102 protein-coding genes (1 of these 102 only partly in view) are annotated in these 115,343 nt (G+C 49.0%); 31 read left to right on the top strand and 71 right to left on the bottom strand.

Annotation, left to right across the window (positions count from 1 at the left end):
- The first annotated feature begins 240 nt into the window (after positions 1-240).
- Together B2Q61_RS07605 and B2Q61_RS07600 are read left to right on the top strand one after the other, a co-directional pair.
- Positions 241-1,989, top strand: a complete 1,749-nt coding sequence (locus tag B2Q61_RS07605; protein ID WP_290619066.1) for a sensor histidine kinase — start codon at positions 241-243, stop codon at positions 1,987-1,989.
- Between the two features lie 45 nt (positions 1,990-2,034).
- Positions 2,035-2,940 carry a recombination-associated protein RdgC gene (locus B2Q61_RS07600; RefSeq protein WP_290619067.1) on the top strand — a complete coding sequence of 302 codons (906 nt, stop codon included), beginning with the start codon at positions 2,035-2,037 and terminating at the stop codon, positions 2,938-2,940.
- 51 nt (positions 2,941-2,991) lie between these two features.
- Here the strand turns inward: B2Q61_RS07600 and B2Q61_RS07595 are convergent, their stop codons facing one another.
- The 6 genes from B2Q61_RS07595 to guaB all read right to left on the bottom strand — a co-directional run bounded on the left by B2Q61_RS07595 (position 2,992) and on the right by guaB (position 13,216).
- Entirely contained in the window at positions 2,992-3,828 is an 837-nt protein-coding gene (locus tag B2Q61_RS07595) for an HDOD domain-containing protein (protein WP_290619069.1), read from the bottom strand.
- A gap of 18 nt (positions 3,829-3,846) precedes the next feature.
- Positions 3,847-6,501 (bottom strand): hybrid sensor histidine kinase/response regulator, encoded by a 2,655-nt coding sequence (locus B2Q61_RS07590; protein WP_290619070.1) that lies wholly within the window; start codon positions 6,499-6,501, stop codon positions 3,847-3,849.
- A 144-nt stretch (positions 6,502-6,645) separates the two neighbouring features.
- Positions 6,646-9,078, bottom strand: coding sequence for an efflux RND transporter permease subunit (locus tag B2Q61_RS07585; RefSeq protein WP_290619073.1), 2,433 nt, complete (start codon positions 9,076-9,078; stop codon positions 6,646-6,648).
- Positions 9,062-9,982 (bottom strand): MlaA family lipoprotein, encoded by a 921-nt coding sequence (locus B2Q61_RS07580; RefSeq protein WP_290619075.1) that lies wholly within the window; start codon positions 9,980-9,982, stop codon positions 9,062-9,064. The genes B2Q61_RS07585 and B2Q61_RS07580 overlap by 17 nt, the downstream gene beginning before the upstream one ends.
- A gap of 130 nt (positions 9,983-10,112) precedes the next feature.
- The gene (gene guaA / locus B2Q61_RS07575; protein WP_290619077.1) at positions 10,113-11,690 is read right to left on the bottom strand and encodes a glutamine-hydrolyzing GMP synthase; all 1,578 of its coding nucleotides are present in this window, start codon (positions 11,688-11,690) and stop codon (positions 10,113-10,115) included.
- Positions 11,691-11,746: 56 nt separating this feature from the next.
- Positions 11,747-13,216, bottom strand: a complete 1,470-nt coding sequence (gene guaB, locus B2Q61_RS07570) for an IMP dehydrogenase (protein ID WP_290619079.1) — start codon at positions 13,214-13,216, stop codon at positions 11,747-11,749.
- A gap of 150 nt (positions 13,217-13,366) precedes the next feature.
- Between guaB and xseA the strand changes: the two genes are divergently transcribed.
- From xseA to B2Q61_RS07555, 3 genes are all read left to right on the top strand, one after another.
- A complete protein-coding gene (gene xseA / locus B2Q61_RS07565; RefSeq protein WP_290619082.1) occupies positions 13,367-14,701 on the top strand; it encodes an exodeoxyribonuclease VII large subunit in 1,335 nt (444 codons plus the stop codon).
- 87 nt (positions 14,702-14,788) lie between these two features.
- Positions 14,789-15,424 carry a hypothetical protein gene (locus tag B2Q61_RS07560; RefSeq protein ID WP_290619084.1) on the top strand — a complete coding sequence of 212 codons (636 nt, stop codon included), beginning with the start codon at positions 14,789-14,791 and terminating at the stop codon, positions 15,422-15,424.
- 24 nt (positions 15,425-15,448) lie between these two features.
- A complete protein-coding gene (locus B2Q61_RS07555; protein ID WP_290619086.1) occupies positions 15,449-16,036 on the top strand; it encodes a gamma-glutamylcyclotransferase in 588 nt (195 codons plus the stop codon).
- Here B2Q61_RS07555 and B2Q61_RS07550 read toward each other — a convergent pair.
- Positions 16,020-16,853 (bottom strand): DUF4824 family protein, encoded by an 834-nt coding sequence (locus tag B2Q61_RS07550; protein WP_290619088.1) that lies wholly within the window; start codon positions 16,851-16,853, stop codon positions 16,020-16,022. The two genes, B2Q61_RS07555 and B2Q61_RS07550, sit on opposite strands and share 17 nt — an antisense overlap.
- A complete protein-coding gene (locus B2Q61_RS07545; RefSeq protein WP_290619090.1) occupies positions 16,846-17,961 on the bottom strand; it encodes a DUF2157 domain-containing protein in 1,116 nt (371 codons plus the stop codon). Before B2Q61_RS07545 ends, B2Q61_RS07550 begins: the two co-directional genes overlap by 8 nt.
- A 231-nt stretch (positions 17,962-18,192) precedes the next feature.
- Here B2Q61_RS07545 and B2Q61_RS07540 point away from each other — a divergent pair, with 231 nt between their 5' ends.
- A complete protein-coding gene (locus tag B2Q61_RS07540; protein WP_290619092.1) occupies positions 18,193-18,894 on the top strand; it encodes a hypothetical protein in 702 nt (233 codons plus the stop codon).
- A gap of 25 nt (positions 18,895-18,919) precedes the next feature.
- Here B2Q61_RS07540 and B2Q61_RS07535 read toward each other — a convergent pair whose 3' ends face one another.
- The 21 genes from B2Q61_RS07535 to trmJ form a co-directional block, all read right to left on the bottom strand.
- A complete protein-coding gene (locus B2Q61_RS07535; RefSeq protein WP_290619095.1) occupies positions 18,920-19,444 on the bottom strand; it encodes a DUF2795 domain-containing protein in 525 nt (174 codons plus the stop codon).
- Entirely contained in the window at positions 19,444-20,442 is a 999-nt protein-coding gene (locus B2Q61_RS07530; protein ID WP_290619097.1) for a DUF2795 domain-containing protein, read from the bottom strand. The genes B2Q61_RS07535 and B2Q61_RS07530 overlap by 1 nt, the downstream gene beginning before the upstream one ends.
- A gap of 285 nt (positions 20,443-20,727) precedes the next feature.
- Positions 20,728-22,983, bottom strand: a complete 2,256-nt coding sequence (locus B2Q61_RS07525) for an arginine/lysine/ornithine decarboxylase (RefSeq protein WP_290619099.1) — start codon at positions 22,981-22,983, stop codon at positions 20,728-20,730.
- 16 nt (positions 22,984-22,999) lie between these two features.
- On the bottom strand, positions 23,000-24,484 hold the full coding sequence (der, locus tag B2Q61_RS07520; protein ID WP_290619101.1) for a ribosome biogenesis GTPase Der: 1,485 nt from the start codon (positions 24,482-24,484) through the stop codon (positions 23,000-23,002).
- A gap of 72 nt (positions 24,485-24,556) precedes the next feature.
- Positions 24,557-25,732, bottom strand: a complete 1,176-nt coding sequence (bamB, locus tag B2Q61_RS07515; protein ID WP_290619103.1) for an outer membrane protein assembly factor BamB — start codon at positions 25,730-25,732, stop codon at positions 24,557-24,559.
- 12 nt (positions 25,733-25,744) lie between these two features.
- Positions 25,745-26,374 (bottom strand): YfgM family protein, encoded by a 630-nt coding sequence (locus B2Q61_RS07510; RefSeq protein WP_290619105.1) that lies wholly within the window; start codon positions 26,372-26,374, stop codon positions 25,745-25,747.
- Between the two features lie 98 nt (positions 26,375-26,472).
- Entirely contained in the window at positions 26,473-27,747 is a 1,275-nt protein-coding gene (gene hisS, locus B2Q61_RS07505) for a histidine--tRNA ligase (RefSeq protein ID WP_290619107.1), read from the bottom strand.
- Positions 27,748-27,823: 76 nt separating this feature from the next.
- A complete protein-coding gene (gene ispG, locus B2Q61_RS07500) occupies positions 27,824-28,936 on the bottom strand; it encodes a flavodoxin-dependent (E)-4-hydroxy-3-methylbut-2-enyl-diphosphate synthase (protein WP_290619109.1) in 1,113 nt (370 codons plus the stop codon).
- Between the two features lie 2 nt (positions 28,937-28,938).
- A complete protein-coding gene (locus B2Q61_RS07495) occupies positions 28,939-29,829 on the bottom strand; it encodes a RodZ domain-containing protein (protein ID WP_290619112.1) in 891 nt (296 codons plus the stop codon).
- Positions 29,826-31,871 (bottom strand): type IV pilus biogenesis/stability protein PilW, encoded by a 2,046-nt coding sequence (gene pilW, locus B2Q61_RS07490; protein WP_290619115.1) that lies wholly within the window; start codon positions 31,869-31,871, stop codon positions 29,826-29,828. The genes B2Q61_RS07495 and pilW overlap by 4 nt, the downstream gene beginning before the upstream one ends.
- A gap of 21 nt (positions 31,872-31,892) precedes the next feature.
- Positions 31,893-33,020: a bifunctional tRNA (adenosine(37)-C2)-methyltransferase TrmG/ribosomal RNA large subunit methyltransferase RlmN gene (locus B2Q61_RS07485; RefSeq protein ID WP_290619117.1), complete on the bottom strand. Its 1,128-nt coding sequence runs from the start codon at positions 33,018-33,020 to the stop codon at positions 31,893-31,895.
- Between the two features lie 127 nt (positions 33,021-33,147).
- The gene (gene ndk, locus B2Q61_RS07480) at positions 33,148-33,579 is read right to left on the bottom strand and encodes a nucleoside-diphosphate kinase (RefSeq protein WP_290613379.1); all 432 of its coding nucleotides are present in this window, start codon (positions 33,577-33,579) and stop codon (positions 33,148-33,150) included.
- Positions 33,580-33,670: 91 nt separating this feature from the next.
- Complete coding sequence (gene fdx, locus B2Q61_RS07475) at positions 33,671-34,009, bottom strand: ISC system 2Fe-2S type ferredoxin (protein WP_290619119.1); 339 nt, start codon at positions 34,007-34,009, stop codon at positions 33,671-33,673.
- Between the two features lie 2 nt (positions 34,010-34,011).
- A complete protein-coding gene (gene hscA / locus B2Q61_RS07470; protein WP_290619121.1) occupies positions 34,012-35,868 on the bottom strand; it encodes a Fe-S protein assembly chaperone HscA in 1,857 nt (618 codons plus the stop codon).
- Between the two features lie 8 nt (positions 35,869-35,876).
- Entirely contained in the window at positions 35,877-36,401 is a 525-nt protein-coding gene (hscB, locus tag B2Q61_RS07465; RefSeq protein ID WP_290619123.1) for a co-chaperone HscB, read from the bottom strand.
- A 30-nt stretch (positions 36,402-36,431) separates the two neighbouring features.
- Positions 36,432-36,755, bottom strand: coding sequence for an iron-sulfur cluster assembly protein IscA (iscA, locus tag B2Q61_RS07460; protein WP_290619125.1), 324 nt, complete (start codon positions 36,753-36,755; stop codon positions 36,432-36,434).
- Positions 36,756-36,761: 6 nt separating this feature from the next.
- A complete protein-coding gene (iscU, locus tag B2Q61_RS07455; protein WP_290619127.1) occupies positions 36,762-37,145 on the bottom strand; it encodes a Fe-S cluster assembly scaffold IscU in 384 nt (127 codons plus the stop codon).
- 30 nt (positions 37,146-37,175) lie between these two features.
- The gene (locus B2Q61_RS07450; RefSeq protein WP_290619130.1) at positions 37,176-38,390 is read right to left on the bottom strand and encodes an IscS subfamily cysteine desulfurase; all 1,215 of its coding nucleotides are present in this window, start codon (positions 38,388-38,390) and stop codon (positions 37,176-37,178) included.
- Between the two features lie 19 nt (positions 38,391-38,409).
- Positions 38,410-38,892: a Fe-S cluster assembly transcriptional regulator IscR gene (iscR, locus tag B2Q61_RS07445; protein ID WP_290619134.1), complete on the bottom strand. Its 483-nt coding sequence runs from the start codon at positions 38,890-38,892 to the stop codon at positions 38,410-38,412.
- A 101-nt stretch (positions 38,893-38,993) separates the two neighbouring features.
- The gene (gene cysE, locus B2Q61_RS07440) at positions 38,994-39,803 is read right to left on the bottom strand and encodes a serine O-acetyltransferase (RefSeq protein ID WP_290619136.1); all 810 of its coding nucleotides are present in this window, start codon (positions 39,801-39,803) and stop codon (positions 38,994-38,996) included.
- Positions 39,804-39,807: 4 nt separating this feature from the next.
- On the bottom strand, positions 39,808-40,584 hold the full coding sequence (gene trmJ, locus B2Q61_RS07435) for a tRNA (cytosine(32)/uridine(32)-2'-O)-methyltransferase TrmJ (RefSeq protein WP_290619138.1): 777 nt from the start codon (positions 40,582-40,584) through the stop codon (positions 39,808-39,810).
- Positions 40,585-40,766: 182 nt separating this feature from the next.
- Here trmJ and B2Q61_RS07430 point away from each other — a divergent pair, with 182 nt between their 5' ends.
- The 4 genes from B2Q61_RS07430 to B2Q61_RS07415 all read left to right on the top strand — a co-directional run bounded on the left by B2Q61_RS07430 (position 40,767) and on the right by B2Q61_RS07415 (position 45,661).
- Complete coding sequence (locus B2Q61_RS07430) at positions 40,767-41,591, top strand: class I SAM-dependent methyltransferase (RefSeq protein ID WP_290619139.1); 825 nt, start codon at positions 40,767-40,769, stop codon at positions 41,589-41,591.
- 12 nt (positions 41,592-41,603) lie between these two features.
- Positions 41,604-42,893 (top strand): phosphoribosylamine--glycine ligase, encoded by a 1,290-nt coding sequence (gene purD / locus B2Q61_RS07425; protein ID WP_290619141.1) that lies wholly within the window; start codon positions 41,604-41,606, stop codon positions 42,891-42,893.
- Positions 42,894-42,899: 6 nt separating this feature from the next.
- Complete coding sequence (locus B2Q61_RS07420; protein ID WP_290619143.1) at positions 42,900-44,693, top strand: ExeM/NucH family extracellular endonuclease; 1,794 nt, start codon at positions 42,900-42,902, stop codon at positions 44,691-44,693.
- A gap of 71 nt (positions 44,694-44,764) precedes the next feature.
- Positions 44,765-45,661 carry a phosphoribulokinase gene (locus B2Q61_RS07415; RefSeq protein ID WP_290619145.1) on the top strand — a complete coding sequence of 299 codons (897 nt, stop codon included), beginning with the start codon at positions 44,765-44,767 and terminating at the stop codon, positions 45,659-45,661.
- 21 nt (positions 45,662-45,682) lie between these two features.
- Here the strand turns inward: B2Q61_RS07415 and speD are convergent, their stop codons facing one another.
- The 10 genes from speD to rpe all read right to left on the bottom strand — a co-directional run bounded on the left by speD (position 45,683) and on the right by rpe (position 55,151).
- Entirely contained in the window at positions 45,683-46,489 is an 807-nt protein-coding gene (speD, locus tag B2Q61_RS07410) for an adenosylmethionine decarboxylase (protein WP_290619147.1), read from the bottom strand.
- Between the two features lie 47 nt (positions 46,490-46,536).
- The gene (locus tag B2Q61_RS07405) at positions 46,537-46,965 is read right to left on the bottom strand and encodes an OsmC family protein (protein WP_290619149.1); all 429 of its coding nucleotides are present in this window, start codon (positions 46,963-46,965) and stop codon (positions 46,537-46,539) included.
- A gap of 84 nt (positions 46,966-47,049) precedes the next feature.
- Positions 47,050-47,400, bottom strand: a complete 351-nt coding sequence (locus B2Q61_RS07400) for a DUF3802 family protein (RefSeq protein ID WP_290619154.1) — start codon at positions 47,398-47,400, stop codon at positions 47,050-47,052.
- A 107-nt stretch (positions 47,401-47,507) separates the two neighbouring features.
- Positions 47,508-48,977, bottom strand: a complete 1,470-nt coding sequence (gene astD, locus B2Q61_RS07395; RefSeq protein WP_290619155.1) for a succinylglutamate-semialdehyde dehydrogenase — start codon at positions 48,975-48,977, stop codon at positions 47,508-47,510.
- 13 nt (positions 48,978-48,990) lie between these two features.
- Positions 48,991-50,010, bottom strand: coding sequence for an arginine N-succinyltransferase (astA, locus tag B2Q61_RS07390; protein WP_290619157.1), 1,020 nt, complete (start codon positions 50,008-50,010; stop codon positions 48,991-48,993).
- A gap of 115 nt (positions 50,011-50,125) precedes the next feature.
- Positions 50,126-51,343 (bottom strand): aspartate aminotransferase family protein, encoded by a 1,218-nt coding sequence (locus B2Q61_RS07385; protein ID WP_290619159.1) that lies wholly within the window; start codon positions 51,341-51,343, stop codon positions 50,126-50,128.
- 289 nt (positions 51,344-51,632) lie between these two features.
- A complete protein-coding gene (locus B2Q61_RS07380; RefSeq protein WP_290619161.1) occupies positions 51,633-52,748 on the bottom strand; it encodes an HDOD domain-containing protein in 1,116 nt (371 codons plus the stop codon).
- Positions 52,745-53,359 (bottom strand): anthranilate synthase component II, encoded by a 615-nt coding sequence (locus tag B2Q61_RS07375; RefSeq protein WP_290619163.1) that lies wholly within the window; start codon positions 53,357-53,359, stop codon positions 52,745-52,747. The genes B2Q61_RS07380 and B2Q61_RS07375 overlap by 4 nt, the downstream gene beginning before the upstream one ends.
- A gap of 33 nt (positions 53,360-53,392) precedes the next feature.
- Positions 53,393-54,397: a tryptophan--tRNA ligase gene (gene trpS, locus B2Q61_RS07370; protein ID WP_290619165.1), complete on the bottom strand. Its 1,005-nt coding sequence runs from the start codon at positions 54,395-54,397 to the stop codon at positions 53,393-53,395.
- Between the two features lie 76 nt (positions 54,398-54,473).
- Positions 54,474-55,151 carry a ribulose-phosphate 3-epimerase gene (rpe, locus tag B2Q61_RS07365; RefSeq protein ID WP_290619168.1) on the bottom strand — a complete coding sequence of 226 codons (678 nt, stop codon included), beginning with the start codon at positions 55,149-55,151 and terminating at the stop codon, positions 54,474-54,476.
- A gap of 221 nt (positions 55,152-55,372) precedes the next feature.
- Between rpe and B2Q61_RS07360 the strand changes: the two genes are divergently transcribed.
- The 3 genes from B2Q61_RS07360 (at position 55,373) to B2Q61_RS07350 (ending at position 56,672) form a co-directional block, all read left to right on the top strand.
- Positions 55,373-56,053, top strand: a complete 681-nt coding sequence (locus B2Q61_RS07360; protein ID WP_290619172.1) for a TorF family putative porin — start codon at positions 55,373-55,375, stop codon at positions 56,051-56,053.
- A gap of 170 nt (positions 56,054-56,223) precedes the next feature.
- Positions 56,224-56,478 (top strand): hypothetical protein, encoded by a 255-nt coding sequence (locus B2Q61_RS07355; RefSeq protein WP_290619174.1) that lies wholly within the window; start codon positions 56,224-56,226, stop codon positions 56,476-56,478.
- Complete coding sequence (locus B2Q61_RS07350; protein WP_290619176.1) at positions 56,478-56,672, top strand: DUF2970 domain-containing protein; 195 nt, start codon at positions 56,478-56,480, stop codon at positions 56,670-56,672. The genes B2Q61_RS07355 and B2Q61_RS07350 overlap by 1 nt, the downstream gene beginning before the upstream one ends.
- Here the strand turns inward: B2Q61_RS07350 and B2Q61_RS07345 are convergent.
- The 9 genes from B2Q61_RS07345 to B2Q61_RS07305 form a co-directional block, all read right to left on the bottom strand.
- The gene (locus tag B2Q61_RS07345) at positions 56,611-57,489 is read right to left on the bottom strand and encodes a Dam family site-specific DNA-(adenine-N6)-methyltransferase (RefSeq protein ID WP_290619178.1); all 879 of its coding nucleotides are present in this window, start codon (positions 57,487-57,489) and stop codon (positions 56,611-56,613) included. The genes B2Q61_RS07350 and B2Q61_RS07345 overlap by 62 nt on opposite strands.
- A gap of 1 nt (position 57,490) precedes the next feature.
- Positions 57,491-58,996 (bottom strand): SPOR domain-containing protein, encoded by a 1,506-nt coding sequence (locus B2Q61_RS07340; protein WP_290619180.1) that lies wholly within the window; start codon positions 58,994-58,996, stop codon positions 57,491-57,493.
- Positions 58,996-60,051, bottom strand: a complete 1,056-nt coding sequence (aroB, locus tag B2Q61_RS07335) for a 3-dehydroquinate synthase (protein WP_290619182.1) — start codon at positions 60,049-60,051, stop codon at positions 58,996-58,998. The genes B2Q61_RS07340 and aroB overlap by 1 nt, the downstream gene beginning before the upstream one ends.
- An 18-nt stretch (positions 60,052-60,069) precedes the next feature.
- Positions 60,070-60,588, bottom strand: coding sequence for a shikimate kinase AroK (gene aroK / locus B2Q61_RS07330; protein ID WP_290619184.1), 519 nt, complete (start codon positions 60,586-60,588; stop codon positions 60,070-60,072).
- A 167-nt stretch (positions 60,589-60,755) separates the two neighbouring features.
- Entirely contained in the window at positions 60,756-62,822 is a 2,067-nt protein-coding gene (locus B2Q61_RS07325; RefSeq protein WP_290619187.1) for a type IV pilus secretin PilQ, read from the bottom strand.
- An 18-nt stretch (positions 62,823-62,840) separates the two neighbouring features.
- Positions 62,841-63,377, bottom strand: a complete 537-nt coding sequence (locus tag B2Q61_RS07320; RefSeq protein ID WP_290619190.1) for a pilus assembly protein PilP — start codon at positions 63,375-63,377, stop codon at positions 62,841-62,843.
- Positions 63,374-63,973 carry a type 4a pilus biogenesis protein PilO gene (locus B2Q61_RS07315; protein WP_290619192.1) on the bottom strand — a complete coding sequence of 200 codons (600 nt, stop codon included), beginning with the start codon at positions 63,971-63,973 and terminating at the stop codon, positions 63,374-63,376. Before B2Q61_RS07315 ends, B2Q61_RS07320 begins: the two co-directional genes overlap by 4 nt.
- Positions 63,970-64,566 carry a PilN domain-containing protein gene (locus tag B2Q61_RS07310; RefSeq protein ID WP_290619193.1) on the bottom strand — a complete coding sequence of 199 codons (597 nt, stop codon included), beginning with the start codon at positions 64,564-64,566 and terminating at the stop codon, positions 63,970-63,972. Before B2Q61_RS07310 ends, B2Q61_RS07315 begins: the two co-directional genes overlap by 4 nt.
- Entirely contained in the window at positions 64,554-65,633 is a 1,080-nt protein-coding gene (locus B2Q61_RS07305; RefSeq protein ID WP_290619194.1) for a pilus assembly protein PilM, read from the bottom strand. Before B2Q61_RS07305 ends, B2Q61_RS07310 begins: the two co-directional genes overlap by 13 nt.
- Positions 65,634-65,786: 153 nt before the next feature.
- Here B2Q61_RS07305 and B2Q61_RS07300 point away from each other — a divergent pair, with 153 nt between their 5' ends.
- Positions 65,787-68,465, top strand: coding sequence for a penicillin-binding protein 1A (locus tag B2Q61_RS07300; RefSeq protein WP_290619196.1), 2,679 nt, complete (start codon positions 65,787-65,789; stop codon positions 68,463-68,465).
- 108 nt (positions 68,466-68,573) lie between these two features.
- Here the strand turns inward: B2Q61_RS07300 and argH are convergent, their stop codons facing one another.
- The 9 genes from argH to metB all read right to left on the bottom strand — a co-directional run bounded on the left by argH (position 68,574) and on the right by metB (position 81,697).
- Complete coding sequence (argH, locus tag B2Q61_RS07295) at positions 68,574-69,965, bottom strand: argininosuccinate lyase (protein ID WP_290619197.1); 1,392 nt, start codon at positions 69,963-69,965, stop codon at positions 68,574-68,576.
- 5 nt (positions 69,966-69,970) lie between these two features.
- Positions 69,971-71,176: an argininosuccinate synthase gene (locus tag B2Q61_RS07290; protein WP_290619200.1), complete on the bottom strand. Its 1,206-nt coding sequence runs from the start codon at positions 71,174-71,176 to the stop codon at positions 69,971-69,973.
- Between the two features lie 7 nt (positions 71,177-71,183).
- Positions 71,184-72,098, bottom strand: a complete 915-nt coding sequence (locus B2Q61_RS07285; protein WP_290619202.1) for an ornithine carbamoyltransferase — start codon at positions 72,096-72,098, stop codon at positions 71,184-71,186.
- Positions 72,099-72,168: 70 nt separating this feature from the next.
- A complete protein-coding gene (gene argB, locus B2Q61_RS07280; protein WP_290619206.1) occupies positions 72,169-72,939 on the bottom strand; it encodes an acetylglutamate kinase in 771 nt (256 codons plus the stop codon).
- On the bottom strand, positions 72,936-73,967 hold the full coding sequence (gene argC, locus B2Q61_RS07275) for an N-acetyl-gamma-glutamyl-phosphate reductase (RefSeq protein WP_290619208.1): 1,032 nt from the start codon (positions 73,965-73,967) through the stop codon (positions 72,936-72,938). Before argC ends, argB begins: the two co-directional genes overlap by 4 nt.
- A 120-nt stretch (positions 73,968-74,087) precedes the next feature.
- Positions 74,088-77,018 carry a ligand-binding sensor domain-containing diguanylate cyclase gene (locus B2Q61_RS07270; RefSeq protein ID WP_290619210.1) on the bottom strand — a complete coding sequence of 977 codons (2,931 nt, stop codon included), beginning with the start codon at positions 77,016-77,018 and terminating at the stop codon, positions 74,088-74,090.
- 89 nt (positions 77,019-77,107) lie between these two features.
- On the bottom strand, positions 77,108-78,001 hold the full coding sequence (gene metF / locus B2Q61_RS07265; protein ID WP_290619212.1) for a methylenetetrahydrofolate reductase: 894 nt from the start codon (positions 77,999-78,001) through the stop codon (positions 77,108-77,110).
- 24 nt (positions 78,002-78,025) lie between these two features.
- Complete coding sequence (metL, locus tag B2Q61_RS07260; protein WP_290619214.1) at positions 78,026-80,416, bottom strand: bifunctional aspartate kinase/homoserine dehydrogenase II; 2,391 nt, start codon at positions 80,414-80,416, stop codon at positions 78,026-78,028.
- Between the two features lie 6 nt (positions 80,417-80,422).
- Positions 80,423-81,697, bottom strand: coding sequence for a cystathionine gamma-synthase (metB, locus tag B2Q61_RS07255; protein WP_290619216.1), 1,275 nt, complete (start codon positions 81,695-81,697; stop codon positions 80,423-80,425).
- A 196-nt stretch (positions 81,698-81,893) separates the two neighbouring features.
- Between metB and metJ the strand changes: the two genes are divergently transcribed.
- On the top strand, positions 81,894-82,229 hold the full coding sequence (gene metJ, locus B2Q61_RS07250) for a met regulon transcriptional regulator MetJ (protein WP_019675723.1): 336 nt from the start codon (positions 81,894-81,896) through the stop codon (positions 82,227-82,229).
- Between the two features lie 54 nt (positions 82,230-82,283).
- Here the strand turns inward: metJ and B2Q61_RS07245 are convergent, their stop codons facing one another.
- Both B2Q61_RS07245 and B2Q61_RS07240 read right to left on the bottom strand, forming a co-directional pair.
- Entirely contained in the window at positions 82,284-82,937 is a 654-nt protein-coding gene (locus B2Q61_RS07245; protein ID WP_290619219.1) for a response regulator, read from the bottom strand.
- A gap of 9 nt (positions 82,938-82,946) precedes the next feature.
- The gene (locus tag B2Q61_RS07240) at positions 82,947-84,086 is read right to left on the bottom strand and encodes a sensor histidine kinase (RefSeq protein WP_290619223.1); all 1,140 of its coding nucleotides are present in this window, start codon (positions 84,084-84,086) and stop codon (positions 82,947-82,949) included.
- Positions 84,087-84,215: 129 nt separating this feature from the next.
- On the opposite strand from B2Q61_RS07240, the gene B2Q61_RS07235 reads away from it, so the two are divergent.
- The 3 genes from B2Q61_RS07235 (at position 84,216) to B2Q61_RS07225 (ending at position 86,433) form a co-directional block, all read left to right on the top strand.
- Complete coding sequence (locus tag B2Q61_RS07235) at positions 84,216-84,974, top strand: hypothetical protein (protein ID WP_290619227.1); 759 nt, start codon at positions 84,216-84,218, stop codon at positions 84,972-84,974.
- A gap of 53 nt (positions 84,975-85,027) precedes the next feature.
- The gene (locus B2Q61_RS07230; protein ID WP_290619232.1) at positions 85,028-85,837 is read left to right on the top strand and encodes an SDR family oxidoreductase; all 810 of its coding nucleotides are present in this window, start codon (positions 85,028-85,030) and stop codon (positions 85,835-85,837) included.
- A 245-nt stretch (positions 85,838-86,082) separates the two neighbouring features.
- Positions 86,083-86,433, top strand: coding sequence for a DUF805 domain-containing protein (locus tag B2Q61_RS07225; protein ID WP_290619234.1), 351 nt, complete (start codon positions 86,083-86,085; stop codon positions 86,431-86,433).
- 89 nt (positions 86,434-86,522) lie between these two features.
- Here the strand turns inward: B2Q61_RS07225 and B2Q61_RS07220 are convergent, their stop codons facing one another.
- Together B2Q61_RS07220 and B2Q61_RS07215 are read right to left on the bottom strand one after the other, a co-directional pair.
- Positions 86,523-87,764 (bottom strand): malic enzyme-like NAD(P)-binding protein, encoded by a 1,242-nt coding sequence (locus tag B2Q61_RS07220; RefSeq protein ID WP_290619236.1) that lies wholly within the window; start codon positions 87,762-87,764, stop codon positions 86,523-86,525.
- Between the two features lie 431 nt (positions 87,765-88,195).
- Positions 88,196-88,360 carry a hypothetical protein gene (locus B2Q61_RS07215; protein ID WP_290622787.1) on the bottom strand — a complete coding sequence of 55 codons (165 nt, stop codon included), beginning with the start codon at positions 88,358-88,360 and terminating at the stop codon, positions 88,196-88,198.
- Between the two features lie 127 nt (positions 88,361-88,487).
- Between B2Q61_RS07215 and B2Q61_RS07210 the strand changes: the two genes are divergently transcribed.
- Entirely contained in the window at positions 88,488-89,264 is a 777-nt protein-coding gene (locus tag B2Q61_RS07210; protein ID WP_290619237.1) for a tetratricopeptide repeat protein, read from the top strand.
- A gap of 81 nt (positions 89,265-89,345) precedes the next feature.
- On the opposite strand, the gene rpmE is transcribed toward B2Q61_RS07210, so the two are convergent.
- On the bottom strand, positions 89,346-89,558 hold the full coding sequence (gene rpmE / locus B2Q61_RS07205; protein WP_019675731.1) for a 50S ribosomal protein L31: 213 nt from the start codon (positions 89,556-89,558) through the stop codon (positions 89,346-89,348).
- 203 nt (positions 89,559-89,761) lie between these two features.
- Between rpmE and priA the strand changes: the two genes are divergently transcribed.
- The 5 genes from priA (at position 89,762) to B2Q61_RS07180 (ending at position 94,937) form a co-directional block, all read left to right on the top strand.
- Positions 89,762-91,936, top strand: a complete 2,175-nt coding sequence (priA, locus tag B2Q61_RS07200; protein ID WP_290621861.1) for a primosomal protein N' — start codon at positions 89,762-89,764, stop codon at positions 91,934-91,936.
- 100 nt (positions 91,937-92,036) lie between these two features.
- Positions 92,037-92,621, top strand: a complete 585-nt coding sequence (locus B2Q61_RS07195) for an SPOR domain-containing protein (protein ID WP_290619241.1) — start codon at positions 92,037-92,039, stop codon at positions 92,619-92,621.
- 61 nt (positions 92,622-92,682) lie between these two features.
- Positions 92,683-93,201, top strand: coding sequence for an ATP-dependent protease subunit HslV (gene hslV / locus B2Q61_RS07190; RefSeq protein ID WP_290619243.1), 519 nt, complete (start codon positions 92,683-92,685; stop codon positions 93,199-93,201).
- An 11-nt stretch (positions 93,202-93,212) separates the two neighbouring features.
- On the top strand, positions 93,213-94,550 hold the full coding sequence (gene hslU / locus B2Q61_RS07185; RefSeq protein WP_290619245.1) for an HslU--HslV peptidase ATPase subunit: 1,338 nt from the start codon (positions 93,213-93,215) through the stop codon (positions 94,548-94,550).
- Between the two features lie 18 nt (positions 94,551-94,568).
- Positions 94,569-94,937, top strand: coding sequence for a gamma-butyrobetaine hydroxylase-like domain-containing protein (locus B2Q61_RS07180; protein ID WP_290619246.1), 369 nt, complete (start codon positions 94,569-94,571; stop codon positions 94,935-94,937).
- Between the two features lie 11 nt (positions 94,938-94,948).
- Here B2Q61_RS07180 and B2Q61_RS07175 read toward each other — a convergent pair whose 3' ends face one another.
- Positions 94,949-96,811 carry a methyl-accepting chemotaxis protein gene (locus B2Q61_RS07175; RefSeq protein ID WP_290619247.1) on the bottom strand — a complete coding sequence of 621 codons (1,863 nt, stop codon included), beginning with the start codon at positions 96,809-96,811 and terminating at the stop codon, positions 94,949-94,951.
- A 74-nt stretch (positions 96,812-96,885) separates the two neighbouring features.
- Complete coding sequence (locus B2Q61_RS07170) at positions 96,886-98,886, bottom strand: putative bifunctional diguanylate cyclase/phosphodiesterase (protein WP_290619249.1); 2,001 nt, start codon at positions 98,884-98,886, stop codon at positions 96,886-96,888.
- 160 nt (positions 98,887-99,046) lie between these two features.
- Here B2Q61_RS07170 and rraA point away from each other — a divergent pair, with 160 nt between their 5' ends.
- Positions 99,047-99,532: a ribonuclease E activity regulator RraA gene (gene rraA / locus B2Q61_RS07165; RefSeq protein ID WP_290619251.1), complete on the top strand. Its 486-nt coding sequence runs from the start codon at positions 99,047-99,049 to the stop codon at positions 99,530-99,532.
- 18 nt (positions 99,533-99,550) lie between these two features.
- The gene (locus tag B2Q61_RS07160) at positions 99,551-100,609 is read left to right on the top strand and encodes an arginase family protein (RefSeq protein ID WP_290619254.1); all 1,059 of its coding nucleotides are present in this window, start codon (positions 99,551-99,553) and stop codon (positions 100,607-100,609) included.
- Here B2Q61_RS07160 and B2Q61_RS07155 read toward each other — a convergent pair.
- Both B2Q61_RS07155 and hutI read right to left on the bottom strand, forming a co-directional pair.
- On the bottom strand, positions 100,606-102,141 hold the full coding sequence (locus B2Q61_RS07155; RefSeq protein ID WP_290621860.1) for a putative bifunctional diguanylate cyclase/phosphodiesterase: 1,536 nt from the start codon (positions 102,139-102,141) through the stop codon (positions 100,606-100,608). The two genes, B2Q61_RS07160 and B2Q61_RS07155, sit on opposite strands and share 4 nt — an antisense overlap.
- 81 nt (positions 102,142-102,222) lie before the next feature.
- Positions 102,223-103,443, bottom strand: coding sequence for an imidazolonepropionase (hutI, locus tag B2Q61_RS07150; RefSeq protein ID WP_290619256.1), 1,221 nt, complete (start codon positions 103,441-103,443; stop codon positions 102,223-102,225).
- 132 nt (positions 103,444-103,575) lie between these two features.
- On the opposite strand from hutI, the gene hutC reads away from it, so the two are divergent.
- From hutC to B2Q61_RS07130, 4 genes are all read left to right on the top strand, one after another.
- On the top strand, positions 103,576-104,298 hold the full coding sequence (hutC, locus tag B2Q61_RS07145; protein WP_290619257.1) for a histidine utilization repressor: 723 nt from the start codon (positions 103,576-103,578) through the stop codon (positions 104,296-104,298).
- Positions 104,298-105,971, top strand: coding sequence for a urocanate hydratase (gene hutU / locus B2Q61_RS07140; protein WP_290619258.1), 1,674 nt, complete (start codon positions 104,298-104,300; stop codon positions 105,969-105,971). The genes hutC and hutU overlap by 1 nt, the downstream gene beginning before the upstream one ends.
- A gap of 4 nt (positions 105,972-105,975) precedes the next feature.
- Positions 105,976-107,511: a histidine ammonia-lyase gene (gene hutH, locus B2Q61_RS07135; RefSeq protein WP_290619260.1), complete on the top strand. Its 1,536-nt coding sequence runs from the start codon at positions 105,976-105,978 to the stop codon at positions 107,509-107,511.
- 184 nt (positions 107,512-107,695) lie between these two features.
- Positions 107,696-109,723 (top strand): methyl-accepting chemotaxis protein, encoded by a 2,028-nt coding sequence (locus B2Q61_RS07130; RefSeq protein WP_290619262.1) that lies wholly within the window; start codon positions 107,696-107,698, stop codon positions 109,721-109,723.
- Between the two features lie 168 nt (positions 109,724-109,891).
- On the opposite strand, the gene B2Q61_RS07125 is transcribed toward B2Q61_RS07130, so the two are convergent.
- The 5 genes from B2Q61_RS07125 to typA all read right to left on the bottom strand — a co-directional run bounded on the left by B2Q61_RS07125 (position 109,892) and on the right by typA (position 114,850).
- Positions 109,892-110,512, bottom strand: a complete 621-nt coding sequence (locus B2Q61_RS07125) for a restriction endonuclease (RefSeq protein WP_290619264.1) — start codon at positions 110,510-110,512, stop codon at positions 109,892-109,894.
- 104 nt (positions 110,513-110,616) lie between these two features.
- Complete coding sequence (locus tag B2Q61_RS07120; protein ID WP_290619266.1) at positions 110,617-111,546, bottom strand: bifunctional GNAT family N-acetyltransferase/hotdog fold thioesterase; 930 nt, start codon at positions 111,544-111,546, stop codon at positions 110,617-110,619.
- 30 nt (positions 111,547-111,576) lie between these two features.
- Positions 111,577-112,014, bottom strand: a complete 438-nt coding sequence (dtd, locus tag B2Q61_RS07115; RefSeq protein ID WP_290619268.1) for a D-aminoacyl-tRNA deacylase — start codon at positions 112,012-112,014, stop codon at positions 111,577-111,579.
- Entirely contained in the window at positions 112,011-112,877 is an 867-nt protein-coding gene (locus B2Q61_RS07110) for a virulence factor BrkB family protein (RefSeq protein WP_290619270.1), read from the bottom strand. Before B2Q61_RS07110 ends, dtd begins: the two co-directional genes overlap by 4 nt.
- Before the next feature lie 134 nt (positions 112,878-113,011).
- On the bottom strand, positions 113,012-114,850 hold the full coding sequence (typA, locus tag B2Q61_RS07105) for a translational GTPase TypA (protein ID WP_290611888.1): 1,839 nt from the start codon (positions 114,848-114,850) through the stop codon (positions 113,012-113,014).
- A gap of 347 nt (positions 114,851-115,197) precedes the next feature.
- Here typA and glnA point away from each other — a divergent pair, with 347 nt between their 5' ends.
- Positions 115,198-115,343, top strand: partial view of a glutamate--ammonia ligase gene (gene glnA, locus B2Q61_RS07100; RefSeq protein WP_290619272.1) — the 5' end (the start) only. Its footprint extends 1,264 nt past the window's final position; 146 of the gene's 1,410 nt are visible here — the first part of the coding sequence; its start codon is at positions 115,198-115,200; its stop codon lies beyond the right edge, outside the window.

Here is a 115,343-nt window from a genome sequence, read left to right as displayed (position 1 = left end):
TTTATGTTGGATTAATGCATCTGTTGGTTAAAAAATATATACAGATGGCCGCCATAATGCAATATCCAGCCAATAATTAGCATACCTTTAGCAAGCTTGGATAACAGGCCGGTTGACCGTCTGCGGCATGCTTAGCAGGGCCGCTGTACTTATTTAGCATCAGCTATTTTAAAAGACTACTTTATTGGGTAAGGTAGGTCAGACTTAGTATTAAATAATCCGGTGAAAAAAGGTTATTGCATGCAGCAAAAAAGCCTGTCCCGCAATCTGCTTACCAAGGTGTTGTCAGTCTATTTCGTTCTGACTTTAATTGTTACTGTCGCACAGATTGTGGCAGAGTACTACAACACAAAAAACCTGATTAACAGCGACTTAGAAACGTTGCAGCAGACTTTTTCAGGCAGCTTAACCCGGGCTATCTGGGAGCTGAATACGCCACAAGCGTTAATTATTGCCGATGGCCTGCTGTCTATTCCTGCCGTAGAAGGTATTGTGGTCCGGGACGACAATGGCGCCGTGATTACCCAGTTAGGTCGGTACATCGATGTTAAAGAACGGTTCAGCAGCCAGTTGGTCCGGGAAGGCGTGCGGCTGACCGAGCAACAATCTGGTATTTTCGGTTATACGTTTCCGCTTATTTTTGAGTTTTCAGGCCGGGCTACCCAGGTTGGCGACGTGACACTGTTTTCCAGTCGCGCCGTGGTGATTGATCGGATCAAAGTGGGTATTTATTTTCTGATTGGCAACGCCATGCTGAAAACCACCTTTCTTATTATTCTGTTTTTAATGGCATTTAGAAAACAACTTACCGAGCCGCTGGCAGATATTAGCAGGCAAATTGAAGACTTAGAGCTTGATCAACTCGATGGTGCCCGGGTCGATGTAGATAAAAGCCAGTCTTCTGAACTGACCTTAATGGCTGATGCCTACAACCGACTGATAAACCGGGTACAGGACTATAAAGCACAGTTAGGTAATACCCAGAAGCAATTGCTCAATTCCAATGAAAAACTAGACCAGCAAAACCTGCTACTGGAGCAGGAAGTTGCCCGCAAAACATCTGGCCTTAGCCAGGCAATGATGGACTTGCAGCAACAGAAACAGGAGCTGGAACTGAAGCAGCAAAGTCTGCGCGAAGAAATTGAACGCCGCCGTCATACCGAAGACGCCCTACGTAGCAAACAAACTGAGCTTGAACAGCTGGTTGAACATTTAAATCAAGCTCAGGACCGGTTAGTGCAGTCGGAAAAAATGGCCGCGCTGGGTGGTCTGGTGGCCGGTATTACCCATGAAGTGAATACCCCTGTTGGTATCGGCGTAACTGCCACCAGTTTTCTGGCCGAAAAGCTTAATAGCCTGCAACACGCCTTTAACGACAAATCGCTAACCTCGAAAACGCTGGAGGCTTTTATTAATGAAGCACTGCAAGGCACCGATTTATTGCAATCAAACTTAAGCCGGGCGTCTGAACTGATTGCCAGCTTTAAACAAATTGCGGTTGATCAGGCCAGTGAGGCAATTCGCACCATTAATCTGGCCGAATATATTAACGAAGTGATCTGTTCTTTGCAGCCTAACTTTAAAAAAACCCAGCATCAGATAGAAGTAAATTGCCCGGATAATATCATTCTGCGCTGTCCGGCTGGTGCAATATCACAAATTTTCACCAATTTACTGATGAATTCGCTCATTCACGGTTTTGAAAATATGAAAGAGGGTCTGATCCGGATCACCGTGCTGGATGAAGACCACAATGTCGATATCCGCTTCACGGATAACGGTAAAGGCTTGTCACCAGATCAGCTTGAGAAGCTGTTTCATCCTTTCTTCACGACCAAGCGAGAACAGGGCGGCAGTGGCTTGGGTACCCATATTACTTACAATCTGGTGCGCCAAACCCTGGGTGGCAGCATCACTGTCAGTAGTGAGCCTGGTCAGGGTTTGCACTACCATATTCGCTTCCCAAAAAACCTGAAACTCGACGGCTGATCCGCGTTATACTCGCCAGCTTGTTAGAAGAAGGACAGGTTTTTTATGTGGTTTAAAAATATCCGGGTTTACAAGTTAAGTGCCCCGTTAAGCACTGATCCGCAGCAATTGGAAGACGCATTGGCGGAATTTAAGTTTGCCCCCTGTACTGGCCAGGAAGCCGTCAAAACCGGTTTTAGCTTCCCGCTGCATGCCAGCATTAAGCAATACTGCCATCCGATGGCTCAGGGCTGGTTGTTTGCCGTAAAACGCCAGGAGAAAGTATTGCCGGCGGCGGTAATTAATGAAGAATTGCAACCAAAAATTGATGCCATGGCTGCAGAGCAGGGACGGTCGCTTAGCCGTAAAGAAAAACAAAGCCTGAAAGAAGAATTAATTCAAACCCTGCTGCCCCGGGCATTCAGCCGCTCTACCCTGACCCATGGTTATTACGACGCTGAGCATAACTGGCTGGTGATAAATACCGGCGGTGCCGGCAAAGCGGAAGACATTCTGGCGCTGTTACGCAAGGCGCTGGGCTCGTTACCGGCGTTACCCTGGCTGGATAATCATAAATTGAACTCGCACCTGCAGTTATGGCTGCAGGATCAGGCACTGCCAGAAGGGTTCGCATTGGGTAATGATGCTGAACTAAAAGCGCCTGATGAAGAAGGTGCCAAAGTTAAATTTAGCAACCACCTGCTAAGTGCTGACGAAGTACAGAGCCATCTGCAGGATAAACTGGTGACCAAAATTGCATTACAGCAAAATGAAGGTTTAAGCCTGCATGTCAGTGACGATAGCAGTATTAAAGGTATAAAATACCATGAACTGTTGACCGGCCAGAATGAAGAAATGGGCTGGGAAGATTTAAGCTTGCGACTTGATGCTGATCTGTTACTAATGAGCAGCAGTCTGAACCAGGCTTTGCAAGCTATTGCAGTTCGGTTACAGGCCACTGATGACCAGTAATGAGTCAGGCCGTTCCATCACGGGCTATGCGTTGGTGCAAAAGTATCGGGTTTATTGAAAAAGCGCCCGCACATCCTGGTAGCAACCGGCAATTTCCGGTTGCTGCATAAACTCAGGCACCGGCACCAGTTGATGAGCCACATAGTTCGCCAACAGCACCTGAGCCTGCTCAGGCAGGTAATAATTACGATTAATTGCCGCCAGCCGGATAAAATCGGTATAGCCAGGCACCGGCTCACTTTGCGGCGTTCGCCAGTGCTCTACCACTGGCATAAACTCTTCGCCAAAGCCCCAGTTTTTGATAATTTTTAAGCCTATTATCGCGGCAATTTTATCGATCAACACCTGCATAAAAGCCGGGTGACCAAATACTTCTGGATGGCGCTCAGCTTCAATCAGTACCGGCAGTGCCCCGATGTTATGCACGAGTGCCGCCAACGCCATCACGTCGATATTCAGCTTACAACTGCTATGAAGTGCTTTATAAAACTGCAAGCAGGCTACTGCCACACTGGCGGTTTGCACACTGTCACGCCACAAGCGGTCCAATTGCTGTTGTACCTGCTTGTGCTGAGACACAAACAACTGTTCCATTGCCATCGCAATCGAGATATTTTTTATCTGGCTCAGGCCAATCCGGGTCACCGCCTGATTTAAACTGTTTACCTGAATAGAGCGTCCCATAAATGCACTGTTAGCGACTTTGATCATCCTGGCTGATAATGCCGGGTCCTGGCTAATCACATTGGCCATTTGCTGCAAACTTATTTGCGGGTCATCGGCGCGCTCACGAACCTTCAACGCAATATCCGGCAACGTAGGAAGCACCAGTCGATCAGAGCGTATTTTTTCATCCAGAATAATTAGTAAAGCACGTTGTGCGCTCATGGTGTCTCCCGTCAGTGGTTAATGCTCGGCTTGGCTACTTAGCTGATTTTGCTCAATATGTTCAGTGAGCTCAACTAACAAATCTGCGATGTCAGTCGGCTTTCTGGTTACCGCTTGCTCTATCTCTCCAGCTAAACGGGTCACCTGTGGGTAGCCCATACTACCGGCACTGCCCTTTAGGCTATGGGCAGCAAAACGCAATGCAGCCCAGTCTTCGGTTTGAGCGTATTGGCGTAATTCAGCAAGTAACCCGGGTAACTGCTCGCCAAATTGCTGCTTTAATGCCTGCATTTGCGGATCCTGTGCTAACCGTTGCAACCACTCATCTTCTGTGTTTTTGCGAACGTTCGCAAATCGGTTCAGTATTGCTAAAAACTCACTTTGTACCACCGGTTTGCCCAACAACGCCTGACAACCCGCTTTTTTATAACGTTCAACGTCCTCACTCATCACATTGGCGGTTACCGCAATAATAGGCACTTCTATCCCAGCATGCCTGATCAGTCGGGTGGCTTCTTCGCCGCCCATTAGCGGCATTTGCATATCCATAAAAACTAAATCGAAATCATCCTGCAGCGCCCGCTCAACGGCTTTATGGCCGTTGTCGACCACGACCACGGTCACCTTACTTTTCTCCAACAGTAATTTAAGCAGTAGCTGATTATCCGGATTGTCCTCTGCTACCAGCACCCTGATTGTACTGTCAGTGGCTAACAAGCTGGTGGTCGGAGCCTGTTTCTGGGATGGCTGATATTCGTTAACTAACTCAATGTCCTGCTGCTGGCAATGTAAGATCACTTCAAAGCAACTGCCTATCCCTTTGACACTTTCAACTTGTATATCGCCATCCATTTGTTCCATTAATCTTTTCGAGATCACTAACCCCAGGCCGGTACCACCAAAGTGGCGGGTCACGGTGGCATCAGCCTGGACAAAGGGGCGGAAAATACGGGCCAGCTCGTCTTCATTCATACCAATACCAGTATCTTTTACTTTTATTGATAATTGTCTGGCCAGCTGGTCATAATTCACCTGAAACACCACCTTACCCTTCTGGGTAAATTTAACAGCGTTACTGCTAAGATTAAGCAGGACCTGGCGAAAGCGAAGGCTATCACTAAGCAGATATTTTGGTAGTGGAAAATGCCATTTCAGCTGACACGTCAGCCCTTTACTTTGCGCCTGTTCGCAGGCCAGTTGGTAAATGTCATCGATGGCAGCCAGACAATCAAATTTCTCGTGTTCCAATTCAAGTTTATCGGCTTCAATTTTGGATAAATCTAAAATATCGTTAATCAGGCCCAGAAGATGGTCGCCACTTTTTAGTACGCGCTTTAAGTAATCTAGCCGTTTATCGGGGTCGTTTTCCTGTAGCGCCTGCTCACTAAAACCAATAATAGCCGTTAACGGGGTACGGATTTCATGACTCATATTGGCCAGAAAGACACTTTTTAAGCGGTTAGCCTGTTCGGCAGTTTCCCTGGCTAAAATCAGCTCCTGGTTGGCTCCAGCTAAATCATCATTGGCGCGGGCCAGATCCTGCGTTCGACGCAGCACTTTGTCCTCCAGTTGCTGCTTATAAACACGCTCACGCTCACGGTATACCCTCAGTTGGCGCACCATCACGTTAAAAGCGGCAAACATATCACCGAGCTCATCTTGTTTTTTTACTTCGAGCAGTACCGATAAATCGCCCCGCCCGACCGCAGTTTTCGCTGCGGTAAGCTGTTTAACTGGGCTGAAAATATGTTTTATTAACAACCAGTAGACCAGCAACGGCAACAGCAGGCAAACCAAGACCATCAGCAACACCAACACCCGGGATAGCCAGCGTTGCTCGCTATAAAGTTGTGCTGGATCCAGCCCATATAGCAGCTGATAGTTACCCGGCAGTGGTGCCCCTAACAACTCGCGGTACTGACCCAGTAACAACACACTTTGCAGACTGTTAGCAGCAATACTTTGCTGAATTTGCCGAAAATTAGTTGGCGCAAAAGCACTGTTAATTAATACCTGATCAGCAGCATAGGCAATATTGGCGGTTTTGCTGATTATCAGGCTGACGCTGTTACTGGTGTAAGGAGAGTTAACAACATTATCCAGTAAATCCGGACTGACCATAATAACCAGATAGCCCCATAATCGGCGTGATTCTGTAACAGAACTAAGGTAAAGCTTTCGGGCAAAGTACAATTTTCGCTCACGGCTACCCGGTAACAACGCCAGAAAATAGCCCTGATCATCAATCATGGCCTGCAGCGGTGAAAAATACTCATTGCGAAAGCGATTGGGTACCGTAATGGTATCGGTGATCTCGGGCAGGTGCAGCGCATATTCGCCATTAAGCTGCACCAGCTTAATGGCTTCAATAGCCGGCTGCTCTGTCCTGAAGCGCTGCCAATAACGTTGCAGTGGGCTCAGCAATACGGGGTCATTAGTTTGCAGGTAGTTTTGTAAATTAGGGTTTAGCGCCAGCATTTGCAATTGCGTTTGCTTAGTATTGATAAAATCATTTAACTGCTGCTGCTGGCCAGCCAGCGCACTACGAACCTGATAAAAGGTTTGTTGCTGCATGTAGCGCTGACTGTATTGATAGGCCAGATAACCGAACAATAACACCGGTAGCACCAGCAACGGCAACATATAGGCAACCAGCGTTTCTCTTAACCTCATAACTGCACGAGCCTGATCTGCACTTTTAAAAATGTCTGTAGCCACAGCATAACCAGCTAACTGACTGGCTACAAGCATATTGACACAAAGGTCTGTGGTCTTAGTGTCTTTTAATCCCGAAACATCTCTTGCATGGCCTTGTTGTCACGCCTCAGCGCTGGGCTGGCGGCTATTGCCGGTACTCACAAACCGGTCGAGTAGTGCAGGCAAAATGGTTAAGTCGGTTATCAGTGCCATTAACATGGCCGCCGCCGTCAACACTCCAAAATATACGCTGGGTAGAAAATCCGAAAAGCCAAACACGGCAAAACCGGCAGCGATGATCACCGAAGTAAAGACAATGGCCATACCGGTATGCTTAAAAGTAGCGCCAATGGCATTGTTTCCGGGATGCTGCAGGTAGTTGTGCACAAAGTGAATAGTATCATCAACAGCAATGCCCATGGCTATGGCAGCAATGGTTATCGTCATCAGATCCAGCGGAATATTAAGCCAGCCAATCAGGCCGAGAATCCCCAGAGTAGTCAAAATATTGGGGAGCAGCGCAATTAATGCAATTTTCAGTGAACGGAAAATTGCCAGCAACACCAGGCCCAGGGCCAAATACACCAGCCCCAGTGTCGTTACCTGTGAGTCAAACAAGCGCGCCAGAATATCCTGATACAGCACGAACAAGTTGGTTAGCTGATAGTCTTGCTCTGCCAGGCCAACGGCCTGCAGGTCCTGATGCAACTGCTGCATAAGTTGCTCGCGGTTCAAACCTGCGGTGGTATCCTGAATGCGGCTGGCAATGCGCACCTGCTGCGGTGTCTCGGCCAAATACGCCCCCACCAGCTGGTTAGTCACCTTGGTACTGAGCATTTCGTAAATCGCATCCAGCTCATACTCCGTAAGCGGTTTGTCATCGTTAAGCTGTCTGGCCAGCGTGGTAAAGTTGATCAGGGACGTAACGCTGCCGGTGGCGTCAAACGCGTTTACTGCAGCATGCGCTACATGCAGCTGGTTTAACTGGTCGGCGCTAATCACCAGATCCGGTTTAGCCTGTTGCGGGTCAAGGGTTATCACAATATCCAGCGGCGTAGAACCACCGAATTGCTGATCAATAAAGGCCAGCTCCTGATGCACCTGCGTGTCTTTGGCAAAATAATTAATAAAGCTGTTTTCAACATTAAGCCGGCTAATGCCCGTTGCCAGCCCGGCAAACACGACAACGAGAATCAGTATGACCGGGTAAGGCCAGCGACTAACCCCTGCTGCGGCCTTTTGCAGTCCCTGTTGTAACCAGGCAAAGTCGGCTGTTTCAGGCCGTGCTTTTAACAAACTCAGTAATGCCGGAAATAACAACAAGCTGACACTCATCGTAATTAACATCGCTATCAGCATCATAAAACCAAAATCGACTACCGGCTGAATACCGCTGAAAATAAGTGAGCCAAAGCCGACCGAGGTAGTCAGAGTGGCATAGAAGCAAGGGGATAGTTTCTGCACCAGCATACCGGTTACCCGCTGTTGCTGATCCCGTTCCGGCTCATCGCGGGCAATTTCCCGATAGGCACCCAGCAGGTGGATCATCACGGCCAGGGTCAGTATTAACTGCAGCGCGATAAAGTTAGCTGAAATTACCGTGGTACGAATATCCAACATGCCAAACAAGCCACAGGTTAGCAGTACGCTAACGGCGCAGCTAAGCAGCGGAAAACAAACCCACCGCCAGCTTCTATAGATAACCAGTAACAAAACGGCAATAATCAGCGCTATCGCCAGACCGAAGCTGGTTAAATCACTTTTAATCATGCTAACCAGATGCTGGCCAACCACATAAGCGCCGCCAATAAAGGTTTGTGCCTGCTTGGCTACCTGCTGGTTAATTTGCTCTATCTGCTCGATTTCCTGCTGGCGCTGCTGGCTCAGCTGCTGGCGGATTGGATCGGCAGCTTGTTGAAGTTTGCTGATTTCTGCTTCTTCGTCAGCCGTCAGGGGGCGCTTAAGTGTCAGCGCCTGAATATCCAGAATTTTCCGGTCAAGCTGCTGCAACTTACTATTTGCTTTAAAAACAATCTGAATGCCAGCGGCGGTTTGCGCTTTGTTCAGTAGCAAATCAGTAAAAATAGGATGGTCCGTTAACAACTGCTGCATCTCTTGCGGCGCATACTGCTGCTGTTGCCAGGTCAGGCTTTCTACCTCGGCCCCTGAAGTAAAAGCACTGGCATCCTTCAGCAGCGGCACCGTCAGCATCGAGGTTACTGAACTCACCCGCTCAAGCTTGGCGTACTCAGCGCTTATAACGGTGATATCAGCAAAGGTTTGTGCAGAGAAAAGCTCACCATCGTGCGGCTTGTAAGCCACCAGAATAAATTCATCCGGCGCAAAACGCTGATTCGCCAGTTGGCTTTTAATATACAGTTCATTATTTTTTACCAGCAACGTTTCAGCGGAGGCATCAATTCTGAACTGGCTTAAAAAAACCGAAGCCACTGCCGCCAGCACCAGAAATACACCGATAATCAGCCAGCGATTTCCAACAATGGTATCCCCCAACCACTGGGTAATTCCCGTTTGCTTATTCTGGTTTGACATAAGCTTCATCCCGTTTCAGGCTTTGTAAATGCTGATTTCGAAAGTAAATATAGGGATCTTCGGCCTGTTGATACAAGGTTTGATATAGCGTGGCGCGGCCAGAGAAACTGTTTATTACGTTCAGGCCTTGCAGGTAATAAAGCTCTGGCGTCTCGGCCACATAGTTAATTGGATGAAATAACGCCTCCCCGACCACGGAGGTTGCTCCCCGTATATCACTCTGACCAAGAATGGGCAAAACCAGATAAGGACCATGACCAACCTGATAGTGGCTTAAAGTATCCGCAATACTTTGTTTTGCTTTAGGTAGCTCAAACCAGGCTGTGGCCGGATCAAACAAGCCAAGAATGCCTATTGTCGAATTTATAACAAAGCGGCCTAAATTACTGCCGGCGCCTTTAAAGTCGCCACTTAACGTATTGTTAACCAGGTTAAGCGGCTCACGGATATTGGCAAACGCATTACTGACTTTATCGCGAACCGGCGCCGGCAACACTTTCTCATAGCCTTTAGCTATTGGAATTAAAGCATAAGTGTAAGAGAGATGATTAAAACGAAATACGGCGCGGTTCCAACCTTCCAGCGGATCGTAATACAGCGGCGCAATATCGCCAGCTGCGCTGTTGTCCTCCACTGCCGGCTCCATATCAACAACGGTGGGCTCAAGCGCCAGCGTACCCTGTGAGGTTTCTACTGTAGTTGCCTGGCCGGCGCTTAACTGCTCAGCAGCTGTCAGCTCGTCAGTATTTGGCGCGGGCCTATCTGCCTGATGGCTGCCAGGCGCAGCATTAGCGATGGCCGTAGCATTGTCAGTGACAGTAGCATTGGCAGCCGGTTCAGGTTTTGCAGCGCAGCCGCTCAGGGCGAATGCCAGCAGCCAGATAAGGGTATAACGATGGTTCATCCTGTTACTCCGTATAAACTTAACTGCAGACGCCCGCTTGCGCCCCAAATCAAAACTGCAGCATAGCATGATAAACAAAAAAGGCGCCAAGGCGCCTTTTAAAAATTAATTAACATTAAAGTTAACTAAATCACTCCCACTCGATGGTGGCAGGGGGTTTGCCGCTGATATCGTAAACTACTCGGGAAATACCATTAATTTCATTAATGATCCGGTTCGACACCTTACCCAGCATTTCATAGGGTAAATGAGCCCAGTGTGCGGTCATAAAATCGATAGTTTCCACGGCACGCAGTGAAATAACCCAGTCGTATTTACGGGCATCACCCATTACGCCCACTGATTTCACCGGTAAAAACACCGCAAAAGCCTGGCTGACTTTATTGTATAAATCCGCTTTGTGCAGCTCTTCAATAAAGATGGCATCGGCCCGGCGCAGTAAATCACAGTATTCTTTCTTAATTTCACCCAGTACCCGTACCCCTAAACCCGGTCCCGGGAAAGGATGACGGAACAGCATATCGTATGGCAGGCCCAGCTCCAGGCCTACTTTGCGTACTTCATCTTTAAACAGCTCACGCAGCGGCTCTACTAACCCCAGTTTCATATGGGCTGGTAAACCACCGACATTATGGTGCGATTTAATGACATGGGCTTTACCGGTAGCCGAACCAGCAGATTCAATTACATCAGGATAAATCGTGCCCTGGGCCAGCCATTTGGCATTTTCCAGCTTTTGCGACTCTTCGTCGAACACTTCAACAAACACCCGGCCAATAATTTTGCGTTTGGCTTCCGGCTCGTTTTCACCGGCTAAGGCATCTAAAAAGCGCTGCTCAGCATCAATTTTAATAATGTTCAGGCCAAAGTGGTCGCCGAACATATCCATGACCTGCTTACCTTCGTTTAACCGCAGCAAGCCGTTATCAACAAACACACACGTCAGATTGGCACCGATGGCACGGTGCAGCAGCATGGCGGTAACCGAGCTGTCTACGCCGCCTGATAAGCCGAGAATAACCCGGTCGTCACCAATTTGTTGTTTTAAGCGGGCCACCGCATCTTCAATAATGGTAGCCGGCGTCCACAGTTTGTCGCAGCCACAAATGTTCACCACGAAATGCTCCAGCATCCGCAGGCCCTGACGGGTATGGGTTACTTCCGGGTGGAACTGCACGCCATAGAATTGCCGGGCTTCATCAACCATACCGGCATGCGGACAAGTGGTGGTCTGGGCGCAAGTCACAAAACCAGGAGGGATGCTCATCACTTTATCGCCGTGACTCATCCACACGTCGAGCAAGGCATTGCCGTTGCCACCAATATGATCTTCAATCTTGGCAAAAAAGTCGTTAGCGGCAATCACCTCAACCTGAGCATAGCCAAACTCACGTAAATCCGAGCCCTGCACCTTGCCGCCCAGCTGCTCGGCCATGGTTTGCATGCCGTAGCAAATGCCCAGTACCGGCACACCGGCGTTAAACACATATTCCGGCGCCCGTGGCGAGTCCGGGTTAGGTACGCTTTCCGGCCCACCCGATAAAATAATGCCGGTAGGGTTAAATTCGCGAATTTGCTCGTCGCTGACATCCCAGGCCCATAATTCACAATACACGCCAATTTCACGTACCCGGCGGGCAATAAGCTGGGTGTACTGCGAACCGAAATCCAGAATTAAAATACGATGGTGGTGAATGTTCTTGCTCATAACAACCTTTGCAAAATAAGGCGGCGGGCCAGGCCCGCCGCGTAAACGTAATGTTGTTAGCCTAACCGGTAGTTAGGCGCTTCCTTGGTGATTTGCACATCATGCACGTGCGACTCACCCATACCGGCGGCGGTAACCTTAACAAACTCAGGTTTAGTACGCAGGGTAAGCATATCCGGGCTACCGGTTAGCCCCATGGCAGAGCGCAAGCCACCCATTTGCTGGTGAATAATATTTTCAATCGGGCCTTTATACGCTACCCGGCCTTCAATGCCTTCCGGTACCAGTTTCTCGGCATTGTTGCTGCCCTGGAAATAACGGTCAGACGAGCCATTACGCTGGGCCATTGCGCCCAAGGAACCCATACCACGGTATGATTTATAGTAACGGCCCTGATACAGCTCTACTTCGCCCGGCGCCTCTTCAGTACCAGCAAACATTGAACCGACCATTACGCAATGGGCGCCCGCTACCAAGGCTTTGGCCACATCGCCGGAGAAGCGGATACCGCCATCGGCAATAATGCAAACGTCAGTACCTTTAATACCTTCTACCGCATCAGAAATAGCGGTAATTTGCGGCACGCCGCAACCGGTAACAATCCGGGTGGTGCAAATGGAGCCCGGGCCAATGCCGACTTTAACCGCATTAGCACCGGCTTCTGCCAGCGCTTTCGCGCCTTCAGCGGTGGCCACATTACCGGCAACAATTTGTAAATCCGGGTACTGAGCACGGGTTTGCTTCACCCGTTCAATTACGCCTTGCGAGTGGCCATGGGAGGTGTCAATTAACAGAATATCGACGCCGGCTTCCACTAAGGCGGCAATCCGCTCGTCAGTGCCCGGACCTACGCCCACTGCCGCGCCAACGCGCAGGCGGCCTAATTCGTCTTTACAGGCGTTCGGTTTACTGGCGGCTTTATAGTAGTCGCGTACCGTAATCAGGCCTTTTAATTTAAAGTTGTCATCCACCACCAGTACTTTTTCAATCCGGTGCTGATGCATCAGTTTAAAAGCCTGTTCACGCGGGGCGTTTTCGTTAACGGTAACCAGCCGCTCACGCGGGGTCATCACAGAGGTGACGCTGGCTTGCAAGTCGGCTTCAAAGCTCATATCACGGCCGGTAACAATACCCACCAGGTTTTGTTCTTTGTCCAGTACCGGAAAGCCGGAAAAACCGTGCTGCTGGGCTAATGCCTGCACTTCACGTACCGTCATATCGGCCAGAGCTGTAACCGGATCAGATACCACACCGCTTTCATATTTTTTCACCTTGCGAACATTGGCGGCCTGCTCTTCAATAGTCATATTCTTATGAATAAAACCCAGACCACCTTCCTGTGCCAGCGCAATAGCTAAACGGGCTTCGGTTACCGTGTCCATAGAGGCCGATACCATAGGAATATTCAGCGTGATGCTTTTGGTCAGTTGAGTGCGTAAATCCGCAGTGTGGGGTAGAACGGTAGAGTGCGCCGGTACCAATAACACGTCGTCAAAGGTAAGGGCTTCTTTCTTGATCCTGAGCATTGCAACAATCTCGCTGTGAAGGATGAAAAGATAGGGAATGTTGCGGCGCAATTTTAAAGGATTTATGGCGACAGAACAATCAGTTTTTTCTTTTTGTGTTAACACTGAGCCTTGGCGTAAACTAGCCTCAAAGCAGCTAACCCTGAGCAAATGATGCAAAACCCCGATATTTATACCGTTTCCCGTTTAAACAGCGAAGTCAGGCTTATTCTGGAGCTGCAGTTTCAGCGGCTGTGGCTGGTGGGAGAGGTGTCTAATTTTGTGCAGGCAGCATCGGGCCACTGGTATTTTTCATTAAAAGATCAGGCGGCGCAGGTAAAAGTAGCGATGTTTAAGCAGGCCAACCACAATGCCAGCGTTAAACCGCAAAACGGCCAGCAGATACTGATCCGGGCCCGCATTAGCGTCTACGAGCCGCGCGGTGAATATCAGCTGCTGGCAGAAATGATAGAACCGGCTGGCGATGGCCTGTTAAAGCAACAGTACGAGCAACTTAAAAGCCGGTTGCAGGCTGAGGGACTGTTTGACGAAGCACGCAAACAGCCGCTACCAACTCACATTAATCGGGTTGGGGTCATTACCTCGCCCACCGGGGCCGCTATTCGCGATATTGTCAGTGTCTTAGCGCGCCGCGCGCCCGGTATTGAAGTTATTATTTACCCTTGCTTAGTGCAGGGCGAGCAGGCGGCTGGCCAGCTCAGACAAATGCTTAGCACGGCTATTCGACGCGATGAAGTAGATGTGCTGATTATTGGCCGTGGTGGTGGTTCGCTGGAAGACTTATGGTGCTTTAACGACGAGCAACTGGCGCGCGCCGTGGCTGCCTGCCCTATTCCGATAGTCAGTGCCGTCGGCCATGAAATAGATTTTGCCCTGACTGACTTTGTTGCCGACGTGCGGGCCCCTACCCCGTCTGCCGCAGCAGAGCTGGTATCGCCCGATCAAAGCCATTTACTGGAGCGGCTACGCCGCCTGCAAAGTGCGCTGGTGCAAGCTCAGCGCAGCCAGTTAAGCCGGCTAAAACCGGATTTAAAACAGCTGGAGCAACGTTTACTGGCACTGCACCCGAAAAGGCGCCTGCAGCAACAGCAACAGCGGCTGGACGAGCTGCAACTGCGCTTAAACCGCACTATTACCCAACAGCTTGCTAACGCTAAACGCCAGCAGCAGTATTTACAGCAAAGCCTGCAGCACTTATCCCCAGCAAAAGCCATTAAGCAACAGCACGAGCAACTACAGCAACTGCAACAACGGCTGCAACGCGGCATCAGCCAGCAGCTAAAGCAGCAACAACAAACCCTGGGCCGCTTAAGCAATCAGTTAAATACAGTAAGCCCGCTGGCCACTCTGGCGCGCGGCTACAGCATCAGCTTTAACGCCGAACAGCAGGTGCTAACCTCCAGCAAGCAGTTAAAAGCCGGGGATAAGGTAGCGATTAAACTGGCAGAAGGTGGTTTTGATGCTGAGGTTAAAAAGCTGAATTGAGGTTAGTCATCTGGGCTGACTCAGGCTAAGCTTAATCACCATCGAGATTATTTCAACACAGCTTGTTTTACAATGAGGGTTAAAGCAATGCCTGAACAGCATGCAGAATCTCATAACTATCTTTCAGATACTGAACCTGCGCAAATACCTTCTGCAAGTGAAAAAATTTTTATTCGTTTGTCTTTCTGGCAAACGATTTTATCTGTTGTAGGCATATTTATTGCCGTTTTGGCACTTTATGCCGCTCTTACTGAGTCTGAAGCAATACGCAAGCAAACATCAGCAGCCGTTTGGCCTTTTATCCAGATATCGATTGCAGACTATGATTTTGGCCAGGATGCCAGCTTTACCCTTACTTTCACTAACACCGGTGTGGGGCCGGCGCTTATTCGCGCGGTGAAAGTCGAGGTCGATGGCAAACCAATGCGTGACTGGGCTCAGGTGGTAACGTATCTTGGTGGCACTTTTGATGAAAACGTCGGCCGGAATACCATCAGCAACCGTGTGCTCAGCCCTGGTCGGAAAATTGATTTGCTATCGGTTGCCGAGCCTGCTTTAGCCAGAAAATTTCAAGCTGCTGTTGGTAATCCACAAACCGCAATTACCTTTTGCTATTGTTCGATTTTCGACGACTGCTGGCTGGCGGATAGCCGGTCACAGGTACTCGATCCTGAACCTGTCGACGCCTGTCCTGACTTTCAACATGAAACATTTGCCAACTAACCTCAGCTTACTAAGTGGAGAAACATGTCACACGACACCGCTGCCCTTAATAAACAGCGCCAGCCGCTGGATCACCTCGACTCAGTCTGGTTGTTTGGTTATGGATCACTCATTTACAAAGCTGACTTCCCTTTCCTGCAACGCAAACCAGCCTGTATTTATAACTGGCAGCGCCGCTTTTGGCAGGGCTCGCATGATCATCGCGGCACGCCGCAAGCTCCTGGCCGGGTATTAACGCTGATAGAAGCACCAGGCGAGCGCTGTGCCGGTATGGCGTATCAGGTAACGCCTGATACTTTTGAGCATTTAGACCACCGCGAGAAAAACGGTTATTTGCGGGTGTTTACTGACTTGCACTGGCTGGATGCGCCTGACCAGAGTGACGCTAATACCTCAGGCTTAGTGTACTTAGCCAGCGCCGATAACGAGGCCTATCTTGGCCCCGCCAGTGATCAGGCGATTGCCGCCCATATAGCGAAAAGTGAGGGGCCAAGTGGCCCCAACAGCGAATACTTACTACAACTGGCGCAAGCCCTGCGGGACATGAAAGAGCAGGATGAGCATGTGTTTGCCATTGAGCGCGAGTTGTTAAAACTTACTCCAGATTGCTAATCCATGGCTCATGCAATTTTCCGTAGTAAATAATCGCCCGCAAAGGCTCACTTTCGATCTTGTCATTATTTTGCGGTAGGGCCGCAGCCAGCCGCTTGGGCACATAAAGCGACTGCACTGCCAGCCTGGTGACGATAATTTCATTAAGTTTTGTCTGTTCGGTTTTAGCACAGCGATGATAACTGGCCTGGATTTCAGCGGGCACAATTACCAGCCTGCTATCAGCCGTGGTTGGCCTGGCAGCTAATACAGGTTGTAATAGCTCAGCAGTGGCGGCAGCATCGATAACATATAAACGGGTCGCCCGTTCATTTGCGGTTTGCAGCAAATCTGCCGCCCGCTGCTGCTGTTCCAGTTGCACTTCGGCTGTGAGTTCCGGATTTACCTGCTGCACTAATGCGTAATATTGCTCAGCTTCTGTAAGGTAATCAGCATAACTTTGACCGTTAAACTCCAGTAACACCCAGGCCCTTTGCTGCTGCCGCCGGTAGCGCCCGGGCAGGCATGGCTGAAACTGAAAACTGGCAAAGTGCGCATCACTAACAGAAATAGCGCGGTTAGTATGCCGGTATTGGTATTGCCATTCGTCACTAATCGGCTCAGGGTTAGGCGTGGTCCACTTCAGACCGATACGTTTACCGGAATTCTCGCCGGCAAAGCCATATTGATTAGGCAAGCGTAATTCCCGCTCGGTTAAAGGGAATTCAGCTAAGATAGCGCTGCGATTGATAAACACTTTACTAAGTATTACGCCATTAACTGTCACTACAGTGGCAACCGCTAACCAGAGCAGTTTTTTGAAATGCTGTTCAGACATGTTCGCCTCCGGCTGATTGCATCCGGGCGTGCTGGATAGCGCGAAAACGATTAAACATCGTCAATGCCAGAATTGCAGTAAGGCCGACCAGTAGAAAGAACAAATATTTTGGTAGCCAGTCCCACCACCAGTCAAAAAACTTGGTATACAAAAACAGGGCAAAGAACACGTTGCCGGTTAGCATCAGTTTCGCTGCATGTGTGCGAATGCCGAACAATAGCAATAGCGCGCTGGCAACAAACCCCACTACCTGATACACCCCTTCTACTAAATCGGCTGACCAGGGCAAATAACTGACCCTGCCCCAATTGGCTAACACCAACACCGCTATAAAAAACACCACGGCAGACAGTGTCTGATAAATATTGGCAAAGCCATCAAACCGTTGCTGTTTAAACGCCATTGGCACTGCAAAGAACATTGCACTGGCTAATAGAAAATGCTCAGGATACTCGCCGGCATGCACCAAGTAACTGCCCATCCAGCTGCCAAACTGCGCGCCAATAAACATAAAACTGCAGAGTATCGCTGCCGCCAACAGTAAGCGTACGTGCAGCAGATACGCCAGCACAAAGCCATATAATGCAAAAACAGCAAAAGCGTTGGCTGATGGCGTGATATTAAAAATGCTGCCCAGCATAATAATATTCAGCACCCAGGCAGTAAAAGACACTAATGCAGCCAGTTTTGCATAGTAGCCCGAGCCATCAACCCGCTGCAGCCATACCGCCAGTGCCAGACTTAATAGCGGCGCAGCAATGAGTAGCGCAACCTGGCTAACGGTAGAGAAATAACCCCAATACTGGAAAAACAGAAAGAATAAACTGGCGGCAAGTGCTGTTGCACCTAGAAATGAGACAATTTGCATACCCAGCGACAAATGGCGGGCCTGGGCGTTTAAGTCGACATTCTGCTCCTGCTGCATTTGCTGCAACAAGGCATCGTGATAATCGCGAACCTGAGCTGCTTTATCATCAGCCAGTATCAACACGCCTTGTTCGGCTAATATCTGCTGTTCAGCCCGAAAAGCCAGTACCTGATCAGCTCTGGCCTGCGCCTGGGTTTTATTAAAGGGGGGAGTTGTGGTCACGTGCTTCGTTTCATCCATGCTGTCAGCGCCTGAACAACAGAGTACCTGAAAACTAACAAAACCGGAATCAGCTAGCTTACTCTGATAAAACAAGCCCTGCCGACACCTAACGGTATTTTAGTGAATACCTTATTCCCATAGAGCTTCGTTAAACATACGCCACCATATTTTGTCCCGCTTTTATTGACTCATTTCATTTTGCGTGCAAATCTAAAAATCATTTTTTTAACAAAAATATAAGGACATAGTATGAAATATTGGCCAGGGTTAATGATAGTCGCAGGTGTTGCTGCTATCGGTTATTTTAGTCTCAGTGGACAGCACATAGCTGATAGCGTCGCCTCGACAGACAGCATCAGTATTGCCAGCACCAGCAGCGTGCCAGCTCAGCATCAATCTGCTGTGCTGCAAAGCGCTGATAAGAAAGCGCAGTATGCTACTCAGCAATTAGCGGTCGATAATGCGGCCGCCCCCAAAAGTGCTAAAAGCAGCAATCACGAACCGGCAACCACGAATGTTAAACCAGACTTAAACCAGCAAGCCCAGCGCTTTGCAGCTGATGCCCTGGCTAATGGCTATTTTAGTGTTGATGACGTGGATACCATGCTGTTAGACGACAGCTTCGACGAGCTGGCCGGTTACTTAAGCTACCAGCATGACGATGACATTCAGGTACGGTTAGATATTGAGCAGCAACTGGCCGATACCCTTACCAATGGCGCTGTAATTAATAACATTAACTGCGGTAGCTATATCTGTTTGCTGTCAATTGATGCCGGCAATAACGATAATATAGAGTCAGTGGTTAATGCCGCCATTAATTCTGACCATAAAATAAAAACGGTGGTGTATCGCTCGTTGATAACAAATGGTCAGCAGCAACTCAGAGCCGTATTGTCTTATAACGAGAACATTAACGCCGTTGTTGTTCCATTTAAAAAGAGCAGCTAACTGTTACTGGCTTCAGACAGCAGCGTTACGACAGCCGGCCAAACTCTTTGGCTACGTCTTTCATGCTGTGATAGGTCTTATCGCTGAACTGCTCAATAATCTCTACTTGCTCAGCATCGGCGTTATCGCGGGCGAATGCTTTAAGCTCATCGCCACTGGCAGGAAAATCCATGCCGGCAAATACGCTGGCAATATTCGCTGCGGAGGCTACTTCCATTGCCCGGGCGCCGCCTTTTTTACTGGGCTGATCATCCGGTTTATTCTGATGGCTGCGCAGGCCGCCAAAGGCCCGGCTGATTTCAGCGGCGTCACGGTATTGCTGGTCGGGAAGCTGCTTTAAGATGTCAGTAATTTCTCCGGCACGCTGTTTACTATCGTCAATTGTCGCTACCAGCTCGTCGCGGGACGCCGGAAACTCAATGCCTTTCAGCGCTTTTTCAATATCGGCTGCAGATATCGCCGGCTGCGGATGAGACGTCAGCATGTGGCGCTCTAACCGTGATTTCTGTTCAAAGGTTGCATCGCAAATGTCGCAGCAAAACTGGGCCATTATCTTACCTCCCCTACGGCTTTTTCCAGATCTGCCATGGTGTGGAATTTGCGTTCAGGCAGCTCTTGCAATACGTCGATAATCTCAGCCCTGACATCGTGTTTTTCAGCAAACTTAACTACCTGATCCCGGTCACGGGGGAAATCGATACCCTTCAGCGCCTGAGCAATACCTGCAGCCGAGGCACTTTTTAATGCTGCCTTACCACCATGTCGGCCGCCTTTGGTTGGATCGCCCCGCGGCGACTTGCTGTCGAGCTTAAAGTCAGGCGTGGTAAATTTGCCGTCCTCAATTGCTGCAGCAGGCCAGTTTTTTGGCTTTAAACCCAGGGTATCAAAAAGCTCTGGCTTACCGCTGCTAATGTCTGCTTCAGTATCCGCTAAATCATCGTGAGCACCAATTAATAGCAACTGGGCATTTTCGTAATCCAGCAGTTTGGTGTCGCTGATATCAATCCAGCGTTTGTCGGCAAATTTATCTTTAAGTTGCTGCGGATAATCCGGTTTTTCATCAGGAAAACCGGGCGCATCTATTTCGGGGTTTCGGACTGAAATAACAAAACTGGCTTCAGCTAATATACCAAGTTCTTTTTGCGCCTTGCCCGGTTTATCAGGCTGATGTAAGCGGTAAGCCAGCCTGGTGCTGTCGCTGTGCTCAAACATCAGATAGCGGCCGGCTCCTGCCGGAATAGCTTCACCCTGCTCGCGCTCGCCTTCGGTTGATGTTTGATATTTTAGCGGCCCAAGCTCCTTGCCAATCTGCTGGGGGCTGGTCGTCAGGTAATTCAGCATCCACTCCCGTTGCGTCGATTTGGACGAACCGTCGCTGATTTCTGGCAAACGTTTTTTGCCAACGATAAACAACCGTGCTTTATCGTCGTTGTCCGGCACCATAACCAGATAAAAACGCTGCACATCATCAATGCTGTTAACCTGTTCGCGGTCTATTTTACTGCGGTAAAAGAAATAAATATCGCCTTGCTCAAGCTTTGCTGTCATATCGCTGACCTCCTGCTGGCATCAGTCAGAATGTGGGTTCGTGTTAATCCGGAGTACTGCTCAGAACATAGCAATACATCATTCAAAAAACATACCAGACAGCAGCTGGGATAAATGCCGGCTAGCAGGGATAACAGCAGCACAAATCAGCAGCGGGCACTGTGCTAGGGGGCAGACAGGGCAAGCAATCTTTAAAAGACAGGGGACAGCCAGCTACAGTGCTGGCTATTATGAAAATATTGCCACCGGACAGCACTTTTTACCGGTGGCAACCACAGCAGGGTTTTACTCTTTTACGACATCAATAAAATACTGGCTTTCACCTGCTACCGTTTCCCGCACCAGACCATGGACATCGGTTTCAAAACCCGGGAACTGGCCGTTAAAGGCTCGGGTGAATTTAAGATAGTTAATTATGGTGGCATTAAAGCGCTCGCCTGGCACCATCAGCGGAATACCGGGTGGGTAAGGGGTCACTAACATGGCGGTTACCCGGCCAGCGATATCATCGATAGAGACACGCTCAATCTCGCGATGGGCCATTTTGGCCCAGGCATCAGCCGGGGTCATGGCCGTTTCAATGGTCGACAGGTACATCTCAGTAGTGACTTTTGCGACATCAAACTGACGATAGATATTGTGAATTTGCTGACATAAATCGCGCAAACCTACCTTTTCATACCGTGGATGCTTTGCCACAAATTCCGGCATCGCCCGCCACATTGGCAGGTTTTGATCGTAATCGTCTTTAAACTGCTGCAATTCAGTTACCATTGAATTCCAGCGGCCTTTGGTAATGCCGATGGTAAACATAATAAAGAACGAGTACAGGCCGGTTTTCTCAATTATAATACCGTGCTCAGCCAGGTACTTGCTGACGATAGTGGCCGGAATGCCCTGCTCGTCAAACTGGCCCAGCATATTCAGGCCCGGGGTGATAATGGTGGCTTTAATTGGATCCAGGATATTAAAGCCCGACTCAATCGGTCCGAAACCATGCCAGCTGTCGGTGGCGTGTAATACCCAGTTATCGCGCTCACCTATGCCCTCTTCCGGCAAATGTTCTGGGCCCCATACTTTAAACCACCAGTCATCATCACCAAATTCGGCATCGACTTTGCGCATGGCCCGGCGAAAATCAATCGCTTCCAGCAAGCTTTCTTCTACCAGCGAGGTGCCGCCCGGGGCTTCCATCATTGCGGCGGCCACATCGCAACTGGCGATAATGGCATACTGCGGACTGGTAGAGCTGTGCATTAAGTACGATTCGTTAAAGCGATGGGTATCTAAATTTCGGTTAGTGGCATTTTGCACCAGAATTTGTGATGCTTGAGACAGGCCCGCCAATAACTTATGAGTAGACTGAGTAGCGAATACCAGGGTTTCATCTGAGCGCGGCCGATCTTTACCGATAGCGTGCATATTCTTATAAAAATCGTGGAAGCTGGCATGCGGTAACCAGGCTTCGTCAAAATGCAGGGTATCGATGGTAGAGCCCAATTCCTGCTTAATCTCTTCAACGTTGTACAAAATACCGTCGTAGGTGCTTTGGGTAATCGTTAAAATACGCGGTTTTTTGTTCTTGGCATTGCGGGCGAAGGGGTTAGCCTCGATTTTCTTAGCAATGGCTTCGGCTGAAAACTCACTCTTGGGAATAGGGCCGATAATGCCGTAATGGTTGCGGGTTGGCATTAAAAATACTGGAATAGCGCCGGTCATAATAATCGAATGTAAAATTGATTTATGACAGTTACGGTCTACCACCACGATGTCACCAGGGGCGACTACGGAGTGCCAGACCATTTTATTAGAAGTAGAGGTACCATTAGTGACGAAAAACAAATGATCGGCGTTAAAAATGCGGGCAGCATTCTGCTCACTCTGCGCCACCGGTCCGGTATGGTCCAGCAACTGGCCTAACTCATCTACCGAGTTGCAGACATCGGCCCGTAACATGTTTTCGCCAAAAAACTGGTGAAACATCTGGCCAACCGGGCTTTTTAAAAACGCCACGCCGCCGGAGTGGCCAGGACAGTGCCACGAGTAAGAACCATCTGAGGCATAATCCATTAGCGCATTAAAAAACGGCGGCGCTAACGCATCTAAATACTTTTGCGCTTCGCGGATAATATGCCGCGCCACAAACTCCGGCGTATCTTCAAACATATGAATAAAACCATGCAGCTCGCGCAGCACATCGTTTGGAATATGGCGGCTGGTGCGGGTTTCACCGTATAAAAATATCGGTATATCGGCGTTACGCTTACGCACTTCTTTAACAAAGGCTCTGAGCTCCGTCAGCGCAGTATTAACATCAGCATCACTGCCGCTGCCAAACTCTTCATCGTCGATAGATAAAATAAAGCACGAGGCACGGCTCGCTTGCTGGGCAAACGCCGTTAGATCGACATAGCTGGTATAGCCGACTACCTCAAAACCATGGCTGCCGATGGCCTGAGCCAGATCTCGAATGCCTGAGCCGGAAATATTTTCTGAACGGAAATCTTCATCGATAACGATAACCGGAAAACGAAATTTCATCAGTTAATCCTTGCTGTTAATCTTTTTTAGCCACTTTCTGACGCGCCTTCATTAAACGCTCACGCTTGTATTTTTGTAGCGCCGTCTCGGTATTTTTCTTAGTTGGGGTAAAGGGGTTTTCTCCTTCCCGGAATTCAACCCGTACCGGCGTACCCATCATTTGCAGCGCTTTACGATAGTAATTCATTAAATAGCGCTTATAAGAATCCGGCAGGTCTTTTACCTGATTACCATGAATAACAATAATGGGGGGGTTATAACCACCGGCATGGGCATACTTTAGTTTAACCCTGCGGCCATGCACCATCGGTGGCTGGTGATCTTCCTGCGCCATCTTCATGATGCGGGTAAGTAGCGATGTACTCACTCGTTTGGTGGCAGAGTCGAATGCTTCTTCTACCGACTCAAATAGGTTACCAACACCAGAGCCATGCAATGCCGAGATAAAATGCAAACGGGCAAAATCAATAAAACCTAAGCGACGATCCAGCTCCCGCTTAACTTCATCTTTAATGCTGTCGTTCAGGCCATCCCATTTATTGACGGCAATAACCAAGGATCGGCCGGCATTGAGCGCAAAACCCAGAATACTTAAATCCTGATCAGAGATCCCTTGCTGGGCATCCAGTACCAGCAATACCACATTGGCCTCTTCTATTGCCTGCAAGGTTTTGATCACCGAAAACTTTTCTACCATGTCATCAATTTTGCCACGACGACGTACGCCGGCAGTATCAATTAACGTATAGTTACGCTCGTTACGTTGCATCGGAATAAAAACAGAGTCACGGGTGGTGCCGGGCATATCAAATACTACTACCCGATCTTCGCCTAAAATACGGTTAGTCAGGGTTGATTTACCGACGTTAGGCCGACCGACAATGGCCAGTTTAATATGCTCGCTACGCAGCCGGGCAGCCTCAGCATCAGCTTGCTCTTCGGTAAGCGTTTCCAGCGCCGGGCCAGCTTCGGCCTCCGGGTCACTGTCAGCTCCTGATTTGATGCTGTCAGCCAGAAACGGTAATAACGCATGGTTTAATAAAGATGACACACCACGGCCATGGGCCGCGGCTATCGGGTATACTTCGCCAATACCCAGACTGTAGAAATCCGCTACCGCGGTATCCGCATCCAGACCATCGGTTTTATTGGCTACCAGAAACACCGGTTTTTCCAGGCGGCGAATATGATCAGCAATCGCACCATCTCCCACGGTAGCGCCAGCCCGGGCATCTACCATAAATAGCACGACATCAGCTTCGTCGATAGCTTTTAATGACTGCTCAGCCATTTCCACTTCAATGCCTTGCTCATGGCCATCAATACCGCCGGTATCTACGACAATAAACTCCAGGCCCTCAAAATTGACTGAGCCGTACTTACGATCCCGGGTTAACCCCGGAAAATCTGCAACCAGAGCGTCACGGGTGCGGGTTAAACGATTAAACAACGTGGATTTGCCAACATTGGCGCGCCCCACCAGGGCCACTACAGGTAACATTCAGTCAACCTCAGAAATAAGAAAACAGGCCCATTCAGGCCTGTTCCTTCAGTTATATGCCTAGAGTACCTGTTAAGGTACTTGTAATAAGACTAGCTCACCATTGCGGCTTGTCACTAATATATAGTCTTCGTTTGCTACTGGCTGGTTGTAAAAACCTGAGCCATCCATACTTTGCCGGGCAACAAAATCACCGGTTTCCCGATTCAGCCAATGCAGGTTACCTTTGTTGTCACCCACCACCAGATAATCTTTATAAACAGTTGGGCCGGTTAAAAAATGCCGCTGTAAGCCTTGCTGACCCCACAGTTCACTGCCATTACGCCGGTCAACGGCGTAGATGCCACCAGTCGAATCTACCAGATACAAAACCGTGCCGGCCACAGCCATATTACGAAAGCTGGCATAATCCCGTTTCCACAACTGACGGCCACTGCGCAGTTCCAACGCCACTAACTCACCGTTATAGGCAATGGTGTACACGGTGCCGGCAACCACTATCGGTTTTGCGTCAACGTCAACCAGTCGCGATAAGTCAGTGCTACCTTGTGGCGAAGCGATAACTTCTTCCCAGGCCTGATAACCGCGTTCAGCAATTAACACCCCTACCCGGCCGGTGCCACTGCCATACAATACACCACCAGATTCAATTACAGGCTCACTCAGCCCGCGGATAGTTAGTGCTGGTTGCTCGTCTTCAAATATCCAGCGTTGCTCGCCCGTTGCCGGGTCTAACGCAACCAGATTACCTGCGGTAGTCGCCACCACAACCAAGCCTTCACCAACAGCCGGACTGGTTAATACTTCACCTTTTACTGCCACCCGCCATAACAACTGACCGTCTTGGGCATTTAACGCAAATACTTCACCATCTTCGGTACCCAGGTACAACATATTGTTATTAAAAGCAACGCCACCGGCAATCCGCGCGGTATCGCTGCTAAAACGCGACAACAAAGAGCTTGAGCCTTCAGTGCGTAAATCAAAACTCCACAAGGTACGGCCATTGCTCAGGTTTTTTGCGACCACAATACCGTTGCGACTGGCAGCGTAAACGGTATCGTCAACAATTACCGGTTTTAGTCCTGATTCGTAGTGGCCGACGCCTTTACCAACTTTATCTTGCCAGACTTTTTGTGGTTTGATGCTGTTTTGCACCTCTGGCAGCACCAGCTTTTCCTTACTGGAGCAAGCACTTAAGATAAGGGTTACTATTGCAACCACGGTTATTTTTCCGAATAATTTCACGCCTACCCCTTGTTAACTGGCTGTAATATGGGCCAATTCATCCAGTTTTACCTGCAATAACGGCCGGGTTTGTTCACTTGTGGCCAGCGCCTGCTGATAAGCCGCTTTAGCCTGAGCCAATTCACCGGTTAACTGGAGTACGTCGCCTTTCAGCTCTGCCTGCTGAGTTTCAAAGCTGGCTGGCACTGGCATGGCTAACGTGGCCAGGGCGTCAGAATAATTACCCTGTTCGCGCTGCACCCGGGCCAGCCGCAGCTGGGCAATCGCCTGTACTGGTGTATCTTTGGCGTTACTTATCACCCAATTTAAGTGCTCTGCCGCCGTTGCCAGTTGTTGTTGTTCAATGGCTTCACGCGCCGCCAGTAACGCAGCGAATACCGCATAACTGGTATCACTCTGCCCATCAATAAATCCTTTAGCACTGCTCAGCCAGTCGCTGCCTTCAGCTTGCTGTTGTTCCAATAGCTGGCTGTACTGAGCTGATACCTGCTCGGCCTGCTCGCGCTGTTCAGCCTGAAAATAGCGCCAGCCATACAGCCCGGCCAAACCAATGACTACCCCACCGAGAATGGCTTTACCGTAATCATTCCAAAAGCGTTTAATGGCTTCAACCTGTTGTTCTTCGCTACTGTAAATTTCCAATTTTACTACTCCGTAATATCCTGTCTAATCTGCTTTGCCACTACCAGTGCCGGAAGATTATCAGCCTGCCAGTGATAGTCCAATCTGTTTATCTTTATTTAAATCGCTGCTGCCAGTAACTTTGACAGCGCTGCCAACGCCAGCGTTTGCTGTGGCTTATCCTGGCGTAGCCATTTTAACGTTATTTCACCGCGCGCCAGCTCATCATCACCAACAATCAACGCCAGTTCGGCACCCGATTTATCGGCTCGTTTCATTTGTTTTTTCAGGTTGCCACCACCACAGTGCAAGATAACACGTTTTGTCGCCAACTCGCTACGCAGCTGTTGGGCAATCGCAATGGCAGCAAGTTCCGCTGCCTCACCCATAGGCATAATATAAATATCAGCTGTGGTCTCAGGCACGCTGGCCAGCTGCAGGGTTTGCAGCAATAACACCAGCCGCTCCATGCCAAGCGCAAAGCCCACTGCCGGTGTGGCTTTACCACCCAATTGCTCTACCAGGCCATCATAACGACCACCGGCACACACCGTGCCCTGAGCACCCAGCTCGGTAGTTACCCACTCAAATACCGTTTTATTGTAATAATCGAGACCGCGCACCAGGGTGGGGTTGATAGTATAAGCAATCCCGGCCGCATCAAGCCGACGCTTTAACTGCCTGAAGTGATCCGCTGAGTCTTCGTCTAAATAATCACTTAGCTGCGGAGCGTTTGCTACCACCTCTGCCAGTGCCGGGTTCTTTGTATCGAGCACCCTTAGTGGATTGCTGTGCATCCGGCGCAGACTGTCTTCGTCTAACTGCGACTTGTGCTGTTCCAGATACGCTACCAATGCGTCGCGGTAAACAGCCCGGGCCTCATTTGAGCCCAGGGAATTCAGTTGTAAACTGACATAGGGTGCCAGCCCCAGCTGCTGCCATAAATTGGCGGTTAGCATAATAACTTCAGCATCAATATCACTGCTGGCAATACCAAAGGCTTCCAGACCAAACTGATGGAACTGACGATAGCGGCCTTTTTGTGGTCGTTCGTGCCGGAACATCGGTCCCATATACCACAAACGTTGTTCCTGATTATATAACAAGCCATGTTCGTTACCGGCTCTGACACAACAGGCGGTACCTTCCGGCCGTAATGTCAGACTGTCGCCATTACGATCTTCAAAGGTGTACATCTCTTTTTCAACAATATCAGTAACTTCACCGATAGAGCGTTTAAATAACTCCGTCATTTCAACGATAGGAAAACGGATCTCACTGTAGCCAAAACTAGCCACTGTGCTGCGTAATACCTGCTCCAGATGCTGCCACAACGGCGTATCCTGTGGCAGACAATCGTTCATGCCGCGTATTGCCTGAATATTTTTTGCCAAAGTTAAATTCTCACTGCCATGCTTAAAACCGGGCGATTATAAGAGGTGTTATTGAAAACACCAAACCGCATCCGTGTTAATCCAGTTGTTTAATGCCTATCAGCTGCTCGCGAGCAACCAGATACTGCCGTACCTGCTGCTCCAACTGTTCAGCGATGTTGTTATTGTCAAGCCGCAGTTTCTGGCGCTGACCATTTAAATAAAAACCACTTTTGCGGTTAGCACCGGCTACACCTAAATCTGAAATTAATGCTTCGCCAGGCCCATTCACCACGCAGCCAATTACTGACACTGTTAAAGGTTCGACAATATCTTCCAGCCGCTGCTCCAGCTCGTTCATGGTTTTAATAACGTCGAATTCCTGACGGGAGCAGCTGGGGCAGGCAATAAAATTGATACCGCGCTGGCGAATACGCAGTGATTTTAAAATATCAAACGCCACTTTAACCTCTTCCACCGGGTCGGCGGCCAATGAGATCCGTAACGTATCACCAATGCCCTCTGCCAGCAGCATACCTAGACCAATTGCTGATTTAACCGCACCTGCTCTGGCGCCGCCGGCCTCGGTAATACCTAAATGCAGAGGTTGCTTAATTTGCTTGGCCAGTAAACGGTATGCTCCAACCGCCAGAAACACATCTGAGGCTTTTACACTCACTTTAAATTGATCGAAATTAAGCCGGTCCAGAATATCAACATGCCGCATCGCCGACTCCAGCAATGCTTCCGGGCAGGGTTCGGTATATTTCTCCTGAATATCGGCCTCTAACGAACCACCATTGACGCCGATCCGGATCGGGATATTATGATCCCGGGCACTGTCCACTACAGCCCGGATCCGATCTTCCTTGCCGATATTACCCGGGTTTATCCGCAGACAGTCAGCGCCGTACTCCGCTACTTTTAAAGCAATGCGGTAGTCAAAATGAATATCAGCGACCAGCGGGACAGGCGCCTGCTGTTTTATCAGCTTAAACGCTTCTGCCGCTTCCATGGTTGGCACCGAGACCCGCACCAAATCGGCACCGGCAGCCGCGATTGCCCGAATTTGCGCCAGGGTAGCCTCGACATCAGTGGTTCGGGTATTAGTCATCGACTGCACAGCAATAGGGGCGTCGCCACCAATAGGGACGGTACCTACGTGAATTTGGGTGCTAAGACGTCGGGTAATAGGATTGTCAGCAAACATGATTAATCAGATTCCGCCAGGGTGAATTTTGCCACTCTGCCGGCAGGCAGCGATGACATATCAAAAGGTTTATTGTTTAGGGTAATCTGCACCACGCTGGGGTTACCCAGTGTTACTACGAAGGGTGCCTTTCCAGTCACGGTCATCGTATATCCTGCCTCTTTAGTGCCATAGGCGATACGATTACCTTCGGCATCCAGTACGTCAATCCAGCAATTATCGCTGAACGCCATCGTAATCACATCTGCCTGTGCATCCACAGTGGCCGTACTGACGGGCTCCGGATTGGCGTCAACCGCGTTGTCATCAGCCAGATCAGGGGTAGCAACTGTAACATCAGCTTCCTGGCCCAGGTCTGTTAACTCAGCACTGCTATTGGCCGCTGCGGTACTTTGATCCGTCGCAGAGACGATTGTGTTGTCAATTGTTTCCAAGCTGGTTTGCTGCATTGTAGCAGGCTGGCCGGGAGTATTTTCAGCGACAGGACCAGCGGTTTGCCACCACCACAACACCAGCATTAATACTAAAATAAATCCCATGGCATAGGTAACCCACATAAAGCGGTTTTCGGTGGCCTGGAGTTCAGCACGATTTGAAAAAGTACGCATTGGTTTTGCCGGATCTGCGCTGCCCCCATTTTGCTGCTCAAAGGCCAACAATACTTGTTGCTCGGGTAACTTAACCAGCCGGGCGTAAGCCCGCAGATAACCACGAACAAAGGTAACCAGCATCGTACTGTCGAGTTGATCTGTCTCAATTTGTTGTACCAGATTAACCCGCAAATTCAGTTGCAGAGCTACATCAGCAACGCTGAGTTTACGTTGTTCACGGGCCTGGCGTAATAACTGACCAGCCGTCAGTGCTGTTGTCGCTGGAATGTCTGGCGTACTCATGGTTCAATATTGGCCGGGTCGATAACAAGCACCTGCTGACCAACCTGTAACTTGCTTTGTTCAGTCAGGTTGTTCCAGGTCATAAAACGTTCCAGGCGAATATTATACCGGTACGAAATTCCAAACATGGTTTCGCCTGCGGCAACCTGATGGTAAGGCTCTGAAGCATCAACAGGTTCACTGAACTCTGCCAGCCTGGCAACCGTTTGCTGTTGCTGCAACTGCTCATCGTCCACTTCAGCCAGCCAGACCCGCTGGCCGGTTTTAATAACGGATTCAGGAGTCAGCTGGTTCCACTCCATTAATCTGGCCAGCCTGATATTATGCGCCACAGAAATGGCATACAGTGACTCGCCTTCCTGAACGATATGAAATTCTGCCGCCGGCTCCGCAGGGCTGACCTCTGTCACAGCTGTACTTTCTGCTTCAAGCTTTTCTGCTTCAACCTCGGCTGCTGCAATGTCTGCTGCTGAAGCGGTTGATCCTGCCGATGCAGCAACGGTGGCTGCAGCCGGTTCAGCTAATACCGTTTCAACCGGCAGGGTCACCGGTGGTGTTGCTGCTAACACCAGCTGGCTGGCGCTATCCTGCTCAGCTTGTCCGGTTGTTTGCTGCTGGCCCTGATCTGCTGTCAGTTGCTCAGGCGCTGGTGGCTGAGGCTGTTGCTCCGCCGGCTGCTCTGCCGGTTGGTTAGCGGCAATGTCGCCAGCAGCCTGATTATCGGTTTCCCGTTGCTCGGCAGCCAATTTATCAGTAGCTAGTTGCTCTGCTGCTAATTGCTCAGCTCGCTGTTGTTCAGCTAATTGCCTCGCAGCTAATTCGTCAGCTTTTGCCTGTTGCTCTGCTGCCTGTTTTGTTGCCAGTTGCCTTGCGGTCTCGGCGGCTTGCTGGTCTGCACGTTGTTGCGCGGACAGTGCTTCCAGCGCCGCTTCGTCGTCAGCAGTCGGCTGGCTGGTTGCCAGGACGCCGGCTATTGCCTGGCTACTCACTGAACGGGCTGCTGTGGAGGCCTGCTCAGTTTGCGGGCTTGGCATTGCTGTGCCGGAGGAGGAGGCAGGGCTATTGATTTTTTTTTGTGCAGACGTCAGGTTTTGTTCAGCATCGTCAGCAGCGGACTCTGACGTTTTACGCCTGACTACTCTAAGCCTGGGGTTGGCAACAGGGTCAGTTGGCGCTACCGCTACGGCAGCATTATCGGGTAGCACGATGTTTGCCATTAAGCTAAGTTTATATTGCTCGCGCAGCTGTTCAAACTCACTTTCCAGTAGACGTTGCTGCAATAATAAACGGGCTTCAGGGGTATCAATATACAACGTCAGGAGTAGTTGTTCAGCATGCTTCATGGTGCTAACGTCGCCCTGCTTTTCTGCCACCAGATAATTAAGCAGCGTGCTGCGCGCAGATACCCTGCCCAACCGCTGAATCCGTTGCAGCGATGCTTTCGCGCCGACGTTGTCGCCCATGGCATAATTTACGGCAGCCAGATTAATCAACGAGCTGATCCTGGTGCCATTATGAGACACTGACGATTCCAGAAAGGTTTTAGCTTTACTGTAGCCTTGCTGATCTAACTGACACAGTGCCAGATTTTCATAGCTCTCTGCCACCCGGATATAACCCGGCCGGGAAATTGCTTTAAGCAGCAATTCTTCTGCTTCCTGGTACTTACCAATCTGGCACAAAAATGCACCATAATTGTTGTAGGCATCAGCATTATTACTGTCTTTGTCGAGCGCTTTTTTGTAGGCGTCTTCAGCCTGAATATGTTCCCCTACGCTCTGGTAATAAAAAGCCAGTGCGTTGTAAACTTCAGGCAAATCTGGTGCGAAGGCTTTGGCCCGTTCTAAATTGTATTTAGCCTGTGTGGTATCACCACGACGTAAATAATTTAAACCCAGAGAAATTCGGGTGCGGGCAGCTTCACTATTATCAAGGCTTCGCTCACCAACCTGGCGGTCAGAACCGACATAGCTGCTTTCTGACACACACGCCGTCAGGGTTAACGACACACAGAGTGCGAGCCCTACCGAAAATTTCTGCATTACCACTGGTCATCCCTTGGGTTACGGCAGCATTTTAACCAGAATGCTCTGGCCTTTCTGCTGCTTCTTTATCAGTCTTTTGGTTCGATCAATCACATCACCTACCAACTGGCCACAGGCTGCGTCGATATCATCGCCCCGGGTTTTCCGTACCATAACAGTAAAACCGTGTTGTTGTAACACCTTGTTAAAACGGTCAATCCGCGAGTTGCTGGATCTTTTATAAGGCGAGCCAGGATACGGATTAAAGGGGATCAGATTAATCTTTGCCGGCGTATCTTGCAATGCCTGCGCTAACTCATGCGCCTGTTCCATGCTATCGTTGATACCGTCGAGCATAACATACTCTACTGTGACCTTGTCATTGGCTTTAGAGTTCTCGACATAACGACGTGAGGCCGCTAAAAACTGCTCCATCGGATATTTTTTATTCACCGGCACCAGCTCATCGCGCAAGGCATTATTCGGTGCATGCAATGAAATGGCCAGCGCCACATCAATTCGCTCACGCAATAAATCCAGTGCAGGCACTACTCCGGAAGTACTTAAGGTAACCCGACGCTTCGACAAACCAAAGCCGTAATCTTCCAGCATCAGCTCCATCGCCGGTACCACGTTGTTCAGGTTTAACAGTGGCTCGCCCATGCCCATCATCACGACGTTAGTAACCGGTTTTTCGCCGGTATCGCCGTAACTGCCAATAATCTGCGCTACCCGCCATACCTGGCCGATAATTTCACTGACACTTAGATTACGGTTAAAACCCTGTTGGGCGGTCGAGCAAAAAGTACAATCCAGCGCACAACCAACCTGCGATGACACACAAAGTGTGCGGCGGTCTTTTTCCGGGATCCAGACAGTTTCCACTTCCTGGCCACCGGCTAAACCCATCACAAACTTAATGGTGCCATCGGTGCTGTCTTGCCGGGTCACCACCACAGGTGCAGCGATCACGGCCAGCGTTTTTAATTTATCGCGCAATGTTTTATTGATATTGGTCATTTTGTCGAAGTCATCAACGCAATAGTGGTAAATCCATTTCATCACCTGATCGGCCCGAAATGGTTTCTCACCCAGGGCCACAAAAAACTCCTGCATTTGAGCACGGGTAAAATCTAACAAATTTACCTGGTTTACCGGCTTGTTCATACCCTGATAACTCCTGCTGACACCTATCAATAACTCACTTTAACTATTAAAATCTATATCTTGCTAAGACAGAAAAGGGGCTGACGCCCCTTTTCCTTCAGCCAATACAGCTAACACTTACCCAATATTAACGGGTACGGCTGCACAGCTCAGCTTCGGTGAAGAAGAAAGCAATTTCACGGGCCGCAGATGCTGCTGCGTCAGAACCGTGTACTGCATTTTCATCAATGCTGTCAGCATAATCAGCGCGTAAAGTACCAGCTAAGGCATCTTTCGGGTTAGTTGCACCCATGATTTCGCGGTTTTTGCGTACAGCGTCTTCGCCTTCCAGCACCTGAACCATTACCGGACCCGATGTCATAAAGCTAACCAGTGCTTTAAAAAATGGACGCTCTTTGTGCTCGCCATAGAAGCCTTCCGCTTGTTCCTGGCTTAAGTGTAGCATTTTAGAAGCCACAATCTTAAGGCCGGCAGACTCAAAACGGTGATAAATAGCACCGATCAGGTTCTTCGCTACGGCATCTGGTTTAACGATTGAAAAAGTACGTTCTAAGGCCATGTCAGGCTCCTGTAATTAAAGGTTTAAAATTTTAAGGCGGCAAATTATACGCTAATTACCGGAAAAAACATACCGTGCCAACTATTTCGCCTTAGTGACCTTCACTTACCATATTGACGGTATATTTCGGGATCTCGACCACCAAATCTTCGTCTGCAATCCTGGCCTGGCAACCGAGGCGTGATTCGGGTTCCAAGCCCCAGGCTTTATCCAGCATATCATCTTCCAGCTCATCGCTTTCATTCAGCGAAAAAAAGCCTTCGCGAACGATGACATGACAAGTGGTGCAGGCACAGGATTTTTCACAGGCATGCTCGATAGCAATGCCATTTTTTAATGCGACATCCAGCACAGTGTCGCCAACACTGGCATCCAGTGCGGCACCTTTGGGGCATAATTCCGCATGGGGTAAAAATACTATCTTGGGCATGATTAAACCTCGTCGACTTTATGGCCCTGCAAGGCCTGCCGGATTGATTTATCCATGCGCCTGGCAGCAAAGTCATCTGTTAAAGTATTGGTATGTTCAATGGCAGCTTTTATCGCTGCCGTATCGTCTTGCTGCCGCACTTCGGCTAATGTTGCCAGCGCTGCATTAATGTCGGCTAATTCGTCAGCGTCAAGCAGGGCACCGTCATGTTGTACTGCGGCAGTAACGGCTTCAAGCACCCGGTCAGCTTCTACCTGTTGTTCACGCAGCAGTCGCCGTTGCATGTCCTGCCGGGCATGCTGCATTGAACCGCTGATCATTCCGGCTACCTGTTCATCCGTTAAACCATAAGAGGGCTTAACCTGAATACCTGCAGCAACGCCGGTTGACTTCTCTTCTGCGCTGACGCTGAGCAAGCCGTCGGCATCAACCTGAAAGGTTACCCGGATATGCGCGCCACCCGCTGGCATAGGAGGAATACCACGTAATTCAAAACGCGCCAGTGAGCGACAGTCTTCAACCAACTCACGCTCGCCCTGCAACACGTGAATCGCCATCGCAGTCTGACCGTCTTTAAAGGTGGTAAATTCCTGAGCACGGCTAACCGGGATCACGGTATTGCGTGGTATCACTTTTTCGGTCAGGCCTCCCATGGTTTCCAGCCCCAGCGATAAGGGGATTACATCCAGCAGCAAGGTCTCGTGTTCGGCTTTATTACCCACCAGCACATTGGCCTGAATTGCCGCGCCCAGCGCCACTACTTTATCCGGGTCGATTGAGGTTAACGGCTTAGTAGCAAAAAATTGCCCCACCTCAGTGCGTACCAGTGGTACCCGGGTAGACCCACCTACCATCACTACGTTTGCCACTTCGTCCGGGGTTAACCCGGCATCGCGCAGCACCTGACGGCAACTGCGGATGGTCTTCTTAATCATCGGGCCAGCCAGCTGCTCAAATTCACCGCGGCTAAGCGTGCCTGATACCTGCTGTTCATCAGCGCTAAAGGCATAATCTGCATTCGGGCTGTCTGTCAGCTGTTCTTTTAACTTGCGGGCGACAGTCAAATACTGGCGCCTGGCGGTATGGCTCAACTGCTGCTGGCCACTTTTTTGCTGCAACCAACCAACAATAGCCTGGTCAAAGTCATCACCACCGAGTGCCGAATCACCACCGGTAGCCAATACTTCAAATACACCGCGCTTTAACCGCAAGATAGAAATATCAAAGGTGCCGCCACCTAAATCGTAAACGGCAATAATCCCTTCCTGGCCGGAATCCAGGCCATAAGCCAGTGCCGCCGCGGTTGGCTCATTTAATAATCTGAGAACATTAAGACCGGCTAGTTTAGCGGCATCTTTAGTGGCCTGGCGCTGGGCATCATCAAAATAGGCTGGCACGGTAATCACCACGCCATTCAATTCCCCTCCCAGCACCTGGCTGGCGGTGTCGGCCAGTGTAGCCAGAATTTCTGCTGAAACTTCAACCGGGTTTTTTACCCCATCGCGGGTGGCCACTGCAGCCAGTCCACCCTGATCGATTAACTGATAAGGCAACAACTCCGCCAAGGGCAGGGTTTCGGCATAACCTTTACCCATCAGTCGTTTAATCGAGAATATAGTATTGCTGGCGTCTGCTGCTGCTGCAGCAACGGCCTGTTGGCCAACGTCAGTTCTATCCGGACCGTAACGGACAACTGAGGGAATCATATCGTTGCCTGCCACATTACTAAGGGTGCTGGCCTGGCCGCTGCGTACCGTGGCAACTAAAGAATTGGTAGTACCTAAATCGATACCGGCTGCCAGTTTATGGTGATGGGGCGCGGCACTCTGGCCGGGCTCTGCAATCTGTAATAACGCCATAGCTTAATTTAGTCTTGTAATTGCTGTTCGATTAACTCCAGCTCATGCTGTAGTTTAAAGAAAAATTTGAGTTTACGCACCAGTTCCGCTGCCTGCTGGTTTTGCTCAGCTGTGTTGGCATCCAAGGTTGCTGCCAGCTGCTTTAGCAGAACTTTGCGTTGCTGCTGCAATTGCTGCTCTACCGCCATAATAGCGCTATCCGGATCAGCACTGCTGCTGATTTCCTCCAACTGTTCCCGCAACTCCATCTGCTGCATTAAAAACACCGGGTCGGTAAAACTGCGCTGCTCATGACTTATCTTTAAACCACGAAGCGCCAGCAGATGTTCAGCCCGCAGCAGCGGTTGTTTCAGGCTATGGTAGGCATCGTTTATATTGGCAGTTTGCTGAACCGACATTAAGCGGTCACGATTGGAGGCGGCCGCGTACTTATCGGGGTGAAATTTGCGCTGTAGTGCCAAATAACGTGAACCCAATTCAGTTAAGTCCAGCTCGAAGGTCGCCGGCAAATCAAATAACTGAAAATAATTCATGCAATATTGGCCCTACAGCAGTCAGAGTAATTAAACGGTAAAGCTTTCGCCGCAGCCACATTCGCCGTTAACATTTGGGTTTTTAAACTGAAAGCCTTCATTCAGGCCCTCTTTCACAAAATCCAGCTGGGTGCCATCGATGTACACCAGGCTTTTGCCGTCGACAATCAGTTTCAGGCCGTGCTCTTCAAATACCTGATCATCATCGTTCAGCGCATCGACAAACTCCAGCACATAGGCCAGGCCGGAGCAGCCAGTGGTTTTTACCCCAACCCGCAAGCCCAGACCTTTACCGCGATTTTGCAGAAAGTTACGCACTCTTTCAGCTGCCGCTGTGGTCATCGATATTGCCATACTGCTTTAACCCCCGCGCTTTTGCTTGTAATCGGCAATCGCTGCTTTAATGGCATCTTCCGCCAGAATAGAGCAGTGAATTTTCACCGGTGGCAATGCCAGCTCGTGGGCAATATCGGTATTTTTAATCTGTTGCGCTTCATCCAGGCTTTTGCCTTTAACCCACTCTGTTACCAGTGAGCTGGAGGCAATAGCGCTGCCACAGCCATAAGTTTTGAACTTGGCATCTTCAATAATACCCAGCTCATTCACTTTGATTTGCAGTTTCATTACGTCACCACAGGCCGGCGCGCCAACCATGCCGGTTGCGATGCTTGGGTCATCTTTGGCAAAAGAACCCACATTACGTGGATTTTCATAATGATCGATTACTTTATTGCTGTAAGCCATGATCTGTTACCTCGTTGGGCCGGATTGCACTTAATGCGCTACCCATGCCACTGTGTTTAAATCAATACCGTCTTTGAACATATCCCATAACGGTGACATTTCACGTAGTTTATCAATCGCCTGATGGACAATCTTAATGGTATGGTCAATTTGCGCTTCAGTAGTAAACCGACCAATACTGAACCGGATAGAACTATGGGCCAGTTCATCATTTAAACCCAGTGCCCTTAGCACATAAGAAGGCTCTAAACTGGCAGACGTACAGGCCGAGCCTGATGACACCGCAATATCCTTCAATGCCATGATCAGTGATTCACCTTCAACAAAGTTAAAGCTGATATTGGTGATGCCCGGCACTCTTGGCGCGCTGTCCCCATTTAAATAAACTTGTTCGATATCTTTAATGCCATCCCACAAGCGATCACGCAACGTAGTGATACGTTCGCGCTCGGCGGCCATTTCTTCTTTGGCTAACCGGAATGCTTCGCCCATGGCCGCGATTTGATGCGGCGCCAGGGTGCCTGAACGCATGCCGCGCTCATGACCACCACCGTGAGTTTGCGCTTCTAAGCGGATACGCGGTTTACGCCGCACATACAATGCACCTATGCCTTTCGGACCATAGGTTTTGTGGCCGGAAAACGACATTAAGTCGACCTTCAGGTTTTGCAGATCGATATCCACTTTACCGGTTGCCTGCGCAGCATCGACATGAAAAACAATGCCTTTACTGCGACATAATTCACCAATGGCCGCTATATCCTGAATAACGCCAATTTCGTTATTCACAAACATAATACTTACCACTGAAGTTTCCGGACGCATTGCCGCTTCTAATTTGACAAGATCAACCAGGCCGTTACTTTCCACATCCAGATACGTAACTTCAAAACCTTCACGTTCAAGCTGACGCATGGTATCCAGCACGGCTTTGTGTTCAGTTTTAGCGGTAATTAAATGCTTGCCCTTTTTCTTGTAAAACTGGGCTGCCCCTTTAATTGCCAGGTTGTTTGATTCGGTTGCGCCAGAAGTAAACACGATTTCCCGCGGGTCAGCATTGACCAGCTCAGCTATCTGGCTGCGGGCAATTTCCACAGACTCTTCCGCTTGCCAGCCAAACCGGTGAGAACGTGACGCCGGGTTACCAAACTCGCCATCCATCGTCAGGTACTGCATCATTTTTTCGGCCACACGCGGGTCAACCGGGGTGGTTGCCGCATAATCCAGATAAATAGGTAGCTTCATTGTTGGCTCCGTATTGCGCTTACAGCTGGCAACTGACTTTAATGTCAGTTGCAGGATTTTTAACATTGCGACTGTTCTGCCGCTGTGCAATTGTTTGCACGTCTTGCTGGCTAACTAGTGCCGCCAGGCTGATATTGGTCAGAAAGTCTTCTATCCGGTGACTTAAATCATGCCACAAAGTGTGCGTCAGGCATTTTGCACCGCTCTGGCAATCAGATTTTCCCTGACAGCGTGTGGCATCCACTGATTCGTCTACTGCCGCAATTACTGCAGAAATAGAAATCGATTCAGGCGCCAGCCCCAGCTGGTAACCGCCGCCCGGACCACGCACACTGCTGACTAAACCCTGTTTACGCAAGCGAGCGAATAATTGTTCAAGATAAGATAAAGAAATACCCTGCCGCTCAGAAATATCGGCCAGCGGCACCGGACCCTGCCCTGCATGCAATGCTACATCAAGCATGGCAGTAACCGCATAGCGACCTTTAGAGGTTAATCTCATATCAAGCTCCCTGACTTCATGGCAGCTATTGTACAATCCTGACTGTTTTAGTCAAGTATATATCCTAGTAAGCTGGTCAGGTATTCACTGTCACGGCGCCACTAAATACCGGGATCAAACGCTTCAACTTCTTTGCGTCGTTGTTCTGCAGCCTGCAGTTCGGCCCGCTTAAAGTCTTCTTCGGGTAAATCCAGCTCGGGCATTTCAGCACAGACATTGCCCCCCAGACTATTGACGCTGTTACATAACTCAGCCACTTTATTGTCTAACAAATGAATATGATCCAGCAAGGTGCCAATTGCACTGGCAACCGGGTCAGGGTTCTCAGCGGAAACCGCATAGGCATCAAAGCCAAATTTCTTTGCCAGATGCTGGCGCTGCTCGCTCACTTCTGCCGCTACTTTAGCAACGATGCGTCCCGGAATACCCACCACAGTGGCCCCCGCTGGCACATCGCGAACCACAACAGCATTTGAGCCGATGCGGGCGTTCTCTCCAACCATCAAGGGCCCCAGCACTTTGGCTCCTGCACCAATTACCACGCCATTGGCCAGAGTAGGATGGCGCTTACCCGGATTCCAACTTGTACCGCCCAGCGTTACCCCATGATACAGGGTGCAGTCATCACCAATTTCCGCCGTTTCACCAATCACCACGCCCATGCCATGGTCAATAAAAAAGCGCCGGCCGATTTTCGCGCCCGGATGAATTTCCACCCCGGTTAGCCAGCGGGCAATCGTACTTAAAAAGCGTGCCAGCCATTTAATGTTTGCCCGCCACAGCTTGTGATTAAGCCGGTGCCACCAAATGGCATGCAACCCCGGATAATTAGTTAGTACCTCAAAGGTACTACGTGCAGCCGGATCACGGTCAAACACACTTTTTATATCTTCTCTGATACCCGTGAACATCGCCTTACTCCTTATGAGTATTGCTATCAAGCTTTTCCAGACGCTGCATCGAAGTCAGTATACCCCGCAGAATATTGTACTCAGCCTCTTCTGGCCGCGCCCGGTTAAACAACCGCTTTAATTTGGTCATCACCACACCTGGGTGCTGCTTAATAATAAAACCGGTATGTTGCAGGGCAACTTCAAGATGCTGGTAAAAATTTTCCATTTGCGCTGAACTTGGATAAGCCGTCAGCTCGGTATCGGGAGAGACTGATTGATGTTCCAGATAGGCCATTCGTAACTCATAGCACACGATTTGTACTGCCATAGCCAGGTTGAGCGAGCTGTATTGTGGGTTAGCTGCAATACAGACATGATAATTACAAAGCTGCAGCTCTTCATTACTCAGGCCACTGGATTCACGGCCAAATACCACCGCCACTGGTTGCTTACTTTGAGCGACGGCTAACTGCGCACATTCTCTGGGTTCCAGCATTGGCCAGCTTAAGGTGCGGGAGCGGGCACTACTGCCCACCACCAGGGCACAATCAGCCACGGCTTCAGCCAGAGAATCAAAAGTAGTGGCACTGGCCAGAATATCACTGGCCCCGGCTGCCAGGGCGTAAGCCTGGCCATCAGGCGCAGTTTTTGGCGCCACCAGACATAACTGTGACAGCCCCATGGTTTTCATTGCCCGGGCCACCGAGCCAATGTTGCCGGTATGAGTCGTTCCTACCAGCACCACTTTTATATTGTCTAAGGCAGACGCCACATTACTGTCCACAGAGAAACTGTCCATAACAGAAAACCCGATAAGGCTTAATCAAAAAGGCTGGCATTCTAGCATAGGCCTTACCATTTGTTGATTGAAATTTAGCAGTCTGGCCATCTAAATGCGTCTATCGCCTATTATCGATAATCACTGCAATTCGGCGACTGCTTTGCTAAACTAGCGCGACTTTTAACAAAGAGAGCCTGAAGATGAAAACACTTAGCAAAGTTATAACGTTATCAGCAATACTCTTGGCCCTGCCGGTTCTGGCAGATAGCACCACCGATGCGCTGCAACAAGCAGCAGATCATCATGTCCGCAGCGAACAAAACAAAAACCGTGACCAATATCGCCATCCGGTGCAAACCCTGGCATTTTTTGAAGTGACACCCAACAGCACTGTTGTTGAAATATCCCCAGGCGGCGGCTGGTACACTGAAATTCTGGCACCATTGCTGGCAGCGCATGGTAAATATTATGCCGCGCATTTTCCTGCCGATAGCAGTTCCGATTATTACAAAAGAAACCTGGCAGCATTTAAAGAAAAACTGGCAGCTAATCCTATCTACAGCCGGGTAGAGCTGACAGCCTTTGCTCCAGGCAACAGCGGTGATATTGCCCCTGCCGGCAGTGCAGATGTGGTTCTGACTTTCCGTAACCTGCACAACTGGTACGGTCAGGGTGGTGATGAGGCCATGGTGACCATTTTTAAAGATTTCTATACTGCATTAAAGCCAGGTGGCGTGCTGGGGGTAGTTGAGCACCGCTTACCGGCTGATCAAGCCGACGGCGACTGGACCAAAAGTGGTTATTTTCCGCAGCAACTGGCCATAACCCTGGCAGAGCAAGCCGGTTTTGTACTGGAACAAAGCAGCGAGATAAATGCCAATCCTAAAGATACCGCAGAACATCCGCGTGGTGTCTGGACACTGCCACCCGTGATGCGGCTGGGAGAGGAAGACAAAGCAAAATATCAGGCGATTGGTGAGAGCGATCGTATGACCTTAAAGTTTCGTAAACCTGTTGCACAATAAACGGAAATCCCGATGAAAGTATTGGTAATTGGCGGCGGCGGCCGCGAACATGCCCTGGCCTGGAAGGCAGCGCAATCTCCTCTGGTCAGCCAGGTCTTCGTGGCACCCGGCAATGCCGGCACCGCCCGTGAGGCAAACCTGCACAATGTCGATATTGCCGCCGATGATGTGGCGGCGTTACTGGCGTTTGCCAGTGAACAGCAAATTGAGCTGACTATTGTTGGGCCTGAAGCCCCACTGGCCAAGGGTGTGGTTGATATTTTCCGCAAAAATGGCCTGGCGATTTTTGGTCCTACTCAGGCTGCCGCGCAGTTGGAAAGCTCGAAAGCCTTTGCCAAAGACTTTCTGGCCCGCCATCACATTCCCACCGCCGCTTATCAAAACTTTACCGACATTGCCCCGGCCAAAGCCTTTGTCAAACAACTGGGCACGCCTATTGTGATTAAAGCGGACGGCCTGGCTGCCGGTAAAGGCGTTATTATTGCCCAAACCGAAGCAGAGGCCTTTGCTGCAGTTGACGATATGCTGGCTGGGAATAAATTTGGTGATGCCGGCAGCCGGGTAGTGATTGAAGAGTTTTTACACGGCGAAGAGGCGTCTTTTATCGTGATGGTCGACGGCGAACATGCCTTGGCCTTTGCTTCATCGCAAGATCATAAAGCCCGTGACAATGGCGACAAAGGCCCTAATACCGGTGGTATGGGGGCCTATTCACCCGCACCCGTGGTAACCCCTGACGTTCACGACTGGGTAATGCAGCAAGTTATTTATCCAACGGTACGGGGCATGGCTGCCGAGGGCAATGTGTTTACCGGTTTTTTATATGCCGGGTTGATGATAGCGCCAGACGGCTCAGCCAAGGTACTGGAGTTCAACTGTCGCTTTGGTGATCCGGAAACTCAGCCGATTATGCTGCGGCTGGAATCTGATCTGGTTGCATTATGCCAGGCAGCGGTTGCCGGTAAACTTGACCAGACAACAATTAACTTCACAGAGCAGGCGGCTGTGGGCGTGGTACTGGCAGCAGGGGGTTACCCGGATAGCTATGCCAAAGGCGCAGAAATTCAAGGGCTGGATGGTATTGATACCAATGTTGCTAAAGTGTTTCATGCCGGTACAGCGCTTAAAGATAGTAAAGTGCTGACTAACGGTGGGCGGGTACTTTGTGCCACTGCCCTGGGGGCAAATGTCAGCGCCGCACAGCAGGCAGCATATCAGCTGGCCAGTCATATCAGCTGGGACGGCATGTTTTACCGCAGCGATATCGGTTATCGGGCAGTAGCTCGTGAACAAAAACAATAAGGTTAAATGATGCGCCTAAAAATGTTAATGCCGCTGGTCGCTGTTTTGTTAAGTCTGACAGCGTGCAGCAAACCTGAAACGTTAAACTGCGATAGCGCTTATCAGGCAATTGCTGTTATTCAGGGTAATACTGAGCAAAGCCCTTTGCTGGGTCAGCAAGTAGTGACTCGCGGCGCTGTGATTGCCAACGTTTATCCTGACTCCCCACTACCGGGTCTGATGCTGCAAAGCCTGAACGCTGATGATGACCAGCAAACATCAGAGGGCTTGTTTATTCAGCTGGCTGAGGCAAGTGACTATCAGCAGGGTGATGTCCTGCTGTTGCAAGGAACAGTTGCTGAGATTAATGATTTAACCTCGCTGACAGACATAAGTCATGTCTCCCGCTGCGCTGGCGAACCGCAACTTAGCGCCACTGCTGTCAAGTTGCCACTTAGTGATCAACTTAACTTCGAAGCACTGGAGGGCATGTGGTTGAGTTTTCCCCAGGATCTGATTGTAACTGACAGTTATCAACTGGGTCGCTATGGCGAGTTGATATTGGCTGACGAACGTTTAATCGTGCCGACCGAAATTAAACTGCCTGGCACTGAGGCCAACCAGTATGGCGAGCAACAACTGCGTCGAATGTTGGTGCTGGACGATGGCAGCTGGCAGGAAAACCCAGAGCCAACGCCATACCCACCAAGTGGCTTAACCGCAGACAACAGTGTACGTTTAGGTGACACAGTGCGCGGTGTTAATGGGTTTCTGTTTCAGGATGAACGTGGTTACCGGCTGATCCCTACCGATATTCCACAGTTTATCAACACTAACCCCAGGCCTGCCGCCCCGCTGGCAAAACAACCTGACGACTTACGGGTAGCCGTGTTTAATGTGCTGAATTTTTTTACCGGCCATGGCCAGGCAGAACCCTTTCCTACCCGCCGCGGTGCCCGTACCCAGGAAGATTTAGCCCGTCAGCAAGCAAAACTGATCAGCGCCCTGGCAGCCATGGATGCTGACATTATCGGTTTGCTGGAGTTAGAAAATAACGGTTACGGCAGTGGCAGCGCTATTGCTACGCTGGTTGCGGCCTTAAATGAAGTCGCGACCAAACCTTACGCCATTGTTGAAACAGCTCAAACGCCAGGCACAGATGCGATCAAAGTGGGGCTGATTTACCGGCCGTCAGCAATCAGCGAAGCGGGCGTCGCGGCCACCCAAACTGCAGCACCATTTAACCGTCTTAACCGGGCACCTGTTGCTCAGACCTTCCAACACCTTGCCAGTGGTAAAACGCTGACCGTTGCGGTGAACCATTTTAAATCTAAAGGAAGTTGCCCGCGCGATGATAGCCCACAATATCAGCTGCAGGCAGACCAGAACGATGGCCAGGCTTGCTGGAACGCTGCCCGGGTTGGAGCCAGTAAAGCCCTGAGTCAGTGGCTGGCCACTAATCCAACCGGTACCACCAGTGCGCATAGTTTAATTATGGGTGATTTAAATGCCTACCGGATGGAAGATCCGGTGCGGGCGCTGGAGCAGGCGGGCTGGCACTATCTGCATGACGAGCAGAACCCTGGGTTTTCCTATGCATTTCGCGGTCGCAGCGGTTCATTAGACCATGCGCTGGCTAGCCCAGAACTGGCTGCATATCTGAGCACGCTTGAACATTGGTCAATCAACGCAGATGAACCCGTATTACTGGATTACAGCAGCCGCTATAAGTCGGCAGAGGCACAGCAACGATTATATGGCGCCACGCCATATCGCTCCTCAGATCATGACCCGGTTATTGTAACCTTCCGTTTTCAATAAACCAGATAACGGTTGCAGCCGGTAGCGGTGTTGCTTTATGGTAATGCCAGAATATTTTACCGGCGCAGCCTATGTCTCATAAAAACCCGATCATTGCGATCACCGGCTCCTCTGGCGCCGGCACTACCACGACGACAATTGCCTTTCAGCATATTTTCCGTACGTTGGGCATAGATGCGGCATTTGTCGAAGGCGATTGTTTTCATCGTTTCAGCCGGCCAGAAATGGATCTGGCCATGCGTAAAGCCAAAGAACAAGGGCGCTACATCAGTTACTTTGGAACTGAAGCCAACGATTTTGGTGCGTTAGAAACATTTTTTGCCAGTTATGCCGAAACGGGTACCGGCCGGATCCGACATTATCTGCATACCTTTGATGAGGCCGTGCCTTATAACCAGTTGCCTGGCACTTTTACGCCATGGCAAGACTTGCGCGCCAACACTGACCTGCTGTTTTACGAGGGCTTGCATGGCGGTGCGGTAACCGAACAACATAATGTCGCGCAACATGTCGATTTACTGATAGGTATGGTACCGATAGTCAATCTGGAATGGATCCAGAAAATCATCCGTGATACCTCAGAACGTGGCCACAGCCGTGAAGCAGTGCAAGCCAGTATCGTGCGCAGTATGGATGATTACATCAATCATATTACGCCGCAGTTTTCCCGTACTCATATTAATTTTCAGCGGGTACCCACAGTAGATACTTCAAACCCGTTCAGTGCCAAAGATATTCCATCGTTGGACGAAAGCTTTGTTGTCATCCGTTTTCGCGGCATTAAACACGTTGATTTTCCGTACTATCTGCGAATGATTCACGGCTCTTTTATGTCGAGGGTTAATACTCTGGTGGTGCCTGGAGGTAAGATGGGACTGGCGATGGAGCTGATTTTAACGCCATTGATTGAGGCGATAATGCAAAAGCGGCGCCAGGCCAGAGGCCAGGCAGACTGGTTAGGTAAATAACCCGCCTGCCTGGGCATAGGGTTATTTCATTTCAGGTAAATTACGGCCGTAGAAAATTTCCCGGATTTCTTTAAATACTTTCTTACTGATCGCTTTTTGCTCATCAGCTGTCATGCTGTCGGTGCCCATACCAAAAAGGTAGTTATTTAAATCAGCCTCTTTTAACATCATCTTAGTATGGAACAGATTTTCCTGATAAACGTTAACGTCGATCATCTGGAATGCCTGCTTGGTATCAACTTCCATAAAGTTCTGTATAGAACTGATCGGATGGTCGATATAATGCTTGGTACCACTGATATCGCGGGTAAAGCCACGAACCCGGTAATCTATCGTGACCACGTCCGACTCAAAACTATGGATCAGAAAATTAAGCGCTTTTAACGGTGAAATAATACCACAGGTAGAAACTTCAATATCTGCCCTAAAAGTACAGATACCGTCATGTGGGTGTACTTCCGGGTACGTATGGACGCAAATATGGCTTTTATCCAAATGCGCTACCACGGTTTCCGGCAAGGGCCCTGGGTTCTCTGAATTATCCGGGTCAACCAGAACCGGTTCTTCGCTAACCAGAATAGTAACGCTTGCACCCTGTGGATCATAATCCTGCCGGGCAATATTCAGCACATTTGCACCGATGATATCAACCACTTCAGTTAATATATCTGTCAGACGGTCGGCATTATATTGCTCGTCTATATATTCGATATACTCCTGACGATGCTGCTCGGTCTTGGCATAACAAATATCGTATAAGCTAAAGCTTAAGCTTTTAGTCAGGTTGTTAAACCCATGCAGTTTCAATTTTTCGAAAGGCTTTACCAATTTCTGCGCTCTCCACTACAACTTTCGCTGTATTGTTTATCAGGCAATTACTCAGACGCGACAGTCTGGCTTGCATTGTTAACACTAAAGGAATGGCTTACAGCAACACTGCTGGCCAGCATAATCGACACAGAGCAATATTTATCCGCAGATAACTCTACCGCCCGTGCAACTTGTTTTTCGCTAAGATCATGGCCGGACACCACAAAGTGCAGGTGTATTTTAGTGAAGACTCTTGGCACGCTATCCGCACGCTCTGCGGTTAACTCAACCTCACAACCGAGCACTTGCTGACGGGCTTTTTTTAAAATGCTGACCACATCAACTGAGGAACAGGCACCCGCCGACATCAGCACCATCTCCATCGGACTAGGCGCAGTACTATCGTCACTATTCGCATCAAATACCACTGCGTGGCCACTGGCTGAGCGGCCAATAAAACTCAGGTTATCAACCCAACTGACTTTCGCTTGCATATCCGGCTCCGGCATGAAATTTCAGGCTGGATATTCTACGGAAATATAGGACAGGTAGCCAGCTTTTATCCTGATGCTGTGGCGCTAATCCATTAGTCTGGCGATGGCACTGTCAAACAGGTTTTTGATTAACAATGCGATTTCGTTTATCAACTCAGCCTGCTCGGCGGTGGCTTTTTTTTCCAACACGCTGCTCAGCACTTCCTGAAAGTCATACATAATGCCGTCAACTTCGCGAATTATCATACTTCGATGGTTTATTTCCAGCTCAGTGTGCTGAGTACACAAGGTGATAATTTGCTCAGCAATGCGCTCTTCTAAAATGACCCCAATGGCCTTGCCATTGGCCAACACCGTCCCCTCTTCGGTAAACAATGCTAAATGTTCAGTCAAAAACTGAATAAGATGCTCGTAGCCAGGTTGATCAGTCACCATACGAATGGGTTACCTGAATTGCTTGCGGTTAAAAACATTACAATAGCGCAATTTAAGCAAAATGTCGGTAAGAAAACAACTCGGGGCCGCAGCCCCGATTTTATCCGTTAAAAGTTCAGACCTGGTGACAATTGTTCTGGCATCGACACCTGATCTAACTCAACTGAGGCGACCGGATAAGCACAGTAATCAGCCGCATAATATGCGCTGGCACGATGGTTACCGCTACCGCCGATGCCACCAAACGGGGCAGCCGAACTGGCACCGGTAATTGGCCGGTTCCAGTTAACAATACCGGCTCTGATCCGGCGGTAAAAGTGCTGATACAGCTCCTGACTGTCACTTAGTAAGCCTGCAGACAATCCAAAACTGGTGTTGTTAGCGGCATCAATAGCGGCATCGAAGTCATTAAAACGGAACACTTTTAACAACGGGCCAAAATGCTCTTCGTCCGGGAAGTTTTTGACATTGCTGCATTCAATTATACCGGGCGATACCAATCCGGTATCGTCTTGCAAATGCTGCAGTTCAACCAGTACTTCACCACCTAACTCAAGCAGTTTTTGCTGGGCGGCACGCATACCCTTGGCCGCAGCTACTGAAATCATAGCGCCGATGAAGGGCTGAGGATCTGCATCATACAAGCCGGTTTTAATATTGCGGGTCACTTCAATCAAGCGGGTCAGAATAGCGTCACCTTGTGCATTCGCTGGTAAAAACAGCTTGCGGGCACAAGTACAGCGTTGGCCCGCTGAGATGAATGCTGACTGCACTATATCGTGAACCACAGCGTCTATATCGCTGATATCCTGCACGAGAAGCGGGTTGTTACCGCCCATTTCCAGCGCCAGAATTTTCTCTGGTCTACCGGCAAATTGCTGATGTAAATAATGACCGGTACGTGAGCTGCCTGTGAAGAACAAGCCATCAATACCTTCGTGACTGGCAATCGCTTTACCGGTATCTACTTCGCCTTGAAGCAAGTTAAGCACCCCGGCCGGTAAGCCGGCTTGTTCCCATAGTTTTACCGTATGCTCGGCCACCATTGGCGTTAACTCTGATGGCTTAAAAACCACCGTATTACCGGCCAACAACGCAGGCACAATGTGGCCATTGGGTAAGTGGCCGGGAAAGTTATAAGGGCCAAATACCGCAACAACCCCATGAGGTTTATGCCGGACAAAAGCCCGGCCCTGTGGCATTGGGTTCTCTTTAGTGCCGGTACGTTCTTCATGGGCCCGCACTGAAATATCAACTTTGCCAATCATCGCTGCCACTTCAGTCCGGCTTTCCCACAGCGCTTTCCCGGTATCTCTGGCAATGCATAGTGCAAGTTCTTCTTTATTAGCAGCCAGTTGTTCAGCGAACCGTTTAACCACTGCTACCCGGTTGTCAAAACTAAGGTCGCCCCAGCTGTATTGTGCTGCACGGGCAGCATTGATAGCGGCGTCGACTTGCTCTGCAGTGGCGGCTTCACCCTGCCAGACCTGTTGGTTCTTGGCCGGATCAAGCGATGAAAAAGACTTGCCCTCACCTGCCAGCCATTGGCCGTTGATAAATTGCGCTGCGTGGCTCATGTTTTACCCCTGCTTATATTCTGGTTAATCTGACGTGTTCACCGGCTTTTACTCCCAAAGCATCGGCGCAGTCCTGTGGCAATACAACCTGATCGCTATGCTCAGTCACAGTAAGCGCCAGCCAGGTTGCACGAAATTGTTCTAAGTTGGTATTGCAGATTAAATAGGGCTGACTATCCGGCCCCGGTGTGCCAATCTGCACCTGCAGCTTACGACTATACCGAATTGAACGGATATGCTCTACCCTCGCTTCCACTGTCGGGCCCGCATCAAAAATGTCGACATAGCCGCGGTTTGAAAAGCCTTCGGATTGCAATAACGCCAGCGCTGGCCGGGTTTTATCATGCACTTTGCCAATGACCTGCTGCGCTTGCTTGCTTAACAAGCTGACATATATCGGATATTTTGGCATAAGTTCGGCAATAAACACCTTCTGACCTATACCCGTGAGGTAATCTGCGGTCGGGAAGTCTACCGAGAAAAAGTGTTCCTGCAACCAACGCCAGAATGGTGAATGGCCGTTCTGATCAGACACACCCCGCATTTCTGCAATAACCCGGTCGGCAAAGCGTTCTGCAAACTCAGCCATAAATAAAAAACGTGATTTAGATAGCAAGCGACCGTTATTTTTTTCGCGGCGGTTTTCCCGTAAAAATAAGGTACACAGTTCACTGACCCCGGTGTAGTCGTTGCATAACGTCAGAATATCAACCGTTTTGTACACACCGAGCGAGCGCGAGCTGTGCACTACCTTGCCCAGATGATAATGATAGAACGCATCATCCAGGCCTACTGCTGCCTCCAGTGCACTGGTGCCACACACATCACCATTGCTAGTGTCTTCCAGGACAAATAAGTAGCCTTCATCACCAGGGCTGCTAACCTTTTTTTGTAACGATTGCTCTGAACGGCTGATTTTACGCATTAGCAGCTCATCGTTGACCGGTAGCGAGGTAAAACCATGCCCCGACTCAACCGCCATCTGATAGAGCGCCGGGTAATCATCCGCTCGGATTGGGCGAATCACCATCATCGTCGCTTACTCCATTTTTGCTTTATAACCTGGCGGGACACCCTATTGCAGCCCGCTGTGCTTCATGTAGTGGCGGTCTTTATGCCGCTTATTTCAATCTACTGTGTTATCGGTATTACGCTGCCACAACCTGTTTCACTGCGGCAGCGAAACGTTGCATGCCTTCCCGGATGTCTTGCTCGGTAATAACCAGTGAAGGTGCAAAACGGATGACATCGGGCCCGGCCACTAATGCCATTAAGCCGTGATCAGCTGCTGCCAGGAAAAATTCACGTGCTCTGCCACGGTATTTTTCATTCAATACCACCCCGAGTAACATACCTTGTCCCCGCACTTCTGAAAATATCTGATCCTGGTCGTTTATCTGTTGCAGGCACTCGCGGAATATCTGCTCATTGCGCAGTACATTGTGCATGACTTGCGGTTGATTAATGGTATCAATAACGGCCTCAGCAACGGCGCAGGCCAAGGGATTACCACCATAGGTACTACCATGGGTGCCGACTTTTAAATGGCTGGCAATAGCTGTAGTGGTAAGCATAGCGCCAATCGGAAAACCACCACCCAACGATTTCGCCGTGGTTAAAATATCCGGCGTGACACCATAATTCATATAGGCATACAATTTGCCGGTGCGGCCCACCCCGGTTTGAACTTCATCAAATACCAGTAACGCATCATGTTGATCACATAGATCCCGCAAACCCTGCAAAAAAGCTGGTTCAGCCGGAATAATACCACCCTCGCCCTGAATGGGTTCAACTACAATGGCACAGGTGTTGTCTGAGATCAGCGCTTTAACACTGTCCAGATTATTGAACTCTGCATGCTGCACAGCACCGGGCTTCGGGCCGAAACCATCAGAGTAAGATGCCTGACCACCTACGGTTACCGTAAAGAATGTCCGACCATGAAAACTTTTGCCAAAAGAGATAATTTGTTGTTTCTGCTCACCAAATTTATCAAGTGCCCAGCGGCGCGCTAATTTAAAGGCCGCTTCGTTCGCTTCAGCACCGGAATTGGCAAAATACACTTTATCAGCAAACGTGGCATCGACCAGCTTTTTCGCCAGACGCAATGCCGGCTCATTGGTCAAAACATTGCTCAGATGCCACAATCTGTCAGCTTGCTGCTTCAGCGCGGTAATCAGTGCCGGATGACAATGGCCCAGACTGCTGACGGCTATGCCGCCGGCAAAATCGATATATTCGCGATCGTCCTGGTCCCAAACCCGTGAGCCCTGACCACGCACCGGGATGACACTTGCCGGGGCGTAGTTAGGTACCATCACTTCATCAAATAAGGCCCGGTTTACTGCAATGTCTGTTGTCATGTTCCTTTCCTCTATATTGAGCGGGTTGGTTTGCGGCGCAGAATTACCCTGCCACTGCCAGTTATTATCCAGGCATTATTACAGGTTTTGGGGCCGTTGTCTTGTCAGCAAAAATCGCTAAAGCCAGAAAAATCAAGGGGTACAGATAGATTTGCAACTGAACTGAATAACTAAGCAAACGACATTACGCTAGCCAGAACATTTCTGGACCACCGGTCAAGCTGGAGCTGGCCAGATAATGCCTGGCTGGCTGTATTTCCGGTTTGCATGAATATGGTCAAAAAAAATGTTATAGATCGATGTTTAAGCGCTTCAAATCGGTTTTTTCCAGAGTATTAAGCTGATCTTCAGTTAAATTTACTGCCGAAAACCAGGCGGCGGCATCCTGTTCAGTGGCTTTGCCAGCCGCTTTTAACTGCAGCCACTGCACATACACCTGCGCCTGCTGCACCAGACGCCCCAGCGGACTAATGCCATTAAAGCCTATTCCTTCAGCGAGTTGATCTAAGGTCTGACACAGAGGCAAATGTTGCAGCGACCAGCGGGAAATGATATCAGCACTAAGAATATCAGCGAACTCCAATAAACTATTACTTAAGAAACTGGCATCGGGCTCCAGGCCATCCAGTGCATCGGTCAATTCGTTATTGCGCTCGTCTCTGGCTTTTAGCAGCTCTTCTTGTTTTGTTTGCTGATAGGTTCGCAGGTAATTTCGGGTTACCACGATATGACCCAGTGGATGAAATAAGCCTATACAAAAGGCAGCATAGGGCAGCTCGGCACTATCTTCTGCCAGGGTTCGGGCAGCGATAGCGCATGCCAGGGTATAATCCCAGAGCCTGGTTTTCAACCCGACAAAAGGATCAGTAGCATGCGGTAAACAACGACGCATGCCATATACCGGTATAATCACTTGCAGGCTTTCTACACCCAGAAAGCGCAATGCTGTTTTAACATCTTTAATCAGTGAACCGGAAGCCGTGCGATTACGATATTGCGGTTGATTAACCAGTTTAAGTAGATCCTCTTGCAACCAGTCAACCTGGCTGATTAACGGGTCCAGCTGGTTAATAGTAACTGCTTTGTGAGCCAGTATATCCAGTACCCGATGATAATTTTCACCCAGGTCAAAGATAGAAGCGCTGACCAGTGATATGTTTCCCAGCCGCTGAAAAAGTTGATCGGCAACCTGGTCATGCATATGAGCCTGGGCGAACTCAATGAACTGCTGCCTGGCTTGCTGTCCAGCCAGGCGTTGCTGCATCGCTTGTGCATCTACCGCTAACAATTTACGGGTCGTTGGTAAGCCTGTTTTAACCTGATACTGCAAACGGGTAGCTTGAGGATTAACGCCGATAAAGTCGTCCCAGAACTGCTGATTTAAAGGCTCGGCCTGTTTGTTCATCGGCTAGTAACCAACGTACCAGTTGACACAGCACCAGGCTGTTGAAGAAAATTATTCAATATTGCTTTACCTGAATCGCTTAAAATAGCTTCGGGATGAAACTGCACCCCATGTATCGCCATCTTATTATGCATTAACCCCATTATCTCGGCTGGCTGATCTGGCTCATTAGTCCAGGCCGTTGTTACAAGCTCTGCTGGCAGGCTGTTAGCGGCAACCAGCAGAGAATGGTAGCGGGTTACGGCTAACGGGCTGGGCAACCCGGCAAAAACCGACTGCCCCTGATGATAAATGTCAGAATTCTTACCATGCATAACTTTAGCCGCCCGACACACCTGGCCACCAAAAACCTGAGCAATCGCCTGATGACCCAGACAAACCCCCAACAATGGCACCTTACCGGCAAAATATTCAATAGCAGCCAGACTAACGCCGGCATCATCGGGGGTACCCGGACCAGGCGATATCACCACATATGCCGGTTTCAGTGCAGCCATCTGAGCGACACTGATCTCATCATTACGCTTTACCAGTACCTGCTGACCGAGCTCAGCAAAATATTGCACCAAATTCCAGGTAAATGAATCGTAATTGTCGATCATTAACAACATGCCTGGCTCCACAGATACCGCCACGTTATGTTATCAGGGTGCAACGAAACCTACCGCGTCATTTACTCTGGCAAGCGTAGTAACTGCTCTGCTGCGCGCTTTCTCTGCACCGGCACGCATTACTTTTTGCAAGGTCGGTAAATCTGCGCGCAACTCGGTAAAGCTTTTTTGTACCGGCTCCAGCAAGTTGATAACAGCATCCGCAACGTCACCTTTAAGATGCCCATACATTTTTCCTTCATATTCGGCTTCCAGGGCAGTTACTGTTTTACCGGTCACTCCACTTAAAATGCTGAGCAGATTAGCTACGCCCGGTTTAGCTTCAATATCAAAACGTACCCGCGGCGGATCTTCTGAATCGGTCATCGCTTTTTTGAATTTCTTGCTGATCATTTTTGGATCTTCCAGCAAACCAACAAAATTCCACGGATTTTCATCAGACTTCGACATCTTTTTCGTTGGGTCCTGCAAACTCATTACCCGGGCCGCAACCGGTGGAATATAGGGTTCGGGTACGGTAAACACGGCACCATGAGCTGCATTAAAACGCATAGCAACATCGCGGGCTAATTCTAAATGTTGTTTCTGGTCATGGCCTACAGGGATTTGATTGGCCTGGTACAGCAGAATATCGGCCGCCATTAATACCGGGTAGGTAAATAAGCCAGCATTGACATTATTATTGTGTCGCTCCGACTTATCTTTAAATTGGGTCATCCGGCCAAGCTCGCCAAACTGCGTATAACAGTTCAATACCCAGGCTAACTGACTATGCTCTGGCACATGCGATTGCATAAACACTGCCGAGCGCGCCGGGTCGATACCACAAGCGAGATACAGCGCCAGGCTATCCAGAGAAGCGCTGCGCAGGGCTACCGGATCCTGGCGCACTGTTATGGCGTGTAAATCGACGATACAATACAGACAGTCATAGGCATCCTGCATTTGATCCCATTGCCGCAGTGCGCCCAAATAGTTACCAATGGTAAGTTGTCCTGAAGGTTGAGCGCCACTTAATACTATTGGTTTGCTACTCATGATGAGTTCACTGTCCTCGGTTAAAACATAAAAAAGAACGGCATTATAGCCGCAAGCGGCCCCTGCCCGCAGTAAATTATTTGCTACGGACCGCTGCCAGGCTCTGGCGCATAGTGTTTATCGTCTGCCGATAATCAGCACTATTAAAAATGGCCGAACCGGCGACAAACATATCTGCCCCTGCTTTGGCAATATCGCCAATATTATCCAGAGTAACACCGCCATCCACCTCTAAGCGGATGGGTAAGCCTGTTGCGTCAATCATGTTGCGAACTTGTGCCAGCTTATCCAGCGTACCTGGAATAAACTTCTGACCACCAAAGCCAGGGTTTACCGACATCAGCAAAATAACGTCTAATTTATCAATTACATAATCCAGATAGCTTAATGGTGTGGCAGGGTTAAATACCAGACCAGCCTGACAACCATGACTTTTTATCAGTTGCAAGGTGCGATCAATATGGCGGGATGCTTCCGGATGAAACGAAATAATACTGGCACCTGCTTCAGCAAACTGGGGAATAAGGCTGTCCACCGGTTCTACCATCAGGTGCACGTCGATGGGCGCCGTTATGCCATAATCACGTAACGCTTTACAAACCATCGGGCCTATCGTCAGGTTGGGCACATAATGATTATCCATCACATCAAAATGAACAACATCTGCCCCGGCGGCCAGCACATTGTCAACCTCGCTCCCGAGCCTGGCAAAATCTGCAGATAAAATTGAGGGGGCAATTAAATAAGGCAACATAGCTGTGCTCCACAAATCATAAATGCTGACTTTACTGAATTAGCTGTAAAAAAGCACGTACTGTAAGCTGCACAAAAAACAGGCAGCAACGCACCAGCAAAGCGCATTTAATGGTTTAACATTTAAACTGGACTACTTAATGCACTGTATTTATTACCTTATTTCATTTGGCATGCTTATTGGAATGAATTACTCAGGGAATAAACATAAGGGCAACACTAATGAAATTGACAACGACACTTTCCAGCTTAGTTACCGCAAGTTTACTGTTTGGCCTGGCCAGCACCAGTACTCAGAGCCATGCCGTTGAACTGAGTGGTGATATCACCTTTACCTCTGACTATGCTTTTCGTGGTATTTCACAAACCGACGAAGCGCCAGCGATCCAGGGGGGCTTAACCCTCAGTGACGAGTCTGGCTTTTATGTGTCGGTATGGGGTTCCAGCGTTGATTTTGGAGGCCAGGGAACCCTTGAGTTTGATGTTATGCTCGGTTGGAGCGGTGCTTTGAACGACGAGTGGTCGGTGGATGTTGGCGTAATGCGTTATGGTTACCCGAATACTGAGTTTGCTGGTTCAAATTTTTATGAGCTTTATGGGGCGCTTTCTTACGAGGATGTTACGTTTGGCATTGCCTACAGTGATGATTATTATGCCAATGCGGGTACTTACTTTTATTTGTATGCTGGCTACAGCTATGCGCTTACTGATAACCTGGCACTGGATTTACATGTCGGCCATAACGAATATGATGATAGTGCAGCTAGCTATCTCGACTGGGGTATTGGTTTAAGTACTGAGGTATTAGGCGCGGGTTTAAGCCTTGCGTACGTCGATACCGATATTGACAACTGTACTCTGTGTGATAGCCGGGTCATATTCACCGTTTCTAAAGGCTTCTGAGTGCAGTTAAGAATCTTATTGCACGTTTAGCTCATAAAAAAGTTGCTCAGGGCCACCTGAGCAACTGATCTGTTCAGATACTACAGCGTACAGTAAATAAGCAACTTGTAACGCCCGTGCAGATCCATTACACTCTGCGGTTAGTGATTAAAGCGTTAACTGGATTTAACATGAAAATTACCATTAGCAGTAAAGTGTTAGCGATTGGAACGGCTCTGGCTCTGGCCATTGTAGCTATCAGCTATGTTAAATTCAGCCCATTGTGCCAGGATGGTACAAGCGCGACAGCATCTGATTTATGCCACGACGTTCAACAGAATTGGCTGGGTTGGATCAAAGGTGATAGTCGCTCTACCCAGTTCCATTTTGTAGATTTCCTTGAGTTATTAAACCGCTTAACTCCAGCCAGTAGCAAATCGAATTAATGACGCACAGCAAGGCCCGTACCTGGCAAGTTATTAAGGCGGTGCTTGGGGCATTTGCCGGGGTACAGTCAGAGAAACAACGCCAGCTGGATTTTCAAACGTCGAGTCTTGTACCTTACATTGTCGCGGGTATTATCGCTGCCCTGCTATTCGTTGCTGCGCTGCTATTGACGGTATCTCTGGTACTGGCGTAGCGGGATATAATGCAAATAACTCTGCCACTTTCCCCCTGCCGGCGCCATTCTGACTAATTGAGCGGCCTACTTTTAAACTATGAAGTACAGCTTGCTGATAAATTTTCCGGGTCCAGGTTGTATCATGGTTGCTGATAAGCACGCTATGCCCTTTTAGTTGTGCCTGTTCAGCCAGATTGGCCAATTGCGCCTGATCATCAAGATTGAATCCCTGACGAGCATAACTGGTAAAACTGGCTGTTTTACTTAGCGGCACATAAGGCGGGTCGCAATATACCACAGCGTCAGGTTGCAGCTGGGCAAATACCTGCTGATAACTTTGGCAGCTAAAACGGGCTTTTTGAGCTTTTTCTGCAAAATAATATAACTCTGCTTCTGGAAAATAAGGCTTTTTATAACTGCCAAACGGCACATTAAACTTACCAGACAGGTTATAGCGACAAAGCCCATTGTAACCATGGCGATTCAGGTAAAGGAACAGCAGTGCCCGCTGATATGGATCAATACTGTCGTTAAATTGTTGTCGAAAGCCAAGATAGCTACTGCGAAGATTGGCGCTGGTACAAAACAGGCTGCGGGCATCTGCGACAAAGGCGTCAGCCCTATGCTGGACGATTTGATACAACTGGATCAAATCTGCGTTAATATCGTTAAGCAGATAGCGTGGATAATCAGTGTTGAGGAACACTGAGCCGGCACCAACAAAAGGCTCAACTAATTCTGGCCCGTCCGGCAAATGTTTAATCAGTTCAGGCACCAGACTGTACTTACCGCCGGCCCATTTCAGAAAAGCCCGGTTGCGTTTTACATTTACCATGTTATTCCTGCAGTTCTGACTCAGCACGTAATCGTGCCAGCGCCTTTATTTCTTGCTGCACCTGACCAACTGGCTTAATAAAAGGGCCTGCAGCTCGCAAAGGCTCTGCCAGCATTGTTCTTGCCTGGCGGGCACTACTGACGTCTGAATAGTGCCCGTCTGCCAATAGTATCCACTGCAATTTTCCTTGCCAGCTGCGCTGATAAATCATAATGTCAGTATCAGGATATGAGCGAACAAAACGTGCTAACGCTACTTCAGTAGATAGCACGGCCAGCTGCAGTACCCTGGACTCTGCCGGCAATGCCAGTAACTGTTGCTCCTGATACCGGAAATCAACTGCCGGCGCTGCGGCGATATCACTGCTATCCAATGAGTTAGTAACTGGCTGCGAAACGGTAATGGCATCAGTAGCTACCGCGGGTTTATCTGTGTCTGTTACCTTGTCAGCACTACGCTTTTCGCTATCATCAACTTGCGATGACTTAGCGATAGACTCTGGATCTTTATTCCGCTCCCCGTTTTGATTCGGCGCAGGTAACTCTGTCGCCACGCCTGGCTTAGTGTTATTGCTAGTACTGTCAGGCTCAGTAGTTAAATAACTGCTGCTGTTTGCAGACTCTGGACCCTTGGTAGATTCATTGCTATCTGTTGGTTCAGGGCTGTCTTCTTGCTCGGGGCTGTCTTCTTGCTCAGGGCTGTTTTTAAGTTCGCGGCTTTCTGAAGACTCAGCGCTTTCAGTAAGATCAGGACGGCTTATTGCTTTAACATCTTCCCGCTGAAATTTTGGCTTAGCAGTGACTTCGGCTGCAGAATGTTGTTCGTTTGCAGGTTGTAACCAGCTAATCAACAGCGTGAGTAACAGCAAAACGATGACTGCAGGTAACAACCACAACACCACACTATGAGGTTTTCGCTCGTCAGGTTTAATCATTTCACTGTGCAACAGATGCATATTGCCGGCACTGGCTGCAAACCGTTCTGCAATCGCAAGCGGATCAAGTGACGTGTCTTTCAGCACCTGACTGGCATCTTGCAACGTAGGAATATTAATACTTAAATTTAATGCCATATCGGTTGACGGTTCAGAGATCAGAAAAAAACCGAGGCAATTGAGCTGCAATAATTTTCTTTGGTTATTGTCGGTTAGCTGGTTAAAGTTATCCACGATTAATAACAGAGGTTGTGCACCTGCTACCGGTTCAGCCATCAGGCCGGTCAATGATACAGAAGCATTGCGCTGACCAAACCAATGTTGCTGCAACACTCCGTCAATCTCAGACGGCTCTATCGGCGCAGTCAACAGCGCGACGTTCGCCTGGTCTGAGAAAAGCTCTGCCAGGGCTAAGGCAATTGTCGATTTACCGCTCCCTTTAGCACCTACCAGACCAATATTCTGGAAGTCATTAAATGCCAGTTGAAATAACAATCGGTTTAGCAATTCATGTTGCGACGGCAACAAATGGTTCAGTTCAGCCAGTTTTTGTTGCAGAACCGAAGTATCCATTAGCCAAAAACCTGCAATAATTCACGTTCGGTCACATCAGCAACTAAGGTGGCTTGCCCCAGCTTCGATAAAAGTACGAATCTCATCTGGCCGTGTTTCACTTTTTTGTCTGTTTTCATATATGGTAAAAAACCTGCAATATGCATTGCGTCAGGCATTGTTACCGGCAAGCCGAAACATTGTAATGCGCTGCTGACAAGCGTAACGTCATGCTGACTAAGCCAACCGCGATGTGCTGATAATTTTGCAGCCATTATCATGCCGACGGCAACAGCCTCGCCATGTAGCCAATTGCCATAGCCCATAAAGGCTTCAATAGCATGACCAAAGGTGTGTCCGAGATTTAACAACGCTCGCTCGCCTTGCTCGGTTTCGTCCCGGCTAACAATATCCGCTTTCATCAGACAACAACGTTGGATCATCTGCGCCAGGATATCGGGTTGCTGCTGTCCGATCTGCTCACTATGCTGCAACAACCAAGCTAAAAAAGCATTGTCGCCAAGCAGGGCATACTTAATGACTTCCGCCATACCTGCGGCAAATTCACGCTCGGGTAAAGTAGTCAGAGTTGCAGTACTGATAACCACCTGTTCAGGCTGTTTAAAAGCCCCAATCATGTTTTTACCAAGAGGATGATTAACAGCTGTCTTCCCACCCACTGAGGAGTCTACCTGAGACAACAAACTTGTTGGAATTTGTAGAAAGCGCACGCCCCGCTGATAACTTGCCGCAACGAAACCGGTAAGGTCGCCAATGACGCCGCCACCCAGTGCAACCAGTAGCACCTCTCTGGACATACCTTGTTTCAGTAAAAAAGACACAATCTTTTCAAAAGAAGCCAGTGTTTTAAATGCTTCGCCATCTTCAATCAGGATATGTTGGGGGGAATTACTGAACAGGGCGTTAACTTTTGCTAAATACAGTGGCGCTACGGTAGGATTTGAAACGATAACGACTTGTCTGGCATCCGCGAGAGATGCAAGTAAAGCACTAAAGCCGGTATCGATATTTATCGGGTAGCTGCGCTGACCAAGTTGGACTTCAACTTTTTGCATTTGCAGCTCCCTTTTTCGTTAAAAACCCAACTGTTCAATAATCTGATTGGCGACGGCCCGGGCACTTTGTTCGTCTGTGCGTACGGTAAAGTCGGCAATTTCTTCATACAAAGGGTTTCGTTCAGAAGCCAGCCGTTCTAAGACCTCACGAGGTGCCTCTTCAGTTTGCAGCAAAGGCCGGCGTTTATCACGTTGGGTACGTGCGACCTGCTTCTCAATCGGAGTTTCCAGATAAACCACGATACCCCGTGCTGATAAACGGTTACGAGTCTCTTTACTCATTACCGAACCACCACCGGTTGCCAAAACGATACCCTGCAATTCGGTCAAATCTGAAATGACCGTCTCTTCGCGCACTCTGAAACCCTCTTCACCTTCTAAATCAAATACCCAGGCAATATCTGCACCGGTACGGCGCTCTATTTCCTGATCTGAATCGTAGAAGTCAAGATGAAGCATGTCTGCTAAATGACGTCCGATAGTGCTTTTACCTGCGCCCATCGGGCCCACAAGGAAGATATTACGTTTTTCTGCCATATGTCGTAGTGCTAAGTAAGCTTACTCAATGAAAAGTTGAATTGAAGGACCAAAAGGCTCCCGCGAAAATTTGAAGCGCTGAATTATGTCAGGAATGGCCTTTCGTTGGCAAGTTAAATCTGACTTGATTCGGGAGACTGCTCTACAGCTCCCGAATCAAAACGTCTTTACTGGCCTTCGGTCAGGATCTTCGGGGTGACGAAAATAAGTAACTCGTTTTTCTCATTTACATCACGTTTTGACCGGAATAAAGCGCCAACATAAGGGATGTCACCAAACATAGGAACTTTAGATACCGTCGACAAGATTTGCTGCTGATAAATACCACCCAGCACGATAGTCTCACCGTTATCAACCAGAACCTGGGTCTGGATCTGTTGGGTATCTATCGCTGTTGCCGGTCCAGTAGGTGTTTGCACAGTTTCACCACGGGTATTTTGAGTAATTACCAAATCCAGAATAATTTTGTTATCCGGGGTTATCTGTGGTGTTACGGTCAAGCTCAGAACCGCCTTTTTAAATTCTACTGTGGTAGCACCACTCGACGCCGCCTGTACGTAAGGGATCTCAACACCTTGCTCAATTCGCGCTTCTTTCTGATTCGATGTCGTTATCCGTGGGCTGGCAATAATTTCACCTTTATTTTCCTGTTCCAACGCTGACAATTCTAAATCAAGTAAGGTCCCATCAGCTAACCTTGCGACATGGAATGCAATACTGCCAGCCGGATTCTGGATCGGCAGATTAACGTTCCAGCGATCGTCCAGAGCTGGGAATTGACCGGTAGAAATAGCGTTTGAGCCTGTCGCGTTACCCGATACTCCCCGGTTGCCGCCACTGGTGGTTTGCTGGTCACTGAAGCCCCAGCGAATACCCAGTTCATCAGTAACACTGTCTCGTACCGTAACCATTCTTGATTCAATTAGCACCTGACGTACCGGCACATCTAATCGTTCGATCAGTTTGCGAACGCTTTCAATGTTCTTGGCGGTATCTTTAATTAAAATGGTGTTGGTACGTTCATCAACCACTACACTGCCGCGACTGGAAAGCAAAGTGGCATCACGGTTAGCTAGTAAACCCGCTAAGTCAGCCGCCTTAGCGTAATTAATCGTCAAATAATCAGAATATAGTGGCTCAAGCTGCTCAACCTGCTGCTTTGCCTCTAACTCACGCGCTTCGCGGGCTGATAACTCTTCAGTTGGCGCAACCATCAGAATGTTACCGTCCATCCGTTTGTCCAGCCCCTTAACCCGCAACACGATATCAAGGGCCTGATCCCAAGGTGTGCCATCTAAACGAAGGGTGATATTACCGGTTACTGAGTCGCTGGTAACCAGGTTAAAACCGTTATAGTCAGCAATAATCTGTAATACAGTCCGGATCGGAATATCCTGGAAATTCAGCGATATTGGCCGGCCTTTATATTCACGACCGCCGCCAAGAATACTTCTATTTGTGGTATCACGTTCAATGTTCAGAGTGAAAATATTATCTATTTGCTGGTAGGTATAAGTGAACGCATCGCTGGTAGAAATTTCCAGGCGGGCTGATGCGCCCTCTTTAAACGTCTCAATTCCGGTTACAATAGTACCAAAATCCATTACGTCCAGTTGATATAATAATTCGTCTAAAATATCAGTATTATGAAATTCAACAATTAACTTACCCGCGCGTTCACTGACATCAACTGCCGCAGTGTTTTCCCGCAAGAACACTAAAACCCGGCCTTCACCTTTTTCACCGCGGCGAAAATCAATAGCCTGAACCCGGTTAATATAAGTTGGAGTGACATCTGCTGCCTGTCCTACCTGTTCAGCGGTGGGGTTGTCCGAAATGTGCATATAAAACACATTATCGCGAACCCGGGTCCGGTATATTTTTAAATAATCGAGATAAATTGTTGATTTAAAACCTTCGCCGAGGAATTCAGATTTTATACTCTTTACGCCGGCCTTATCGATAAGAACTTGTTCAAGTTTTTCTTCATAATCAGAGTTATCGAAATATAACTCGATCCGGGCAGGTTCATTAAAAACCTGAATGCTGGGGTCGGTATAGAGATCTTCATCGAAAATAAACTCTATCTCAGTTTCGCCGGTGAGCAAGGGGTTATACCTGACATCGTACAGCAAGGGGACTGCTGTTGCGGGTAGAGCTAACAACAGCAACGCTGCCAGACCTAGCCGGGTGCCGGTGATTCCTCGTGAAATTCTTTTGATTATTTTATTCATGATATACTCGCACACCTATCAATTACTCGTCATTGCTGTATTTTCGACCATCTGAATCATGGTAGTCCGCTCTTTCCAGCAACCTGCCCCGTCTGGGATTAACTCTAACAATTCAACATGAGTTGGCTCTACACTGATTACCCGCCCATGAAATAAGCCAACATAATTATTTAACGTTATCCGGTGTAAGGTTTTATCTGATGCTTCAATTAACGCCCAGATATTACCTGTATCGCCCAAAGTTCCGCGCATTTTCAGGTTATCAAGCGCATACTTTTCCAATGGTTCTTTACGCCGTCTGGGATCGGGATGTAAACAGTCTTGCACCTGCAAGAATCGATCCTGAACGGCTTCAGGCCGAGGCTCTGAAAACGGACTGCGGCTATTTTGTGATTCATAAGCAATATGTTCAAACTCTTTAACTTCTGGTAATGGCTCTACTCTTGGCTGAGTGCTCGCTTTAACAGAATCCATATGGGCCTGCACGTCACTTAAGTCGTCAAAGCAACCTGAAAGTAAGGTTGCAACAGAAACTGCTAAGATGAGTTTTCTCATTGTGCAGTCTCCTTATAGCGGTACGTTTTTGCGGTAACATTAAAACGTAATCGTTCGTCTTTTTCTGATTGGATGGAGAAATCGTGCAGACTGACTATCCGTGGTAATTTGGCTACTTCACTGACAAAGTTACCAAATTGATGGTAATCGCCTACCACGTCTATTTTAATCGGCAATTCAGTATAAAACTCCTTTTCAATTTCCGGCTCCCAGTTAATTCTCAAAAAGGTCAAACCGCTGGTGGTACCAACATACGTTATGTCATCCAACAAGCCCGGAGTTTCGTGAGTGGTTGGCAGCTGCTTTAGTAAGAATGAAAATGTATTTTCCATCTCTACCATCTGCTGCTTGTACAGATCAAGGTTTACTGCCGAAGCATAACGGGTACGGTACAGTTGACGGAGCTCAGTTTCTTTACGCTCGGCACTGTTTAATTCATCGATCTTGCTGTCTATTAATAAGAAATAACTTAAAGTCCCAACTAAAGCCGCCAAAATAATGGCGAAAATCACTTTGGCTGCAACGGGCCAGGAGCCCATATTTTCAATATCAAGATCATTAATATCGATTTCAGATAAATTGAAATTCAGGCTCATCGTGCACCACCTCTCGCACTGGGTGTAACCGGCTCATTATCTTGCACCGCTTCATAGCCTTTCACGGTAAGATGCATTTTAAAGTTACTGAGTAACCGTGATTCATCTTTACCTGCTTCAATAAACTCAAGTAGCGGACTATCCAGTAATTCTGACTGTTCAGCATCACGTAACATTGTTGACAGTCGGTTATTTGACTCACTGCGACCGATCAATAATAAATTTGAGCCTTTCTTCTCTAACTGGGTCAAATAAATACCCGATGGCACAACCCGGGCAATTTCAGACATAATCTCGGTACCCAGATTCCGGCTACCCTGCAACTGTTCAATCAGGCTCATCCGCTGCTGTAAGCTACGTTTAGTTTCATTCAAGGTCCGAATTTCAGCAATTTTCTGATCGAGTACCTTAATTTCATTTTCCAGATAGCGATTTCGCTGATACTGGCCATCAATCATGCTGCTATAAACCATATTGATCAGAAAAAACAGCAGAAAACTCATCACAGCTGTCATAGCGAGTATGGTGACATATTGTTTTTGCTTTTCTTTGCGCGCAGCTTCCCGCCAGGGCAGTAAATTTATATATGCCATGATGAAAAACTCCGTAAGGCAAGGCCACTGGCAACCATTAATTGCGGGGCGCTTTTATTTAATTGCTCGCGATCAACTGAGGTGGCGACATCTATAGTTTTAAATGGATTTGCCACCACAGTGTGGATACCTAGCTCGTCAATCAGTAACCGGTCTATTCCTTCAATTAACGCGGTACCTCCAGAGACAATAAGATAGTCAACGGCATCGCGGCCGCTACTGGTAAGATACATCTGAATGCCACGACGTATTTGCTGTAATAACATGGTCTGAAACGGCGCCAGCACTTCGAACGTATAGTTTGGCGGCAAGTCACCACTTACTTTAGCAAGCTCAGCTTCGTCATAGCTTTTGTTGTAATAAGACAAAATACTGCGGGTATATTGCTCACCACCGAAGGCCTGATCCCGGGTGTAAAGTGTTTTACCTTTTTCAACAATACTGAGTAACGTCATGGTGGCACCAATATCGACAAGTGCTACTACTTTACCCGCTGCGTCATCTGGTAATTGTTTCAGGCATAACTCAGCTGCCCGGCTTAAAGCATAACTTTCAACATCAACCAGTTTGGCACTGAAACCGCCGTTGTCTAAAGCCGCTACCCGAGCTTCAACACTCTCGGTCCGTGCCGCACTTAGTAACACATTGACTTTGGAAGGATCGGATTCATTAACATCCAGTTTTTCGAAATCAAGACTAACTTCATTTAATGGATAAGGGATTAAAGTGTCCGCTTCAACTTCAATCTGGCTTTCCAGTTCAGCATCAGTTAATGACACATCCATGAAAATGACTTTGCTGATTACGGTGGACCCGGATACCGCGGCAGCTGCAAATTTAAGTGACCTGGGGATCTTCTTACGGATCTTACCGATCACATTGCCGACAGCTTCGATATCCTGGATCTCACGATCTGACATCGCGCCTTTGATCATCGGCTCGACAGCAAAGGCTTCGACCTTATACTGGTTACCATGCTGACTTAACAGCACAGCCTTGACAGAGTGAGCACCGATATCAATGCCTACCATCATAGGTGTTTGTTTACTGAACAGGCTTTTTATCATAGCTTCCTGCGGCCATTTTATAGTTATGTTTATTATTGTCGTATTCTTAGCTCAGACGCTATTTTTTAGCAAGAAAAAGCGTTTCATCGACACTCAATAAATATATACTAGCAGCGTTGTAAAGGAATTGGGAGTAAAAATTGGGGTTATTCAGTGTCTTGGGTTAAAAAACTTTTAATAGTCTGTCTCGGTGGTTTTTTTGCTGGGATCCTGACGATCGTCGCAATGTACTTTTATGTCCGAAATGATCTGCCTGACGTGGCAACATTAAAGGAAGTAAAGCTACAAACCCCCATGCAGGTTTATACTGCAGACGGCCAGCTTATTTCACAATTTGGTGAGAAACGGCGGATCCCATTAAAACTTGATGAAATGCCGCCTTTACTGATTCAGGCGTTCTTAGCTATTGAAGATACAAGGTTTTATGAACATCCTGGTATAGATGTTATCGGTATAATGCGCGCGCTTACCGTGGTAGCGTCGTCTGGTGACTTTAGTCAGGGCGCCAGCACGATCACCCAGCAACTGGCACGCAATTTTTTCCTCAGTCGGGAAAAAAAGATCATGCGGAAAATTAAAGAGGTTTTCCTCGCGTTCCGAATTGAGCAACTCCTGGACAAAGATGAGATTTTAGAGCTGTACCTGAATAAAATTGAATTGGGTCATCGTTCTTTTGGAGTTGGTGCTGCTGCCCAGGTTTATTTTGGCAAAACCGTTACCGAATTAACGCTGGATGAAATCGCTATTATAGCAGGTTTACCCAAAGCCCCCTCGATCCTCAATCCTATTCGCTCCCCAGCCAACGCGAAAAAACGTCGTGATACGGTATTAAACCGGATGCGTGCAATTGATGTTATCAGCGAACAAGAATATCGCACGGCGTTAGCTGCGCCGATTACCAGTAAGTTACATGGTGCTCAGATTACCGCTTCAGCCCCTTACATTGCGGAGATGGTCCGCCAGCAGATGATCCAGCGTTTTGGCGAAGAAGCGGCTTATTCTGAAGGCTACCGGGTTTATACCACTATTAACAGTAGCGAGCAGCAAGCAGCAAAACAGGCGTTGCAGCAAAACTTGTATCAGTATGATGAACGTCATGGTTATCGCGGGCCGGTAGCGAGTCTATGGCAAGCAGAGCTGACCACTGCCAGCAACGCACAAACCAACGTTGCAACGGATCAGGATGCACCGCCATTATTCACCGAAACTAACCGACCGGATCATGGCGAAATAATTGCTTATCTGACTGAGCAGCAAGGTATTGAAGATTTATATCCGGCTGTGGTACTTGCCGTATATGACACCAGCGCTGACATATTGTTGGCCAGTGATCAGACAATAACTCTGGAGTGGGATGGGTTAAAATGGGCCAGAGCCTTTATTACTGATGAACGTCAGGGTGTGGCCCCCAAAAGCGCAGCCGCCATTCTGGCGCCGGGCATGCACATAATGGTGCGGCAACAAGATCAGCAATGGCGGTTAAGCCAGATACCTGCAGCAAGCAGTGCGTTAGTGGCGGTTAATCCTGAAAATGGTGCCATTCAGGCGTTAGTTGGTGGCTATAGTTTCAGCCAGAGTCAATTTAACCGGGCAACTCAGGCAAAACGCCAGGTTGGTTCTAATATTAAACCTTTCATTTACTCTGCTGCGTTGGAGCACGGCTATACTCTGGCGTCGATAATGAATGATGCCCCAATTCATCAATGGGATGATAACGCGGGTATTGCCTGGCGACCGCGCAATTCGCCACCAGTTTACGATGGACCGATCCGGATCCGGGAAGCATTGGCTAAATCGAAAAACGTTGTATCAGTCCGGCTGCTTCGCGGTGTTGGCATCGACCAGAGTATTCGTCATCTGCAACGATTCGGTTTCGCAGCCAGTGATCTGCCACGCAATGAAACCTTGTCACTCGGCTCGGCGTCATTAACCCCGTTAGAGGTCGTAACAGGTTACGCGGCTTTTGCTAATGGTGGTTTCCTGGTAACGCCTTTTGTCGTTGACCGGGTGCTCGATGAACAGAATGAAGTAATTTATCAACATTTTCCCGAAATTGCCTGTCACAGTTGTTTGGCCCAGGCCCGGCTTTCGGACGATGATCCGCAAGTGCCAGCTGATACCGATACGGCTGTGTCAGAGTCAGCTGCCGACAGTGAGCAACAGCTACATGAATTGTTCAGCGCAATGCAACAGACAGAGCCAGCAATTGATGAAGCTGAAACTGAACCTGCAGCGGCTGCGCCGAAAGTAGCGCAACAGATAATCAGTAGTCAGAATGCGTTTTTAATTGCCGATGCGCTTACCAGTAGTGTCTGGGGGGGTGGCGACTGGCGGCAGGGCACTGGCTGGAATGGCACAGCGTGGCGGGTCCAGCAGCTGAAACGGCGTGACATTTCTGCAAAAACGGGTACTACCAACGATTCAAAAGATACCTGGTTTTCTGGTTTTACTGCTGCCACAGCCGTTACTACCTGGGTGGGTTTTGATGATGCCAACCGCAGTCTTGGCAGGGCACAGTGGCATGCCAATATGGGTCAGGATCAAAGTGCCGGAACTGAGTCTGGTGCCAGAACCGCATTACCTGCCTGGTTGGATTATATGGCAATGGTTCTCCCTGGTTATTCAGAAGCGCAATTGCAACCACCTACGGGGCTAGCATCTGTACGGATTGATTTAGCCAGTGGCTTACTCAGTCGCAGTACCGACCATACCAGTAGTTTTGAATATTTTGAAATTGGTACTGAGCCGACACAGTATAGCCAGAATAACGTCCAGCAAATTCATTTTGATAACGATAAAAAAGCAGAACCGGACGAATCAGAACTGTTTTAACGCAAAGGTAATTCGCTGCAGGCTTAAGCTTTGGCTTTTGTCATCAATAACAAAGGCCAGCAATAGCGCTGGCCTTTTGTGCTTTTACTGTTCACGCGTTAGCTGTCGTTAACCACTCTGGGCCATTTTTTCAAACCAGCTTTTCGCTGTTGCCAATGCCTGCATAACCTGCACTGATGCTGTTCCGCCTAAAGCGCAACGTCGGGCCATGCCCGCTTCAAGCGTCAGCGCCGGATAAACATCATCAGCAATTAGCTCACTTACCTGCTGCAACTCACTAAGGCTTAATGCTTCGAGCGGCAATTGTTGTTTTGCAGCTGCCAGTACCAGCTCACCAGCACATTCATGCGCATCGCGAAAAGGCATACCTTTACTCACCAGATAGTCGGCCAGATCAGTCGCATTACTATAGCCTAACTCCGCCGCCTTGCGGCATTGCTCCCGATTAACGCTCAGGTGTGGCAACACAGTTGCCAACACCAGTAATGATTGCTGCCAGGTGAGCATCAGATCAAAAAAGCCTTGTTTATCTTCCTGCATATCCTTGTTGTAAGCCAACGGCAATCCTTTGAGGACATGTAAAATGGCTACCAGATGGCCCAGCACCCGGCCGGTTTTGCCGCGCAATAATTCAAATACGTCAGGGTTTTTCTTTTGCGGCATCAATGATGAGCCTGAACTGATAGCATCACCTAATTTGAAAAAGCCAGCTTCACCAGAACAGAAAAAAATCACATCTTCTGATAACCGGGATAGGTGCGTCATACACAAGCTGGCCGCGGCGGACAGTTCGACCAGATAATCACGATCAGACACTGCATCTAAGCTATTTAAAGCCGGGTGGCCAAAGCCCAGTTCAGAGGCCAGTACCTGACGGTCGATGTTTATTCCAGTACCGGCAAGGGCGCCGCAACCAAGCGGACAGCTGTCCAGTCTGACCAGGGCATCGTCCAGCCGGCCTAAATCACGTTTAAACATTTCTACATACGCCAGTGCCCAGTGCGCGACCAATACCGGCTGTGCCCGCTGCAAATGGGTATAGCCGGGCATCACAGCCTGCTTAGCTTGATCAGCAAATTCAAGCAATGCCGCCAGCGCAGCGAGTAGAGATTTGCGTACCGTACCTGCTTGCAAGCGCGTCCATAAGCGCAGATCGGTCGCGACTAAATCGTTGCGACTGCGCCCGGTATGCAGTTTCTTGGCTACGCTACCAAGCTTGGCAGTTAACTGGCTTTCCACCCAGCTATGAATATCTTCTTCTTTGGTCTGCAATGGCAGACGAGGATCAGATTCTATTGCGATAGCTAGATCAGCGAGCCCCTGCTCAAGTTGACTTGCTTCGTCAGCCGTAATAATGGCTGCTTGTTGCAGGCCTTTAGTCCAGGCTCTGGATGCAGCAATATCCTGCTGAGCCAGCAAATAATCAAAACTGAGTGAGTCATTAAAATCACGAAACTCGCTCAGAGTGGCTTCAGTGAAACGCCCTCCCCACATGGCCATAATGATTAATCCTTTTGCTGATGCATTGCCCGGATCCGACTCGCCAGACTGTATAAGCGGATAAAGCCAGCGGCATCTTTCTGATCATACACTTCGTCACCCTCAAAGGTGGCAAATGCTTCGGAGTACAAGGTATTAACCGAGCGACGTTTCGCCACAGTAACATTACCTTTATAAAGCTTAATGACGATATCACCGGTTAACTGTTCTGCCAGCGAAGTAGCTGCGGCCAGTAACGCGTCTTTGAGCGGGGTAAACCAGCGGCCATCGTAAACCAGCTGAGCGAACTCCAGGCCGATTTCTTCGCGATACTTCAGTGAGCTTCGGTCATAAACCAATGCTTCCAAGCCTTTTAAGCCTGCCAGTAAAATCGTGCCGCCCGGTGTTTCATAGCAGCCACGTGACTTCATCCCTACCAGCCGATTTTCGACAATATCAATTCTGCCGATGCCATGCTCAGAGCCCAGCTCATTCAGAAATTGAATAGCGGCCACACCATCAAGTTGCTGGCCATTAATTCGTGTTAACACGCCACGCTCAAATGCCAGTTCAACATAGGCGGGCTGATCTGGTGCCTGCTCTGGTGATTTTGTCCACATCCACACCTGCTCAGACGGCTCACACCAAGGATCTTCCAGCTCACCACCCTCATGCGAGATATGCCATAAGTTGGCATCGCGACTGTAAATTTTGGTGGCTGAGGCGGTGGTAGGCACCTTTTTTTCGGCCAGATAATCAAGCAGCGATTGTCTCGAGTTAAACTGCCATTCCCGCCATGGCGCAATAACTTTTAACTGCGGGGCTAACGCAGCAAAGCAGCTTTCAAAGCGCACCTGATCATTCCCCTTACCAGTACAGCCATGGCATAAGGCATCGGCACCCAATTCCAGCGCCAGCTTGACCTGAGCTTTGGCAATTACCGGCCGCGCCATTGAAGTACCCAGTAGATACTGGCCTTCATATACGGCACCGGTTTTTAAGGTTGGGTAGATAACCTCGTTAACCAGTTCTTGCTGTAAATCCACCACATAACAGCTACTGGCGCCTGAGTTAATGGCTTTTTGCTCAACCCCGGCCAGCTCTTCGTCGCCCTGACCAACATTGGCGACAAAGGCGATCACTTCACAATCATAGTTATCTTTTAACCACGGTACGATAGCTGATGTATCCAGGCCACCTGAATACGCCAATACCACTTTTTTTACACTCATTATTACCTCAACTAAATAAACTGACTAAAACGGCATTCTGGGCATGCATCCGATTTTCGGCTTGCTGCAGTACCAATGAACACTCACTGTCGAGCACTTCACTGGTTACCTCCTGCCCCCGGTGCGCTGGTAAACAATGCATAAAATGTTTTACTGCTAAACGCTGCATCACCGCAGTATTAATCTGATAATCGGCAAACAACTGGCTAACCTGTTTTGGATCAGCTTTAGCACCCATCGACAACCAGGTATCGGTATATATTGCATCTACCCCGGCGGCGGAGGATAAATGCTGACTCAGCACCAGTTTAGCCCCACTCTTAGCTGCCATTTGCTGAGCCTTCAGCAACACGTGCGCATCAGGACCATAGCCCGGTGGGGTAATAACGGTTAAATCCATCCCCATAATTGCCGCGCCAAGCATTAAAGAATGACAAACATTATTACCGTCCCCGACAAACGCCAAATGAACCTTGCTAAGCTCACCAAATTGTTCATGTAAGGTAAGTAGATCTGCCAATGCCTGACACGGATGATACAAATCGCTCAGAGCATTAATTACTGGTTTTTTGCTGCTATGGGCTAATTCTATCAATGTTTTCTGGCTAAAAACCCGGGCGACAATAGCATCGGTCCAGCACGCCAGATTACTGCCAAAATCCTGTACCGACTCCCGCACACCCATGGCACCATTTTGTAAATCGAGATAAACACTGTGTCCACCTAGCTTGTTTATTCCCACATCAAAGCTGACCCGGGTACGTAACGAAGGCTTTTCAAACAGCAGAGCAATACTTTTGCCAGCTAATGCCGCACCATATTGCGCCGGGTTTTGTTTCATTTTTACCGCTAACGCCAACACTTCACTAAGTTGGGTCCGGTCTAAATCCGCTAAGCACAATAGCTGGCTTAATTTACTCATAAAACACGCTGTTATCCGCCAGGCGGCTTCCCAGGTTATGCCATCAGTGCCCTGTCACACTGAAGCAGGTTTAATATAAAATGCAGGTGCCCACCGGCTCGTTCTGCATCAGTTTTAATAAATTTTCCGGCTGTTGCCAGCCCGCTACAATGATATTGCGCTGCAATGCCAGGCCGGTTTCAAGGGCCGCATCCAGCTTCACTTTCATGCCACCTTTAATTACCCCACTGGCGACCAGCTCGGCGGCCCCCGCGGGGCTGAGCTGTGCAATAAGCTGCATCTGGCTATCCAGAATACCGGGAACATCAGTAAGCAATACCAACTCCCCCTGTACTAACTGACAAATCGCTGCAGCGGCCAAATCAGCATTGACATTGAGCAACTGGCCTTCACTACCAATACCCACTGAGCTAAATACCGGCGTAAAACCTTGCTCCAGTAATAGCGTAATCAGCGTAGAATCCTTTGCCTTAGCCAGACCAACGGCCCCAAGCTTGCTATTAACTGTAAACTGCAAACTGCTGCCGGCAGACAGATTCAGCCCGACTGGATTTAAGCCCTGCAGCATAGCTCTGCTCACCAACTCTGCGTTGACTGCCCCGTCCAGCGCTCCGGTTATTACCGGCATCTGCTCTGCAGGCGATACCCGCTGGCCATCAATTTTTTCGGTAGTAAAACCAAACCTGGCCAGCCATTGGTCAACCTGATCGCCCCCACCATGCACCAGTACCACGGGGCGCTGTTGTTTGAGTTGGTGGCAAACGGCAAGTAACGCATCCAGCGCAGGGCGCTCCTGCAATAACCGGCCGCCCATTTTTATTACCAACGGTAAGGTTTTCATAATACCACCCCGCTGAATAAGCCCGCGGTTTCAGGCTTGCTAAAGCGAACATTAGCCGCTTGCATTGCCTGTGCTGCGGCACCCTTTAGCAGATTGTCAATCGCTGATACCACCACCAGCTGTTCGTCATCCTGCTGCCAGTAAAGATCGCAATAAGGTGTGCCTGCCACGTTGGCGACATTCGGTGATTGATTTAATAAGCGAACTAACGGTTTATGCTGATAAGCCTCAGCAAATGCGCTTTTTACCTGCTCGGGACTGACACCAGATTTTAACGTCACCACACTGGTAGCAAGAATGCCACGTTTAAAATTGCCTAAATGTGGAGTAAAAACCACTTTACGGCCCAGGTTTTGTTCAATTTCAGGACGGTGTCGATGGCCAAAGAAACCATAGGCATTTAAACCCACTTCACAAAATGACGTGCTAAGCGCAGCTTTGCGCCCAGCTCCGGACACACCACTGGTCGCATTAATGACCGGTATACACTGCTCTGCCAGCAAATTACTGTTCACCAGAGGTAATAATGCCAAAGAACATGCGGTCGGGTAACAGCCTGGGACTGAAATCAGATTTTTCGGTACCTCATTCAGCCATTCCATCAGACAATATACGGCTTCGTTTAGCAGCTGCGGATGCTGATGTTGGTAACCATAATATTTTGGATACAGCGCGGGTTGTTTTAGCCTGAACGCCCCCGATAAATCGACAACCACTATGCCAGCGGCCAACAATAACGGGGTGACTGCTTCACTCGCTTCATGCGGCAACGCCAGAAAAGCGACATCAACCTGCAAAGTGCTAATCCTCTCGTCTTGCCAGGGCTCTACCATAATATCAATAGCATTAGTAAAACGCGGATATAAATTACTTAGCGGCTCAGCTGTACGTCCAGCAGATGCAAAAGCATGATCGAGTGAAAAATAAGGGTTAGCTACCAGCAAGGCGCATAGCTCAGCGCCGCTGTAGCCCGCGGCGCCCAATACAGCACTGCGAATTTTTTGATCAGAAGATGGCACTAAAGACATGTTTACCCTATTCAATTACAAAAACCAGCTAAAAGTTATAGCATATAACGGCTGCTAGTGTAGAACGGCAAACATGCAGAATCAACAATAATTATGCTGTTTTTGTGAATTTTTATCTATTTACTGTAATGTGTCGTGACCATCGCTATCGTTAGTAATCACGGTATTTCGGCCCTGCTTTTTTGCCTGATACAGCGCCTTGTCTGCATCAATAAGCAGTTGCTTGCCATCATTTTTATCGTCGAGTATCGCCAAACCAATACTTAAGGTAACCGTCAAGCCCGACACAATGTCAGAGTAATCAGCGCTGGCTACCTGCTGCCGAAGTCTGTCGCATACCTCTTCAGCCATTGCTATCGGGGTATCTGGTAATAAAATAACAAACTCTTCACCGCCCCAGCGGGCCAGCGAATCTATATCGCGACAATGTGTCTGCAAGGTTGCCGCTACCCGTTTTAATACTTCATCGCCAACCGTATGTGACCAGTTATCATTTACTTTTTTAAAATGGTCAATATCAAGTAACGCCAGGCAAAGAGGCTCGTGTTGGCGCTTGGCGCGTTTCAACTCATGCTGCATCGCTTCATCAAATGCCCGGCGGTTTGCCAGACCGGTCAGTGAATCCAGTCGGGCTAAAGCCGCCAGCTCCGCCGTTTTTTCAGCGACCTGTAATTTCAGTTTTAATTCGCTGCGCTTTAAACTGCCAAGTCGCCAGCGAACTGTGCTGCTAACCAAGACGATCAGTACCAGTAAAACCAGCAGTTGAAACAGGGGCCGTTGCCATAAGTATGGCGCAATGCTAAATGATACCGTTGCAGCGGGGCTCCAGCCGCCATCGGGATATGAGGCGGCCACGTTAAACCGGTAGTGGCCCGGGGCTAAATTAGTATATTGCACATTCGTCTGGTTACCACGAACGGCCCAATCCTGTTCAAAGCCGTCCAGCCTGGTACGATACCGGATGCGTTGCGGCATAATAAAGCCCAGTCCGGCATATTCCAGTTCTATTCTGCTGGTGCCCGCAGCCAATTGAATAGTTTGCTCTGGCAAGAACTGCTTGCCATCTACTATCAGCTTTTCCAATACCACGGGCGGTATGACCGCAGAGAACGAATGTAGTCTCGCTGGCTGCACTTTACTGGCCCCCACAGAGGTAGCAACCCAAACCGAGCCATCGCTATGCAAACTGGCAGCGGGTGAAGAACCCCCATTAGCCTGAGCGCTGGCCATGCCGTCACTTTCGCCAAACAACTCATAATTTATCTGATCACGCAGACCATAAATCACATCAAGCGCCTGTTGCCTGGCCAGGCGAAGCACACCACGATTGGTGGAAATCCAGAAGTGTTGCTGCTTGTCGATAACCAGCTGAAATAGTTTGTCAAATGGCATGCCATGATTTCTACCCACCAGAGCAAGCTGTTCGTTGGTTAAATCAAACGCCACCAGCCCCCGATCAGTCGTCATCCACAAAATACCGGCTTCGGGATCTTCCATAAAGCCAAACGCATATTCGGCCTGGTCCAGCACGCTAAAATCAAGTTGGCGTATCTGGTTATTGTGCCATATCGAAACGCCGGCACCGCTGCCGATGAATACCCGGCCGTCGCCGGTTTGATGCAGGGTCATAATAAAGGGCGACGGCAATGATGATGCAGCTACTGGAGTAGTCAATTTCCCCTGCTGAATTAATGTGAGTCCCTGCGAGGTTCCCACTAACACCGAGCCATCAGGCCTTGGCAGAATAGCTCGCACCTCGTTAGCAGCCAGACCATCTTCACTGCGATAGTGAGCAACCACCTCACCATTGGCATAATGCAAAAGACCATCGGTATAAGTACCTATCCACAGACTTTGCTGCTGGCCAAGCGCCAGACTCAGTACCGATTGCCCGTTTGCATGGCTGGAAAGGTCGATATTACGGATGGTGCCGTTACAAATCTGGTCGAGGCCGCGACTACTGCCGACATATACACAATCAGCCTGGTCAGACAGTACGGTTCGCACATAATTGTCCGCTAAACCATGCTCATTGGTATAGGTAGTAAAAGGGGCATCACGTAAACGAAATACCCCACCATTAGTGCCTACCCACAGGCTACGCTCTTTATCTCTAAACAACGCTAATACCCGATTATTTGGTAAACCCTGCTCAATGCTCAGTTGCTCGAGCTTAGTGTGAAATAGCCTTATTAAACCGCGATCTACCGTACCTATCCATAGTTCACCTGACGCTTCTGGCAATAAGGTTGCCACCGGCACGTCGGCCAGTAGTAGTATTAATTGCTGTTGTTCATTCAGCTGATATAAGCCACGCTCTGTGCCAATCAATAACTGTTGCTGGCTATTGGCCGCCACCGCAAATACCGGCAGGGATAACTGATCTTTAAATGGCTGACTTAACGCTAAACTATTATCGATGAGTGCCAGGCCAGCCATCGTGCCAACCCAAATCTGCCCCAGGTCATCTTCAAATAAACTATGAGCAGCATTGGCAGGTAAACCGTTATCCTCTGTAAACTGGCGCCGACTGCCATCTGGCAATTGTAATACAACGCCTCCGCCCTCAGTCGCTAACCATAGTCTCTGTTGACTGTCGACCAGTGCCTTATTGATTAGTACACCCAGCGGCGGATAACTTTGCCACTGGTGCCCGCTAACCCGGGCTATGCCACCACGGGCGCCAGCTGCCAGCAGATCGCCATTTGCGGCAACATTTAACGTTCGGATACCAGAGTCAGGAAGACCCGTTTGCGCACTACGATCAAAAATATCGAACCGACGGCCGTTAAAGCGGGCTACTCCCTCCCAGGTGGCAAACCATAAGTAGCCATCCGGAGTTTGAGCAATGGCATTAACGGTATTATGAGGTAACCCATCCACGGTGCTCCAGCTTTCGCTGAAGTAATTATCAAGGCCCACCATGTCATTATCTGTTCCGACCGCAGTTGTGGCAACGGCATGTGTGGCGACGGCTAGCGTAACCAGCAATCCCCTCAGCAACCAAAGCAGGTTGTACGCACTGCACCGACAAACAGTTAACAACGGCATAGCCAATCCCTGTTTCAAGAAAACTAATCTTGCAATAGCAAGACTACCGCTTTTGCCGGTAGTTGGGAAGCTTCATAAAACAGATGCGACTAAAGCATCGGCCTCGCCCCTAATAAGTGGCAGATGGCATAGCTAAGTTCGCTACGATTCAGCGTGTAAAAGTGAAACTGATCTACGCCTTCCTGGCTTAACACTTTTACCATTTCCATTGCTATATTGGCTCCAACCAGGTTGCGGGTGGTCGGGTCACTTTCCAGTCCCTGATAGGCTTTGTTCATCCAGTGAGGAATAGCCACATTGGTAAGGCCGGCAAATTTTTGCAATTGTTGAAAATTGGTTACCGGCAAAATACCTGGGATAATATCAACATCAATTCCAATCGCTGCACAGCGATCGCGATAGCGTAAAAACTTCTCAATATCAAAGAAAAACTGGGTGATAGCTCTTGAGGCCCCCGCTTCAACTTTACGTTTTAAATTCAATAAATCAAACTGAGCGTTGGGCGCTTGTGGATGAACTTCAGGATAAGCGGCCACAGAAATATCAAAATCGGCCACTGAGCGCAGAATTTCTACTAAATCTGCAGCGTACAGCTCAGGTATTGCGGCACTGTCTGACGGTAAGTCGCCACGCAAAGCAACAATATGCCTGATGCCGTTCTGCCAGTAATCGCGGGCAATATCAATAAGTTGCTGCTTGCTTGCATCAACACAGGTTAAGTGCGGTGCCGCAATTAAACCAGTGCGTTGTTTTATTGACTTGATAATATCATGCGTGCGGTCACGCTCACCCGAATTCGCACCATAGGTGACCGACACAAAAGACGGTGCCAACGGCGCCAATCGTTCAATCGACTGCCACAATGTTTGCTCCATCTGCGGTGTTTTTGGAGGAAAAAATTCGAAGCTGACATTTACTTTTCCCTGCACATCGTGCAGGTTTCGGTTAATAGCATCCAGATAGCGGGCATTTGCAAAAGCCATAAATATTCTCGTTAAACCATCAAACTAACGGCTTGCGCCTGTTAATATAAGCTGCTGACACAACTGGGCAACGTCAGCATGAATACCACCGGCAGTAACTTGTTTACCGGCCCCCGGACCTTTTAACACCAATGGATTAGTGCTGTACCACTGGCTTTCAATTACAAAGATATTGTCGCAAGGTAAAAGCGCGGCAAGCGGTTCATCGGCAGCGACCTGTAATAGTTTCACTTCAGCTTTTGGTCTATGACCGGTAAGCGTTAAACTGGCGGTATAGCGTAATACCTTACCACCCGCTTTAGCATCTGCCAGCGCGCTGGCCATCATGTCGTCAAGTAACTCGCGTTGCCGCCAGGCGTCAGCCCAACTCCCAAAGCCCAGCGCTTCAGGCATAAGTGGCTGCAAGCTAATCTGCTCTAACTCCAGACTTAACCCCAGTTCTCTGGCCAGAACCAACAACTTACGCTGAACATCAATACCAGATAAATCGTCTCTTGGATCCGGCTCGGTATAACCCAGTTCAGCAGCCTCAGTCAGCAAGCTTGAAAACGGCACGCTGCCATCATATTTACAAAACAACCACGACAAGGTGCCAGAAAATACTCCGCTGATCCGGCTTATGCTATCACCGCTTTGCAGCAGCGTTTTAAGCACCTGCTGCACCGGGATCCCAGCCCCTACAGTGGTATTGCTACGCCAGCTAAGCCGCTCTGCCGAAATTACTGAACGGATAGCATTATATTCATTCAGCGGTAACGTAACCCCTTGCTTATTGGCACTGATAATATGACAACCTGCGGCAACAAACGCAGGATACTGCCTGGCAAACTGGCCACTTGGCGTAATATCTACCAGCACTTTGGGCTTTGCTAACTTACGGATATATGCCAGTAACTCCGCGGTAGAATAGCCTTCAGCAACAGCCAGTTGCTCTTGCCACCGTGCCGGCTTTAACTGCTCACCAAGCCAGGCCTGGCGTGTATTAAACACGCCAGCCAGCTCCAGTGTGATATCCTGTGCCAACACCAGTTGCTGCTGCGGCAACATATCTAAAAATTCGGCCCCGACATTGCCGGTGCCAGCCACCAATACCTGCAAGCTTGGTTTGCGTTCCACGCAATGTTGATGGATCTGATTTAACTCTGCCACCGCTAACTCCTGCTTGAATAGCCAAACGGCCAGTTGATCATTTTCATACAAATGTTGTACCTGTAACTGCTGCAGGTACTGGTCTAAAACCACACTGACCTGCTGCTGTGCGCTGGCCTTTAACCACACCAGCGCGTAATAATCGACGGTATCAGCCAGGGGATGGCAGCCCTGCTGCTGTAGTAGCGTCAGGGCATCTGGCCAACTATCAGAGGGGATTAACCAGCGTTGAGCACTGTCATCATTGGTACAGGCATGTGGCAATACCACCACCGCACTTTGCAGCTCGCGCGCCAATTCGTCGCCATTCATAGCTGACCGAGCAGCTAATGACACTAAGCGCACAGGGTGCAAACAGGTTAAAAATGCCTGATGTGGCGCGTCGGGTTCAACGTGACACCCGGCATACTCTGGTTGCAAGGCACTGCGCACCAGCAAGTGTGTACGAGTGCCCTTAAGTGGCGCCAGTGTTCTGGCATGCAACACCGGATTACCCAGCGCGGCAAGCTGACAAGCCTGCCCTGCGTTTACCTGACGATAGGGAACCGCATCGGTACACTTACGCGGATCTGCACTGAAAATGGCCGTAACATCTGTCCAGATACTTACCCGCTCTGCCGAAAGTAAGGCACCAAGTAACGTGGCACTATAATCACTACCATTGCGGCCAAGGGTAATACTGCCGCCACTTTCGTTGCGGCCAATAAAACCGGTGACGACATGACACCGCGCTGACTGATGAGGTGTTATCAACTTGCTAAACCGTGCGGTGCTTTGCTGCCAGTCAGGTTCAGAGCCGCTGAACACTAAGAAATCTCTGGCATCAACTGCCCGTGCCGGTGTTCCCTGTTCTGTCAACAATGCTGCCAACAGAGACGCAGACAGTAACTCGCCAATTGCCAAGACTTCATTAATTTGTGCACAGGCTAACCAGTCTGGTATTTGTTGCAACCAGCCGTTTAGTCTTTTCAGTACGGTCGGCACAGCCGGTTCTGGCAGGGTTGCAATAACTAGCTGCTGCAACTGTGTGCTTAGCTGAGCCAGTGGCTGACTGATGTCATCAGCACGCTGATAAGCAGCAATGATAAATAACAATGTATCCGTGGTGTCACCCGGTGCAGAAACGACGACCCAGGGCAAACCAGCCTGTTGCTGCACTATAGCCGCTACAGTCTGAAAACGGCTGGCGTTAGCAAGGCTGCTGCCACCAAATTTATGGACTTCACAATTGGGTTTAACCAATGAGGCTATTAATTGCTGGCTCATATTAGATTACCACAACGCAGTCAGAGCTGGATTGAGCCGGCAGTGACCATTCAATTCTGATGTCACCTGCACCGTACCCCCAGTAAGGGTTGCATTGTGACCCTGCTGCTGAGCATCAAGCCAGTTGGCAACGGCATTAAAGCCATTTTGCAGGTCGGCAATTAAATCTGCCGGCGCTTCAATACCCACCGACAACCGGATTAAGGTCGGACCAATACCGGCGGTCTGCTGAGCAGCCGCATCCATTGAGGCATGGGTCATCGACCCCGGGTGACAAATCAGGCTTTCAATGCCACCTAACGATTGCGCCAGGGTAAATAACCGCAAACTGGCAAAAAACACCGGCAACGCTGCAGCAGGTGCCGCCAAATCAAAACTGCACATAGCGCCAAAGCCGCTTTGCTGGGCTTTGGCGATGTTATGTCCGGGATGGTCGGTTAAACCCGGGTAATATAATGTGCTGACCAGCGGCTGGCGTTGTAAAAAACTAACCAGCTCGGCGGTATTCTGTTGCTGCAACTGCAGCCGGGGCACCAGGGTGCGTAAGCCGCGCAAGGTCATATAGCTGTCAAATGCCGGCCCGGTAACCCCTAAACAATTGGCCCACCATTTCAGCTCATCCCCAATAGCCGGATCCTTCGCCACCAGCACGCCGCCAACAATGTCGCTGTGGCCATTAATATATTTGGTGGTAGAGTGCACCACGATATCGGCACCTAGCAGCAACGGTTGTTGCAGTACCGGTGATAAGAAAGTGTTATCCACCACAACCTTTGCGTTTAAGTTTTTGGCCAGTTGGCACACCGCTTTGACATCGGTAATTTGCAGCAATGGATTACTGGGCGTTTCCAGCCAAATCATCGCTGGCTTTGCTGCAGTAACTTTTGCTGCCCAATCACGTTGCTGAAAATTAATAATTTGCAGTTTAAAGGCTTGCTTACGCGAGGCCAGATTGGTAAATAAACGATAGCTGCCGCCATAGCAATCATGCGGGATCAGCAATGTATCGTCCGGCCCCAGTAACTGCAGCGCCAGCAAACAGGCTGACATACCACTACCTGTAACAATAGCGCTGGCGCCCTGCTCTAATTCACATAACGCCTGTGCCAGTGTGTCACGGGTCGGGTTGTTAGAACGAGAATAATCATATTGCCCCGGTTGCTGAAAGGCCGGTAGCTTATAGGTGGTAGTAAGATATAAAGGTGGGGTCACTGCACCAAACGCCGTATCCTCGGCTATACCGGCCCGGGCAGTAATAGTTGCAGCAGCTGAATGAGACATAACGACACCTTTTGACTTTCACTTTTGGATGTTTAGACGTCTAAAAGTATATCGATCAAAAATTGGATGTCAAACCATTTAGCCGTCTATAATGATTATTTGTTGCTCACTATTGGACATGGCGGGATAAAAAGTTAGAATTTGGCAACTGCGCGAGCAAATACGAATAACCATTATAAATAACTAAGGTACCCTTATGGCTAAATGGAATGGCGAATATATCCATCCTTATGCGGAACATGGTAAAAAGTCAGAACAAGTAAAAAAAATTACCGTTTCCATTCCGCTGAATGTTTTAAAAGTATTAACCGACGAGCGTACCCGCCGTCAGGTCAATAACCTGCGCCATGCCACTAACAGTGAATTGCTATGCGAAGCTTTTTTACATGCCTTTACCGGCCAGCCATTACCGGCTGATGAAGACTTACGCAAAGATAATCCGCATCAGATCCCGGCCGAAGTACGGCAGATCCTGACCAGCATGGGTAAACCTATTCCGGTAATTATTGAAGCCGATACCACCGAAGAGTAATACCTTTTGTAACAGCTTTTCACTGAAAAACCGCCCAAGGGCGGTTTTTTTTTATCAGCTGATAAGACCCAGCTCCAACGCCAGTAACACAGCACGGGTGCGGTCGCGCACCCCCAGCTTGGCCAGGATGGCAGAGCACTGGTTTTTAACTGTCCCTTCAGATTTATATAAAGCGGCCGCAATTTCTTTGTTACTGTAGCCCGCGGCCATCAGTTGCAGAATTTCCAGCTCTTTGTCACTGAGCGGTTCCGGCACTGCCGGCATACTGAAGTCAGCATTAGCAGTGGTATTATCACGGATACTTCCCAGTAATCGCTCGGTAATATTGGGCGCAAACCAGCTGCCGCCCTCTGCCAGGGTTGCGATGGCCTGCACCAGCGTGGCCAGTGATACGTCTTTTAATAAAAAGCCGCGGGCACCCGCTGCAATGCTTTTTAACACCAGCTCATGCTCATCAAAAGTGGTCAGAATAAGTACCGGAATGCTGATCCCAGCCTGTTTTAATGCCGCCAGAGTTTGCACCCCATTCATCACCGGCATCGATAAATCCAGCAGGACTACATCAGGTTGCAGTTGCTGGCAGGTCTCTACCACCGCTGAGCCATCGGCACACTCTGCCACGACGGCAACCTTACCTGAAATACCCAGCAGGCTTTTAATACCATCACGGATCAGCTTCTGATCATCAACCAGCAGGACTTTATGCATCATCCCCCCTTATGTAGGGTAAAGTATGTAGGGTAAAGTAATCGTCAGTTGCATCGCGTGGTTGCTACTGGCTATCTGCAAACTACCATTGCATTCTGCCAACCGCTCCTGCATACCGGTAATACCGTTGCCCGGCTGCCAGTAGGGTGTCAGGGTGCCATTATCATAAAGCTGTAGCTGCAGTTGTTGCCCGGCGACACTGGCCTTAATATGAACTTCAGTGGCGCCGCTGTGTTTTAAACTGTTACTCAAGGCTTCCTGAATAATACACAGCAGATGCTGGGCCTGGCTCAGATCGTTGAGCATAATATCCGCCGGGATCTGCAGCTTTACCGCAAGCTGGGCTGGCAACATCCGGCTTAGTGCAGTAACGGCATCGTGCAAGCTGACATCGGCGTACTGGCGCATGGTGCTAACAGCCTCACGCACATCGGCTAGCAACAACTTGGCCAGCTGATGACACTGATCAACCTGCTGTTTTGCCTCACCGGCGGTTAAATGACTTGCTACCTGCAACTGAATGGTCAGGGCGGTTAAATGGTGGCCGACCAGATCGTGCAGATTACGGGCAATCCGGGTACGTTCACTCTGGCGCGACGCGGCCTGCAATAATTGCTGGGTTGCCAGTAACTGCTGATGCTTTTGTTCCAGCTCGTCTTTTGCAGCTTCAGCGTCCCGGCTGGCAGTTTGCACCAGTACCGCAAACAAATGAAAACAGCCATACAGCAGCGCTGTTATCCAATACTCTTTGCCACTTTGCCAGGCCAAAACGGCAAACCATGCCGCAACAACTGTGACGGTAAGCAATAAGGCGGGGCCTGTTCGCATCACAAAGGGTAGCATGGCAGCCCAGATAATGGTCAGGATAGCCAGAAATTCGAAATTACGCGCTGGTATCAGCCACAGCAAACCAAAGGCCACCAGCAGCTGCAATAACAACAAATAACGACCAAACCGGCCTTGTAAGGTAAACGGCCCCTGCTTGCTGGTCAGTAACCAGAACAGACCGCCATAAACAATAAACAGCCCATGCAGAGCCAACGTCGGATGGGCCGGCGCGGATTTGTCCAGAATATAGATGCTGATGCCATAGACCAGCAGCCAGGTTAACAAGCCTGCCAGAGTGGCAAAATCAATTTTTGTTTTCATACCGTCATTATGCGTGCTGCCAACATTACTGCAATAGGCCAGAAGTCATAGCCTGAAATCCTGACTTTTGGCACCTGTGCTGGCACAGGCTCTGGCGTAAACTGGCAGCATTAACCCAGGAGGCTGACCATGTTAGTTATTCACACCACGTTGTTGTACCTGCACATTGCGCTTGGCGCAATCGCACTGTTGCTGTTCTGGTTGCCGATCATCGCCCGCAAAGGCGGTAAGCTGCATATTAGTGCCGGCAAAGCGTTTTACCTGCTTATGCTGATTGTTTCGGGTTCAGGCATAATAATGAGTCTGCTGGGTTTAGCGGATCCAATCGGTATTTACGTAAACAGCAAACCGCTGAGCAGCGAACAGATTGAGGGCATGATGCGCTGGCGTATTCCGTTTACTTATTTTCTGCTGCTGCTAAGTTTGCTGACCTGGGTAACAGTTCGCCATGCCATCGGGGTGCTACGCGCCAAAACCAATCGCAGTATGCTGCGCAGCTGGCGCTATCAGGGCCCGGTATTGCTGATGTTTCCCTCGGCAGTATTTGTTGGCTGGCAGGGCATCAGTATTGGTATGCCTTTGCTGATTATTTTCGCTGCAGTCAGTTTTTTCACTGCCACCACCATTTCACTGTATGTCTATCGTGCCACGGTTGCGCCCAGAGCCTGGATTATCGAACACTTCGGCTCGATGGTCGGAGCCGGTATTGCTGTTTACACTGCGTTTTTTGCTGCCGGCGGCAGACGGGTGCTCTCGCAATGGCTACCGGGCGAATGGCAGCTGCTCAGCTGGCTGGCCGCACCGGTAATTGGATTAATAGTCCTTGCCACACTAACCGGTTACTACAAACGAAAATACAAAGTAAAGCCTGACAGCGCTTTACAATAGCCAGAGCCTTAGCTTAATGTCCTGTGCAGCAATCGCACAGGACCATCGAATTTATGCCCCTTACAATTACCCCACTTACCAATAAAGTTATCTGGATCACCGGTGCCTCAGGCGGCATTGGTGAAGCACTGGCCCGCGAACTGGCAGCGGCTGGCGCCCGGCTGATTTTAAGTGCCCGCCGTCAGACAGAACTGGAGCGGGTACGGGCCAGCCTGGCCAATTCAGTCTCACATCTGATCCTACCGCTGGATATTACCGACAGTCAGGCGATTAGTGCCGCAGTCGCGACTATTGCTGAAAAAATTGGTGGCCTCGACTGGCTGATAAACAATGCCGGAATCAGTCAGCGTGCGTTGATCACTGACACCAGCCTTGAGACTGAGCGTAAATTGTTCGAAGTGGATTATTTTGCCCAAATAAACTTAACACGCCAGGCTCTGCCATTATTGCTGGCCGACGGTGGTGGCAAAGTGGTGTTTGTCTCTTCCGTTGCCGGTTTAGTCGGTACTCAGTATCGCGGCAGCTATTCTGCGGCGAAAGCGGCACTGCATTTATGGGCCAATAGTTTGCGTGCTGAACTGTTTGAACAGGGCCTGACGGTTGCCACTATATTCCCGGGATTTGTTAAAACGGAAGTGTCATTAAACGCCCTTACCGGTGATGGCAAGGCCCTGGGCGAAATGGATACCGCTCAGGCTAACGCCATGAGTGCAGAGCAATTTGCCGAGAAAGCAGTAAAAGCATTGCTTCGCAATAAGAGTTACGTCGTCATAGGTGGTGTAAAAGAACACCTTGGCGCCTGGATTTCACGGCTCTCGCCCGAACTGCTTTACAAAATGATTCGCAAGAGCAATGTGCGCTAGATACCCGGCTACCCGCCACCATTAAATTACTTATTAGCAGATTGGATGGCTTAAAAATACACAATAATTGCTAATTACAATTAACCTTGTCAAAGAGCAAAAACTTACTTTTGAATAATTTGTTTACACAAAGCAACGAATTGCAGTAAATTTAGCGCTGGGATGTAGTAACTACTTAACTGACGCTAGTGCATCTTAAATACCCTGTTGCAGGGAGAATTAAAAAAATTAAACGGAGTCACCAGATGAATTATTTTTTGGATGCATTGCAACGCTATGCAGATTTTACTGGCAGAGCAAGACGCAAAGAATATTGGATGTTTGTTTTGTTTTATCTTATTTTTTATATTGGCGCAGCAATACTTGATGGCTTGCTAGGTACAGTTTTTATCACGCTTATTTATTCCTTAGGCTTGTTGATCCCCAGTATTGCGATAGCCGCGCGACGCCTCCATGACACTGGTCGCAGTGGCTGGTGGCAACTTATCGCCCTGATACCGTTAATTGGCGCTATTGTCCTGTTGGTTTTCCTGGTATTAGACAGTACCGAAGATAACCAGCATGGACCAAATCCGAAAGCGGTGCCTGCAGCTTAGTTTCTAAGTATTTTTTACGAAAAGCGGCCTGCTAGTATGGCCGCTTTTTTTAACTTACACTGACTTACATCAATAACGGCAACTAACCGCTATTGATAATAATTATCCGGTAATGCAATCCTGGCCACGCCAGATGCTACCGCAGCCTCTGCTACCGCACGGGCTACCCTGGGTAGCAGTCTTGGGTCCATTGGCTTAGGAATAATATAGGCTTTGCCGAACTCCAGTTTATCAATTTGCGCCGCTTGCAGCACTTGAGCGGGTACCGGCTCCTTGGCTATTGCGCGAATCGCATTTACCGCCGCTATTTTCATTTCATCGTTAATCACACTGGCCCGAACATCCAGCGCGCCCCGGAAAATGAACGGAAAACACAATACGTTGTTTACCTGGTTCGGATAATCAGAACGGCCGGTAGCCATAATTAAATCTTTACGGGCCGCATGTGCCAGCGCCGGTTTAATTTCCGGATCGGGATTAGAACAGGCAAAAATAACCGGATTTGGTGCCATAAGAGTTAATGCCTCTGCTGGCAATACATCGGGGCCAGACACCCCAACAAACACATCGGCGCCATTTAATGCATCTTCTAAAGTACGTTTATCCGTATTATTGGCAAACAGCAGCTTGTACTGATTTAAGTCATCACGCCGGGTGTGGATCACCCCTTTGGTATCCAGCATATATATGTGTTCACGCTGAGCACCACATTTAATCAAAAGTTCCATACAAGCAATGGCAGCTGCCCCCGCGCCCATACAAACAATGATCGCTTTGCTAATATCCTTTCCTTGTATTTCCAACGCATTGAGCATGCCCGCGGCAGTAACAATGGCCGTACCGTGCTGATCATCATGAAATACTGGTATTTTGCAGCGCTTAATCAATTCTTTTTCAATTTCAAAACACTCCGGCGCTTTAATATCCTCCAGATTAATACCACCAAACGTATCGGCGATATTAGCAACCGTATTGATAAACTCTTCTGTAGTGCGATGGCTGACTTCAATATCAATCGAATCAAGGTTGGCAAACCGTTTAAACAACAGTGCTTTGCCCTCCATGACGGGCTTCGAGGCCATTGGCCCCAAATTCCCTAAGCCGAGAATGGCCGTACCGTTGGTAATAACCGCCACCAAATTACCTTTGGCAGTATATTTGTATACATTGTCGACGTCAGCGGCAATCTCCCGCACCGGCTCAGCGACTCCAGGGCTGTATGCCAGCGCCAGATCTTTTACAGTTTCGGCCGGCTTACTGATTTCAATACTAATTTTGCCCGGAGTTGGCTCTGCGTGGTATCTAAGTGCCTGTTCTCTGAAATCTGACATCGTGTTTTCCTGCATTTAATGAGTGAGGGTAACTTCTGATTATGGTCTGTAGCTATTTTTAGTGGGTAATCAGGATTAGTTTGTCGCTTTTTTATTGCTACGCCCTGGCAATTTTAACAGCGCAACAACGCCTTACTGACCATACCACTTTAGTCTTATTGCTGGTTGTTATAGCAACTTCAGCCGAAATCGCCAAGCCAAGCCCCGCTCAACAGATAACGATTATAGGTATTTATTGGCATTGTTCGGTTGCTTTGCAGTAAGTACACCAATTAATATTGCAATTATTGTGATTAACTATCAGCAAATATTTCTCACCTGTACCAGGTAAAATGTAGCCAATTCAGGCCTGTAGCCATCCAAATAATCTTTAGCAATTTGCATAATCTTCTAAACGGCGGAAATTAAACCATTTTTTTTATTAATATCGACTATTTGCTTAAAAAACAAGCAGCACAAATCACTGCTATCAAACCATCTGGCAATTGGCGCTTACACATTTCATTACATTTTGTTGTTCCTATTGTCTTGACCCGCTCCTGGGCCTGACCGATCATTACCATATAAATATTTTGTAAATATATCGAGGTTTTCATGTACGTGTCCCGGATAAGCAGTGCAATAGCGTTAAGCTTAACATTGACGTTGGCCGGCATTAGCAGCTTGCCAGTCATAGCTTCAACGGATACTAAGGTTTGCGAAGGAAACCAGTGCGAAAATGAAATGCGCCGGCTGATAAAACTAGCTCGTAGTGGTAGTGGCGACGCTGCCGCGTTTGTGGCAATGGCTTATGCATCTGGTGATGGTCTGGAGCAAAATCACCAGGAAGCCACGCGTTTTATTAAACTGGGAGTACGACACCGTAATCCGATGGCAACTTATCTGATGTCGGACTGGTACCGTAATGGCTTTGTACTGGAGCAGAACACTGAACAGGCAGATAAATTACTGGCACAAGCCGTAAAAAGTGAATATGCGCCGGCGTTGTACCAACAAGCTGTTCTGCATTTACAAACTGACGACGAAGCTAAAGTAACCGAAGCCGTCACCTTGTTAGAGCAAGCCGCAGAGGCAAAGCTAATGAACGCGATGTTTCTGCTGGCCCGGTTAAAACAAACCGGTACAGCAACCGAACAAGATTTAGCTGGCGCAGGCCGTTTGTTCAAGGCACTTACCCTGGCCCGCCATCCGCAAGCCCGTGACTACCTGCAACAGGTTATTGATGAAATAGCTGCAGATGAACAGCAAACTGAACTGGTTGCCGATTTTAAAAGCGTCGACGACATTGAAGTGATTCAGGTGCGCGGCCAGAAACTGGAAGCCAATGTGATGCTTGATGGCCTGGTGCGACGACTTAATGCCAGTGGCAAGTATGACCGCCGCTCGATTGGTAGCAGGATAAGCGGCGTTAGCTGTGAGAACTCAGGATCAGCCTGTGCATCAATTAAACCTGGCAATAGCGCCAGTTCGTTGGGTGAAGTGCTAAGCGGCGGCAAATAAACAACCATGTAGTCATGGTGGATTTGAGCCATAAAAAAAGCACCCGAAGGTGCTTTTTTTATTACGATACAGGCTGGCGAATTAACGATTGCCCAATACCGCGAAACGTTTCTTGAAGCGGTCAACCCGGCCGCCAACGTCTAATACTTTCTGCTTACCAGTGTAAAACGGGTGGCAGCTTGAACATACGTCCAAGTGAATATCTTTGCACAAAGCTGAGTGCGTTTTGAAGCTGTTACCGCAAGTACAGGTCGCAGTAATTTCTTTGTATTCTGGGTGGATACCTGGTTTCATGGATTACCTCGTTAGGCCGTATCGCTATCTGGTCATCATGTGCCAGACACCATACGTAATTACAGTTAATTAAGGGCGCGTAGCTTAATAGATAGCCAGCAAAGTTGCAACTGGCATCCACAGATATTTAGCATTTTGTTTTACTTGGCAGCAGCCTGACAGCACCTTACACTATACCTTGCTTAACCTGAAGGATGTTCGCTGTGTCAGTTATTCGCGTTGCTCTGCCATTGCCACTGCGGCAGCATTTTGATTATTTGCTAACTGCCGATCAGCAGGTACAGATAGGCAGCAGGCTGCGGGTCCCTTTTGGTAAACGCGAATTAATTGGCATTGCCTGGCAGCTGAACCCGACTGACCACTATCCGTTGGCTCAGCTAAAACCGGTGATAAGCGTTATTGATAGTCAGCCGGTAATTCACGAAACACTGCGCCAGTTGCTGACCTTTGCTGCAGAATACTATCACCATCCACTTGGCGAAGTGTTAACCGCTGCCCTACCCGCACTGCTGCGTGAAGGCAAAGACCTGGCCGATTATCAACAATATGCCTGGCAATTAACCCCGGCTGGGGTGCAGGCGAGCCCGGCTGATTTTAAACGCTCAGCCAGGCAGCTGGCTTTATGGCAAGCCTTGCAAGATGGTCAGGTTCCGGCGCTGGAATTGCAGGCTAGTCATTCACGTTCAACACTGAAACAGTTGGCAGACAAAAACCTGATTGAACAACTTACTCTGCCCCTAAGACCCTATACGCAACGCGGCCTGAAACAACCGGCATTGCAACTCACAGCTGATCAGGCGCTGGCAGTTACCGCAATTAATCAGGCGGCTGAGTATTTTCAAAGTTTATTACTGGAAGGCGTCACCGGTTCAGGCAAGACAGAAGTGTATCTGCAAGCCATTGCGCCATTGTTAGATGCCGGCAAACAGGTGCTGGTCATAGTTCCAGAGATTGGCCTTACCCCACAAACGCTGGCGCGTTTTCAAAGTCGCTTTCAGGCCCCGGTACTGTGCTGGCATTCTAACCTGACCGATACCGAACGCCTGAATTGCTGGCAGCAAACCCAGGCGGGCAGCACAGCTATCGTTATTGGTACCCGCTCAGCCTTATTTTTACCTTTTGCCAGACTAAGCCTGATTATCATTGATGAAGAGCATGATCAATCACTGAAACAACAAGATGGCTTTCGCTACCATGCCCGGGACCTGGCCATTAAACGCGCGGCTATCGAACAGTGTCCCATTTTGCTGGGTTCGGCCACTCCTTCGCTGGAGAGCTTGTATAATTGCCAGCAAAAACGCTTTATTCACCTAAGCTTGCATAACAGGGCCGGTGGCCAGGCCATGCCCCGCTATCAGCTGGTCGATTTAAAACAGCAGGTATTGCAGTTTGGTCTGGCTAGCCAAACGCTGCAATATATCCGGCAGCAGCTACAGCAAGGTATGCAGGTAATGTTGTTTTTAAACCGGCGCGGCTTTGCACCAGCGCTCAGCTGTCAGGAATGTGGCTGGCTGACCGAATGCCATCGTTGCAGCGCCTTTACCACCTACCATAAACAAAGCCGGCAGCTAGTCTGTCACCATTGCGGTGCAATAAAAGCAGTGCCTCGTCAATGCACACAATGCGGCAGCGCGCGCCTGGCGCCGGTTGGCCAGGGTACCGAACAACTGGAAGAAAATTTACAGCAATTATTCCCAGACGTTGCCATTACCCGGCTGGACCGCGATACCACCCGGCGCAAAGGTGCACTGGCCAGTGCACTTGATAGCATTAACCAAAGTGGCCCAAGGCTTATTCTGGGCACCCAAATGCTGGCAAAAGGTCATCATTTCCCCTTTGTTACCTTGGTAGTAATTGTTGATGTTGATGGCGCGTTGTACAGCAGCGATTTCAGAGCACCCGAGCAATTGGGCCAGTTGCTTACTCAGGTGGCGGGCCGTGCTGGCCGGGGTAGCAACCCCGGTACAGTATTACTGCAAACCCATTATCCGGAGCATGCACTGCTGCAGGATATTATTCAGAATGGCTATGCTGCTTTTGCCCGCAGCGCGCTACTGGAGCGACAGCATACCCGGTTACCCCCTTACCAGCACCTGGCGCTATTTCGGGCAGAAGCGTTACAAAGCACGCTGTGTCAGCAGTGGTTAACTGAACTGGCTGCGCTTGCTAAAACAATGCCAGGCCTCGAGTTACTGGGCCCTCTGAGTTCACCAATGGAAAAACGTGCCGGTAAATACCGCTGGCAACTGCAAATTTATAGCAACCAGCGGCCACTGCTGCATCTGGCATTAACGTCATTGCTAAAAGCATTGCAACACTGGCCACTCAGCCGTCAGCTGAAATGGCAACTGGATATAGACCCCATCGACTTGAGTTAACGGCTTAAGTTAACTGCATTGGTACTACTTATTTCTTTTTCAGACTAAGCAGGTAGAATAGCGCCAGTGAATTCTTAAGTCAGGTTGTTAAGCTGTCAATATGCCGCAAAAAGATTACGTAAAAACTGCCCGCCCCAAGCCCAAAGCGAAACCCAGAGCCAGCAATACGCGCCGGGGTAGTCAGAGCAACAGGAGAGCAGCCAGCAAAGCCAATCGTCCGTGGCTGCTTATTATAGTAACCGCCTTACTGCTAAGTGGCTTTGCTGGGTTTCTTTGGTATTTAAAACAACAGCCCTCTTCCACTACCAACACGTCTTCTGAGGCAGCAAAAAGCACACCAGCGGTCGATGAGTTGCCGGTGAAGCCTGTTGCAGAACCTTACCAATACATCAAAGAGCTGGAAAATAAAGAAGTACAGGTAGAAGTAGATACCGCAGAACGCGAGCCACAAGGTCCGTTTCAAATGCAATGCGGCTCATTTCGCCAGGCGGAGCAGGCTGAAGCCATGCGCGCTCAGATCGCTTTTGCTGGTTATGCCTCTGCCGTTCGCCGCACAGAGGGCAGCAACGGCGTCTGGTACCGGGTGGTATTAGGCCCTTATGATTCGAAACGCCAGGCAACGGCAGATCGAAATCGGTTGCAGCAGCAAAATATCAATGGCTGCCGGATTTGGAATTGGACTTGAAAAGCAGAGCCACCAGCCACACTTAAGCCCTAGGTTTATATTCGCCATAGGGCTAAAATTCATGACAACTATCGTTTCTGTTCGCCGTAACGGCCATGTCGCCATTGGTGGTGATGGCCAGGTGTCGTTAGGCAATACCGTAATGAAAGGTAATGCCCGCAAGGTACGCCGGCTATACAACAACAAAGTACTGGCAGGCTTTGCCGGGGGCACGGCCGATGCTTTTACATTATTTGAACGGTTTGAAGCAAAACTGGAACTGCACCAGGGCCATTTGATGCGTGCCGCCGTTGAGCTTGCCAAAGACTGGCGAACCGACCGCATGCTTCGCAAACTCGAAGCACTACTAGCGGTTGCTGACACTACCTGCTCGCTGATCATCACCGGCAACGGGGATGTGATCCAGCCGGAAAACGATCTTATCGCTATTGGCAGTGGTGGTCCCTATGCGCAGGCTGCTGCCACGGCTTTATTGCAAAATACTGAGCTCAGTGCCCAGGATATTGTAGAAAAAAGTCTCACTATCGCTGGTGATATCTGTGTCTACACCAACCAGCAACATACAATTGAACAACTTTAAGCAGGTTTATTATGTCTGATATGACCCCCAGAGAAATAGTCCATGAGTTGGACCGACATATTATTGGCCAAAGCAAAGCGAAGCGTGCCGTGGCCATTGCCCTGCGAAACCGCTGGCGCCGGATGCAATTAGAAGTTGGTCTGCGGGCCGAAGTCACCCCAAAAAATATTCTGATGATTGGCCCCACCGGGGTAGGTAAAACCGAAATAGCCCGCCGATTAGCCAAACTGGCTAATGCTCCCTTTATTAAGGTTGAGGCCACTAAATTTACCGAAGTCGGTTATGTTGGTAAAGAAGTTGAAAGTATCATTCGCGATCTGACCGACAGTGCGGTGAAAATGCTGCGCGAACAAGCGATTGCTAAAAACCGGTTCCGGGCAGAGGAAGCGGCGGAAGAACGTATTCTGGATGCATTACTACCAAAACCTCGTGATAGCTGGGCAGACGCGGATAATCAACCTGCAGCTGACAACAACACGACCCGGCAAATTTTCCGCAAGAAACTGCGTGAAGGCCAGCTTGATGACAAAGAGATAGAGCTTGAACTGGCGCAAACTCCGGTTGGCGTGGAAATAATGGCGCCGCCCGGTATGGAGGAAATGACTTCGCAACTGCAAAGCATGTTCCAGAACCTTGGCAGTGATAAAAAGAAAAAACGTAAACTGAAAATAAAAGACGCTTTAAAGCAGTTGGTTGAAGAAGAAGCCGCCCGTTTGGTTAATCCGGAAGAGCTAAAAGCCGAAGCACTGGAGGCCGTTGAGCAAAATGGTATCGTGTTTCTGGATGAAATTGATAAAATATGTAAGCGTGGTGAAACAAGTGGCCCCGATGTGTCACGCGAAGGCGTGCAACGCGATTTACTGCCACTCATTGAAGGCTGTACCGTTAATACCAAGCATGGCATGGTAAAAACAGACCATATTTTATTTATTGCCTCCGGTGCCTTTCAGATGAGTAAGCCGTCTGATTTAGTCCCTGAACTACAAGGCCGCTTGCCAATCCGGGTAGAATTGGAGGCGCTGACCGCTGCCGATTTTGAGCGTATTTTAACTGAACCAAAAGCCTCGCTTACCGAGCAATCTATTGCCATGCTGGCAACCGAAGGTGTTAATATCAGCTTTAGTAATGAAGGCATTAAAAGCATTGCCGCCGCCGCATTTCAGGTTAATGAAACGACTGAAAATATCGGCGCCCGTCGATTGTACACCGTGATGGAGCGTTTACTGGAAGAAATATCCTATGATGCGGCCGACCATGCCGGCGAGCATATCGAGATTACTGCCGATTATGTTGAACAGCATCTGGGTGCATTAGTGCAGGATGAAGATTTAAGCCGGTTTATTCTGTAGCAAAGGGATCTGCAAGCAATGACATTACGCACCCTGCATTACCACCAGCAACGTCGGATACTGGACTTGATTTTCAGCGATGGGACAGTAAAAGCACTGTCCGCTGAGTTTTTGCGGGTGCATTCGCCATCAGCTGAAGTGCGTGGGCATGGCAAGCCGACCCTGGTGGCCAATAAACGTGATGTCGCTATCAGAAAAATTACCCCCGCAGGCCACTACGGGGTTAAACTGACCTTTGATGATGGTCATGACACCGGTCTGTACCACTTTCGCTATTTGAGTCAGCTGGCTGACGATCAACATATGCTTTGGCAGCGCTATCTGGCTCAGCTTAAAGCAGCTAATGCCAGCCGCGATAGCCTGATCAGCACCCGCAAGCTTAATTAACCCTGGTAGCGTCAGGCTTTGAATATTTCAACGCTCTGACGCAAGCTGGCTGCCTGTTGCGCCACTTCCTCACTAATTGCCGCATTTTGCCGGGCATAGCCAAAAGTATCGTCCGACAAATCACGTATTTTCACCACGTTTTTATTCACCTCAGCGGCAACATGGCTTTGCTGCTCAATTGCGGCAGCTATCTGCGTGGTCATATCCATAATGTTGGTGACATCACCGGTGATCTCACCCAGTAACTTCATGGCTATGCCTGCCTGGTCCGCACTGTCTGTCCCTTGCTGCCGGCACTGTTGCATTGCATCAACAATATGCCGGGTGCGACCTTGTAATGCGGCTATAATTTCTTCAATCTGACCGGTTGACTGTGCGGTTCGCTGCGCCAGATGGCGCACTTCATCAGCCACGACCGCAAAACCACGCCCCTGATCACCAGCTCTGGCCGCTTCGATAGCTGCATTCAGTGCCAACAGATTAGTTTGTTCAGCAATTCCACGAATAACATCCAGTACCGAACCAATAGTCTGACTATCCTGCTCCAGCTCAGTAACAATATTGGTTGCTTCCTGCAGCCTTCCAGACAGTTGCTGGATCTGCTTAACTGTTTGCTCCACTTCCCGCCGCCCGCTATTGGCATTCTGGTTGGTTGCATCAGCCTTGGCGGCGGTCATTTCGGTATTGCTGGCAATTTCATTGATGGTCGCGCCCATTTCGGTTACCGCAGTGGCAACCATATCCGTCTCTGCTTGTTGGCGCTGCATGCCCTGACTGGTATCAGACGTCGACTGGGCTAACTCCGCTGTTGCCTGGTCCAACATGCCCAATGCTTCATTGACAGTACGAATTAGATGCTGAATATCGGCCAGCATGGCATTAAAATCCTGTGCCAGCTGGCTCATTTCATCCTGACCACTTTCATCTACCCGCTTACGAAAATCGTGTTCATTACGGATAAGGCCAATGGTTTGGCATACGGCCAGCACAGGGCTGATAATACTTCGGCTGGTGAAGCCTACCAGCGCCAGCATGAGCAGCAGAACCACCACAAAAATAATAATGGCCAGCTGCTTAGTACTGGCCACTGCAGCCGCAATGGCGTCACTGGTTTCTGCCGATAACGTTTCCAGACTGGTCTCGGTTTGTTGAATAGCGGAGCGCATCTGCCCTGTCAGCCCCTGCGTTTCATCCAACCCCAGCTGTTTCATGCCCTCAACGAAGCTGTTAAAGCCATCACGGTAAGCGTTTGCCGCAGCTGTACCAGCAGGAAAACTACGTTGCAGTGAGCTAATAAACGTCGCAAACTCACTATTAAAGGTGTCGGCATAACGTGGTTCAAGGCGTAATAAGAAATCTTTTTCAAGCCGACGTAACTGCAATAACATCATAATTAACTGGGTTTCATCAGTCTGATTGAGCTGTTGCTCCAATGTCTGAGCGCTATCCCGCAGGCGGCCCATCAAACCTTCGGCTGGTGTTAAGCCTAGCTGCTGCTGCTGAGCAACCAGCTTATTAAAAACCTGCTGATACTCAGCAGTAAGCTGATTGAACCTGTCCAGCGGCGCGGTGGGTATGTCGTGGCTCTGCAGATACTGTCGCAGTGTCACGCCTTTGTCAGTTAACTGCTCGATACGGTCATTTAACCGTTGCTGATATTTCAGATCATGGCGCATCATGAAGTCTTTTTCATGTCGACGCAGCATCAGTACCGTGGTGTTAAGCTGTTCCACCAACTGCTGGGTACTGGCTAAACTGGTTAATTGGTTACTTTGATAAAACAGAATTGCCAGCATCATTAGCATGGCAATAATTAAAGCAAGCGCATTGGCTAAAAGCCGTTGTTTAATGGTTAACCGGCGTAGCAACTTCATAAGCGTACTCAACAAACTCTAAAAAATTAAGACTAGTTTACTTTAGTAAATGTTAACAGTAACGGTCGAAATAATTAGCTGGGATAGGCGTTGAAAAATGCTAACGCTTCTGCCTCCGGTAATGGTTTGGCAATGTAATACCCCTGCACCGCGTCACAAGATAAACTGCGCAACAAATTGAGTTGATCAATGGTTTCAACACCCTCAGCCAGAATACGTTTGCCCAGGCCGTGCGCCAACTTTATCATGGTTTTGACAATCATCATGTCGGAGTCATTCGATGTCATATCCATCACAAAACTGCGATCAATTTTAATTTTTTCAATCGGCATTTTACGTAAGTAAGCCAGCGACGAATACCCGGTACCAAAATCGTCTATCGACACTTTAATGCCCATTTGCTGCAATTCCAGCGCAAAATTTGAGCCTTTTTCCATATCCTGCATTGCCGTATTTTCAGTCACTTCTAACTCCACCATGTCAGGTGAAACTGAATATTGTTGCAATAAGCCTTTGAGCTCCTGTTTTAAACCTTCCTGTTCAAAATGGACAGGTGACATATTTATTGCCAACGGGATATGCACCCCTTGCTGTTGCCAGCGCTGTATGCTGGCCACGGCATTACGCAAAATCACCAGATCCAGCACCTGACTCAGGCCAAGTTGCTCGCATAACGGTAAAAACTCGCCCGGCATTAACAGGCCTCGTTGCGGGTGCTGCCAACGAACCAGCACCTCAAACCCTTCAAGCAAATTACTGCGCAAACTAAGTTGCGGTTGATAGTACAACACAAACTGATTTTCACTGATCGCCTGCAGTAATTCACTTTCCCAGGCTAGCAAGCGGGCAGTTTCTTCTTCCATGCCGGTCTGATAACTCAACCAGCTGGCTTGCAAACGCTTGGCCTGATGAAAGGCAATATTGGCCTGCTGCAATAGTTGTTCTGCCGTTGACGCATGAATAGGAAAGTGCGACAAGCCAATGCTGGTTGTCAGCTTAATCGGCCCGCTGTCGAGTAAAAAGGGTTTTTCGATTAACTGCTGAATATGCTGTAAGCTGTATTGCAGCTGCTTTTCATTAGCAATATCAGTCAGTACCAAACCGAAAATATCTCCGCCTGTGCGGGCAATAAGGGCGGGTTTTACTATACTTTGCTCGAACCGCCGGATCACTTCCCGCAGGATCCGATCACCTTGTTTCAGGCCAACAGACTCGTTAACGTTTTTAAATTTATCCAACCCCAACATCACCACATGCAAATTACCCGAACTGTGGCTCACAATTAACTGCTCCAGCTGAATAAGCAGGGCATCGCGATTGAGTGCACCGGTCAATTGGTCGTGTTGATCAAGATAACGGGTTTTCTCGGTCAGTTTCAGGTTAGTACTACGCTCATTTTCCTGTAACCAGATGACCAGTGAAAATCCCAGCGTTACCAGCAGCACCAGTTCAATACTCTTATAAACGAACATAAAATTAAGTGATTCTAAACTGCTTATTTGCAGCAATCTGCTCAGCGCACTCCCCAGGTACAAAACACCGCAAAGCACCAATACAACCGATGCTAATTTTGGACCAAGCCCCCGGCTGTTACTTTGCCACAGCCCGGTGCCGGCCATAAGCAGCATTATTCCGGTTATCGTCAGACGGATTTCATTATTCAGAAATTGTTGCCAGGGCTGCATCTCCTGTGGTGTCAGGGGAATTATCATCCCAGCACAGGAAAGAATAAATACGACAACAAAGTAACGACTCACCGGCCAGCCTATTGTCTGTCTGGTGTTGAGTGGGAATTGCTGTCGATTGCCCAGCAACATGAGCAACGCAAAACTGTAGCAGGCAAAGTTTACTAAGGTCACCAATGGCAGCCGCGCCCAACTTTCGCCAAGCCAGGTGGTATAAAGGAGTAAAATAGCTACCTGATAACCAGCAAACGCTAAAAAGGCCAGTAGCCAGAATTTCAAATAAGTTTGCCGGTATATTCTCAGGTAGTACCAGAATAACGCCGTCATCAGCAATGCCAACCCGGTTTGGGTTAAGTACAGGGCAATTCTGGCGAATAATTCTGCTGGCACGGTGCGCTCTCTGATCGGTTGGCAACACCACCTTAGCAAACAAATTGCTTTTGCAGCAATACTTTGTTGGACACTAAGCTCGCTTAACCCGCATTATTCCCTTGAGCTTGTAAGGCATAACGCTATACTGTGCAAAAGCAGTTATCTTACGGAGCCTCCTATGGAATACAATACTTCAGAACTTTGCGATCTTTATGCGGATCAGGTCGACGTGGTCGAACCTATTTTTGCAAATTATGGTGGCAGACGTTCATTCGGCGGCCAAATCCACACCATTAAATGCTTCGAAGATAACGGCCTGATACGCCAGATGCTTGCCGACAATGGCGTGGGCAAAGTACTGTTAATTGATGGCGGCGGCTCTGCAAGGCGTGCGCTGATTGATGCTGAACTGGCGAGCATGGCTGCCAGTAACGGCTGGGAAGGCATCGTCTGCTATGGTAGCGTCCGTGATTTAGACGCATTGGAAGACTTTGAAATTGGTATACAGGCGGTTAACGCCATTCCAATTGGTGCCGACGACAACGGTTTTGGTGAAACCGAGGTGCCGGTTAACTTTGCAGGTGTGACGTTTCTGCCCGGTGACCATTTGTATGCTGACAGCACCGGTATTATTATGTCACCTGACCCACTCGATATCGAATAACAACAGGGCAGATGCCTGATGTTACAACGTTTTACGACGACTGACTTAGACAACTACTGTACCAGGCGCAGTGGCGAAAACCGGCTGGGCTCACAACTCAGATTGCCACAGCCTGATCACCCCTATGCTGAACTTCTGGCGACCCATAAAGCGAATGGTGGTCAATTTGTTTTGGTGGGCATTGCCGAATGTATCGGTCCGCTTGCTAATATGGGCCATCCCGGTGCCGAACTGGGCTGGCATGCTTTTTTACAGCGATTTCTGAATCTGCAGCATAACGATGATCTGGACGCCGGACGTATCTTGTTACTCGGACAGATCGCGTGCAGCGATCTGCAACAACGCGCGGTAGCCCTGAGTAATCAAGACCCGGAGCAACTTCAGCAGCTTCGGCTTCTTTGTGCCGAACTGGATCAGCGGGTCTACCAGCAGATACTCCCTATTTTTGCAGCCGGACTATATCCTGTCGTCATTGGCGGTGGTCACAATAATGCGTTGCCACTATTACAGGCGTTAGCTGAAGTGAGTAAACAGCCTGTTAATTGCGCTAATCTGGATCCGCACGCAGATTTCAGGCCACTGGAAGGACGGCATAGCGGCAATGGCTTTAGCTATGCCAGCGCCGCCGGATATCTGGGTCACTACACCATATTGGGGCTTGATCTGCAGAAAAATTCTGCAGCAAGCTTAGCTCTGCTGCAACAAGCTGGAGGCGAATACCTGAGCTATCAGCACTTTGCAGTGCGCCAGGCGTTAAGCTATCAGCACGCATTAGACAGAGTAACTGAGCACTGCTGTCAGGGCGCAGCTGATATTGCTATTGAACTGGATACAGACAGTATTCACACCATGCCAGCCAGTGCACTTAACTATACCGGCCTGACGGTAGAGCAGGCAGCTCAGTTTGTCTTTCAGTTAGCAAAATTACCGCGTGCCCGCTACCTGCATCTGGCGGAAGCTGCTCCGGCATGTCATCCGGCGGGTGTTGCGGCAGGCATTAGCCAATGTGGTCAGGTACTTAGTGCGCTGGTGCTGGCATTTTTTGCCGGTAAAGCGCTCCAACCACCGCAAATTTAACCAGGGTGACGTTGCTGCCATTGGCGCAACCATGCCGGAAAACCACTCAATTCGAATGGCTGCGAATACCAGAACCCCTGTCCTCTGACACAACCCATTCGCAATAACTTGTCGGCAACTTCTGCACTCTCGACACCTTCAGCGATCACCCCCAAACCCAGGTTACGCGCCATATCGATAATCGCACCGGTGATGGCAATATGTGCCTCGATTTTGTGTAATTCACTGATAAAGCTACAGTCCACTTTAACGTACTGCACGGGTAACTGACGCAAATACGCCAGTGAAGAAAAGCCGGTACCAAAATCATCAAGTGCCAACTCAACCCCCAGGCTATGTAGTCGCTGCATCATTGCCATGGTGCGCTCTGGTTCCGCTACTAACGCATTTTCGCTGACTTCCAGCATCAGAAACTTTGGCTTAACCTGATATTTTTCAAACAGTCGTTCCAGGGCTTCTATCAGTTCATCCTGCAATAGATCTTTGCTGGAGATATTAACGGCGATCCGGCTTACCAGTCCCTGCTCAGTAAGGCTGGCTATGGTTTTTATCGCGTGCTCTAACACCCACAGGCTAAGTGGATAAATCACGCCCATTTCTTGCGCAAGTGCCAGAAACGCCTCGGGTGCAAGCAAGCCTTTTTGCGGATGCCGCCAGCGAATAAGCACTTCAGCAGCCAACACCTGGCGGTTACGCATCGCCATTTGCGGCTGAACAAACAATACCAGCTGATCTTCATCAATGGCCTGACGCAATTCGGCCATCAGCGCCAGTTTTTCAGTAGTGTAATTAATCATATCCGACGAAAATAACAAGCTGGCACCACGGCGCCACTGGTAATGTTGTAAAGCCAGATAGGCCCGTTCCAGTAATTCATTAAACTGAGTACTATGATCAGGGTAAAGTGAAATACCAACTCCTAACCGGTATTCGATGGCACAGCCATGAACCAGCATAGGCTGGGGCACTGATTTCTGCAGTTGCTTAGCTAAAAATTCGGCCCGGGCGCTCTGGTTACCGATATCCAGCCAGATAGCAAAGTCAACACTGCCCAGGTGACATACCCGAACCGGTTGCTGCTGGCGATATTCATAAGTCAGAATTTTGCTTTCGCTGGCAAGGTTATCGTTAATTCGCTGAGCTATCTGGGCCAGAATTAAATTGCTGTTGCTATGGCCGAGCAGCTGGTTTATCTGGTCAAACTCTTCTACTTTAAGCAGGATCAGCGCAAACTGCTGATCTGGCGAGCTTTTCAGAATAGCATCCAGCTTACGTTGCAACGCATATTTGTTGGGAAAACCACTGATGTCATCGTGTAAAGAATAAAAGCCCGCTAAATCGGCCTTGGGTTTTAATGCTCGTCTAAGCCGGAATTTTAACGCAACAATATAAATAAATGCGAACAGCAGTAACAGCACCAGCAGCAGTAAAAGTACTGTAACGGGCAACGTCGGTTCAACCTGACTCGCCATCGCCGGCCCGCTGACGCTGACCAGCCCAAGAGCTGAAAAACGGTTGAATCCAATTACCATGGCGCTACCACACCTTGTTACTGCTAAGTTGGGTTTTATTGACAGCTTACCCCAAATTTACTGCTTGTAAAGCCATATGGCTCAGAGCTTAACTGGCTTACCGTTAACGATCAGTTGCTTAAGCTGATTAACGCCAAATTGATAACAGAGCTCGGCTGGCTGGCTGATATTAAAACAGCCAAAGTCTGCCCGCATGCCGCTGGCTAATATGCCCCGATCGTGCAGCCCTAATGCCGCTGCAGCGTGTCGGGTTACTCCCAGTAAGGCCTCTTCAGGAGTTAAGCGGAATAAAGTGCAAGCCATGTTTAACATTAACGGTAATGAGCACAATGGCGATGTACCTGGATTTAAATCAGTGGCAACTGCCATTGGTACCTGATATTGCCGCAACAGACTGACAGGAGGTAGCTGGGTTTCCCGCAGGAAATAATAAGCGCCGGGCAGCAACACCGCCACCGTGCCTGCTGCTGCCATCTTTGCCACGCCAGCTTCATCTAAAAACTCAACATGGTCAGCCGACAAGCCGCTAAACTCTGCAACCAAACTGCTGCCACCAAGATTTGACAACTGTTCAGCATGCGCTTTTACCGGTAATCCCAATGCCTGGGCGGTGGCAAAGACTTTGCGGCATTGGCTGACACTAAAGCCTACTCCTTCACAGAACACATCAACGGCATCTACCAGCTTTTTGGCAAGCAGCTTTGGCAGCATCTGACATACTTCGTCAATATAACCGTCTGGGTTACCGACAAATTCAGCTGGCAGCGCATGAGCCCCCAAAAACGTTTTGATTAATGTTGCGGGGTGGTGCTTATCCAGTTCCGCGGCGACTTCCAGTATTTTTTGTTCAGTGGCTAAATCGAGACCATAACCCGACTTTATTTCTACCGTGGTCACTCCCTGAGCCAGCAGGGTATTCAGCCGGTCTTTCGCCAGGCCAAACAAGTGTTCATGGCTGACCGCACGGGTAGCAGTAACGGTAGCGTTAATACCGCCACCCGCGGCTGCAATTTTTTGATAACTGTCACCATTTAAGCGCATTTCAAATTCATTGGCGCGATTACCGGCATAAATCAGGTGGGTATGACAATCAATAAAGCCGGGTAACAGCCATTGACCCTGCGCATCGTGTAAGGGCGTTGCCATTGCATCAAATTCAGGCAACTCGTTACGGCTACCAATAAAAGCAATCAAGCCGTCTTTTATGGCCAGAACACCATTTTCAATGGTGCCGTAAGGTTTGCCGTTACCCGCCATGGTAGCGATATTGGCGTTAATCCAGATGGCATCAAACTGCTGCATAGGGCTCTCCTGTCGACAATCACTAAATAATTTTACACCACCAGCTTGTATATACAACCAAATTGCAGTATTTTTTATGTAGCCGGGGCATTTTTAATATTGTTGTGCTTTTTTTGTGATGATGGAGTGGCAATGGCCAAGTTTGCTGAAATAAAAGAGTTTATGCTCAGCCAGATTGAGATTGGTGCCTGGCCGGAGCATAGCCGGGTGCCATCAGAAAACGAACTGGCCGAGCAGTTTAGTGTTAGCCGGATGACGGCACGCAGAGCGCTGCAGGAGCTGACTGAGCAAGGCATTTTATACCGGACACAGGGTGTTGGTAGTTTTGTCGCGGCACTAAAGTCGCAGTCATCCTTGCTGGAAATCCGTAATATCGCCGATGAGGTACAGGCCCGTGGCCACGCTTACAGTGCAAGATTACTTCAACTTACAGAGTTACCGTGCCCGACCATTATTGCCAGTGCCCTGGGGTTGCAGCGCAATAATCCGGTATTTTTCTCATTAATAGTGCATCTTGAAAACAACCTACCATTGCAGCTCGAAGCACGATATGTCAATCCGTTGCAGGTACCCGCTTATATTTCGCAGGATTTCAGCCACCAGACGCCACATCAGTATTTAAGCCTGATTGCCCCACTTACCGAAGCGGAACATACCGTTGAGGCTATCTGGCCGGACGATTTTACCTGTAAACATTTAATGCTGAAAAAAGCCGAACCCTGCTTACGTCTGACCCGTCGTACTTTCAGCCGGGAAGGCGCAGTCAGCCTGGCATATTTAACTTCACCGGGTAGCCGTTATCGCTTAGGCGGCCATCTGAATTTTTCACTACCGAACAACAGAGAGCGTATCTGATGACTGACTCACGTATCGACCACAGCCGGGTAGTTCGCGCTGATCGCGGTGCTACAATTACGGCTAAAAGCTGGCAAACCGAAGCCGCCAAGCGGATGTTAATGAACAATCTGGATCCGGAAGTGGCCGAGCACCCGCAAGCGCTGGTGGTATACGGTGGCATCGGCCGTGCAGCGCGCAACTGGCAGTGTTTCGACAAAATCGTTGAGGTACTGAACCGGCTGGAAGACAACCAGACTTTGCTGGTGCAAAGTGGTAAACCGGTCGGCGTATTTCCTACTCACCCAGACGCCCCCCGGGTACTGATCGCCAACTCGAATCTGGTACCCGCATGGGCAAACTGGCAACATTTTAATGAGCTGGATCGCAAAGGCCTGATGATGTACGGCCAGATGACAGCGGGGTCCTGGATTTATATCGGTACTCAGGGCATTGTCCAGGGCACTTACGAAACCTTTGTTGCTATGGCCAGACAACACTTTGCTGGCACAGCGAATGGCAAATGGATTTTAACCGGCGGCCTTGGTGGCATGGGTGGCGCACAGCCATTGGCTGCCACCATGGCCGGTTTTCACATGATTGCTTGCGAAGTTGACGAGAGCCGCATCGATTTTCGGCTGAAAACCGGCTATCTGGATAAAAAAGCTTATTCGCTGGATGATGCCTTAGCCATATTGGAGCAGGCAAAAACTGAAGGCAAACCAACCTCTATTGGTTTACTGGCCAATGCCGCTGATATTTATGCAGAACTGGTTACTCGCAATGTCACCCCCGACGTGGTGACAGATCAAACCTCAGCGCATGATCCACTGAACGGCTATCTGCCACAAGGCTGGAGCATGCAACACGCCGCTGAACAACGACAACTCGATGAAGCCGGGGTAGTAAAGGCCGCTAAAAAGTCAATGGCGGTGCAGGTTCAGGCAATTCTGACACTGCAACAACGCGGTGCAGTTGCGACAGATTACGGTAACAATATCCGCCAGATGGCCCAAGATGAAGGTGTGGCGAATGCCTTTGACTTTCCGGGCTTTGTGCCAGCTTACATCCGGCCTTTGTTTTGTCAGGGGATCGGGCCATTTCGCTGGGTAGCATTGTCAGGAGATACCGAAGACATCTACAAAACCGATGCTAAAGTGAAAGAGCTGATCCCGGACGATCCCCATCTGCATAACTGGCTGGACATGGCGCGGGAGCGTATTCAGTTTCAGGGCTTACCTGCCCGCATCTGCTGGATTGGGTTAAAAGATCGGGCACGGCTTGCACTGGCGTTTAATGACATGGTTAAAACCGGCGAGTTAAAGGCGCCGATTGTGATAGGCCGTGATCATCTCGACTCCGGTTCAGTTGCCAGCCCCAACCGCGAAACCGAAGCAATGCTGGATGGCTCTGATGCGGTATCAGATTGGCCGCTATTGAATGCGATGCTTAATACCGCTGGCGGCGCCACCTGGGTATCACTGCACCATGGTGGCGGTGTTGGCATGGGTTACAGCCAACACAGCGGCGTGGTAATCGTCGCTGACGGCACCGAGCAGGCAGCAGCCCGCATTGGCCGCGTGCTGTGGAATGATCCCGGCACAGGCGTGATGCGCCATGCCGATGCCGGATACGACATTGCAGTTAACTGCGCTAAGGAACAAGCCTTAGATCTACCCATGGTGACGGAGTAACAAGATGAGTTTTACATTGAATTTAGTGCCAGGCAAGTTAACACTTGCCCAGTTACGACAGGTACAACAAGGGCCGGTACAACTGGCTCTGGATAACTCAGCAATACCGGCCATTGAAAAGTCGGCAGCCTGCGTTGCTGATGTGATTAAACAGAATAAAGTTGTGTATGGCATCAATACCGGTTTTGGCCTGCTGGCTAATACCCGGATTAAAAATGAAGAGCTGGAACTGCTGCAGCGCTCTATCGTATTGTCGCACGCCGCCGGTTTTGGTGACTTTATGGATGACAGCACCGTACGCTTGATGCTGGTCCTGAAAATTAATGCGCTGGCCCGTGGTTTTTCCGGTATCCGCCTGACAGTGATTAACGCATTAATAGCACTGGTTAACGCCGGGCTTTATCCATGTATTCCGATTAAAGGTTCAGTTGGTGCTTCAGGTGACTTAGCGCCGTTAGCCCATATGGTGTTGCCATTAATTGGCGAGGGCGAGGTCAGCTTCCGTGGTCAAATATATGATGCAACAGAAGGTTTGGCGCTTGTGGGTATGGCGCCTCTAACCCTGGCGGCAAAAGAAGGACTGGCGCTGTTAAACGGCACCCAGGCGTCTACCGCACTGGCACTGGAAGGCTTATTCCGGGCCGAAAATTTATTTGCTGCCGGTGCAGTCATTGGCGCAATGAGTGTCGAGGCGGCACTTGGTAGTCGCGCGCCTTTTGATGCCAGAATTCATGCAGCCCGTGGTCAGCATGGACAGATTGATGCCGCGGCTATTTACCGGCACTTACTGGCTACTGGTTCAGAGGTGGGGGCATCTCATAAAGATTGTGAAAAAGTACAGGATCCTTACAGCTTGCGCTGTCAGCCACAGGTGATGGGGGCCTGCCTGACTCAGATCCGCCAGGCCGCAGAAGTATTGCAAATTGAGGCCAATGGCGTAACCGATAACCCGCTGGTATTTGCCGACGAAGGCGATATTCTTTCGGGTGGGAATTTTCATGCTGAACCGGTCGCCATGGCCGCCGATAATCTGGCATTGGCCATAGCCGAAATAGGCGCGCTGTCGGAGCGGAGAATGGCACTGTTAATTGATGCCAGTTTAAGTAAGCTACCCGCTTTTCTGGTTCCTAACGGCGGTGTAAACAGTGGCTTTATGATCGCTCAGGTTACTGCGGCAGCGCTTGCTTCTGAGAACAAAAGCCTTGCTCACCCGGCATCGGTTGACAGCTTACCCACTTCTGCAAATCAGGAAGATCATGTGTCGATGGCAACCTTTGCCGCAAGACGGCTGGCAGATATGAGCGAGAATACCACCGGCGTGCTGGCGGTGGAGTATCTGGCTGCGGCGCAAGGACTGGATTTCAGGGCTCCGTTGAAATCTACGGCTGTACTGGAAAGTGCCAAAGCTCTGTTGCGGGCCGAAGTCAGCTTTTATCAGCAAGATCGTTATTTTGGGCCGGATATAGAAAAAAGTGCCAGCCTGATCCGTAGCGCAGCGCTTAATCAATTCATTCCTGGCGCGTTGCTTAGTAGTTTTTAACTTAAACCGTTCCACTGCCGTTTTTACAGGCGCACCAATCTGGTGCGCCTTTGTTTTTTTAAGTCAATATCATTATAATTTCCGGCTAGACCAGTTTCAGTTTGTTTGCTACCTTGTTGTTTTTTAACATCTCCTGATTTTCTCATTATCATTGTGAAAAACAGCGACCAGCTGGACGGATGCCATGACGTTAAAAGTTGCCCATAAAGTTATTTTAGGCTTCGGCTTTATTTCAGCGCTATTGCTACTAGCCAGCATTTCAGCTCTGTTCAGCTTTAATACGGTTACCCGTTATACTAATGATGTCAATCAACTGGCAGTACCTGCCCAGCAACAAAGCAATCTGGCCCAGATCCAGTTACTCAAGCTGGCAAAATTATCGGCTTTGGGCTTCACCGCTGAGCAGCAAACTGAAATAGACAATTATCAGCAGCAGTTTGCTGTCAGCCGGCAACAGTTTATCTCGTTGATCACTGATTTTAATCAACTCACCACTGAGGACGCTGCATTACAACAGCCACTGCAGGCTGCTCTTGGCCACTTTAATCAATATAGTGCCGCCGTAGAAGGCATGTTTAATGCCAGGCATAAAAGCCTTACAGCCGCACAGGCGGTTGAGACAGAACTAAGCTTACTGGAAACGGCTATTGATGATGCCGGCGCCAGCTTGCTTGATTTAGCCGACGCCGATCTGGGGCTGGATGATGAGGTAATGGAACAGATAAGTGGCAATGCAGCAAGAATTGACGGCCAGATCCTTGGCTTGCTCAATACCGTACGCGAAATGGCAGGCTATGCTGATTTAACAGTGCTGGACCGTAACCAGCAAAATATTGGTTTTACCCTTAGCGACATTCAGGTCAATATTGATTATCTGGACCGGCAAATCAGTGGAATCGAAACGGAAGGTCTGTGGCCGCAGTTCTTGCAGCAATTTAGTGCTCTGTCTGAGCAACTACAAAGTGATCGCAGCTTACTTAGCATGAAACAACAACAGCTGGCACAACAGCAAAATGCTCGCCGTCAGCTAAACTCCTCAGAGCAACAGGTGGCACAAGCCATAGTATCACTGGACCAGGTCGTCTCGCTGGCAGATCAGCGATTTACCCAGTTGCAGCGGCAAGTATCAACCGCCTTAAGCTCAGGCAGCAACCGTACCCTGGTAATGATGATAGTGTTGGTACTGCTGGCCGTGGCAGCCGCTTATCTGACCATTAACGCCATGTTAAAACCGCTGGCGAGTATTAATCATATGCTGGGTAATATTGCGACCGGAGATTTAACCCGCGAACTGACCATCGTGCAGCAAGATGAATTTGGTGCGTTGTCGGCTAAGGTAAACAGCCTGATTGCAGCGCTGCGTAGTTTGATCACAAATATTCAGCAGAATGCGACTGAGTTAACCAGCAATGCCAGTCAGTCAAGTAATGAAGTGCAGGAAATCAGTCAGTCCTTGCAACAGCAGCAGCAACAGATCAGTCGTGTTAACTCTATAACAGACGAGTTGGCTGATAACACTCAAACCGTAGCAGTTCAGGCCCGGCAGGCTGGTGAAGCCATGCGTCTGGCACTGGAGCAAAGCCAGCACATTCAGAAAGTGTCTGACAAAAACAAACAATTGATTACCGGCCTGGCTGGTCAGTTGTCCGGCACCAGCGATGTGATGAACAAGGTTAATGATCAGTCTACTAATATTGGTGGAATACTGACTACCATTAGCGCTATTGCTGAACAAACCAATCTGCTGGCATTAAATGCAGCGATTGAGGCGGCAAGGGCCGGAGAGCAGGGCCGCGGTTTTGCCGTGGTAGCCGATGAAGTAAGATCACTTGCCGGACGCACTCAGCAGGCGACCAACGAAATACGCATGATGATTAACAGTTTACAGCAACAAAGTGAGCAGGCGGTTGCATCAATACTTACCGGTAAGACAGAAGCGGAACAATGTGTTGCCACCACTGCGCAACTGGCCACCGCGCTTGAAGCGGTTAATCACGCAATAGCGCAAACCCGGCAAATAAGTAATGCGGTTAGCGATGCGAGTGCCAGCCAGCTAAACTTAGGCTCTGCTATTAGTGACAATATGCAGCAAATGGTGCAATTGGCTAACAGCAGCGCCAGTAAAGCTGAACGGACCTTAGTGCATAGTGCCGATGTCGCCAGATTATCGACGCAACTTCAATCTGCTGCTACCCGGTTTAAAATCAGTTGAAAGTACTCACAGCTTAGGTGGCGAACTGCTTAGTGGAATAACCGCTAATAAAAAAGCTGGCCGAAGCCAGCTATGCAGGAAGTGAAGCAGTCCGTGTTTATTATTTTGATTCCTTTCAGCGCTGAATATCGCTTTTTTGTTGATGAAAATCCTAATGAAACTTTGATATCAGCTCTGAATTAGTGGTACTTGCTGGATTTTTGCGCGTTTTTGCTGTTTTCTTAAACTTTTGTTATCCAGTAATCGGATATTCGCTTCCTGGGCAAAAATCCACGCCTGATTGGAAAAACCGCCACTACTGACCACTATCCCATCAGCAATATCAACTGCCAGCATTTGCTGAAACATGGTTCTTACCTGAGCAATGTCTACCGGTACGCAACTATGCTGCACATAAACCAGGGTGTCACGCTGAGCATGCAATAACTGGAAATCAGCAGCCACTTTGTCATTGTTAAACCAGTTGCCCTGCCGACTCAACAGACGTTGTGCGTCATGCAGGAACTGTTGCTGACGATCACCGCCGGCTAACATTTCCCGCAAGCGCTGGTTAACCCCGGCAAGGCGATGTTCGTCGTCAAGCTCGACAAATGCCAGCACATTGCAACATAGCGCTACCACAAACATCAGCACAAACGCCCATAACATAAAGGTTGACCAAAACGCGGACAGCGTCAGATCCTTATCATTTAATAACAACGAATGTTCGGCAAAAAACAGATAAACACCACCGGCCATTATGCCAATGACCGTGCTAATAGAAGAAACCCACAGCCACTTATTTTTCATACCCACCTCAAACCTGCGTTGCTTGAGAGATATTATCTGCCTGAGCGGCTAAAGCTGCTTTACCAAGTTTTGATAAATGCTTTATAAATACTGACGATGGTACCTTATGTTTGATTTTCCGGAGACAAATCAGGCAGGACGACGTAATCGCCGATAAATTCAGCGCAATTTTGCTGCTGGCAATAAATCCCCACTCTGATGCGCTGCCGGACTTTTTTACCTCTAGCCAGTGGCGTTAAGTCACCCTGGCAATGGAGCAATTCGCAGCGTGCTTCTGGCGCACTTGTCACGGGTCGTCGATAGCGGATTTCAGCATGCGCCAGCACTTGCACACCCTGCAATCCCAGCGCTTGCAGTTGCAGGTAAAGCATCCCCCAGCCTGTCAAGGTGGCCAGGGTGTAAATACTGCCGGCGAACATGGTTTGATGTAAATTGATATTAGGTGCCAGCGGTGCACTGCAGTTTAAGCGGTAACCATCAAAACTACTGATCTTAAGCTGCATATACTGGCTAAGGGGAATGGTCTGTTGCCAGGTGTCTGACAGTTGCCGTTGCCATTGCAGATAATCGGCTGCAGTGCCTGCAAGGCATAGCGCTTTGGTCATGCGAACATGGTTGATACCAAATAGCGGCTCAGCCTGCCCTACCGGCTGGTAACCGAATTTCTGATAAAAACTAACCGCCTGCTCTCTGGCATTTAATTGCATTAGCTGAAATCCAAGCACCACAGCCTGCTGCTCCAGCGCATTTAATATCAGGCTGCCCGCACCTTTACCACGGGTGGTATCGGCCACAGCCATGTACCGGATTTGTCCGGTTTTATCATCCAGCCGATGTAATCTGCCTACAGCCTGCACCATCCCCTTATTGTCGGTTAACATTAAATGATGGGCTTGCAACTCTAACTCATCCTGTTCGGAGCCTCGCGGCTGTTGCCAGGGCGATCGCAGTACCTGCCAGCGCAGGTCATAATAGGCCTGCCAATGCTCTGGTGTTATCGGGCTGGTTAATTGCCAATCGGTAGGGAGTGCCATAAAGTGCTCATTATCAGTCAGATAGTGTCGTTAACTGCTTAACATAAACGTAACCGGGCCATCATTTATCAGGCTAACCTGCATATCCGCGGCAAAACGGCCCGTTTGTACGGCTATTTCATGTTCGGCTAATTGTTGAATAAATTGTAGGTAAAACTGTTCAGCAATAGCAGGCGCCGCTGCGGGGGTAAAACTGGGCCGCAAACCGCTTTGGGTATCTGCTGCAAGGGTAAACTGCGATACCACTAATACCGCACCACCGGCTTGCTGCACATTTAAATTCATTTTACCGTTGCTGTCACTAAACAGCCGGTAATGCGCCACTTTATGTACCAGCTTTTTCAGTGACATCTCATTATCAGTAGCCTCAACGGCCAACAGTAATAACATACCCGGCCCGATAGCGCTGATTTGCTCACCCGCTACCGAGACTGATGCCTGGCTCACCCGCTGAATAAGCGCTTTCATGCCTGCGACGCTCCGCTTGCTTCTGCTTCCTCCAGCTCAGCACGTTGCTGAAGTAAAGCGGTAAGCTCAGCTCCAAGCAGCACCACCAGCCAGGACAAATATACCCAGATAAACAGAATGGGCACGAGTGCTAACGCCCCATAAATTGCCTGATAAGCCGGAAACTCACTGACATATAACGCAAAACCTCGTTTAAAAAATTCAAATAACACCGTCGCTAACAAGGCGCCCCAGAGGGCATGGCGAACCTGTACTTTAATATTAGGCACCACCAGATACAGGATAAAAAAAGCTAAAAGCGACATTGCGTACGGAATAAGCCACAAAATAAAACTGGAAATACCAGGAGTATAATCGTCTGCGTAGCGGCTAAACGTAGCCAGATATGACGTGACAGCAATAGAAGTACCGATAAGTACCGGACCCAGGGTTAAGATCATCCAGTAAATAGAGAACGAAATAATGGGCCTTGGCCGCTGTTTTACCCGCCAGATTTTATTTAACGTTTTGTCGATATTATAAATAAGTAGCAGCGCCACGACAATCAGCGCCAGAATACCAACGGCCGTCATACCGCCAGTATTACTGATAAACTCATTAACGTAGCTTTGAATTTCTTCACCACGGGTAGGAATAACATTAGCAAAAATAAGTTCCTCCAGGCGGCTGCGCATTTCAGAAAACATGGGAAACATTCCCAGCATTGAAAACATTACTGTAATAAGCGGGACCAGCGATAACAATGAAATATACGCCAGATAACCACCAACAATCGTAATTTGGTCCTGCTGGCAGCGCTGGAAGTAAGCTGCAACGAAATCCTTAGCCTGACGCAAATACCGCAGCAATTGTGGTTTATCCATAGCAGCTCCTTAACACCCTGATAAACGAAAGAATACGCGAAAAATCAAGGGCAGACCAGTACAGACCTTTGGTCAGCGCTATCAGAAATAATAAAGCCAGCATTATGCTGGCTTTATTATTACGCACAGAGCACTTACGCAGCAGGGCCGCGGCTGGCGCGCTTGCGATCGTTTTCAGTTAAATGACGCTTACGGATCCGGATAGATTTAGGTGTTACTTCTACCAGTTCGTCGTCGTCAATAAACTCCAGTGCCTGCTCCAGGGTGTAACGCACTGGTGGAACCAGGTTAATCGCTTCGTCAGTACCTGAGGCACGTACGTTAGTTAACTGCTTACCTTTTAAGCAGTTAACTGTTAAGTCATTGCTACGGCTGTGAATACCGATAACCTGACCTTCGTACACTTCTTCTGCGTGACCGATAAACATTTTACCGCGTTCCTGCAAGGAGAAAATTGCGTAACCAGCGGCTTTACCGACGGCATTAGAGATCATCACGCCATTCATACGCTGACCAATGTTACCGCCTTTATGCGGGCCATAGTGGTCAAAGGTATGGTACATCAGGCCGGTGCCTGAGGTGATGGTCATAAACTCGGTACGGAAACCAATTAAACCACGGCTTGGCATGTTGAAATCCATCCGGATCCGGCCTTTACCGTCTGGCTGCATGTTGGTTAAGTCAGCTTTACGCTCCCCCATCCGCTCCATGATGGCGCCCTGGTTCTGCTCTTCGCAGTCGATGGTGACGTTTTCCATCGGTTCCATTTTAGCGCCGTCTACTATTTTCATAATAACTTCAGGGCGTGAAACCGCTAATTCGAAACCTTCGCGCCGCATGTTCTCAATTAATACGCCTAAGTGTAACTCACCACGACCCGACACTTTAAACTTGTCACCGTCTTCGGTCTCTTCAACCCGCAGCGCCACGTTGTGTTTAAGCTCATGGGTTAAGCGTTCTAAAATCTGACGTGAGGTAACGAACTTACCTTCTTTACCGGCGAACGGAGAAGTGTTTACCTGGAATGTCATGGTAACAGTAGGCTCATCCACCTGCAGCGCAGGCAATGCCTGCACTTTAGTTGTGCTACAAATGGTGTCAGATATTTTCAGCTCACCAAGGCCAGTGAACGCGACAATGTCACCGGCTTGGGCTTCTGGCGTCTCTACCCGCTCCAGACCTAAATAACCAAACACCTGGCCAACTTTACCGTTACGCTTGCTGCCATCGGCGCCAACAATAGTCACCTGCTGGTTCGCTTTAAGGGTGCCACGCTTGATCCGGCCAATACCAATAATGCCCAGGTAGCTGGAGTAATCCAGCTGGGATACCTGTAACTGGGTTTCGCCATTTAATTCTACAGCTGGCGGCGCCACGTGCTTAACAATAGCCTCGAACAAATCAGTAATATCTGTTTTAGGTTCGTTATAGTCTAAGGTTGCCCAGCCATTTAACGCTGAAGCGTAAACAATGGGGAAGTCTAACTGCTCGTCAGTGGCACCTAAGTTGTCGAACAAGTCAAATACCTGGTCGATAACCCAATCAGGGCGGGCGCCCGGGCGGTCAATTTTGTTCACCACTACGATTGGTTTCAAACCGTGAGAGAACGCTTTCTGGGTAACGAAGCGGGTTTGCGGCATTGGGCCGTCAACCGCATCTACCAATAGTAAAACAGAGTCTGCCATTGACAATACCCGCTCTACTTCACCACCAAAATCGGCGTGACCCGGGGTATCAAGAATATTGATGTGGTAGCCGTTCCAGCGTACCGAGGTATTTTTCGCCAGGATGGTTATACCGCGCTCAGACTCCTGAGCATTGGAGTCCATCATCCGCTCCTGCAACTTAGCACGGGCATCAAAGGTGCCTGATTGTTGCAGCAGTTTGTCTACCAGGGTGGTTTTGCCGTGGTCGACGTGCGCGATGATGGCAATATTACGCAGTTTATCTAAAGTTGACGCGGTAACGCTCATGAATCAATATCCTCTGTGGCACTAGATGACCATAATGACCACCAGGCAAACGCTTTTCAAAAGTAAAGGGCGCATATTCTACTCTTTTTTTTCACAGAAAGAAAAAGGCGTTGTGCTCATTGACGGTTTTTTTTTAAACAGAGCCAAAATCTCAGCTACACTTTGCTGTTACGGCAACGCACCAATAGCGGGCGAAGCAGCACCACAATGGTGCACCCAAAGTATTTTGGCACGCGGCTGGCGCCAAATACTCAATAAAATCAACATGGTTATATATTGGCATATATCTGGCATTTAATAGGGCAATCACTATTTAAGTGTACAAATCGGTTCAATTGGAGGAATGCATGTCTGCATCGGAAGTATTAAAACTAATTAAAGAAAACGACGTTAAATTCTTAGATCTGCGTTTTACCGATACTAAGGGTAAAGAGCAGCATGTCAGTATTCCGGTAAGTCAGGTCACTGAAGACATGTTTGAAGACGGCAAAAT

Origin of the sequence: Arsukibacterium sp. UBA5043 (assembly GCA_002415085.1) — a bacterium.
In the GTDB taxonomy this organism is placed as follows: Bacteria; Pseudomonadota; Gammaproteobacteria; order Enterobacterales; family Alteromonadaceae; genus Alishewanella.
This window is presented reverse-complemented; position numbering and strand designations above follow the sequence as displayed.

Coding starts and splice junctions, on each gene's coding strand:
- B2Q61_RS07605 (WP_290619066.1), top strand. CDS start 241: ATGCAGCAAAAAAGCCTGTCCCGCAATCTGCTTACCAAGGTGTTGTCA.
- B2Q61_RS07600 (WP_290619067.1), top strand. CDS start 2,035: ATGTGGTTTAAAAATATCCGGGTTTACAAGTTAAGTGCCCCGTTAAGC.
- B2Q61_RS07595 (WP_290619069.1), bottom strand. CDS start 3,828: ATGAGCGCACAACGTGCTTTACTAATTATTCTGGATGAAAAAATACGC.
- B2Q61_RS07590 (WP_290619070.1), bottom strand. CDS start 6,501: ATGAGGTTAAGAGAAACGCTGGTTGCCTATATGTTGCCGTTGCTGGTG.
- B2Q61_RS07585 (WP_290619073.1), bottom strand. CDS start 9,078: ATGTCAAACCAGAATAAGCAAACGGGAATTACCCAGTGGTTGGGGGAT.
- B2Q61_RS07580 (WP_290619075.1), bottom strand. CDS start 9,982: ATGAACCATCGTTATACCCTTATCTGGCTGCTGGCATTCGCCCTGAGC.
- guaA (WP_290619077.1), bottom strand. CDS start 11,690: ATGAGCAAGAACATTCACCACCATCGTATTTTAATTCTGGATTTCGGT.
- guaB (WP_290619079.1), bottom strand. CDS start 13,216: ATGCTCAGGATCAAGAAAGAAGCCCTTACCTTTGACGACGTGTTATTG.
- xseA (WP_290619082.1), top strand. CDS start 13,367: ATGATGCAAAACCCCGATATTTATACCGTTTCCCGTTTAAACAGCGAA.
- B2Q61_RS07560 (WP_290619084.1), top strand. CDS start 14,789: ATGCCTGAACAGCATGCAGAATCTCATAACTATCTTTCAGATACTGAA.
- B2Q61_RS07555 (WP_290619086.1), top strand. CDS start 15,449: ATGTCACACGACACCGCTGCCCTTAATAAACAGCGCCAGCCGCTGGAT.
- B2Q61_RS07550 (WP_290619088.1), bottom strand. CDS start 16,853: ATGTCTGAACAGCATTTCAAAAAACTGCTCTGGTTAGCGGTTGCCACT.
- B2Q61_RS07545 (WP_290619090.1), bottom strand. CDS start 17,961: ATGGATGAAACGAAGCACGTGACCACAACTCCCCCCTTTAATAAAACC.
- B2Q61_RS07540 (WP_290619092.1), top strand. CDS start 18,193: ATGAAATATTGGCCAGGGTTAATGATAGTCGCAGGTGTTGCTGCTATC.
- B2Q61_RS07535 (WP_290619095.1), bottom strand. CDS start 19,444: ATGGCCCAGTTTTGCTGCGACATTTGCGATGCAACCTTTGAACAGAAA.
- B2Q61_RS07530 (WP_290619097.1), bottom strand. CDS start 20,442: ATGACAGCAAAGCTTGAGCAAGGCGATATTTATTTCTTTTACCGCAGT.
- B2Q61_RS07525 (WP_290619099.1), bottom strand. CDS start 22,983: ATGAAATTTCGTTTTCCGGTTATCGTTATCGATGAAGATTTCCGTTCA.
- der (WP_290619101.1), bottom strand. CDS start 24,484: ATGTTACCTGTAGTGGCCCTGGTGGGGCGCGCCAATGTTGGCAAATCC.
- ispG (WP_290619109.1), bottom strand. CDS start 28,936: ATGTTTGCTGACAATCCTATTACCCGACGTCTTAGCACCCAAATTCAC.
- B2Q61_RS07495 (WP_290619112.1), bottom strand. CDS start 29,829: ATGAGTACGCCAGACATTCCAGCGACAACAGCACTGACGGCTGGTCAG.
- pilW (WP_290619115.1), bottom strand. CDS start 31,871: ATGCAGAAATTTTCGGTAGGGCTCGCACTCTGTGTGTCGTTAACCCTG.
- B2Q61_RS07485 (WP_290619117.1), bottom strand. CDS start 33,020: ATGAACAAGCCGGTAAACCAGGTAAATTTGTTAGATTTTACCCGTGCT.
- ndk (WP_290613379.1), bottom strand. CDS start 33,579: ATGGCCTTAGAACGTACTTTTTCAATCGTTAAACCAGATGCCGTAGCG.
- fdx (WP_290619119.1), bottom strand. CDS start 34,009: ATGCCCAAGATAGTATTTTTACCCCATGCGGAATTATGCCCCAAAGGT.
- hscA (WP_290619121.1), bottom strand. CDS start 35,868: ATGGCGTTATTACAGATTGCAGAGCCCGGCCAGAGTGCCGCGCCCCAT.
- hscB (WP_290619123.1), bottom strand. CDS start 36,401: ATGAATTATTTTCAGTTATTTGATTTGCCGGCGACCTTCGAGCTGGAC.
- iscA (WP_290619125.1), bottom strand. CDS start 36,755: ATGGCAATATCGATGACCACAGCGGCAGCTGAAAGAGTGCGTAACTTT.
- iscU (WP_290619127.1), bottom strand. CDS start 37,145: ATGGCTTACAGCAATAAAGTAATCGATCATTATGAAAATCCACGTAAT.
- B2Q61_RS07450 (WP_290619130.1), bottom strand. CDS start 38,390: ATGAAGCTACCTATTTATCTGGATTATGCGGCAACCACCCCGGTTGAC.
- iscR (WP_290619134.1), bottom strand. CDS start 38,892: ATGAGATTAACCTCTAAAGGTCGCTATGCGGTTACTGCCATGCTTGAT.
- cysE (WP_290619136.1), bottom strand. CDS start 39,803: ATGTTCACGGGTATCAGAGAAGATATAAAAAGTGTGTTTGACCGTGAT.
- trmJ (WP_290619138.1), bottom strand. CDS start 40,584: ATGGACAGTTTCTCTGTGGACAGTAATGTGGCGTCTGCCTTAGACAAT.
- B2Q61_RS07430 (WP_290619139.1), top strand. CDS start 40,767: ATGAAAACACTTAGCAAAGTTATAACGTTATCAGCAATACTCTTGGCC.
- purD (WP_290619141.1), top strand. CDS start 41,604: ATGAAAGTATTGGTAATTGGCGGCGGCGGCCGCGAACATGCCCTGGCC.
- B2Q61_RS07420 (WP_290619143.1), top strand. CDS start 42,900: ATGATGCGCCTAAAAATGTTAATGCCGCTGGTCGCTGTTTTGTTAAGT.
- B2Q61_RS07415 (WP_290619145.1), top strand. CDS start 44,765: ATGTCTCATAAAAACCCGATCATTGCGATCACCGGCTCCTCTGGCGCC.
- B2Q61_RS07405 (WP_290619149.1), bottom strand. CDS start 46,965: ATGCAAGCGAAAGTCAGTTGGGTTGATAACCTGAGTTTTATTGGCCGC.
- B2Q61_RS07400 (WP_290619154.1), bottom strand. CDS start 47,400: ATGGTGACTGATCAACCTGGCTACGAGCATCTTATTCAGTTTTTGACT.
- astD (WP_290619155.1), bottom strand. CDS start 48,977: ATGAGCCACGCAGCGCAATTTATCAACGGCCAATGGCTGGCAGGTGAG.
- astA (WP_290619157.1), bottom strand. CDS start 50,010: ATGATGGTGATTCGCCCAATCCGAGCGGATGATTACCCGGCGCTCTAT.
- B2Q61_RS07385 (WP_290619159.1), bottom strand. CDS start 51,343: ATGACAACAGACATTGCAGTAAACCGGGCCTTATTTGATGAAGTGATG.
- B2Q61_RS07380 (WP_290619161.1), bottom strand. CDS start 52,748: ATGAACAAACAGGCCGAGCCTTTAAATCAGCAGTTCTGGGACGACTTT.
- B2Q61_RS07375 (WP_290619163.1), bottom strand. CDS start 53,359: ATGTTGTTAATGATCGACAATTACGATTCATTTACCTGGAATTTGGTG.
- trpS (WP_290619165.1), bottom strand. CDS start 54,397: ATGAGTAGCAAACCAATAGTATTAAGTGGCGCTCAACCTTCAGGACAA.
- rpe (WP_290619168.1), bottom strand. CDS start 55,151: ATGTTGCCTTATTTAATTGCCCCCTCAATTTTATCTGCAGATTTTGCC.
- B2Q61_RS07360 (WP_290619172.1), top strand. CDS start 55,373: ATGAAATTGACAACGACACTTTCCAGCTTAGTTACCGCAAGTTTACTG.
- B2Q61_RS07355 (WP_290619174.1), top strand. CDS start 56,224: ATGAAAATTACCATTAGCAGTAAAGTGTTAGCGATTGGAACGGCTCTG.
- B2Q61_RS07350 (WP_290619176.1), top strand. CDS start 56,478: ATGACGCACAGCAAGGCCCGTACCTGGCAAGTTATTAAGGCGGTGCTT.
- B2Q61_RS07345 (WP_290619178.1), bottom strand. CDS start 57,489: ATGGTAAATGTAAAACGCAACCGGGCTTTTCTGAAATGGGCCGGCGGT.
- B2Q61_RS07340 (WP_290619180.1), bottom strand. CDS start 58,996: ATGGATACTTCGGTTCTGCAACAAAAACTGGCTGAACTGAACCATTTG.
- aroB (WP_290619182.1), bottom strand. CDS start 60,051: ATGCAAAAAGTTGAAGTCCAACTTGGTCAGCGCAGCTACCCGATAAAT.
- aroK (WP_290619184.1), bottom strand. CDS start 60,588: ATGGCAGAAAAACGTAATATCTTCCTTGTGGGCCCGATGGGCGCAGGT.
- B2Q61_RS07325 (WP_290619187.1), bottom strand. CDS start 62,822: ATGAATAAAATAATCAAAAGAATTTCACGAGGAATCACCGGCACCCGG.
- B2Q61_RS07320 (WP_290619190.1), bottom strand. CDS start 63,377: ATGAGAAAACTCATCTTAGCAGTTTCTGTTGCAACCTTACTTTCAGGT.
- B2Q61_RS07315 (WP_290619192.1), bottom strand. CDS start 63,973: ATGAGCCTGAATTTCAATTTATCTGAAATCGATATTAATGATCTTGAT.
- B2Q61_RS07310 (WP_290619193.1), bottom strand. CDS start 64,566: ATGGCATATATAAATTTACTGCCCTGGCGGGAAGCTGCGCGCAAAGAA.
- B2Q61_RS07305 (WP_290619194.1), bottom strand. CDS start 65,633: ATGATAAAAAGCCTGTTCAGTAAACAAACACCTATGATGGTAGGCATT.
- argH (WP_290619197.1), bottom strand. CDS start 69,965: ATGGCCATGTGGGGAGGGCGTTTCACTGAAGCCACTCTGAGCGAGTTT.
- B2Q61_RS07290 (WP_290619200.1), bottom strand. CDS start 71,176: ATGAGTGTAAAAAAAGTGGTATTGGCGTATTCAGGTGGCCTGGATACA.
- B2Q61_RS07285 (WP_290619202.1), bottom strand. CDS start 72,098: ATGAGTAAATTAAGCCAGCTATTGTGCTTAGCGGATTTAGACCGGACC.
- argB (WP_290619206.1), bottom strand. CDS start 72,939: ATGAAAACCTTACCGTTGGTAATAAAAATGGGCGGCCGGTTATTGCAG.
- argC (WP_290619208.1), bottom strand. CDS start 73,967: ATGTCTTTAGTGCCATCTTCTGATCAAAAAATTCGCAGTGCTGTATTG.
- B2Q61_RS07270 (WP_290619210.1), bottom strand. CDS start 77,018: ATGCCGTTGTTAACTGTTTGTCGGTGCAGTGCGTACAACCTGCTTTGG.
- metF (WP_290619212.1), bottom strand. CDS start 78,001: ATGGCTTTTGCAAATGCCCGCTATCTGGATGCTATTAACCGAAACCTG.
- metL (WP_290619214.1), bottom strand. CDS start 80,416: ATGAGCCAGCAATTAATAGCCTCATTGGTTAAACCCAATTGTGAAGTC.
- metB (WP_290619216.1), bottom strand. CDS start 81,697: ATGTCTCATTCAGCTGCTGCAACTATTACTGCCCGGGCCGGTATAGCC.
- metJ (WP_019675723.1), top strand. CDS start 81,894: ATGGCTAAATGGAATGGCGAATATATCCATCCTTATGCGGAACATGGT.
- B2Q61_RS07245 (WP_290619219.1), bottom strand. CDS start 82,937: ATGCATAAAGTCCTGCTGGTTGATGATCAGAAGCTGATCCGTGATGGT.
- B2Q61_RS07240 (WP_290619223.1), bottom strand. CDS start 84,086: ATGAAAACAAAAATTGATTTTGCCACTCTGGCAGGCTTGTTAACCTGG.
- B2Q61_RS07235 (WP_290619227.1), top strand. CDS start 84,216: ATGTTAGTTATTCACACCACGTTGTTGTACCTGCACATTGCGCTTGGC.
- B2Q61_RS07230 (WP_290619232.1), top strand. CDS start 85,028: ATGCCCCTTACAATTACCCCACTTACCAATAAAGTTATCTGGATCACC.
- B2Q61_RS07225 (WP_290619234.1), top strand. CDS start 86,083: ATGAATTATTTTTTGGATGCATTGCAACGCTATGCAGATTTTACTGGC.
- B2Q61_RS07220 (WP_290619236.1), bottom strand. CDS start 87,764: ATGTCAGATTTCAGAGAACAGGCACTTAGATACCACGCAGAGCCAACT.
- B2Q61_RS07215 (WP_290622787.1), bottom strand. CDS start 88,360: ATGAAAACCTCGATATATTTACAAAATATTTATATGGTAATGATCGGT.
- B2Q61_RS07210 (WP_290619237.1), top strand. CDS start 88,488: ATGCGCCGGCTGATAAAACTAGCTCGTAGTGGTAGTGGCGACGCTGCC.
- rpmE (WP_019675731.1), bottom strand. CDS start 89,558: ATGAAACCAGGTATCCACCCAGAATACAAAGAAATTACTGCGACCTGT.
- B2Q61_RS07195 (WP_290619241.1), top strand. CDS start 92,037: ATGCCGCAAAAAGATTACGTAAAAACTGCCCGCCCCAAGCCCAAAGCG.
- hslV (WP_290619243.1), top strand. CDS start 92,683: ATGACAACTATCGTTTCTGTTCGCCGTAACGGCCATGTCGCCATTGGT.
- hslU (WP_290619245.1), top strand. CDS start 93,213: ATGTCTGATATGACCCCCAGAGAAATAGTCCATGAGTTGGACCGACAT.
- B2Q61_RS07180 (WP_290619246.1), top strand. CDS start 94,569: ATGACATTACGCACCCTGCATTACCACCAGCAACGTCGGATACTGGAC.
- B2Q61_RS07175 (WP_290619247.1), bottom strand. CDS start 96,811: ATGAAGTTGCTACGCCGGTTAACCATTAAACAACGGCTTTTAGCCAAT.
- rraA (WP_290619251.1), top strand. CDS start 99,047: ATGGAATACAATACTTCAGAACTTTGCGATCTTTATGCGGATCAGGTC.
- B2Q61_RS07160 (WP_290619254.1), top strand. CDS start 99,551: ATGTTACAACGTTTTACGACGACTGACTTAGACAACTACTGTACCAGG.
- B2Q61_RS07155 (WP_290621860.1), bottom strand. CDS start 102,141: ATGGTAATTGGATTCAACCGTTTTTCAGCTCTTGGGCTGGTCAGCGTC.
- hutI (WP_290619256.1), bottom strand. CDS start 103,443: ATGCAGCAGTTTGATGCCATCTGGATTAACGCCAATATCGCTACCATG.
- hutC (WP_290619257.1), top strand. CDS start 103,576: ATGGCCAAGTTTGCTGAAATAAAAGAGTTTATGCTCAGCCAGATTGAG.
- hutU (WP_290619258.1), top strand. CDS start 104,298: ATGACTGACTCACGTATCGACCACAGCCGGGTAGTTCGCGCTGATCGC.
- hutH (WP_290619260.1), top strand. CDS start 105,976: ATGAGTTTTACATTGAATTTAGTGCCAGGCAAGTTAACACTTGCCCAG.
- B2Q61_RS07130 (WP_290619262.1), top strand. CDS start 107,696: ATGACGTTAAAAGTTGCCCATAAAGTTATTTTAGGCTTCGGCTTTATT.
- B2Q61_RS07125 (WP_290619264.1), bottom strand. CDS start 110,512: ATGAAAAATAAGTGGCTGTGGGTTTCTTCTATTAGCACGGTCATTGGC.
- B2Q61_RS07120 (WP_290619266.1), bottom strand. CDS start 111,546: ATGGCACTCCCTACCGATTGGCAATTAACCAGCCCGATAACACCAGAG.
- dtd (WP_290619268.1), bottom strand. CDS start 112,014: ATGAAAGCGCTTATTCAGCGGGTGAGCCAGGCATCAGTCTCGGTAGCG.
- B2Q61_RS07110 (WP_290619270.1), bottom strand. CDS start 112,877: ATGGATAAACCACAATTGCTGCGGTATTTGCGTCAGGCTAAGGATTTC.
- typA (WP_290611888.1), bottom strand. CDS start 114,850: ATGAGCGTTACCGCGTCAACTTTAGATAAACTGCGTAATATTGCCATC.